Source organism: Bradyrhizobium sp. BWC-3-1 (assembly GCF_032917965.1).
GTDB classification, from domain to species: domain Bacteria; phylum Pseudomonadota; class Alphaproteobacteria; order Rhizobiales; family Xanthobacteraceae; genus Bradyrhizobium; species Bradyrhizobium canariense_D.
On record NZ_CP136625.1, the window covers coordinates 6,249,579 to 6,364,921 of the forward strand.

The 115,343-nt window shown below is 64.5% G+C and carries 103 protein-coding genes (2 of these 103 cut by a window edge); 42 read left to right on the forward strand and 61 right to left on the reverse strand.

All coding sequences use genetic code 11. The features are described 5' to 3' along the window. The 9 genes from folE to hpaR form a co-directional block, all read right to left on the reverse strand. Positions 1-552, reverse strand: partial view of a GTP cyclohydrolase I FolE gene (gene folE / locus RX329_RS30270; RefSeq protein ID WP_018456940.1) — the 5' portion only. 75 nt of this gene lie to the left of the window's left edge; the window shows 552 of its 627 coding nt (coding positions 1-552); its start codon is at positions 550-552; its stop codon lies off the left edge, out of view. A gap of 129 nt (positions 553-681) precedes the next feature. Then, positions 682-1,572 (reverse strand): alpha/beta fold hydrolase, encoded by an 891-nt coding sequence (locus RX329_RS30275; protein WP_085362336.1) that lies wholly within the window; start codon positions 1,570-1,572, stop codon positions 682-684. A gap of 12 nt (positions 1,573-1,584) precedes the next feature. Next, positions 1,585-2,412 carry a metal-dependent phosphohydrolase gene (locus RX329_RS30280; RefSeq protein ID WP_026233269.1) on the reverse strand — a complete coding sequence of 276 codons (828 nt, stop codon included), beginning with the start codon at positions 2,410-2,412 and terminating at the stop codon, positions 1,585-1,587. Positions 2,413-2,622: 210 nt separating this feature from the next. Continuing rightward, positions 2,623-3,501: a transglutaminase N-terminal domain-containing protein gene (locus RX329_RS30285; RefSeq protein WP_085362335.1), complete on the reverse strand. Its 879-nt coding sequence runs from the start codon at positions 3,499-3,501 to the stop codon at positions 2,623-2,625. Further along, positions 3,498-6,035 (reverse strand): circularly permuted type 2 ATP-grasp protein, encoded by a 2,538-nt coding sequence (locus RX329_RS30290; RefSeq protein WP_085362334.1) that lies wholly within the window; start codon positions 6,033-6,035, stop codon positions 3,498-3,500. Before RX329_RS30290 ends, RX329_RS30285 begins: the two co-directional genes overlap by 4 nt. Positions 6,036-6,062: 27 nt before the next feature. Beyond that, positions 6,063-9,332 (reverse strand): DUF2126 domain-containing protein, encoded by a 3,270-nt coding sequence (locus tag RX329_RS30295; RefSeq protein ID WP_085362333.1) that lies wholly within the window; start codon positions 9,330-9,332, stop codon positions 6,063-6,065. Positions 9,333-9,436: 104 nt separating this feature from the next. Continuing rightward, complete coding sequence (locus tag RX329_RS30300) at positions 9,437-10,960, reverse strand: UxaA family hydrolase (protein WP_007608034.1); 1,524 nt, start codon at positions 10,958-10,960, stop codon at positions 9,437-9,439. 93 nt (positions 10,961-11,053) lie between these two features. Next, positions 11,054-11,830 (reverse strand): HpcH/HpaI aldolase family protein, encoded by a 777-nt coding sequence (locus RX329_RS30305; protein WP_018456947.1) that lies wholly within the window; start codon positions 11,828-11,830, stop codon positions 11,054-11,056. Between the two features lie 239 nt (positions 11,831-12,069). Then, positions 12,070-12,588: a homoprotocatechuate degradation operon regulator HpaR gene (gene hpaR / locus RX329_RS30310; protein WP_018456948.1), complete on the reverse strand. Its 519-nt coding sequence runs from the start codon at positions 12,586-12,588 to the stop codon at positions 12,070-12,072. A gap of 110 nt (positions 12,589-12,698) precedes the next feature. On the opposite strand from hpaR, the gene hpaH reads away from it, so the two are divergent. From hpaH to RX329_RS30340, 6 genes are all read left to right on the forward strand, one after another. Further along, a complete protein-coding gene (hpaH, locus tag RX329_RS30315; protein WP_085362332.1) occupies positions 12,699-13,505 on the forward strand; it encodes a 2-oxo-hept-4-ene-1,7-dioate hydratase in 807 nt (268 codons plus the stop codon). A gap of 30 nt (positions 13,506-13,535) precedes the next feature. Continuing rightward, a complete protein-coding gene (locus RX329_RS30320) occupies positions 13,536-13,934 on the forward strand; it encodes a 5-carboxymethyl-2-hydroxymuconate Delta-isomerase (protein ID WP_317244750.1) in 399 nt (132 codons plus the stop codon). Beyond that, on the forward strand, positions 13,927-15,465 hold the full coding sequence (hpaE, locus tag RX329_RS30325; protein WP_085352200.1) for a 5-carboxymethyl-2-hydroxymuconate semialdehyde dehydrogenase: 1,539 nt from the start codon (positions 13,927-13,929) through the stop codon (positions 15,463-15,465). Before RX329_RS30320 ends, hpaE begins: the two co-directional genes overlap by 8 nt. A 66-nt stretch (positions 15,466-15,531) precedes the next feature. Further along, positions 15,532-16,515 carry a 3,4-dihydroxyphenylacetate 2,3-dioxygenase gene (hpaD, locus tag RX329_RS30330; RefSeq protein ID WP_085352199.1) on the forward strand — a complete coding sequence of 328 codons (984 nt, stop codon included), beginning with the start codon at positions 15,532-15,534 and terminating at the stop codon, positions 16,513-16,515. 3 nt (positions 16,516-16,518) lie between these two features. Next, positions 16,519-17,388 (forward strand): fumarylacetoacetate hydrolase family protein, encoded by an 870-nt coding sequence (locus RX329_RS30335; protein WP_085362330.1) that lies wholly within the window; start codon positions 16,519-16,521, stop codon positions 17,386-17,388. A gap of 25 nt (positions 17,389-17,413) precedes the next feature. Next, positions 17,414-19,042, forward strand: a complete 1,629-nt coding sequence (locus tag RX329_RS30340) for a thiamine pyrophosphate-dependent enzyme (protein WP_085362329.1) — start codon at positions 17,414-17,416, stop codon at positions 19,040-19,042. A gap of 168 nt (positions 19,043-19,210) precedes the next feature. Here RX329_RS30340 and alkB read toward each other — a convergent pair whose 3' ends face one another. From alkB to RX329_RS30360, 4 genes are all read right to left on the reverse strand, one after another. Beyond that, positions 19,211-19,864 (reverse strand): DNA oxidative demethylase AlkB, encoded by a 654-nt coding sequence (alkB, locus tag RX329_RS30345; RefSeq protein WP_198957675.1) that lies wholly within the window; start codon positions 19,862-19,864, stop codon positions 19,211-19,213. A 9-nt stretch (positions 19,865-19,873) separates the two neighbouring features. Further along, positions 19,874-20,620, reverse strand: a complete 747-nt coding sequence (locus RX329_RS30350) for a 2OG-Fe(II) oxygenase (RefSeq protein WP_085352195.1) — start codon at positions 20,618-20,620, stop codon at positions 19,874-19,876. Positions 20,621-20,778: 158 nt separating this feature from the next. Then, on the reverse strand, positions 20,779-21,465 hold the full coding sequence (locus RX329_RS30355) for a DUF2848 domain-containing protein (RefSeq protein ID WP_085362327.1): 687 nt from the start codon (positions 21,463-21,465) through the stop codon (positions 20,779-20,781). Next, positions 21,458-22,807, reverse strand: coding sequence for an amidase (locus RX329_RS30360; protein WP_085362326.1), 1,350 nt, complete (start codon positions 22,805-22,807; stop codon positions 21,458-21,460). The genes RX329_RS30355 and RX329_RS30360 overlap by 8 nt, the downstream gene beginning before the upstream one ends. Before the next feature lie 173 nt (positions 22,808-22,980). Between RX329_RS30360 and RX329_RS30365 the strand changes: the two genes are divergently transcribed. From RX329_RS30365 to RX329_RS30380, 4 genes are all read left to right on the forward strand, one after another. Then, positions 22,981-23,394 carry a Zn-ribbon domain-containing OB-fold protein gene (locus tag RX329_RS30365; protein WP_026233272.1) on the forward strand — a complete coding sequence of 138 codons (414 nt, stop codon included), beginning with the start codon at positions 22,981-22,983 and terminating at the stop codon, positions 23,392-23,394. A 4-nt stretch (positions 23,395-23,398) separates the two neighbouring features. Next, positions 23,399-24,538 carry a thiolase C-terminal domain-containing protein gene (locus RX329_RS30370; RefSeq protein WP_085362325.1) on the forward strand — a complete coding sequence of 380 codons (1,140 nt, stop codon included), beginning with the start codon at positions 23,399-23,401 and terminating at the stop codon, positions 24,536-24,538. 5 nt (positions 24,539-24,543) lie between these two features. Next, complete coding sequence (locus RX329_RS30375) at positions 24,544-25,458, forward strand: SDR family oxidoreductase (RefSeq protein WP_007593675.1); 915 nt, start codon at positions 24,544-24,546, stop codon at positions 25,456-25,458. 129 nt (positions 25,459-25,587) lie between these two features. Beyond that, positions 25,588-26,700 (forward strand): SMP-30/gluconolactonase/LRE family protein, encoded by a 1,113-nt coding sequence (locus RX329_RS30380; protein ID WP_085362324.1) that lies wholly within the window; start codon positions 25,588-25,590, stop codon positions 26,698-26,700. Positions 26,701-26,752: 52 nt separating this feature from the next. Here the strand turns inward: RX329_RS30380 and ppc are convergent, their stop codons facing one another. From ppc to RX329_RS30400, 4 genes are all read right to left on the reverse strand, one after another. Further along, positions 26,753-29,542 carry a phosphoenolpyruvate carboxylase gene (gene ppc, locus RX329_RS30385; protein WP_085362323.1) on the reverse strand — a complete coding sequence of 930 codons (2,790 nt, stop codon included), beginning with the start codon at positions 29,540-29,542 and terminating at the stop codon, positions 26,753-26,755. A gap of 1,380 nt (positions 29,543-30,922) precedes the next feature. Then, a complete protein-coding gene (locus tag RX329_RS30390; protein WP_018456965.1) occupies positions 30,923-31,327 on the reverse strand; it encodes a YccF domain-containing protein in 405 nt (134 codons plus the stop codon). Between the two features lie 171 nt (positions 31,328-31,498). Next, positions 31,499-33,043 (reverse strand): acyl-CoA synthetase, encoded by a 1,545-nt coding sequence (locus tag RX329_RS30395; protein WP_085362321.1) that lies wholly within the window; start codon positions 33,041-33,043, stop codon positions 31,499-31,501. Between the two features lie 128 nt (positions 33,044-33,171). Beyond that, complete coding sequence (locus RX329_RS30400) at positions 33,172-33,981, reverse strand: crotonase/enoyl-CoA hydratase family protein (protein WP_085362320.1); 810 nt, start codon at positions 33,979-33,981, stop codon at positions 33,172-33,174. Positions 33,982-34,097: 116 nt separating this feature from the next. On the opposite strand from RX329_RS30400, the gene RX329_RS30405 reads away from it, so the two are divergent. Next, on the forward strand, positions 34,098-34,970 hold the full coding sequence (locus tag RX329_RS30405; protein ID WP_018456968.1) for an SDR family oxidoreductase: 873 nt from the start codon (positions 34,098-34,100) through the stop codon (positions 34,968-34,970). 228 nt (positions 34,971-35,198) lie between these two features. Next, on the forward strand, positions 35,199-35,945 hold the full coding sequence (locus RX329_RS30410) for an AMP-binding enzyme (RefSeq protein WP_317244751.1): 747 nt from the start codon (positions 35,199-35,201) through the stop codon (positions 35,943-35,945). 168 nt (positions 35,946-36,113) lie between these two features. On the opposite strand, the gene RX329_RS30415 is transcribed toward RX329_RS30410, so the two are convergent. Then, positions 36,114-37,388, reverse strand: coding sequence for an acyl-CoA dehydrogenase family protein (locus RX329_RS30415; protein ID WP_018456970.1), 1,275 nt, complete (start codon positions 37,386-37,388; stop codon positions 36,114-36,116). A gap of 210 nt (positions 37,389-37,598) precedes the next feature. Here RX329_RS30415 and RX329_RS30420 point away from each other — a divergent pair, with 210 nt between their 5' ends. Continuing rightward, positions 37,599-38,378, forward strand: a complete 780-nt coding sequence (locus tag RX329_RS30420) for an enoyl-CoA hydratase-related protein (RefSeq protein WP_085352188.1) — start codon at positions 37,599-37,601, stop codon at positions 38,376-38,378. Between the two features lie 146 nt (positions 38,379-38,524). Here RX329_RS30420 and RX329_RS30425 read toward each other — a convergent pair whose 3' ends face one another. From RX329_RS30425 to RX329_RS30435, 3 genes are read right to left on the reverse strand one after another with little or no spacing between them, the layout of a single operon-like run. Further along, positions 38,525-38,902 (reverse strand): DUF6285 domain-containing protein, encoded by a 378-nt coding sequence (locus RX329_RS30425; RefSeq protein WP_085352187.1) that lies wholly within the window; start codon positions 38,900-38,902, stop codon positions 38,525-38,527. Between the two features lie 2 nt (positions 38,903-38,904). After that, a complete protein-coding gene (locus RX329_RS30430) occupies positions 38,905-39,891 on the reverse strand; it encodes a phosphotransferase family protein (protein WP_085352186.1) in 987 nt (328 codons plus the stop codon). Beyond that, positions 39,888-40,676: an enoyl-CoA hydratase/isomerase gene (locus RX329_RS30435; RefSeq protein WP_085352185.1), complete on the reverse strand. Its 789-nt coding sequence runs from the start codon at positions 40,674-40,676 to the stop codon at positions 39,888-39,890. Before RX329_RS30435 ends, RX329_RS30430 begins: the two co-directional genes overlap by 4 nt. Positions 40,677-40,840: 164 nt before the next feature. On the opposite strand from RX329_RS30435, the gene RX329_RS30440 reads away from it, so the two are divergent. From RX329_RS30440 to RX329_RS30450, 3 genes are all read left to right on the forward strand, one after another. Further along, entirely contained in the window at positions 40,841-41,620 is a 780-nt protein-coding gene (locus RX329_RS30440) for an SDR family NAD(P)-dependent oxidoreductase (protein ID WP_085352184.1), read from the forward strand. A 25-nt stretch (positions 41,621-41,645) separates the two neighbouring features. Next, entirely contained in the window at positions 41,646-42,026 is a 381-nt protein-coding gene (locus RX329_RS30445; RefSeq protein ID WP_007593712.1) for a VOC family protein, read from the forward strand. Between the two features lie 272 nt (positions 42,027-42,298). Next, positions 42,299-43,576 (forward strand): acyl-CoA dehydrogenase family protein, encoded by a 1,278-nt coding sequence (locus RX329_RS30450; RefSeq protein WP_018456976.1) that lies wholly within the window; start codon positions 42,299-42,301, stop codon positions 43,574-43,576. A gap of 49 nt (positions 43,577-43,625) precedes the next feature. Here the strand turns inward: RX329_RS30450 and yghU are convergent, their stop codons facing one another. Then, on the reverse strand, positions 43,626-44,507 hold the full coding sequence (gene yghU / locus RX329_RS30455; RefSeq protein ID WP_085362319.1) for a glutathione-dependent disulfide-bond oxidoreductase: 882 nt from the start codon (positions 44,505-44,507) through the stop codon (positions 43,626-43,628). A 303-nt stretch (positions 44,508-44,810) separates the two neighbouring features. Between yghU and RX329_RS30460 the strand changes: the two genes are divergently transcribed. Further along, on the forward strand, positions 44,811-45,944 hold the full coding sequence (locus RX329_RS30460; RefSeq protein ID WP_085362318.1) for a nitronate monooxygenase: 1,134 nt from the start codon (positions 44,811-44,813) through the stop codon (positions 45,942-45,944). A gap of 115 nt (positions 45,945-46,059) precedes the next feature. Then, a complete protein-coding gene (locus RX329_RS30465; RefSeq protein ID WP_085362317.1) occupies positions 46,060-47,577 on the forward strand; it encodes an acetyl-CoA acetyltransferase in 1,518 nt (505 codons plus the stop codon). A 107-nt stretch (positions 47,578-47,684) separates the two neighbouring features. On the opposite strand, the gene RX329_RS30470 is transcribed toward RX329_RS30465, so the two are convergent. The 6 genes from RX329_RS30470 to ltnD all read right to left on the reverse strand — a co-directional run bounded on the left by RX329_RS30470 (position 47,685) and on the right by ltnD (position 57,163). After that, on the reverse strand, positions 47,685-48,887 hold the full coding sequence (locus tag RX329_RS30470) for an efflux RND transporter periplasmic adaptor subunit (protein WP_085362316.1): 1,203 nt from the start codon (positions 48,885-48,887) through the stop codon (positions 47,685-47,687). Beyond that, positions 48,874-52,053 carry an efflux RND transporter permease subunit gene (locus RX329_RS30475; RefSeq protein WP_018456981.1) on the reverse strand — a complete coding sequence of 1,060 codons (3,180 nt, stop codon included), beginning with the start codon at positions 52,051-52,053 and terminating at the stop codon, positions 48,874-48,876. Before RX329_RS30475 ends, RX329_RS30470 begins: the two co-directional genes overlap by 14 nt. A gap of 247 nt (positions 52,054-52,300) precedes the next feature. Further along, positions 52,301-53,992, reverse strand: a complete 1,692-nt coding sequence (locus RX329_RS30480; protein ID WP_085362315.1) for a methyl-accepting chemotaxis protein — start codon at positions 53,990-53,992, stop codon at positions 52,301-52,303. Between the two features lie 167 nt (positions 53,993-54,159). Next, a complete protein-coding gene (gene otnK / locus RX329_RS30485; RefSeq protein ID WP_085362314.1) occupies positions 54,160-55,449 on the reverse strand; it encodes a 3-oxo-tetronate kinase in 1,290 nt (429 codons plus the stop codon). Beyond that, entirely contained in the window at positions 55,446-56,228 is a 783-nt protein-coding gene (otnI, locus tag RX329_RS30490; protein ID WP_018456984.1) for a 2-oxo-tetronate isomerase, read from the reverse strand. The genes otnK and otnI overlap by 4 nt, the downstream gene beginning before the upstream one ends. Before the next feature lie 17 nt (positions 56,229-56,245). Further along, complete coding sequence (gene ltnD / locus RX329_RS30495) at positions 56,246-57,163, reverse strand: L-threonate dehydrogenase (protein WP_317244752.1); 918 nt, start codon at positions 57,161-57,163, stop codon at positions 56,246-56,248. Between the two features lie 103 nt (positions 57,164-57,266). Between ltnD and RX329_RS30500 the strand changes: the two genes are divergently transcribed. Continuing rightward, the gene (locus tag RX329_RS30500; RefSeq protein WP_026233278.1) at positions 57,267-57,935 is read left to right on the forward strand and encodes an aldolase; all 669 of its coding nucleotides are present in this window, start codon (positions 57,267-57,269) and stop codon (positions 57,933-57,935) included. Positions 57,936-58,117: 182 nt separating this feature from the next. On the opposite strand, the gene RX329_RS30505 is transcribed toward RX329_RS30500, so the two are convergent. The 6 genes from RX329_RS30505 to RX329_RS30530 form a co-directional block, all read right to left on the reverse strand. Further along, entirely contained in the window at positions 58,118-58,822 is a 705-nt protein-coding gene (locus RX329_RS30505; RefSeq protein ID WP_018456987.1) for an ABC transporter ATP-binding protein, read from the reverse strand. Next, on the reverse strand, positions 58,806-59,537 hold the full coding sequence (locus tag RX329_RS30510) for an ABC transporter ATP-binding protein (RefSeq protein WP_018456988.1): 732 nt from the start codon (positions 59,535-59,537) through the stop codon (positions 58,806-58,808). Before RX329_RS30510 ends, RX329_RS30505 begins: the two co-directional genes overlap by 17 nt. Beyond that, positions 59,534-60,517 (reverse strand): branched-chain amino acid ABC transporter permease, encoded by a 984-nt coding sequence (locus RX329_RS30515; protein WP_018456989.1) that lies wholly within the window; start codon positions 60,515-60,517, stop codon positions 59,534-59,536. The genes RX329_RS30510 and RX329_RS30515 overlap by 4 nt, the downstream gene beginning before the upstream one ends. Continuing rightward, positions 60,517-61,350 (reverse strand): branched-chain amino acid ABC transporter permease, encoded by an 834-nt coding sequence (locus RX329_RS30520; protein WP_018456990.1) that lies wholly within the window; start codon positions 61,348-61,350, stop codon positions 60,517-60,519. Before RX329_RS30520 ends, RX329_RS30515 begins: the two co-directional genes overlap by 1 nt. Positions 61,351-61,545: 195 nt before the next feature. Continuing rightward, complete coding sequence (locus RX329_RS30525) at positions 61,546-62,790, reverse strand: ABC transporter substrate-binding protein (RefSeq protein ID WP_018456991.1); 1,245 nt, start codon at positions 62,788-62,790, stop codon at positions 61,546-61,548. Between the two features lie 89 nt (positions 62,791-62,879). Further along, the gene (locus RX329_RS30530; RefSeq protein WP_085352173.1) at positions 62,880-63,695 is read right to left on the reverse strand and encodes a putative hydro-lyase; all 816 of its coding nucleotides are present in this window, start codon (positions 63,693-63,695) and stop codon (positions 62,880-62,882) included. Positions 63,696-63,815: 120 nt separating this feature from the next. Here RX329_RS30530 and RX329_RS30535 point away from each other — a divergent pair, with 120 nt between their 5' ends. The 4 genes from RX329_RS30535 to RX329_RS30550 are packed head-to-tail and all read left to right on the forward strand — an operon-like array spanning position 63,816 to position 68,025. Further along, positions 63,816-64,733, forward strand: a complete 918-nt coding sequence (locus tag RX329_RS30535) for a LysR family transcriptional regulator (RefSeq protein ID WP_018456993.1) — start codon at positions 63,816-63,818, stop codon at positions 64,731-64,733. 32 nt (positions 64,734-64,765) lie between these two features. Then, entirely contained in the window at positions 64,766-66,016 is a 1,251-nt protein-coding gene (locus RX329_RS30540; protein ID WP_018456994.1) for a Zn-dependent hydrolase, read from the forward strand. A gap of 12 nt (positions 66,017-66,028) precedes the next feature. After that, positions 66,029-66,940 carry an NAD(P)-dependent oxidoreductase gene (locus tag RX329_RS30545; protein ID WP_018456995.1) on the forward strand — a complete coding sequence of 304 codons (912 nt, stop codon included), beginning with the start codon at positions 66,029-66,031 and terminating at the stop codon, positions 66,938-66,940. A gap of 11 nt (positions 66,941-66,951) precedes the next feature. After that, entirely contained in the window at positions 66,952-68,025 is a 1,074-nt protein-coding gene (locus tag RX329_RS30550; protein ID WP_317244753.1) for a malate/lactate/ureidoglycolate dehydrogenase, read from the forward strand. A gap of 193 nt (positions 68,026-68,218) precedes the next feature. Here the strand turns inward: RX329_RS30550 and RX329_RS30555 are convergent, their stop codons facing one another. Then, positions 68,219-69,292, reverse strand: a complete 1,074-nt coding sequence (locus RX329_RS30555) for a tartrate dehydrogenase (RefSeq protein WP_018456997.1) — start codon at positions 69,290-69,292, stop codon at positions 68,219-68,221. Between the two features lie 157 nt (positions 69,293-69,449). Between RX329_RS30555 and RX329_RS30560 the strand changes: the two genes are divergently transcribed. Beyond that, a complete protein-coding gene (locus RX329_RS30560) occupies positions 69,450-70,226 on the forward strand; it encodes an SDR family oxidoreductase (protein ID WP_317244754.1) in 777 nt (258 codons plus the stop codon). A gap of 152 nt (positions 70,227-70,378) precedes the next feature. Continuing rightward, positions 70,379-71,797, forward strand: coding sequence for an amidase (locus tag RX329_RS30565; RefSeq protein ID WP_317244755.1), 1,419 nt, complete (start codon positions 70,379-70,381; stop codon positions 71,795-71,797). 155 nt (positions 71,798-71,952) lie between these two features. Here RX329_RS30565 and RX329_RS30570 read toward each other — a convergent pair whose 3' ends face one another. Together RX329_RS30570 and RX329_RS30575 are read right to left on the reverse strand one after the other, a co-directional pair. After that, a complete protein-coding gene (locus tag RX329_RS30570) occupies positions 71,953-73,059 on the reverse strand; it encodes an amino acid ABC transporter permease (protein ID WP_018457000.1) in 1,107 nt (368 codons plus the stop codon). Positions 73,060-73,061: 2 nt separating this feature from the next. Further along, positions 73,062-74,249, reverse strand: a complete 1,188-nt coding sequence (locus RX329_RS30575) for an amino acid ABC transporter permease (protein ID WP_018457001.1) — start codon at positions 74,247-74,249, stop codon at positions 73,062-73,064. Positions 74,250-74,335: 86 nt separating this feature from the next. Between RX329_RS30575 and RX329_RS30580 the strand changes: the two genes are divergently transcribed. The 4 genes from RX329_RS30580 (at position 74,336) to RX329_RS30595 (ending at position 78,301) form a co-directional block, all read left to right on the forward strand. Beyond that, positions 74,336-75,208 (forward strand): MurR/RpiR family transcriptional regulator, encoded by an 873-nt coding sequence (locus RX329_RS30580; protein ID WP_317244756.1) that lies wholly within the window; start codon positions 74,336-74,338, stop codon positions 75,206-75,208. A gap of 3 nt (positions 75,209-75,211) precedes the next feature. Beyond that, positions 75,212-76,561, forward strand: a complete 1,350-nt coding sequence (locus RX329_RS30585; protein ID WP_018457003.1) for an aspartate aminotransferase family protein — start codon at positions 75,212-75,214, stop codon at positions 76,559-76,561. A gap of 12 nt (positions 76,562-76,573) precedes the next feature. After that, entirely contained in the window at positions 76,574-77,587 is a 1,014-nt protein-coding gene (locus RX329_RS30590) for an amino acid ABC transporter substrate-binding protein (protein ID WP_085352170.1), read from the forward strand. Between the two features lie 63 nt (positions 77,588-77,650). Then, complete coding sequence (locus RX329_RS30595) at positions 77,651-78,301, forward strand: aspartate/glutamate racemase family protein (protein ID WP_018457005.1); 651 nt, start codon at positions 77,651-77,653, stop codon at positions 78,299-78,301. Here RX329_RS30595 and RX329_RS30600 read toward each other — a convergent pair. Further along, positions 78,298-78,945 (reverse strand): TetR/AcrR family transcriptional regulator, encoded by a 648-nt coding sequence (locus tag RX329_RS30600; protein ID WP_018457006.1) that lies wholly within the window; start codon positions 78,943-78,945, stop codon positions 78,298-78,300. The two genes, RX329_RS30595 and RX329_RS30600, sit on opposite strands and share 4 nt — an antisense overlap. 136 nt (positions 78,946-79,081) lie before the next feature. Here RX329_RS30600 and RX329_RS30605 point away from each other — a divergent pair, with 136 nt between their 5' ends. From RX329_RS30605 to RX329_RS30620, 4 genes are all read left to right on the forward strand, one after another. Further along, positions 79,082-79,291: a ferredoxin gene (locus RX329_RS30605; protein WP_007607931.1), complete on the forward strand. Its 210-nt coding sequence runs from the start codon at positions 79,082-79,084 to the stop codon at positions 79,289-79,291. 67 nt (positions 79,292-79,358) lie between these two features. Next, positions 79,359-80,582, forward strand: coding sequence for a cytochrome P450 (locus tag RX329_RS30610; RefSeq protein WP_018457008.1), 1,224 nt, complete (start codon positions 79,359-79,361; stop codon positions 80,580-80,582). 54 nt (positions 80,583-80,636) lie between these two features. Further along, positions 80,637-81,299: a sulfite oxidase-like oxidoreductase gene (locus RX329_RS30615; RefSeq protein WP_018457009.1), complete on the forward strand. Its 663-nt coding sequence runs from the start codon at positions 80,637-80,639 to the stop codon at positions 81,297-81,299. A gap of 25 nt (positions 81,300-81,324) precedes the next feature. Further along, a complete protein-coding gene (locus RX329_RS30620; RefSeq protein ID WP_204510620.1) occupies positions 81,325-82,548 on the forward strand; it encodes a bifunctional alpha/beta hydrolase/OsmC family protein in 1,224 nt (407 codons plus the stop codon). A gap of 10 nt (positions 82,549-82,558) precedes the next feature. On the opposite strand, the gene RX329_RS30625 is transcribed toward RX329_RS30620, so the two are convergent. Continuing rightward, the gene (locus RX329_RS30625) at positions 82,559-83,989 is read right to left on the reverse strand and encodes a PLP-dependent aminotransferase family protein (protein ID WP_018457011.1); all 1,431 of its coding nucleotides are present in this window, start codon (positions 83,987-83,989) and stop codon (positions 82,559-82,561) included. 101 nt (positions 83,990-84,090) lie between these two features. Between RX329_RS30625 and RX329_RS30630 the strand changes: the two genes are divergently transcribed. Beyond that, positions 84,091-85,005, forward strand: a complete 915-nt coding sequence (locus RX329_RS30630; protein WP_026233280.1) for a DMT family transporter — start codon at positions 84,091-84,093, stop codon at positions 85,003-85,005. Here the strand turns inward: RX329_RS30630 and RX329_RS30635 are convergent. The 16 genes from RX329_RS30635 to RX329_RS30710 form a co-directional block, all read right to left on the reverse strand. After that, on the reverse strand, positions 84,984-86,042 hold the full coding sequence (locus tag RX329_RS30635; protein WP_026233281.1) for a YeeE/YedE family protein: 1,059 nt from the start codon (positions 86,040-86,042) through the stop codon (positions 84,984-84,986). The genes RX329_RS30630 and RX329_RS30635 overlap by 22 nt on opposite strands. Before the next feature lie 2 nt (positions 86,043-86,044). Next, complete coding sequence (locus tag RX329_RS30640) at positions 86,045-87,049, reverse strand: zinc-binding alcohol dehydrogenase family protein (RefSeq protein WP_026233282.1); 1,005 nt, start codon at positions 87,047-87,049, stop codon at positions 86,045-86,047. A 79-nt stretch (positions 87,050-87,128) separates the two neighbouring features. Further along, a complete protein-coding gene (gene paaK, locus RX329_RS30645) occupies positions 87,129-88,460 on the reverse strand; it encodes a phenylacetate--CoA ligase PaaK (RefSeq protein WP_018457015.1) in 1,332 nt (443 codons plus the stop codon). 28 nt (positions 88,461-88,488) lie between these two features. Continuing rightward, positions 88,489-88,938 (reverse strand): hydroxyphenylacetyl-CoA thioesterase PaaI, encoded by a 450-nt coding sequence (gene paaI / locus RX329_RS30650; RefSeq protein ID WP_317244757.1) that lies wholly within the window; start codon positions 88,936-88,938, stop codon positions 88,489-88,491. A gap of 55 nt (positions 88,939-88,993) precedes the next feature. After that, complete coding sequence (gene paaE, locus RX329_RS30655; protein ID WP_018457017.1) at positions 88,994-90,076, reverse strand: 1,2-phenylacetyl-CoA epoxidase subunit PaaE; 1,083 nt, start codon at positions 90,074-90,076, stop codon at positions 88,994-88,996. A gap of 2 nt (positions 90,077-90,078) precedes the next feature. Beyond that, complete coding sequence (gene paaD / locus RX329_RS30660) at positions 90,079-90,582, reverse strand: 1,2-phenylacetyl-CoA epoxidase subunit PaaD (protein WP_018457018.1); 504 nt, start codon at positions 90,580-90,582, stop codon at positions 90,079-90,081. After that, entirely contained in the window at positions 90,576-91,346 is a 771-nt protein-coding gene (gene paaC / locus RX329_RS30665; protein WP_018457019.1) for a 1,2-phenylacetyl-CoA epoxidase subunit PaaC, read from the reverse strand. The genes paaD and paaC overlap by 7 nt, the downstream gene beginning before the upstream one ends. Next, positions 91,346-91,633 carry a 1,2-phenylacetyl-CoA epoxidase subunit PaaB gene (gene paaB, locus RX329_RS30670; protein WP_008136594.1) on the reverse strand — a complete coding sequence of 96 codons (288 nt, stop codon included), beginning with the start codon at positions 91,631-91,633 and terminating at the stop codon, positions 91,346-91,348. The genes paaC and paaB overlap by 1 nt, the downstream gene beginning before the upstream one ends. A 10-nt stretch (positions 91,634-91,643) precedes the next feature. After that, a complete protein-coding gene (gene paaA, locus RX329_RS30675; protein WP_317244758.1) occupies positions 91,644-92,636 on the reverse strand; it encodes a 1,2-phenylacetyl-CoA epoxidase subunit PaaA in 993 nt (330 codons plus the stop codon). Between the two features lie 73 nt (positions 92,637-92,709). Then, positions 92,710-93,576 (reverse strand): phenylacetic acid degradation operon negative regulatory protein PaaX, encoded by an 867-nt coding sequence (gene paaX / locus RX329_RS30680; RefSeq protein WP_018457021.1) that lies wholly within the window; start codon positions 93,574-93,576, stop codon positions 92,710-92,712. 92 nt (positions 93,577-93,668) lie between these two features. Beyond that, entirely contained in the window at positions 93,669-94,439 is a 771-nt protein-coding gene (locus RX329_RS30685) for an esterase/lipase family protein (protein WP_018457022.1), read from the reverse strand. 201 nt (positions 94,440-94,640) lie between these two features. Beyond that, positions 94,641-95,927, reverse strand: a complete 1,287-nt coding sequence (locus RX329_RS30690; RefSeq protein ID WP_018457023.1) for a DUF445 domain-containing protein — start codon at positions 95,925-95,927, stop codon at positions 94,641-94,643. Positions 95,928-96,092: 165 nt separating this feature from the next. After that, on the reverse strand, positions 96,093-96,548 hold the full coding sequence (locus tag RX329_RS30695) for a phasin (RefSeq protein ID WP_018457024.1): 456 nt from the start codon (positions 96,546-96,548) through the stop codon (positions 96,093-96,095). Between the two features lie 202 nt (positions 96,549-96,750). Then, entirely contained in the window at positions 96,751-97,344 is a 594-nt protein-coding gene (locus RX329_RS30700; protein WP_166517674.1) for a GNAT family N-acetyltransferase, read from the reverse strand. Next, positions 97,341-98,423: a PHA/PHB synthase family protein gene (locus tag RX329_RS30705; protein WP_026233284.1), complete on the reverse strand. Its 1,083-nt coding sequence runs from the start codon at positions 98,421-98,423 to the stop codon at positions 97,341-97,343. The genes RX329_RS30700 and RX329_RS30705 overlap by 4 nt, the downstream gene beginning before the upstream one ends. Beyond that, complete coding sequence (locus RX329_RS30710; RefSeq protein ID WP_018457027.1) at positions 98,420-98,803, reverse strand: hypothetical protein; 384 nt, start codon at positions 98,801-98,803, stop codon at positions 98,420-98,422. Before RX329_RS30710 ends, RX329_RS30705 begins: the two co-directional genes overlap by 4 nt. A gap of 170 nt (positions 98,804-98,973) precedes the next feature. Between RX329_RS30710 and RX329_RS30715 the strand changes: the two genes are divergently transcribed. Both RX329_RS30715 and RX329_RS30720 read left to right on the forward strand, forming a co-directional pair. Beyond that, positions 98,974-99,888 (forward strand): alpha/beta fold hydrolase, encoded by a 915-nt coding sequence (locus RX329_RS30715; protein WP_018457028.1) that lies wholly within the window; start codon positions 98,974-98,976, stop codon positions 99,886-99,888. A 149-nt stretch (positions 99,889-100,037) separates the two neighbouring features. Next, positions 100,038-100,502: a nuclear transport factor 2 family protein gene (locus tag RX329_RS30720; RefSeq protein WP_018457029.1), complete on the forward strand. Its 465-nt coding sequence runs from the start codon at positions 100,038-100,040 to the stop codon at positions 100,500-100,502. Between the two features lie 28 nt (positions 100,503-100,530). On the opposite strand, the gene RX329_RS30725 is transcribed toward RX329_RS30720, so the two are convergent. Genes RX329_RS30725 through RX329_RS30750 form a run of 6 tightly spaced genes read right to left on the reverse strand, consistent with a single transcriptional unit; the run spans position 100,531 to position 108,173 of the window. Continuing rightward, complete coding sequence (locus RX329_RS30725) at positions 100,531-101,205, reverse strand: spermidine synthase (RefSeq protein ID WP_247488743.1); 675 nt, start codon at positions 101,203-101,205, stop codon at positions 100,531-100,533. A 30-nt stretch (positions 101,206-101,235) separates the two neighbouring features. Continuing rightward, positions 101,236-104,469, reverse strand: a complete 3,234-nt coding sequence (locus RX329_RS30730) for a bifunctional cytochrome P450/NADPH--P450 reductase (RefSeq protein WP_317244759.1) — start codon at positions 104,467-104,469, stop codon at positions 101,236-101,238. 45 nt (positions 104,470-104,514) lie between these two features. Next, positions 104,515-105,510 (reverse strand): alpha/beta hydrolase, encoded by a 996-nt coding sequence (locus tag RX329_RS30735; RefSeq protein WP_317244760.1) that lies wholly within the window; start codon positions 105,508-105,510, stop codon positions 104,515-104,517. Between the two features lie 10 nt (positions 105,511-105,520). Further along, a complete protein-coding gene (locus RX329_RS30740) occupies positions 105,521-107,071 on the reverse strand; it encodes a wax ester/triacylglycerol synthase family O-acyltransferase (protein WP_317244761.1) in 1,551 nt (516 codons plus the stop codon). 44 nt (positions 107,072-107,115) lie between these two features. Then, positions 107,116-107,916, reverse strand: a complete 801-nt coding sequence (locus RX329_RS30745; RefSeq protein ID WP_317244762.1) for an alpha/beta hydrolase — start codon at positions 107,914-107,916, stop codon at positions 107,116-107,118. After that, entirely contained in the window at positions 107,916-108,173 is a 258-nt protein-coding gene (locus tag RX329_RS30750; protein ID WP_007593837.1) for a DUF6489 family protein, read from the reverse strand. Before RX329_RS30750 ends, RX329_RS30745 begins: the two co-directional genes overlap by 1 nt. A gap of 304 nt (positions 108,174-108,477) precedes the next feature. Here RX329_RS30750 and RX329_RS30755 point away from each other — a divergent pair, with 304 nt between their 5' ends. From RX329_RS30755 to RX329_RS30780, 6 genes are all read left to right on the forward strand, one after another. Continuing rightward, entirely contained in the window at positions 108,478-110,076 is a 1,599-nt protein-coding gene (locus tag RX329_RS30755) for an ABC transporter substrate-binding protein (protein WP_317244763.1), read from the forward strand. A gap of 101 nt (positions 110,077-110,177) precedes the next feature. Next, complete coding sequence (locus RX329_RS30760) at positions 110,178-111,158, forward strand: ABC transporter permease (protein WP_317244764.1); 981 nt, start codon at positions 110,178-110,180, stop codon at positions 111,156-111,158. Continuing rightward, positions 111,159-112,127 carry an ABC transporter permease gene (locus RX329_RS30765; protein WP_007593845.1) on the forward strand — a complete coding sequence of 323 codons (969 nt, stop codon included), beginning with the start codon at positions 111,159-111,161 and terminating at the stop codon, positions 112,125-112,127. Between the two features lie 13 nt (positions 112,128-112,140). Further along, a complete protein-coding gene (locus tag RX329_RS30770; RefSeq protein WP_317244765.1) occupies positions 112,141-113,127 on the forward strand; it encodes an ABC transporter ATP-binding protein in 987 nt (328 codons plus the stop codon). Next, positions 113,124-114,113, forward strand: coding sequence for an oligopeptide/dipeptide ABC transporter ATP-binding protein (locus tag RX329_RS30775; RefSeq protein WP_317244766.1), 990 nt, complete (start codon positions 113,124-113,126; stop codon positions 114,111-114,113). Before RX329_RS30770 ends, RX329_RS30775 begins: the two co-directional genes overlap by 4 nt. Before the next feature lie 81 nt (positions 114,114-114,194). Beyond that, on the forward strand, positions 114,195-115,343 hold the 5' portion of the coding sequence (locus RX329_RS30780; protein ID WP_317244767.1) for a gamma-glutamyltransferase family protein. 657 nt of this gene lie beyond the right edge of the window; 1,149 of the gene's 1,806 nt are visible here — the first part of the coding sequence; the start codon lies at positions 114,195-114,197; the stop codon falls past the right edge of the window.

The window sequence follows — 115,343 nt, forward strand, 5'->3', positions numbered from 1 at the left end:
GCTGGTGACGAGATCTGTCCCGGGCTTATGTGCGCCACGCGTGGTCATGCAGTGATGCGTCGCCTTGATGATGACCCCGACGCCTTCGGGCCTCAGCACGTCGTTGATCGTGTTGGCGATCTGCGCGGTCATCTTCTCCTGGATCTGAAGCCGCTTGGCGTAGATGTCGACGAGACGCGCGAGCTTGGAGATGCCGACGACGCGCCCTTGCGGGATATAAGCGACCCAGGCGCGGCCGACGATCGGTGCCATGTGGTGCTCGCAATGGCTTTCGAAGCGAACGCCGCGCAGGACGATCATCTCGTCATAGCCTTCGATCTCCTCAAAGGTCTTTTGCAGGATTTCGGTCGGATCCTGCGCATAGCCGGAGAAATACTCCTCGAAGGCGCGCGCGACCCGGTCCGGCGTATCGCGCAGACCGTCGCGCGCGGGATCGTCGCCGGCCCAGCGGATCATGGTCCGGATCGCCTGCTCGACCTCCGCCCTCTCAGGCCGCTCGCTCGGCGCCTGCGCGACCGCGACACGTTCCAGCCTGCGCGTTTGCGTCTTCATCGAAAACTCCCCTGCAACGAACCGCATACAGAAGGCGGCCCACAGCTTGGACGGCTGCGATCGGAAAAGGTTCCCAGGAAAAATTGGAAGCTGTGAGAGCGGCAAGACAGCGGGACGAGAAATCCGGCGCTATGAGGCCGCTTTCCGTACATCGAGCACGGCCTGGGCCCATTCGGCCGGCCGCTCCTGCGGTAAATTGTGGCCGGCCCCTGTAAAGACGCGCCGCTCGAAAAAGCCCACGAATTTGCCTGCGTGGTGAGCGGTGCCGGAATTGACGCCGTCGCTGTCACCGTCGATCGCGATGGTCGGTACCCGAACCGGGGGCTGGGCGGCGAGCTTCGCCTCGATCGCGGCATAGGCGGGATCGCCCGCGACCAGCGCGTAACGATGTCGATAGGAGTGGATCACGACATCGACGAAATCAGGATTTTCGAACGACATGGCGCTGGTCTCGAACGTCGCGTCGTCGAAGGCCCATCTCGGCGACCACATCGACCAGAGCTGGCGCGCAAAACCGCGCCGGTTGCGCTCCAGCGCGCGGCGGCCGCGTTCGTTGTGGAAGAGATATTGATACCAGAGCGCCGCCTCCTCCGGTGGCGAAGCCGGCTCCATCGAGCGCGCGATGTTCTGGATGTTGTAGGAATTGCCCGAGAGGAGGCCGATCACGCGCTCCGGATGCAGCACCGAGACCACGCAGGCTGCGCGCCCGCCCCAGTCGTAACCGCCGACGACCGCGCGCGCAATTCCAAGCGCATCCATGAAGGCCAGCAGATCGGCGCCCAGCGCCGCCTGCTCGCCGGAGCGCAACGTCGCAGCGGAGCGGAATCGCGTCGGCCCGTAGCCGCGCAGCCAGGGCACCAGCACCCGGGCGCCCGCTTGCGCCATGATCGGCGCGGTCTCGGCATAGGCGTTCACGTCGTAGGGAAAGCCGTGACCCATGATGCAGGGCCAGCCGTCCGGCGCGCCGTATTCGCGATAGGCGATGTCGAGAATATTGGTGGCGACCGTTTTTTGTTGCATTAGAAAGCGGAGCTATTTTTGCGGCCCGGACAACGTGATGTCACGCTCGGCGCGGAACACGTTGCTGTAGAGGTTGGCGATCCACTGCCGACCGATCTCGGTCTTGTTGAGGTAGCCGATCTCGGTCTGGATGTGCGGCGCGACGCTGTTCCAATAGAATTGCGGATAGCGGTTCACGATGTCGGCAGGCGAATCGTAGCCGAGCTGGCGGTTGATGCCGACTTCCTCGAACTCGTAGTAGAGCGCATTGGCCTTGCGCAGATAATTGGGGTCGCCGAGCTGGCCGATGAAGTCGGCCGCGCGCAGGATCGAGGCCTCGTCGTCATAGTCCTGGCCTTCCCGGGCCGGAAACCGGGTGCCCTCGATGGCGCGGGCGATGCGCTCCGGATCGAGCCCCGGAATGTGTCGCAGCCGCCGCGAGACATAAAGCTTGGAACGGTCGACATGATACATCATCAGGCTTGCATCCGAGGCGCCGCGCGGCAGTGACACCTTGGTGCCGGCTGCATCGATGACGAAGCCATCGGTGTCATCCTCCTCGAACAGGCCGCGCACATAGCCGATGTCATGGGCCAGGCAGGCGATCAGGACATGGACATAGTCTTCCGCCGACAGATGGGCGTGAAGATATCGGCCGCTGAGGATGGAGTGACCCGCCAGCGTCACCAGCATCGTATGCTCGATATTGTGATAGAGCGCGTCGCTATTGCCGATGCATTCCATCGCCGTGCGGGTTGCGCTCTCGACGATGCGCGCAGAGGGCTCGTCGAACCGGCGACGCATGAACGAGCCCAGCAATTTTTCAAGGGAGTCCGCCGCCAGTTTCGGTAACGTCATCATGGATGCAGCCCCGTCTGTCGGTGGTTTTCCACGCCAATTCCCGACGTCTCATTCTCGTCCTCGAGCAGGCGCCAGCATAGCCCATCTTGGCCGACTGGCCAAACCCGGGGGCGCAAACTCGGAAATATGTTGCGGTTTGTGCCCCGCGATATCGCGGTTGCGGTGCAGACCCGCCACACCCGGGATGGGTGTCGCGGGCAGGACCCGCAATCATTCCACCAACAGCACGTCGACGGCGACGTCGAGCTTCTGCTTCGGCGAGCCGACGATGATGCCGTCGACCGGCGAAACGTCGGAGAAGTCGCGGCCGACTGCGAGCACGATATGGTCGCCAGCAACCATAAGATCGTTGGTCGGGTCGAAATCGACCCAGCCAAGCTCGTCCCCGCACCACAGCGACACCCAGGCATGGGTGGCGTCGGCGCCCTGCAGGGGCGGCTGGCCCGCCGGCGGAATGGTGCGCAAATATCCGCTGACATAGGCCGCGGGCAGGCCCAGCCCGCGCAAGCCCGCAATCATGACATGGGCAAAATCCTGACAGACGCCATGGCGCTTGACGAAGACCTCGTTGAGCGGCGTCGAGATCACCGTCGCCTTGGGGTCGTAGCGAAATTCGGTGCGGATGCGATGCATCAGATCGACCGCCCCGGCAAGGATGCCCGCGCCGGGCGCAAAGCTTTCCGCCGCATAGGCGCTGACCGGTCCCAGCACCGGCACTAGCGGGCTCGCAAAGACATAGCCGACCGGCGAGGACGGCCCGAGGCTCGTCGCCTCGAAGGCGATGTCGCGAATGTTCTCCCAGGCCGGGCTGACAGCGGCGCGCGCCGGCGGCTGGCGCGACACCTTCACGCGAGAGCGGGAATCGATGCGCAGGGTGCGATGCGCGGCCTCGATCACGACACTCTCGGTCAACGTGCCGAAGAAATCGCGCCGGACGCTACGCTCCGCAGGGCGCGGACGGATCTCGACCTTATGCGAAATCAGCTCCTGGCCATTGCCGCTCCTCGGCTCCAGCCGCAGCGTGCAGCGCGCGAAGCTAACCGGGCTCTCGTATTCGTAGGTGGTGACGTGACGGATATCGTAGATCACGCCAGCCCCGTCAGCTTTTCCGGCCGGCTCGCATTGGGACCGTGCGGGAAATAGTGCTGCCCGACCGCCTCGGCGAGGCTGAGCAGATCCTGCTCCAGGGCGAACAGCGTCTTGACCTCGAGCTTTTCGGCCTGCGCGGTCGCGAGCATCGCCTGCAGCGCGACCGCAAGCCGCTGCGGCTTCTCGATCAGGCCGTGCTCCTTCAGGCTCGGCAGTGCGGCGATGTGTTCGTTCAGCGTCGTCACCTGGAACGCCACGGAACGCGGATTGTAATTGTCGAGCACGGCGAGGTCTCGCACCGGCGCCAGGATCGGCGCCAGCAGATAGCGCGAGCGGTAGGTGATTTGGCAATCCACCAGCGTCAGCAGGATATCGAGATCCTCGTCGCCGGCCTCGTCATAGGCAAACTGCCGGGCAAAGCGCGTGGTGTTGATGGCGCGCTCGGTGCGCCGACCGATATCGAGGAAGCGCCAGCCGGCGGCGCGGTTCATGTTCTCATGCGCAAGGCCGGCAAAGCTCGCGAGCTCCTGCAAGGTCAACTCGGCCGCGCTCAGCACGCTGTCGTCGTCCTCGACCTCGACGGCCAGCCGCTCGACCATCTCCGTGATGACTTGCCAGGCATCGGGCGACAGCCGCTCGCGCAAGGAGGTCGCCGTGCGCTGGGCCGCGCGGACCAGCGACAGTGCCGAGCCGAAACGCTCCGGGCTCTGCAGCGCTTCGGCAACGATGCGGCCGGGCGCCGCGCGCGAGGTCTGCGAGATCGCGCCCCAAGTCACCAGCAGGCGCTGGATACGTTCCGCCGATTGCAGTGAGGCCGCGGTGCCCTTGTTGGGCCCGCTCGGCGAGCCCAGCGCCCGCACCAGCCGCAGCGTCGCCTCGGCGCGTTCGAGATAGCGGCCGAGCCAGAACAGATTGTCGGCGGCGCGGCTCGGCAGCACGCCGGCGATACGGCGGATGCGCACCTTGTCGATCGCAGGCAGCAGCGTCGCGGTCGAGACCTGCTTGTCCGAGACCACCCAGACGTCGGCGGAGCGCGCGCCGTCGCCCATCGACACCGCGCGCGCATCCGGCTGCTCGGCGATCCGGCAGAAGCCGCCGGGCATGATGGCCCAGCCGTCCGGCGTCGCGGCTGCGAACACGCGCAGCACGAAGGGACGCGGCGTGATTTGCCCCTGTTCCCACACCGGCATGGTCGAGAGCCGCACCACCTCCTGGCCGACATAGTCCATGCCGCGCGCAGCGATGGCGTCGCTCAGGCGCCGGCGCCCGGCGGCGTCGAGTTCGCTCGCGAGCACCGGACCGTTGCTGTCGAAACCGGGAACGCCGCGCCGATACGCGCCTTCGATCGCGACCTCGTCGAGCCGCGACAACACTTCGTCGCGCGCCGAGCGCTGGCCGCACCACCAGGTCGCGATGTGCGGCATCTTCAGCTCTTCGCCGAGCAGCCGGCGGCTGAGCGCCGGCAGGAAGCCGAGCATCGCGCGCGCCTCGAGGACACCCGAGCCCGGCATGTTGGCGACGACGACGCCGTCCTTGCGCAGCACGTCGATCAGGCCGGGGACGCCCAGCCGTGACGAGGCATCGAGCTCGAGCGGATCGAGCGAATTGGAATCGACACGGCGCAGCAGCACGTCGAGGCGCTTGAGGCCTGCAACCGTGCGGATGTGGATATGATTGTCGCTGACGGCGAGATCGTCGCCCTCGACCAGCAGGAAGCCGAGATAGCGCGCCAACGTCGCGTGCTCGAAATAGGTCTCGCTGAAGCTGCCCGGCGTGAGCACGCCAATCCGCGGCTCGTCGCGGTCGGCGCGCGCCCGAAGACTGTCGCGAAACGCCTCGAAGAACGGCGCGACGCGCGGCACGTTCATCGACTTGTAGAGGTCCGAGAAGGCGCGCGAGAGCACCAGGCGGTTCTCCAGCGCATAGCCCGCACCCGACGGCGCCTGCGTGCGATCGCCGAGCACCCACCAGCGTCCGTCGGGCCCGCGGCCGACATCGGCGGCATAGAGCGAGAGATAGCGCCCGCCCGGCGGCGGCACGCCGCAGGCGGGACGGAGATATTCGGGGCTCCCCGCGATCGCGGCCGCCGGCAGCGCGCCTTCGGCGACGAGGCGGCCCTCGCCATAGATGTCACGCAGCACGAGCTCGAGCAACTCGGCGCGCTGGGTGATGCCGTCGGACAGCTGCTTCCAGTCGGCCTCGTCAATCAGCAGCGGCAGATGGCTGATCGACCAGGGCCGGTCGGCGCTCTCGCCGGGCGCGCGATAGGTGACGCCGGCCTCGCGGAGATGACGGTCGGCCATGCCAAACCGCCGCTCAACCTCATCGGGCGCGAGCGCACCGAAGGCATCGAAGAAGCGGCTCCAGACCGCGCGGGGCTTGCCGTCCGGGCCGAGAAACTCGTCGGGGATGTCGGGCAGGCGCCTGTAGTCGCGGACCCATTGCGCGAAGCGGCGCTGGCCTTCGCGCTGGCCATCACGTTGACCTTGCGCCTGACCCGCCCTGTCGTCCTCTTCGGCTGCGCCCTCGGCCATGCGCCACTCCCTGCCCCGGCATCATACTCATTGCAGGAGCGGGGTCCGCAAGTCGAGGGTCAGCGGAAACTCATTTGTGCGTTCCTCGGGCGGCGGCTGCATCGGACCCGGCGTATGGCCATGGTCCTGGAAGCGCGCCAGCCGCCGCGCCTCGGCCTCGTAGGTGTTGACGGGCTTGGTGTCGTAGCTGCGGCCGCCCGGATGGGCGACATGATAGACGCAGCCGCCGAGCGAGCGGCCGTTCCAGGTGTCGATGAGGTCAAAGGTCAGGGGCGCATGAACGGGAATGGTCGGGTGCAGGCCTGAGGCCGGCTGCCAGGCCTTGAAGCGGACGCCGGCCACGGCTTCACCAGAGCGGCCGGTGGCGGTCATCGGCAGGCGGCGGCCGTTGCAGGCGACGATATGGCGGCCCGCGACGAAGCCTTCCGCCTTGACCTGAAGCCGCTCGACCGACGAGTCGACATAGCGCACGGTGCCGCCGGCCGAGCCCTCCTCGCCGAGGACGTGCCAAGGCTCCAGCGCCTGCCGCAGCTCCAGCGTCACGCCGCCATGATGGATGCGGCCGAACGCGGGGAAGCGGAATTCGAGCTGGGCCAGATACCATTCAGGCTCGAACGGATACCCGGACTGCTTCAACTCGGTGAGCACTTCGAGGAAATCCTCCCAGATGAAGTGCGGCAGCATGAAGCGGTCGTGCAGCGCGGTGCCCCATCGCACGAACTTGCCTTGTTGCGGCTCGCGCCAGAATTTTGCGATCAGCGCGCGGATCAGTAGCTGCTGCGCCAGCGACATGCGTGGATCCGGCGGCATTTCGAGCGCGCGGAATTCAACGAGACCGAGGCGGCCGGTCGTGCCGTCCGGTGAATAGAGCTTGTCGATGCAGATCTCGGCGCGATGGGTGTTGCCGGTGATGTCGACGAGGAGATGCCGGAACAAGCGATCTACCAGCCACAGCGGCGCCTGAGTGCCCGGCGGCGGCACGTGCGTAAGCGCGACCTCGAGCTCGTAAATGCTGTCGTGGCGGGCTTCGTCGATGCGCGGCGCCTGGCTGGTCGGGCCGATGAACAGGCCGGAGAAGAAATAGGACAGCGACGGATGCCGCTGCCAGTGCAGCACCAGGCTCTTCAACAGATCAGGCCGGCGCAGGAACGGCGAGTCCTGCGGGCTCGAGCCGCCGACCACGACGTGATTGCCGCCGCCGGTGCCGGTGTGGCGACCATCGACCAAGAAGCGATTGGCACCGAGGCGTGTCTTGCCGGCATCCTCATAGAGCCCGACGGTGATGTCGACCGCCTCGCGCCAGTTCTTTGCCGGCTGGACGTTGACCTCGATCACGCCGGGATCGGGCGTCACCTTGATCACGTCGACACGCGGATCGAATGGCGGCGGATAACCCTCGACATGGACCTGGAGCTGCATCTCCTCGGCAGTCGCTTCGAGCGCCGCGATCATCTCGAGATAATCCTCGATCTTCTCGACCGGCGGCATGAAGGCGCAGAGCACGCCGTCGCGGACCTCGACCGACATCGCGGTGCGGACGGGGACCGAGGTGTTGAGCTGTTCGGGCTCGAGCCGCTCCGGCGCGTCCGGACGCGCCGGAAGGCTGAACACCGGCAGTTTGCCGCGGGCCTCCATCGGATCCCGCTCGACGATGTAGGGATATTGATCGGGCGGGACATAGCCGAGCGAGTCCAGCGGCAAGCGCAGGCCGAGCGGCGAATCGCCCGGCATCAGGAACAGATGACTGCGCCGGAGCTGCCAGCGCTCGCTGCGCCAGCGTGGCGCCGCATTCCAGCGCTGCACCGGCAGCACGAAGCCGCGAGGGTTGTTGAGCCCCTGTTCGAACACCCGCGCCATCCGCGCGCGGGCCTCCGGATCGGACAATTTGGAATCGGAAGGATCGACGTTGACGGGAAGCTCGGATTCCTTCTGCAGCCAGTACGCGGTGTCCTCATAGGCTGGCATGATGTAGCCGGGATCGAGCCCGAGCCGCAGCGCCGTGCCCTCCACGAACGCCTGGACGTCCTTGGCCTGCGCCGACCGCGGATTTTCGATGCTGGCGATGAGGTCGGCATTCTTCCAGATCGGCACGCCGTCCTTGCGCCAGTACAGGCCAAACGCCCAACGCGGCAGGCTTTCGCCGGGATACCATTTGCCTTGCCCGAAGTGCAGCAGGCCGCCGGGTCCGAAACGCGCGCGCAGGCGGCGGATCAGATCGTCGGCGAGCCCGCGCTTGGTCGGGCCGACGGCGTCCGTGTTCCACTCGGCGCCTTCGAGATCATCGACGGAGACGAAGGTCGGCTCGCCGCCCATGGTCAGACGCACGTCGTGGGCCGCAAGATCGCCGTCGACCTGCTCGCCGAGATCGTTCAGCCGTATCCAGGATTCGTCGGAGAACGGCTTTGTGATGCGCGGCGCCTCGCGAATGCGCTTGACGCTCATGTCGAAGGCGAATTCGACCTCGGCGAAGCCTGCGCCGCCGGAGATTGGCGCCGCCGAGCGGTAGTGCGGCGTCGCGGCGACCGGGATGTGGCCCTCGCCCGCAAGCATGCCCGAGGTCGCGTCGAAGCCGATCCAGCCCGCGCCCGGCAGGTAGACCTCGGCCCAGGCGTGCAGATCGGTGAAATCGTTCTCGACCTCCGGCGGCCCCTCGATCGGATCGATGTCGGGACGGACCTGGATCAAATAGCCGGAGACGAAACGGGCGGCGAGACCGAGGTGACGGAAGGTCTGGATCAGAAGCCAGGCGGAGTCACGGCATGAGCCGGCCGCGGAGGAGAGCGTCTCCTCCGGCGTCTGCACGCCCGCCTCCATGCGGATGACGTAGCCGATCCTTTTCTGCAACTCCCTGTTGAGATCGACCAGGAAGTTGACGGTGTTCGGGGCTTCGTGCGGGATCGTATCGAGATATTTCGCGAACAGCCGATCGGGCTTGACGGTCTCGAGATAAGGCGCGAGTTCCGTCTTGAGATCTTGCGTATATTCGAACGGAAAGCTGTCGGCATAGGGCTCGACGAAGAAGTCGAACGGATTGACCGTGGTCATCTGCGCCGTGAAATCGACCTCGATCTTGAGCTCGGTCGTCTTCTCCGGGAAGACGTAGCGCGCGATCCAATTGCCTAGCGGATCCTGCTGCCAGTTCACGAAATGATTGGCCGGCGTGACCTTGAGCGAATAGCTCAGGATCGGCGTGCGGGTATGCGGCGCCGGCCGCAGACGGATGGTCTGCGGGCCGAGATCGATCGGGCGGTCGTATTTGTAATGCGTGACGTGGTGTAATGCGACGTAGATCGACACGGGGTGCGGTACTCCAGCAGCTTTTTTGAGCAGAACACCGCTGGTGACCTCGATCAAGCACTAACAACGGGCAGACCGTGCCTACGGCACGGGCTACGCCTTTGCTACATCGTCGCGCCCAGCACCCAGGGCGCGAACTCGGCGCCGCCGAAATCAAAACTCTCGCTCTTGGTCGGCTGTCCGGACGCGGTCTTGAGGATGAGATCGAAAATGCGCTGGCCGCACTGCTGGACGCTCTCCTCGCCTTCGAGGATGGTGCCGCAATTGACGTCCATGTCCTCTTCCATGCGCTTGTACATGGGCGTGTTGGTCGCGAGCTTGATCGAAGGCGCCGGCTTGCACCCGAACACGCTGCCGCGACCCGTGGTGAAGCAGACCAGATTGGCGCCGCCGGCGACCTGCCCGGTCGCGGCAACGGGATCGTAGCCAGGCGTGTCCATGAACACGAAACCCTTCTTGGTGATGGGTTCGGCGTAGCGCAGCACCTCGACGAGATTGGTGGTGCCGGCCTTCGCCATCGCGCCGAGCGACTTCTCCAAAATGGTGGTGAGACCGCCGGCCTTGTTGCCCGGGCTGGGATTGGCGTTCATCTCGGCGCCTTCGCGCGTCGTGTATTCGTCCCACCAGCGCATGAGATCGACCAGCTTCTCGCCGACTTCGCGGCTGACGGCGCGGCGCGTGAGCAGATGCTCGGCGCCATAGGTCTCCGGCGTCTCCGACAGGATCACGGTGCCGCCGTGACGTACGATGAGATCGCTGGCCGCACCCAGCGCCGGATTGGCGGAGACACCGGAATAGCCGTCCGAACCGCCGCATTGCAGCGCCACGGTCAATTCGCTCACCGGAACGGACTCGCGCTTGACCTTGTTGGACTCCGCAAGCGCCTCGCGCACGAAGGCGATGCCGGCTTCCACCGTCTTGCGGGTGCCGCCGACCTCCTGGATGTCCATCGCGCGCAGGCGGCCGGCGAGCTTCTGCTCTTCCATCAGGCCGCCGATCTGGTTCACCTCGCAGCCGAGGCCGAGCACGATGACGTGGGAGAAGTTCACGTGCCGCGCATAGCCACCGAGCGTGCGGCGGAGCAGCGCTAAGGGCTCGTTCTGCGTCATGCCGCAGCCGGTCTTGTGGGTCAGCGCAACCACGCCGTCGACATTGGGGAAGTCGGCCAGCGGATTATCGCCGGTGAAGGGATTCTTCTTGAAGACGTCGGCGACGAGGCTTGCGACATGCGCGCTGCAATTCACCGAGGTGAGGATGCCGATATAGTTGCGCGTGGCGACGCGGCCGTCCGGGCGGCGGATGCCTTCGAAGCTCGCCGGCAGATCGAAATTCGGCGTCGGCTTGACGTCGGCGCAATAGGCATAGTCCTTGGCGAAATCGCCCATGCCGCAGTTCTGCACGTGCACGTGCTGGCCCGGCGCGATCGGCACCGTCGCAAAGCCGATGATCTGGCCGTAGCGTATCACCGGCTCGCCCAATGCGATCGGCTTGATCGCGACCTTGTGGCCGGAAGGAATGCGCTCGACCGTCGTCACGCCGTCGGCCACCAATGTTCCCGGCGGCAAGCTCGCGCGCGCGATCAGCACGCCATCATCGGGATGCAGGCGAATGACGGGGCTGATGGTCATGGGAGGTCTCCTTCAGACGAATAGTGAGTAGCGAGTGGCGAATGGAAAAGGGGAGCAGCTCATTCGCTACTCCCCATCGCCATTCGCGAGTTCTCAGGCCTTGCCGCCGGAATCCTTCCGGGTGGCGTTGACCTGCATCTTGGCGTAGGTCGTCATCAGGCCGACCTCGTTCGAGAGCGTCACCAGCTTGAAGCCCATGTTGATGGCGCGCGCGGCACCTTCGGCGCCGCTGCAATGGATGCCCGGATTGAGGCCGCGCTTGCCGCACTCCTTGATGATCTTCTCGTAGATCGCAAGGATCTCGGGCTCGGTGCGATCGAGCTTCGGTTCGAGGCCGTAGGAGAAGCCGAGGTCGGACGGGCCGATATAGACGCCGTCGATGCCTTCGACGTCGAAGATCGCTTCCATGTTCTCGACCGCGGTTTTGGTCTCCATCATCGGCAGCAGCACGATGTCGTCGTTGGCCGTCTTCTGGTAGGAGCCCGCGGTGCCGTACATGCCGGCGCGGATCGGGCCGTTGGAGCGGACGCCCTTCGGCGGGTACTTGGCATAGGAGACGAGGTTCCTGGCTTCCTGCGGCGTGTTGACCATCGGGCAGATCACGCCATAGGCGCCGCCATCGAGCACCTTGCCGATGATGCCGGGCTCGTTCCAGGGCACGCGGACCATCGGCGTGATCGGATGCTTGTCCATCGCCTGGAAGCACTGCACCATCGACAGATAATCCTGCACGCCGTGCTGCATGTCGACGGTGACGCTGTCGAAGCCGCATTGCGCGATCATCTCGGCCGAGAAGCCGGAGGGAATCGCGAGCCACGCGTTGACCACGGCCTTGCCCGACTTCCAGATTTCCTTGACCTTGTTCGCCACGTTGCCTTCCTTCTTTGTTTTGGACCTTCGTCACCATGACGAGCGCCGCGACAGCACGATGCCGTTATTAGCGCGAACCCGACCGCCGCGCTACGCTCGCGATGACGCAAGCTGTCACTGGCAAAGGCGGCGCAATCCGTCCCGGCGCGCCGATTTTTGCGCATCGGCTGCGGGGCACTTTGAGCGAAAAAATGCGGCGATGTCCATGATTGTTGCCGCGCGCTCGCGCATATCTGCTTTCACTCCTCGGCACTTGCCTCCTCGCCCGCGCCGAGCCCTGCGAGACTTTGTTCGAGCTCGCTGAGCATCTCCTGCAATTCGACGAGCTTGCGTGCGCCAAAGCGGCGCGTGATTTCGGCATAAATCGCTTCGGAGGACGGCGCGACGGAAGCCATCAGCTTCACGCCCTTTTCCGAGATCGAGACCATGCTGCGGCGCTGGTCCGCCTTGGCGGTCTTGCGCTCGATCAGATTGCGCGCCTCGAGATCACGCAGGATGCGCGACAGGCTCGGGCCGAGCAGGAACGCGGTGCGCGCGAGTTCCGTGACCTCGACCGTGTCGATCGCCGCGAGCGCGCGCAGGATGCGCCATTGCTGCTCGGTCAGGCCATGCGTGCGCAGCGAGGGACGGAATTGCCGCATCACCGCCTCGCGTGCCCGCAGCAACGACATCGGCAGCGAACGCGAGAAGTCGCGCATCGGCACCTGCCGCACGGCGGGCTCACTTCCGTTCGCAGGATCAGCCGGTCTCTTCGTCATGACGCCCTTTCAAGCCGCGAAACGTTTGCAGTGCAGCAAGCCAATTTGCGATTGACGCATTCACTTAACATGTTAAGCATCTTCCGGCACGACGATTTGTAAGATTACACATGGCGCTTTCAAACGACGATATCCGAGCTTGCGCGAACCGTCTGCACCAGGCGGAAAAGACCCGTACGCAGATCCGGCAGCTCTCGCAGGACTTTCCCGACATCAGCATCGCTGACGCCTACGCGATTCAGAAGGCCTGGGTCGACGTCAAGGTCGCCGAGGGGCGCATCGTCCGGGGACACAAGATCGGCCTGACCTCGAAGGCGATGCAGAGCGCGCTTGGCATCAACGAGCCGGATTCCGGCGTATTGCTCGACGACATGTTCTTCGCCGATGGTGGCCTCGTCCCGACGGAGCGCTTCATCGCGACGCGCGTGGAAGCCGAGCTCGCCTTCGTCATGAGCAAGCGCCTCGCGGGCCCCGACTGCACGCTGTTCGACGTGCTCAACGCCACCGACTTCGTCGTGCCGGCGCTGGAGATTCTGGACACGCGCATCGAGCGCGTCGATCCCCAGACCAAGGCGACCCGAAAGATCTTCGACACCATTGCCGACAACGCGGCCAATGCCGGCATCGTGCTCGGCGGACGGCCGATCCGCCCGCTGGACGCGGACCTGCGCTGGATCGGCGCGCTCTGTTTCAAGAACGGCCAGCTGGAAGAGACCGGCCTTGCCGCCGGCGTGCTCAATCATCCCGCGACTGCAGTCGCCTGGCTCACCAACAAGATCGCACCGCTCGGCCTTGCGCTCGAGCCCGGGCAAATCGTGCTCGCCGGCTCCTTCATCCGTCCGATCGAGACCCGCAAGGGCGACACAATTCAAGCCGATTATGGCGCCTACGGCTCGGTGAGCTGCTACTTCGCTTAGACGACCAAAAAGACAGGGAGTGAAACCGCGATGCCGCATTTCACGATCGAATATTCGGCCAATCTCGACGACCGCCTCGACATTGGCGCGGCGTGCGAGGTGGTGCGCAAGGCGGCGGTCGAGACCGGCATCTTCCCGCTCGGCGGCATCCGCGTCCGCGCTGTCAAATGCGAGCATTATGCGATTGCGGACGCGCGGCAGGATTACGGCTTTCTCGACATGGTGCTGCGCATCGGCGAAGGCCGCGATGTGCCAACCCGCAAGAAAGCCGGCGAACAAATCTTCCAGGCGCTCTCCCGCCATCTTGATCCCGTCTTCGCAAGCTCGAAATTCGCGCTCTCGTTCGACATGCAGATCAACGACAAGGATACGAGCTGGAAGCGCAACAACATCCACGACGCCCTGAAAGCGGAGGCCGCCTATGGATAAGCCCACGCCGAAAACCGACGTATTCCAGGCCAATCGCGACCGCATCGCACCGCTGCTGAAGACGCTGCGTGCCGACGGTATCGGCCACATGATCGACGGCAAGATCGTGCCGTCGATCTCCGGCGAGACGTTCGAGACGAAATCGCCGGTCGACGGCGCGACGCTGGCGAGCGTCGCCCGCGGCAATGCCGAGGATGTCGATCGCGCCGCCACCGCTGCCGCACTCGCCTTCAAATCCTGGCGCGACATGGGGCCGGCGATGCGGAAGAAGCTGCTGCATCGCGTGGCCGACGCCATCGAGGACAATGCCGAGGACATCGCGGTGCTCGAATGCATCGACACCGGCCAGGCCTATCGCTTCATGGCCAAGGCCGCGATCCGCGCCGCCGAGAATTTCCGCTTCTTCGCCGATCGATGCGGCGAGGCGCGCGACGGCCAGAACACACCGAGCGACGAGCATTGGAACGTCTCGACGCGCGTGCCGATCGGCCCGGTCGGCGTGATCACGCCGTGGAATACGCCGTTCATGCTCTCGACCTGGAAGATCGCCCCTGCCCTCGCGGCCGGCTGCACCGTCGTGCACAAGCCGGCGGAGTGGTCGCCGGTCACGGCGGCTATCCTCGCGAAGCTCGTCAAGGAAGCCGGCGTGCCCGACGGCGTGCTCAACACCGTCCACGGTTTTGGCGAAGAGGCCGGCAAGGCATTGACCGAGCATCCCGCCATCAAGGCGATCGGCTTCGTCGGCGAAAGTTCGACGGGCTCGGCGATCATGGTTCAGGGCGCGCCGACCTTGAAGCGCGTGCATTTCGAACTCGGCGGCAAGAACCCGGTGATCGTGTTCGACGACGCCGATCTCGACCGCGCGCTCGATGCGGTCGTGTTCATGATCTACTCGCTCAACGGCGAGCGCTGCACGTCGTCGAGCCGCTTGCTGATCCAGGCCGGCATCGCCGAAAAATTCGTCGAAAAGCTGACCGCACGGGTGAAAGCGCTGAAGGTCGGCCATCCCCTCGATCCCGCCACCGAGATCGGGCCGCTGATCCACGAACGTCATCTCGCGAAGGTCTGCTCCTATTTCGACGTCGCACGCCAGGACGGCGCGACGATTGCCGTCGGCGGCAAGGCCTATGATGGCCCGGGCGGCGGATATTATGTCGAGCCGACCCTGGTGACCGGCGCACACGGCAAGATGCGCGTGGCGCAGGAAGAGGTGTTCGGCCCCTTCCTCACCGTGCTGCCCTTCAAGGACGAAGCAGACGCGATCGAGATCGCCAACGACATCCGCTACGGCCTGACCGGCTATGTCTGGACCAACGATGTCGGCCGCGCGTTGCGTGTCGCGGATGCGCTGGAAGCCGGCATGATCTGGCTGAACTCGGAAAACGTCCGCCATCTGCCGACGCCGTTCGGCGGCATGAAGGCCTCCGGCATCGGCCGCGACGGCGGCGATTACTCGTTCGATTTCTACATGGAAACCAAGCACGTCTCGCTGGCGCGGGGCACGCATAAGATTCAGAAGCTGGGAATCTAACGCCCGCGGTTCCTCGGCGCGCGGAGCGCCAACGAGGAATGGCTGGGTCTAGAGAGGGGAAACGCAATGCCCGTACCGCAACATATCTTCGAGCCGCCGTTCAACATCATCCGCTCCAGCCACGCCGTGCTGGACGTCACCGACCTGAAGCTCAGCCGCGAGTTCTATGAAAGCGTTGTCGGCCTGCATGTCGAGGACGCCGACGACAAGGTCGTCTACTTGCGCGCCGCCGAGGAGCACCAGCATCACTCGTTGGTGTTGCGCAAGGCGGCGGCGCCTGCCTGCAACCGCCTCGGCTTCAAAGTCGGCAATGACGGGGATCTCGACAAGGCCGCGAAGTTCCTGTCCGAGAACGGCCTTGGCTACGCCTTCGTCGATCAACCGTTCCAGGGCCGCACGCTGCAGTTCACCGACCCCTTCGGCTTCCAGATCGAGCTGTATGCGTCGATGGACCGGCGGCCGCATCTGCTGCGCCGCTACGATCTCTACAGGGGCTGCCACCCGCAGCGGCTCGACCATTTCAACGTGTTCGCCGCCGAGGTGCAGGACACCGTCGAATTCTATGCCCGGCTCGGCTTTCGCCTCACCGAATACGCCGAGGAGGACGGGCCGAACGGGCGCATAGCCGCGGCCTGGATGCATCGCAAGGGCAATGTCCACGATTTCGCCATCACCAACGGCAAGGGCCCGCGGCTGCACCACTTCGCCTACTGGACGCCGACGGCGATGAACATCATCCACCTCTGCGACGTCATGGCCTCGCAGGGCTTCGTGAAGAACATCGAGCGTGGCCCCGGGCGCCACGGCATCTCGAACGCATTCTTTCTCTACGTCCGCGACCCCGATGGACACCGTCTCGAGCTCTACACCAGCGACTATTTCACCGGCGATCACGACCACGAGCCGCTGCGCTGGTCGCTGCGCGATCCGCGCCGCCAGACATTGTGGGGCGCGCCCGCCCCGCGCTCCTGGTTCGAGCAGGGCTCGCCGTTCTCCGGGCAGACCGTGCGTGAACCGAAGTTCGTGGCCGACGTGCTGGTGGCGGATTAAGCAATGAATCTCCCTCGCCTCGCCACCTATTCCGTCAACGGCGCCGTCAGCTACGGCGCCGTCGTCGACGGCGGCATTGTCGATCTCTCCGCGCGCCACGCCAAGGATTATCCGACGCTGCGCGAGGTGATCGCCGCAGGAAAGCTCGCGAGCCTCGCCGAAGAGGCCGCCGGCCGCACGCCCGATCACGCGCTCGGTGACATCATCTGGCTGCCACCGGTGCCCGCGCCGGAAAAGATCATCTGCATCGGCGTCAATTATCCCGACCGCAATGCCGAGTACAAGGACGGCCAGGACGCGCCGAAATATCCGAGCATGTTCATGCGCTCGCCGCGCTCCTTCGTCGGCCACGACACGCCGCTGGTGCGCCCGCGCGCCTCCGCGCAGCTCGACTATGAGGGCGAGATCGTGCTGGTGATTGGCAAGCAAGGCCGGCACATTCCGGAAAGTTCGGCGCTCGATCACGTCGCCGCGCTGACGCTCTGCAATGAAGGCTCGGTGCGCGACTGGCTGCGCCATGCCAAGTTCAACGTCACGCAGGGCAAGAACTTCGATTCCAGCGGCAGCCTCGGCCCGTGGCTGGTGCCCTACACGCAGGAATCGCAGGTCGCCGACATCCGCCTCACCACGCACGTCAATGGCGAGCTGCGGCAGGACGACCGCACCAGCCGATTGATGTTTCCGTTCCGCTATCTCATCAGCTATATCTCGACCTTCGCGACGCTCGTTCCCGGCGATATCATCGTCACGGGCACGCCGACCGGCGCCGGCGCGCGGTTCGATCCGCCGCGCTATCTGAAGCCGGGCGATGTTATCGAAGTCGCGGCCGATGGCATCGGGACCTTGCGAAACGGCGTCGTCAACGAAGCCTGAACACCGATTGAAATGGAATAATGCCATGACCACCCTCACCGGCGGCGAAGCGATCGTAAGCGGCCTTGTCGCTCATGGCGTTGACACCGTGTTCGGCCTGCCCGGCGCGCAGGTCTACGGCCTGTTCGACGCCTTCCACCAGGCCCAGCTCAAGGTGATCGGCGCGCGGCACGAGCAGGCCTGCGGCTACATGGCGTTCGGCTATGCCCGTTCCAGCGGCAGGCCCGGCGTGTTCAGCGTGGTGCCCGGCCCCGGCGTGCTCAACGCCAGCGCCGCGCTGCTCACCGCCTTCGGCTGCAACGAGCCGGTGCTGTGCGTCACCGGCCAGGTGCCGACGCAATTTCTCGGCAAGGGCCGCGGCCATCTGCATGAGATGCCGGACCAGCTCGCGACCTTACGCACCTATGTGAAATGGGCGGACCGGATCGAATATCCCGGCAACGCGCCGACCACCGTCGCGCGCGCCTTCCAGGAGATGACGTCCGGACGGCGTGGCCCCGCTTCGGTCGAGATGCCCTGGGACGTCTTCACCCAGCGCGCCGACACCGCGGCTGCGCAAGTGCTGGAGCCGCTGCCCGCGCCGCAGCCCGACCCTGACATGATCAAGCAAGCGGCCGCGCTGATCAGGAACAGCAAGGCGCCGATGATCTTCGTCGGCAGCGGCGCGATCGAGGCGCGCGAGGAGATTCTCGAACTCGCCGAGATGATCGACGCCCCTGTTGTCGCCTTCCGCAGCGGCCGCGGCATCGTCTCCAACGCGCATGAGCTCGGCCTGACCATGGCGGCAGCTTACAAGCTGTGGCCGACAACCGATTTGATGATCGCAATCGGCACGCGCGCCGAACTGCCGGCATCGGGCTTCCGCTGGCCGTATCAGCCGAAGGGGCTGAAATCCATTCGTGTCGATATCGATCCGGCCGAGATGCGCCGGCTCGCCTCCGATGTCGCTATCGTCGCCGATGCCAAAGCCGGCACCGCCGATCTGGTCGCAGCCGTGAAGAAGGCCGGCTATGCCAGGACCAGCGGCCGGCGGGGAGCGATCCGCGAGGCCACTGCGACAGCGCACGCCGAGATCCAACGCATCCAGCCGCAAATGGCGTATCTCAACATCCTGCGCGAGGTGCTGCCGGCGAACGCGATCGTGACCGATGAATTGTCGCAGTTCGGCTTCGCCTCCTGGTACGGCTTCCCGATCTACGAGCCGCGCACCTTCATCACATCCGGCTATCAGGGCACGCTCGGCTCGGGCTTCCCGACCGCGCTCGGCGCCAAGGTCGCCAATCCCGACAAGCCGGTGGTGGCGATCACTGGCGACGGCGGCTTCATGTTCGGCGTGCAGGAGCTCGCCACCGCCGTGCAGTTCAACATCGGCGTGGTGACGCTGGTGTTCAACAACAACGCCTATGGCAATGTCCGCCGCGACCAGCGCGAGCGCTTCGACGGCCGCGTGGTGGCGTCCGATCTGGTCAATCCGGATTTCGTCAAGCTGGCGGAGTCCTTTGGCGTCGCATCCGCGCGCGTCACCGCGCCTGACCAGTTCAAGGCGGCGATGGAGAAGGCGCTCGCCCATGGCGGGCCGTATCTGATCTCGGTGGAAGTGACGCGGGATTCGGAAGTGAGCCCGTGGGCATTCATCCACCCGCCGAAGCCGTAAACGAAGCATCGTCGTTCCGGAACTCTTTCCTTCTCCCCTTGCGGGAGAAGGTGGATCGCTGACGCGCAGCGGCGGCGAGACGGATGAGGGGCTGTCTCCGCGGATGGAGACCCCTCATCCGCCTTCCCTTTCGGGAAGGCACCTTCTCCCAAAAGGGGAGAAGGAAGATCAGCGCGTCCTGCGAAACGTCAGATTGATCCGCTTAGGCCCGAGCAACGCATGTTCACCATCGGCGAGCGGCGCGACGCCATGATAGGCGAGCCTGCTAGCCCCGCCCCAGACCACGACATCGCCATGGACGAGCCGGAACCGGCGCGGCTTGTCGTTGCGTGCCAGGCCGCCGAACAGGAAGGTCGCAGGTAGCCCAAGCGAGACCGAGACGATCGGCGCCGAATAATCCAGCTCGTCCTTGTCCTGATGCAGCGACAGCCGCGTGCCAGGCTCATAGCGGTTGACGAGGCAGGCATCGGGCGCAAAGCCAGTAAAGCCGCCCTGGTCCGCCGCGCGGCGGGCGAGATCGCGGAGCACGGGTGGCATCGCCGGCCACGGCGCCCCGGTCCGCGGGTCGATGGGATCATAGCGATAGCCGGTATGATCGGTGATCCAGCCGCGCTCGCCGCAATTGGTCATGGCGACCGACATCAGATGCCCGCCGGGCGTGGTCATGCGCCGGAACGGCGACTGCGCCACGATGGCGCGCACCGCATCGATCAACTCGCTTTCGATCGGCTTGACGAAGCCGCGCAGCAGCACGGCGCCGTCGGCGATCTTCTCGCGCGACGGCTGAGCTTCGGCGACATTATCGAACAAATCCCCCATCAGCGGCAGCGTTTATTTCGCATCGTGAAAGATCACACCCAGCGTGTAGCGCTGGCCAGAGCGAATCCGGCTGACGCCATGGCGGAGATTAACGCGGTAGGTGCCGCGTGTCCCCTGCACTGGACGATGATGCACAGCGAAGGCAACGGCGTCGCCCTGCGCGAGCGGAACCACTTCGGCGCGGGACTGCATGCGCGGGCGTTGCTCGGTCAGCACGAACTCGCCGCCGGTGAAATCGCGTCCCGGCTCGGACAAGAGGATCGCGACCTGGAGCGGGAACACGTGCTCGCCATAGAGATCCTGATGCAGGCAGTTGAAATCGCCGGCCTCATATTGCAACAGCAGCGGCGTCGGCCGCGTTTGGCCTGCCTCGTGGCATCGTTTCAGGAACGCGGCGTGAGTGGCGGGATAGCGAATGTCGATCCCCATCGCCTCGTTCCAGCGATTGGCGACGCCCTGGAGATGCGCGTAGAGCGCCGGGCGCAACTGCGCGATCAGATCGGGCAGCGGATAGGAGAAATATTTGTATTCGCCGCGGCCAAAGCCGTGGCGGCCCATGACGATACGGCTGCGGAAGTTGGTGTCGTCGGGATAGAGCGCGGCGACGGCGCGGCACTGCTCCGGCGTGAGCAGGCCCTTCAGGACGGCGGAGCCGTGGGTGTCGAGCTCGCCGGTGATTTGCGGCCAGTCGAGGGCATCGACATGGGCGGCAGTATCCGCTGACGGGGATTGAGGCGATTTGCGTGCTGTTGCTGTCATGGCTCTCTGACCTTCGCAGGACCGCCCCGTCCTCTACCACCCGATTTCCGTCTCTCTCCCCGTCATTGCGAGCGGAGCAAAGCAATCCAGAATTCCTCCGCGGAACCAGTCTGGATTGCTTTGTCGCAAGAGCTCCTCGCAATGACGAAGGAGAGACTTTAGCCCCGCACCGGCAGCGTCACCACGTCATAGCCGTGCTTGATCGTGCGCTTCAGCACGGGGTCCTCCAGCTCGAAATCGAAGCGATCGGCGGGACGGATGCCGCCCTTCGCCGCAAACGTACCGCCGAACATGGCGCAGCCGTCGGGGAATTTCCCACCGTCGAAGCCACGCGCGATGAGGTCGACGACCGGCAGCATCGCGTCGAGCGTGCCCTCCTGGTAGAGCACGCGCTCGCCCTTGATCGTGGCCCAGGAGCGCAGGATCATCCTGTCCCAATGGCCGATGACGTCCTCGAGCTCCCACACGGTGGATGCGATCGGCTTGTCGCACATCTGCTTGGACACCGTGACGTTGTAGGCTTCGACCTTGCGGTCGGTGTGGTCGGAACCGCAGCCGACGAAAATGCGACCCTGCCAGCCGATCAGCACGAACTCGACCTCGCCGGAGGAATCGCCGCCGGTGCATTCGATGCTGTCCTCCTGCGTCAGCCGCCGCGCCGAGGCACGGTAGTAGATCGGCGTCGAGGCCGGCGGCGCGATACCCATCTCCTGCAGCTCGGCAATGTGCTTGTCGCGCGCGACCGGATCGCGGCCGGTCCAGCCGGCGATGACCATCTGGTCGATCGCCAGCGTCAGCGGCGTGGTGGTGTCCTGGGTGTCAACGGTGAAGGTCAGGTCAAACACGAATTACGGCCTCCATGCCGGCAGCAAGCTCGAAGATACAGCGGTCCGATCCGCCCGCGCCCGCCAGCATCAGGCCGACGGGAATTTCGCCCTCGCGATGCGCCGGCAGCGAGATGGCGCAACCGTCGATCATGTTGATCAGGGTGCAATTGCGGAGCGCCCGCAGGTTTTCCCTGGTGAACTCCTTGTCGTCGGCGAGATCGGCGATTTTCGGCGGCGTGTTGGCGGTGGTCGGCAGCACCAGCGCGTCATAGGGCGCGATCCGCGCATTGACGCGGGCGATCAGCGAGCGGCGCTCGTGGAGAAGATCGATGTAGTCCGCCGCGCTCTGCGCCTCGCCGCGCATGATGCGCACGGAGACTCGGGGATCGTAGACGTCACCCTTGGATGTGAGGAGGTAGCGGTGCCAGGCGTAGCTTTCGGAAGCCGCAAAGCCGCCCTTGGCGTTCATCGGTCCGATGTCGTGGAATTCGGCCATCTCCATGCGCTCGATGATCGCGCCGTGATCGGCAAGGCTCTTGAGCGCACGCTCGAATGTCCCGGCCACAGCCGCGTCGAGGTCATCGAGCGCGATCGTGGTCGGCACCGCCAGCCGCATGCCCTTGACAGGTCGCGGCTTCAGCGGGCCGATCAGCTCGTTGGCGAGCACGGCATCGAGAATGGCACAGCAACTGACCGATCGTGCCAGCGGCCCGATGCTGTCGAGCGAGAACGACAGCGGCACAGCCCCGTCGAGCGGCACGCGCCGCTGCGTCGGCTTGTAGCCGACGATGCCGTTATAGGCCGCCGGAATCCGGCAGGAGCCGCCGGTGTCGGTGCCGAGCGCGCCATGCGCCATGCCGTCGAGCACGGACACCGCGGCACCCGAGGACGAACCGCCGGGCACGTGGCCCTCGGCCCGGTTCCAGGCGCCCTTTGGCGTGCCGTAATGCGGATTGATGCCGATGCCGGAATAGGCGAACTCGGTCATGTTGGTGCGCCCGATCACGACGAAGCCGGCCTTGCGCAGCCGCGCTACCGTGGGGGCATCCTGCTCGGCCGGCGAGGAATCATCGAGCGCGCGGGAGCCGGCGCGCGTCACCTGGCCCTTGATGTCGAAGAGATCCTTGATCGAGACCGGGATACCGGCGTAGCGCGACGGCGCCGCCTTCACCTTGCGCAAACCGTCCATCGCATCCGCCGCCACAAGCGCGGCGTCCCTGTCCACATGGATGAAGGTACGCTGCCCCTCGCCGGCCGGATCGGCGATTTTGGCGATGCAAGCCTCGACCAGCTTGCGGGAGCTGGTGCGGCCGCTTTCGAGGTCTTCGGCGAGCTTCTTCAGTGTCGAAAAATCGGGCATGTCTGTCTCACGGAATATTTGCGCGCAATGTATAGCGCTGCCTCACTTCGACACAAGCATTGTGCGCATGATGGCATGCATGCGCATTGCTGGACCGTTGACGCGCCATGGTCGATTGTCGCATCAAGATCGCAACAGCTGGGCTTCGCTTGGCCTTGGGAGGACCTGCCGAGATGGCCGAACCGCATCGCGCGCGACCGAAACCGACGCCGGAGACCCAGCATTTCTGGGACGGCACCAAGGCGGGCGAGTTGCGCCTGCAGCGCTGCGACGCCTGTGCGCATGTCTATTTCCCGCCGCGCCCGTTCTGCCCGTCCTGCGCCTCGCGCAAGGTCAGCATCTTCAAGGCGAGCGGCAAGGGCTTTCTCTACAGCTACGTGATCAACCACCGTCCCGCCGCGCCCGGCTTCACGCCGCCTTACGCGATTGCGGTAGTCGAGCTCGAAGAGGGACCGCGGATGATGAGCAACATCATCGACTGCCCGCAGACACCGGAGGCGCTCGAACTCGACATGAAGCTCGAGGTGGCCTTCGAGGCGCTCGACGACAAGATCACCCTTCCCGTATTCCGTCCGGCGAAGGGGTAAGCCCATGCGCAGCAATCAGGTTGCCGTCGTCGGCGCGGCCGAGACCACCGAGCTCGGTGTCATCCCCAACGCCTCGCAGCTCCAGCTTCACGCGGATGCGGCGCTCAATGCCATTGCCGATGCCGGGCTGAAGCTGTCCGACATCGATGGTTTCGCCACCGCCGTCGAAACGCCGCAGCAGGTCTGCCACTATCTCGGCATCAAGCCGACCTGGGTGGACGGCACCTCGGTCGGCGGCTGCTCCTTCATGCTGCACGTCCGCCATGCCGCCGCAGCGATCGAGGCCGGCCTGTGCAAGACGGTGCTGATCACCCATGCCGAGAGCGGCAAGTCGATGATCGGCAAGGCGCCGCGCTCGATTCCTGCCGACAGCCTGCAAGGCCAGTTCGAGGCGCCGTTCGGTGTCTACGGCCCGCCCAGCATGTTCCCGATCCCCGTGCTTCGCTTCATGAAGACCTATGGCATCACGCACGAGCAGCTCGCCTCGGTCGCAGTGGTGCAGCGGGAGTGGGCGGCGAAGAATCCGCGCGCGATGATGAAGGATCCCATCACGGTCGCGGACGTCCTCAACTCGCGCATGATCGCCTATCCGTTCCGCCTGCTGCAATGCTGCCTCGTCACCGACGGCGGCGGTGCGCTGATCCTGACCTCGGCGGACCGTGCCAGGGATTTTCCGCGCAAGCCCGTCTACATCATGGGCACCGGCGAGAGCGTGGAGACGCCGATGGTCAGCCAGATGGAGACGTTCAACTCCTCGCGCGCGTTCAAGACCGCGGGGCCCCTCGCCTTCAAGGAGGCCGGCATCGCGCATAAGGACGTCGACCATCTCATGATCTACGACGCCTTTGCGCATCTGCCGCTGTTCGGCCTCGGCGACCTCGGCTTCATGCCGCACGAGGAGACCGGAAAGTTCATCGCCGACGGCAACACGCGGCCCGGCGGCAAGCTGCCGCTCAACACCAATGGCGGCGGCCTGAGCTACATGCATTCGGGCATGTACGGCATGTACGCGCTCCAGGAGAGCGTGCGGCAGATGCGCGGTATCGCGCCGGCGCAGGTCGCCAACGCGAAGATTTCGGTGTGTCACGGCGTCGGCGGCATGTTCGCCGCGTCGGGCACGATCGTGTTTACGAACGAGAGGTAATCCACATGACGAAATCACTGCAAGACAAGGTCATCATCGTCACCGGCGCAGGCCGCGGCATCGGGCGCGAAATCGCGCTGCTCTGCGCCGGCGAGGGCGCCAAGGTCGTCGTCAACGATCCCGGCGTCGCCGCGGACGGCGCTGGCACCAGCGCCGCGCCCGCCGAGGAAGTGGTCGAGGAGATCAAGAAGCGCGGCGGCACCGCCGTCGCCAATTTCGAGTCGGTGGCCGAAGCCATCCCCGCCAGCAAGATCGTGAAGACCGCGACCGATCATTTCGGCCGGCTCGACGGCGTGGTCAACAATGCCGGCATCCTGCGCGACATGATCTTCCACAAGATGAGCGTGGAAGCGTTCGAGGCCGTCATCAAGGTGCATTTGATGGGCTCGTTCTACGTCAGCCACGCCGCGGCGCGGATTTTTCGCGAGCAGGAGTCCGGCTCGTTCGTGCACTTCACCTCGACCTCCGGCCTGATCGGCAACTTTGGACAAGCCAATTACGCCGCCGCCAAGCTCGGCATCGTCGGCCTGTCGAAGTCTATTGCGCTCGACATGGGCCGCTTCAACGTTCGCTCCAACTGCGTCTCGCCGTTCGCCTGGACCCGCATGATCGGGACCATCCCGACCGAGACCGAAGCCGAGAAGGCGCGCGTCGAGAAGATCAAGCAGATGGGCCCGGAGAAGATCGCGCCGGTCTGCGCCTATCTGCTCTCCGATGCCGCCAAGGACGTGTCCGGGCAGATCTTCGGCGCGCGCATGAACGAGCTGTTCCTGTTCAGCCAGAACCGTCCGCTGCGCTCGGTGCACCGGAGCGAGGGCTGGACGCCGCAATCGATCGCGGAACACGGCATGCCGGCGCTGAAGGGATCATTCTACAAGCTCGACCGCTCCGCCGACATCTTCCCGTGGGATCCCGTGTAAGGATCCCGTCGAGCCGCACTTCCGGCATTCCTGCTCTGCGATCTCCGGCTGCCTTGTCCGGAGATCGCTCCGCTTTACGCCCGATTGCTGGCGGATCATTTCCTCCCAACACAACTTTGGGAGGAAACCATGACAAGAATGCTGACCGACTCCGACGACACGACTGCAGGCAGCGGCCTCGCCCGCCGCACGCTCCTCAAGGGCGCCGCGACCGTTGCCGCATCCGCCCTGCTCGCCTCACGCGCGGACGCCCGCGACTTCGGCGCCAATGCCGAGCCGCAGCGCTATCCCGATCCTGACATCATTGCCATCGATCCCAAGCGCTTCAAGGCGAAGGTCGGCAACACCGCAATCAAGCGGCTCTATACCGGCTGCCTGTGGGCGGAAGGGCCAGCGTGGAATGCGCAAGGGCAATATCTGGTCTGGAGTGACATCCCCGCCAACCGGCAGCTGCGCTACCTCGATGACGACGGCCACATCTCCGAGCAGTTCCACAAGCCGTCGAACGAGGCCAACGGCAACTCGTTCGACACCGAGGGGCGCCAGCTCAGTGCCGAGCGCACCCGGCTCGTCCGCTACGAGCACGACGGTTCGGTGACGACCCTGGCCGAGCAGGCCGGCGGCAAGCCGCTCAACGGCCCCAACGACATGGTGATGCATCCCAACGACAAGGCGATCTGGTTCACCGATCCCGGCTACGGCGCGATCAGTATCTACGAGGGCAAGCTTGCCAATACCGGCTCGCTGCAGCCCCATCAGAAGGAAGCGGTTTATCGCATTGATCCGCAGAGCGGCCAGGTCGCGAAGGTGGCCGACGAGCCGTTCAAGCCGAACGGCATCGCTTTTAGTCAGGACTACAAGAAGCTCTATGTCTGCGACACCGGCATCACGCATTATCCTGAAGCCAAGAACGTGGTGTGGTCGTACGACATCGATGGGGCGAAGCTTTCGAACCCGAAGAAGCTGATCGACATGACGCTCGACGGCAAATCAGGCTTCCCCGACGGCCTGCGCGTCGACACCGAAGGCAACATCTGGGTCGGCGCCGGCTGGGTCGGCCCCGGCTATGACGGCGTGCAGGTGTTCGCGCCAAACGACGGCGCGCGCATCGGGCAGATCCTGTTGCCCGAGACCTGCGCCAACGTCTGCTTCGGCGGCAAGAAGCGCAACCGCCTGTTCATGACCGCGAGCCAGTCGCTCTATGCGGTGTATGTGGAGACGCAGGGCGCGCATTTCTGTTGAGTGCAGCGAATGGTGAGTGGCGAATCGATTCCACTCGCCACTCACCATGTCTCTACCCCGTATTCCTCAATCCCGCCGAGATCCCGTTGATCGTCAGCTGGATCCCGCGCAGCACCTGCTCGTCCGGGTTCTGCGCGCGGTGCTCTTTCAAGAGTTCGACCTGCACGTGGTTGAGCGGGTCGAGATAGGGGAAGCGGTGGCGCACCGAGCGCTCCAGCAGCGGGTTGCCTTGCAGCAGACGGTCCTGGCCCATGATGTCCAGCAGCGTCTCGATGCAGGAATGCCATTCGCGGCGGATGCGGCCGAAGATTTTTTCGCGGAGCGCCTCGTCGGGCACGAGCTCGGCATAGCGCGAGGCGATCGCGATCGAACTCTTGGCCAGCACCATGTCCATGTTCGACAACAGCATGCGGAAGAACGGCCATTCCTTGTAGAGCTCTTTGAGGAACGGCATGCCCTTGTCGGGATGCTCCGCGATCCACTGCTCGACCGCGCTACCAAAGCCGTACCAGCCGGGCAGCATCAGGCGGCATTGCGCCCAGGAGAACACCCAGGGGATCGCCCGCAAATCCTCGATCGCGCGGGTCTTCTTGCGCGAGGCCGGGCGGCTGCCGATGTTGAGCGTCGCGATCTCGTTGATGACCGTCGAGGCCCAGAAATAATCGACGAAGCCGTCGGTCTCGTAGACGAGGCCCCGATAGGCCTTGAAGGCGAGGCTTGAAAGCTCGTCCATCGCGGTCAGATATTCGCGGCGCGGCGCGCTCTGGCGCGGATGCAACAGGCTCGCCTCCAGCGTTGCGGCTGCCAGGATCTCCAGATTGTTGCGGCCGACTTCGGCGTTGGAGTATTTCGACGAGATGATCTCGCCCTGCTCGGTGATGCGGATCTGGCCGTTCACCGCGCCGCCGGGCTGGGCGATGATGGCATCATAGCTCGGTCCGCCGCCGCGGCCGACCGAACCGCCGCGGCCATGGAACAGGCGTAGGCGCACGCCGTGGCGCTCGAACACGTCGACGAGGCCGATCTCGGCCTTGTAGAGCTCCCAGCCCGAGGTGACGAAGCCGCCATCCTTGTTCGAGTCGGAATAGCCCAGCATGACCTCCTGCACGCTGCCGCGGCTGTCGACCAGCCGGCGGTAATCATGCAGCGAGAGCATGCGGTCCATGATGGTGGAAGACGCCTGCAGATCCTCGATGGTTTCGAACAGCGGCACGATGTTGATCGCGCTGCGCCCGGAGGGATGGACGAGACCGACCTCCTTCAGGAGCACCGCGACCTCGAGCATGTCGGACATGCCCTTGCACATCGAGATGATGCATTGGGGAATGGCGTCCGAGCCGAACTTCGCATGCGCCTCGGCGGCGGCATGGAAGACGTTGAGCTCGCCCATGGTCTCGTCGCTGTATTTGACGAATGGCGACACCAGCGAGCGCGTCGAGCGCAGCTCGTTGGTGAGCAGGGAGATGCGCGCGTCCTCGCCGAGCGCGAGATAGGACATGCCGGGGTTGGCGGCGTCCATCAGCTCGGCGATGGTGCGCTCGTGCACTGCCGAGTTCTGGCGGATGTCGAGCCGGGCCAGATGGAAGCCGAAGCAGTCCACCGCACGGCGCAGCAGCCGCAGCCGGCCGCGGGCGATGACGCCGGCGTTGTTGGAGATCAGAGAGCGGTGCAGCACGTCGAGATCGGCCTTGAGCTCCCCGACGCTGTCATACGGCGCGCCCTTGCCGACCGGCCGGCGCGTGATCTCGACCTGAAGCATTTCGGCCGTTGCAGTCAGGCGCGCATAGATGCCAGAGACCGCAAGACGATACGGCTCGCCGCTCCGGTGCGGCGAGGTATCGGGCGAGCGCTCCGCCAGCGTGCGCAGCTCCTCGGAGACGTCGGCGAGATGGGCCGCGATCGACAATTCCGAGCCGAGCACGTGCAGCTCATTCAGATAGAACTGCATCACCCGGCTCGACTGCAGCCGCAGCGTGCCGCGCATCACGTCGGCGGTGACGAAGGGATTGCCGTCGCGGTCGCCGCCGATCCAGCTGCCCATGCGCAGGAACGAGGCGAGCTCGCCGGCCGCCTGCTCGCCGCCCTCCTCCAGCCGGTCCTCCAGCGCGTTGACCAGCCGCGGCACCTCGCGGAGAAACGTGTAATCATAGAACGACAGGCCGTTGGCGACCTCGTCGAGCACGGTGAGCTTGGTCCGGCGCAGCAGATTGGTCTGCCACAGCGTCAGCACCTCGCGGCGGAGCTGCTCGTCGCTGGCGGCGGCCTCCTCCGCCGTCAGCGCGACGCGCTCGCGACGATCGAGCAGGCTAGCTACCTCCATCTCGCGGTCCATCGTGCTCTTGCGGCGGACCTCGGTCGGATGCGCCGTCAAAACCGGGCTGACCAGCGCGCTCTTGAAGAAGTTGCGCAGGGCATCGGCACCGATGCCCGCAGCCCTCGCATGGGCGAGCGTCTCGGCCAGCACGCCGGAGCCGCCGCCCTTGTTGGCGCGCATCTGGCGGATGTTGTTCTGGTCCTCGGCGATGTTGGCGAGGTGGGAGAAATAGCTGAAGGCGCGGACGATCCGCACCGTCTCGGAGGTCGACATGCTGTCGAGGATCTGCTCGAGCTCGCGGCGGGCGAGCCGGTCCTCGTCGCGGTGGAATCGGATCGAGGTCTGCCGGATGCGCTCGACCAGATCGAACAATTCAGGCCCCTCCTGGTCGCGCACCGTGTCGCCGAGAATGCGCCCGAGCAGGCGGATGTCGTCCCGCATCCGCGCGTCCGCCTCCATCGCCTGGACGTCCTCGGGGCGGTTGGGGCGCTGATCGGCGGTGTCGGATGATATGGTCTGGAGGGACATTGGCTCGCTCCGCTGTTCGAGCTCGCTTGGCTGCCCGGCTCAGCCGAGTGTGCAAGTTTTTTGCCGCAGCGCAAGATGAAGTTGGGGGCGGCGCGGCAACATCACCTATCATGGGAGAAATGCGCCTTGCCGACGGACGCGCGCACACGTCCGCGGTCTCGCGGCGCCGGGCCCGAGTTTTGCTGTCGTTTCGCCCTCATCGATAAAAAAGGGCGCAGGGAAGGCCGGGCGCCGGCTGGCACCCAGGGTCCGCAAGCGAAAGACGCACGCGGGGGTAACCACAGGTGATGCCGGAACATCCCGGCCTTCCCTGCGCAATGGTTTACGGCTTATGGCGCGCTCTCGCCGGGCAGCGATGCACTATTGCCCCCGTCGCCTCGCAGATGATCGATGCGCCCACCCGGTCGGGCCGCACATCACCGCAAGCCTTGACGCACAGACCCCGGGCGTCAGGACCACACGCTTTTGCCGTCCGCGGACGTCCCTCCCCGGACATCCGGAAGCTCGCGCGTGCTCGCCACCGAAGCCGAAAAGAACCGCTGTGACCGCGCCGGGTCGTTCGCGCGGATCGCGATGGCTCACAGGCGTAGCCCGCCCTGCCATCTCGTCACGCGCCGGCGCTGCCGCGTCCATCGCATCCCGGCTCACGTATCGTGACGATCGCGAAACGCCCTTTTTAGCGGGCCGGAATAGTTGCGGTTTACCCGAAGAAGCGAATTCGGTCAATCAGAATATTGGAGAACCGATCGATTGACCTGCATGTGGCGGGTTTTGCCCGTCGGGCAACGCGAGGGATTGTGGGTCGGAAGCATTGAGCGGCCACCCGACTCCAATCTCGGGACAATAGTGACGCTTACCAGTGGCGATGGTGCCGCCAGCCATAGTGATGGCCTCGGCCTCTGCCCCAGCCGTAATGATGACCACGGCCGCCGCGATGACCCCACCCGTGGCCACCGCCATGTCCGTGGCCGCCCTTGACCTCGATGGTGTCAGTCTGAGACGCGCCCAGTGCGTCCGGCTTGGCAACGGGCATCGCCGAAGCAGAAGGTGTGGGTGTTAAAGCAATGGCCCCCGCCACAAAGCCCATCAAGCAAAGCCACTTCATGCAATCGCCTCCCGATAAGAATGAACCAAGGGCCAGCCGCGGCACGTTGCGGCCGCGTTCGCTCCCGCTCGTCAACAATGAAGTCGGGAAAAAGTTGCAATGAAATGTGACGCATTGCGGAGGGGCAGGATACTTATGCCACGTTGAAAGCAGTCGTGGTCCACTTCGAATCAGCGCGCAGGATCGGTTGAGCGCTTGCGAAACCCATCATGCTTCGTCATCAGCGGACGGTTTGATGGGTTTCGCTGGCGCTCTACCCATCCTACGAGTTTGCCTTAAGCCGGCACGATCACCTTGCCGATCGGCCAGAGCGCGATGCCGGCGAGCTTGAGGTGGGCCCAGGCGAAGGGAATGCCGATGATGGTGATCGCGAGGGCCACGGCGGTGAAGAGGTGGCCGAGCGCCAACCACCAGCCGGCGAGCACGAACCAGATGATGTTGCCGATCACCCCGAGCGGGCCGGTGCCGACATCCTCGACACCGGTGACCTCATAGCGGCTGACCGCCCGCGAGCCGAACGGCATCAGCGTGTAGACGGCGATATTGAACGCCGCCCGCGCCCAGGGCAGGCCGATGATGGTGACCGCCATGATGACCGCGGCGACCAGCCAGCCGAGCGCCATCCAGGCGCCGCCAATGAGAATCCAGAGCAGGTTTAGCAGGATGGAAACGGGAGCCATGGGATGATCCGAAGGTCAATGATCCCGTGAGTATAGCACGATGCGCGAGGTTGCGATCGATAAAGCCGCTCACGTATTCGCGTGCTCGTGTAGCCCGGATGAGCGAAGCGACATCCGGGTCTTACTGGTTGTTATCCCGGGTATCGCTTCGCTCACCCGGGCTACGCACCGCTAGATCTTCCGCCCCGCCTGCTCCCAATAGGGATCGCGCAGGCGCCGCTTGAAGATCTTGCCGGAGTCTTCGCGCGGCAGCCCGGTGCGGATCTCGATGTGCTTTGGGACCTTGTAGTCGGCAAGCGAGGCCTTCAGGCGGGTGCGGATTTCGGCGGCACCCAGCGTAACGCCGGCTTGCGGCTCGACCACCGCCATCAGCGCTTCGCCGAACTCGGCATCGGGGATGCCGAACACCGCGCAATCATGCACGCCGGGCACCGCGTGCAGCACGGACTCGATCTCGGCCGGATAGATGTTGACGCCGCCCGAGATCACCATGTCGCGCTTGCGGTCGCAGATGAAGACGTAGCCCTCTTCGTCGATATAGCCGACGTCGCCGGAGGTGATGAAGCCGTCGCGATCGATTTCGGCGCGCTTCTCCGGCTTGTTGTGGTAGGTGAAATCGGCCATCCCGGCCATGCGCGAGTAGATCTCGCCGATCTCGCCTACACCCAGCACGCGTCCGTCCTCACCGATGAAGCGCAGCTCGGCGCCGGGCGAAATCCTGCCGACGGTGCCGGGCTTCCTCAGCGCGTCCTCGGAGGTCGCGAAGGTGACGGCGCTGGATTCGGTCGAGCCGTAGAATTCATAGATCACCGGCCCCCACCATTCGATCATGGCGCGCTTGACGTCCGCCGGACAGGGTGCTGCGGCGTGAATGATGTGGCGGAGCGAGGAGACGTCGTATTGCTTGCGCACCTCCTCCGGCAGCTTCATCAGGCGGATGAACATGGTCGGCACCATGAAGATGGTGTCGATCTTGTAGCGCTCGATCAGCTCGAGCAATTCCTCGGGCTCGAAGCGGGGCATCAGCACCAGTGCGCCGCCGAGTTTTCCCGCGCGAATGCCGAACGAGTTCGGCGCGGAGTGATAGAGCGGGCCCGGCAGGATCGTGCGGGCGCCGGGCTTGAGCCCGTAGATCATCGCGCGCATGCGCTCGCCGGCAGCCGCCTGCTCCGGCGTCGGCGCGTTGCGCCGTACGCCCTTGGGGTGGCCTGTCGTGCCCGAGGTGTAGATCATGTTCATGGGCTGCGGCACGACCGGGCCGTCATAGGGCTGGTGCTCTGCGAGCCAGGATTCGAAATCGATCGCGAAGTCCGGCGTCTTCAGATGATCGGGATCGATCTTGTAGCTGGACAGGATCTCCGGGGGCGTCGGCACGCTGAGCACGGTGACGCCTTGGGGAATCGCATCGCGCAAGGCATGCAGCATGTCGGCATGGCCGATCAGCACGGAGGTGCCGGTGTCGTTCAGGATGTAGTTGATCTCCTCCGGCTTGAAGTGCCAGTTGATCGGCACGCCGTAGGCGCCCAGCCGCATGGCGGCATAGGCGGCTTCGATGAAGGCGATGTCGTTGCGCATCAGCATGCAGACGCAATCGCCCTGCCTGACGCCGATCTGGCTGAGACCGCTCGCGATGCGGTCGGCACGATCAGCGACCTCGGCATGGGAGCGGCTGCGCCCGCCGGAGACGATGCCGAGGAAATTTGAGGTTTCGCTCATTGTTGTTTTTCTTTGTTGTTGAAGTTGCCCCTCATGGTGAGGAGGCGCAAGGCGCCGTCTCGAACCATGAGAGCCCGTGGCCCATCCCTCGAGACGCCGCTTCGCGGCTCCTCGGGATGAGGTCTGCGCTAATCCGCAAACTTCGGCGCGCGCTTCTCGAGATTGGCACGCACCGCCTCGGTCTGGTTCGCGCTGCCGATCAACTTCTGCTGCTCGACGGACTCGGCGAGTAGCGCGGGGCCCGGATCGACCGAGAGATTGTTGAGCATGCGTTTCGCGGCGCGGATCGCATCGGGGCTTTTTCCCGCGATCTCGCGCGCGACGTCGAGCGCGGCAGCGCGCGGGTCGTCGCAGATGCGCGTGGCGAGACCGTAAGCCATCGCCTCCTGCGCGGAGAAGATGCGGCCGGTGTAGGTGAGATCGCGCAAGATGTCGTCGCGCACGAGCGAAGCCAGGATCGGCGTGCCCGCCATGTCGGGTACCAGACCCCATTTGATTTCCATCACCGACATTCGCGCATCGGGCGTGAGGAAGCGCATGTCGGCGCCGAGTGCGAGCTGGAAGCCGCCGCCGAAGGCGACGCCCTGGATCGCCGCGATCACGGGGACCGGAAGCTGGCGCCAGCCCCACACGGCCTGTTGCGCAAAATTCGCCTGGCCGTGCGTGCGTTTGGTGAGGTCGCGATTTTCGCCACCCGGAATTCCATTGCCCCCCTTTTCCTTCATGGCGGCAAAACGCCCCATGTCGAGACCGGCACAGAAGGCGCGGCCCTCGCCGGACATCACCACGACGCGCACGCCTTTTTCCTTCGAAAGCCGATCCGTTGCGGCCACAAGGGCCTCGAACATGGCCTGATCCAGCGCATTCATCTTGTCCGCGCGCACCAGGCGCACGTCGGCGACGCCTTCCGAGATCGAGATCGAGACGCGCTCTTCCATGGATGAATTCTCCCCTGGTTCCCGGCTGTTCTTGTTCGGTGCCGCTTTACAGGAAGCCGGCGGCCGGATTTAGTCAATCGATCAATTAACCGACAATCGCGACGGGGGAAACAGCCATGTTCAAGGAAAATCTTCTGGCGGGGCGGCGCATCCTCGTGACCGGCGGCGGCACCGGGCTCGGCAAGTCGATGGCGGCGCGCTTTCTCCAGCTCGGCGCGGAAGTCCACATCTGCGGCCGGCGCAAGATCGTCTGCGACGAGACCGCGACCGAGCTGATGGCCGAGCATGGCGGCCGCGTCACCAGCCACGGCGTCGACATCCGCAACGCGCTCGCGGTCGAGGAGATGATCGAGACCATCTTTCGCGACGGCCCCCTCACCGACCTCATCAACAACGCCGCCGGCAATTTCATCTCGCGCAGCGAGGAGCTGTCGCCGCGCGGCTTTGACGCCGTCGCCAACATCGTCATGCACGGCACGTTCTACGTGACGCAGGCGGTCGGCAAGCGCTGGATCGCGTTGAAGCAGCCCGGCAACGTCGTCTCGATCACCACGACCTGGGTACGCAACGGATCGCCTTACGTGGTGCCGTCGGCGATGAGCAAGTCGGCGATCCATGCCATGACGATGTCGCTCGCCACCGAATGGGGCCGCTACGGCATCCGGCTGAACACGATCGCGCCGGGTGAGATCCCGACCGAGGGCATGAGCAAGCGCATCAAGCCCGGTGACGAAGCCGGCGCGCGCACCAAGGCGATGAACCCGATGGGCCGCGTCGGCACCATGGAGGAATTGCAGAACGTCGCCGTGTTCCTGATCTCCGGCGGTTGCGACTGGATCAGCGGCGAGACCATCGCCATGGACGGCGCGCAGGCGCTCGCGATGGGCGGCAATTTCTACCAGCTCCGCGACTGGAGCGACGACGACTGGAAAACCGCACGCGAGAGCATCATGGCGCAGAATGAAAAGGACCGTGCGAAGCGGGGCTGAGGCTCTCTCCGTAGTCGTCCTGGCGAAAGCCAGGACCCATTATCACCGAATGTTCTTTGGCGAAGATTGGCCATGGCCAGTCTTCGCCGAATTGCGTTTTGTGGCTATGGGTCCTGGCTTTCGCCAAGACGACGACGCTGAAGCCATGGCGTACCCTCTCCCATCTTGTCTTCGCCCGCGGATGACGCCACACTCCGCGGCATAAGAACAAGACGTCACGGGAGAGACATGTCCACCACACAGCCATTGGCTGACCTCGCCGACATGGTGCGCGAGCGCGCCAAGAGCCGCGGCAATGCCATCGCCTTCGAGTTCGAAGGTCGTGTCACCAGCTTCGCCGAGTTCGACATCAAGACGAATCGCGTCGCCAATGCGCTGATCGCGATGGGTGTGAACAAGGGCGAGCGCATCGCCTATCTCGGCAAGAACAGCGACAACTATTTCGAGCTGCTGATGGGTGCCATGAAGGCCGGCGTGGTGATGGCGCCGGTGAACTGGCGGCTCGCGGGCCCCGAGGTCGCCTTCATCGTGAGCGACTGCAAAGCGCCGGTGCTGTTCGTGGGACCTGAGTTCATCACCCAGGTCCGCCAGATCAAGGACCAGTTGCCGGGCGTGCGCAGCGTCATCACCACCGAAGGCGGCGCGCCGGACATGATCATCTCCGGGGGCGAAAACATCTACCCGGCCGAGGTCGAGAGCGCGCTGTGCGATCATCCCGACGTCGCGGAAGCTGCCGTGATCGGCATACCCGACGACAAATGGGGCGAGGCGGTGAAGGCCGTTGTGGTGATGAAGCCCGGCAAGCAGGCGACCGCCACCGACATCATCAACTTCACGCGCGAGCGCATCGCCGGCTTCAAGACGCCGAAGAGCGTGGAGTTTTTGCCGGCGCTGCCGCGCAATCCCTCAGGCAAGATTTTGCGACGGCAGTTGCGGGAGCCGTATTGGGCGGGAAAGGATAGAAGGGTGAATTAGCACCACTCCAGCCACATCGTCGTCCCGGCGAAGGCCGGGACCCATAGCCACAGGATTGGGTTTTGCGAAAACTCGGAGTTGCCGTCTCGCGCAACGACTTCTCCGTGGGGTAATGGGTCCCGGCCTTCGCCCGGACGACTCCGGGGAGAGACTGCGCGCAACAATCCCTCAATGCTTCCCCGGCCCCATATAGCCGAACAAAAATCCCGCTACCTTGCGGATCTGGATCTCCTCGCTGCCCTCGGTGATGCGATAGCGGCGGTGATGGCGGTAAATGTGCTCGAACGGCTTGTGGCGTGAATAGCCCATGCCGCCGTGAACCTGCATGGCGCGGTCGGCAGACTCGCAACACAGGCGGTTTGCCCAGTAGTTGCACATCGAGACGCGGTCGGAGAGCGTGCGCTCGATCTGCTCCTCGGTGAGCTTGTCCATTTCCCAGGCGGTCTTGCGGATCAACAGGCGCAGCATCTCGGCCTGCGTCGCAAGCTCGACCAGCGGGAATTGGATCGCCTGGTTCTCGGCCAGCGCCTTGCCGAACGGTTTTCGCTCGCGCGCATACTTCACGCTCTCGTTGATGCAGTAGACCGCTGCCCCCAACGAACTCGCTGCCTGCCGGATGCGGTTTTGATGGACAAAACATTGCGCCAGCGACAGGCCGCGACCGTCCTCGCCGAACAGCGCATCCTCCGGCACGAACACGTCCGTAAAGCTGACGCGGGGATGATCGGTCGGCATGTTGAAGGTCCACATATACTCTTCGATCTTCACGCCATGGCTCGTGGCCGGCACCAGGAAGCAGGTGATGCCGCGGGCATCGCCGTCATTGCCTGACGTGCGCGCGAACAGCGCGCAATGCGTGGCGACGTGCATGCCGGTCGTCCACATCTTCTCGCCGTTGATGATCCAGCCCTTGACGTTGTCACGGGTCGCGGGCACCGCGCGCGCTTCCATATGGGTGGCGTCGGAGCCGTGATTTGGCTCGGTCAGGCCGAAGGTGATGCGGTACTTGCCCTTGATCGAGCCGTCGATCATCGCCTTCTGGTCGTCGCGTCCGTAGCGATCGAGCATGGTGGCGACGGGGAAGTTGCCGACGATGGAATGCTCGTTCTGGAGGTCGTTGTGCAGGCCGAGCCCCTTGGCGGCAAAGTGCTCGCGGATGACCGCCATCCAGAGGTTGGAGCCATTCTTGCCGCCATATTGCTTCGGCACCGCAAAACGCAAATGACCGGCGGCGTCTGCGAGATCCTTGGCCTTGCGCAGCAGCGCCTCCCATTCGTGGCGCGGCAGGCCGCCATTCTCGAAATCGGTGCGCGCCCATTCGCGGCGGTGATCGAAGAAGCGGATGTTATCGTCGACCGCCTCCAGCGGCTTGATCTCGCGTTCGATGAAAAGGTCGAGCTCTGTGAGATAGGCGACGAGATCGGCAGGCAGCGAGAAATCCACGGCTCTCTCCCGGATGATTTTTTCGTTTTGCGTTAAGGCGCTGGGCGCAGCTTTGCTTCGCACGATTAAGGTGGGAAGAGCGCCGCCAAGTCAAGCAATGGGAGACGTGTGAGATGCGCAAGGCGCATTGCGCAATTCGATGGTGCTCCAGCGCGGAGGCGCGGTAGTATTCCGGCAATATTCCTTCACGAGAAACTGCGGGAGCGCACGATGGAGCTGAAATTTTCCAAGGTGGAACGCAAGGGGCCGATCACGATCGTCACGCTGTCGCGGCCCGAGGTCTACAACGCGCTGCACACCGACGCGCATTTCGAGCTCAACAAGGTGTTTGACGATTTCTCCGCCGATCCCGAGCAGTGGATCGCGATCGTCACCGGTAGCGGCGACAAGGCGTTCTGCGCCGGCAACGATCTGAAATGGCAGGCCGCCGGCGGCAAGCGGGGCTGGGACAAGGGCGGCTTCGCCGGCCTCACCGCGCGCTTCGACTGCGACAAGCCGATCATCGCCGCGGTCAATGGCGTGGCGATGGGCGGCGGTTTCGAGATTGCGCTGGCCTGCGACCTGATCATCGCCTCGGAGAACGCGACCTTCGCCTTGCCCGAGCCGCGCGTCGGGCTGGCCGCACTCGCCGGAGGCCTGCACCGGCTGCCGCGCCAGATCGGGCTGAAGCGCGCCATGGGCATGATCCTCACCGCGCGTCATGTCAGCGCCAAGGAGGGTCTCGAACTCGGATTCGTCAACGAGGTGGTGCCGCAGGGCGAAGCGCTCACGGCCGCGCTGCGCTGGGCCGAGATGATCACCAAGAATTCGCCGATGTCGATCCGCGCGTCAAAGCAGGCGATCCAGAAGGGCCTCGGCGTGTCGCTGGAGCAGGCGATCGAGGAGCAGCGGGAATATCCGGCCGTGAAGGCGATGGTTGCGTCCCAGGACTACATCGAGGGTCCGAAGGCGTTTGCGGAGAAGCGGCCGCCGAAATGGGTGGGGAAGTGAAGGGTCGCTCGGCTCATCACCGCCGTCATGCCCCGGCTGGACCGGGGCATCCAGTACGCCGCGGCTTCTCGGCTCAATCAATGCCGCCTCTGGAATACTGGATTGCCCGCCTTCGCGGGCGATGACAGCAGAGAGTGTAGTACCGCCTACCCGCTTCGCGAGAGTTCGCGTTTGTACGACGCGTAATTCGGCTGGTCCACCGCAAGCTTGTCCATGGTCGTTTGCCACAGATGCTCGGCAAGGCCGGGCGTCGCTAGATCGACCTCGCCCTTGGCGATGCGCTCGGCCAGCGTGCGGTTGAGATCGGTCACCGAGCCGTCCATGCCGAGCAGAGCACGCAGCCGCTCCACCTCCGCGGCGTCGCTCCCCTCCTCCCGCGTCAACTGCCTTGTCACGAGATCGAGGATGTTGATGGCCACGCGCAGCTTGAAGGCCTGGTGGCCGGAGATCAGCGGCGCGATGTCGTTGCGGAGGAAATCGGCGACCGACTTCGTCAGCTCGATCGGGGTCGGCTCGTCCTGCATGGTCAACTCCCCCGCGGCGCCAGCAGCCGCAACAGATCGATCTCGGTCTCGGAAGCGCGACGGCCGATCATGGCGCGTTCCATCGAATGGTCCGGACTTTCGCGAAAGCGCTGCATCATGCCGCCGCACATGATGCCCCAGCGCAGCGTGCCCATCACTTCCCAGAATTTGACACGCGATGGATCGACCTTCCGCCCAGCCGCCTCATAGCCGGCGAACAGCTCCTCACGCGAGCCAAAGCCGCCGACCGGCTTGTCGATCTCGCCAAAGCGCCAGGAGTTGACGCAAACCCAGCCGAGATCCTCCATGGGATCGCCGAGATGGGCGAGCTCCCAGTCCAGCACCGCGCGCACGCCGTCGGCGCCAATGATGAGATTGCCGTTGCGGAAATCGCCATGCACCAGCGTCGTCTCGGCCGAAGGGCCCGGATCGTGGTCGCGGAGCCAGCGCAGCGCCAGCTCGAAGACGGGTTTGGGCCAGTCCAGGCTGCGATAATCGCGTTCGAACTCAGAGATCTCCTCCGTCGCGGACCGGCTGCGCAGCTCGGGCAATTTGTCCCGCGGTAGCCCGTGCAGCTTCGCGAGCACGCCGCCGATCTGCCGTGCGAGACGCGGCCGCGCCGCCGCAAACTCGTCGTCGCGCAGAATCTTGCGCGCGATGGTTTCGCCCTCGACCCGCTGCATGATGAAGCCGGTGCCGAGATCGTCGTCCGGCGGGAGCACATGCATCACGCGCGGCGACGGCACGCCGGCCTCATAGGCAAGCTGCATCAGCTGCGCTTCCGCGCCGAGACCTGCCGCGCGCGTCGGCGCCGCGCCATACCCCTTCGGCGAGCGGCGCAGGATCGCACCGATCGGCCCGTCGGGATGCACGATGTCGAAGCGCCAGGTCTCCTGGCTGGCGCCGCCGGACAGCTTGGCCGCGCCGGTCACGCCGGCGGCCCCCTCGCACCAGCGCGCAACGCTGCGGGAAAGCTCAGCCTCGATCATTTGCCCTTGAACTGCGCCGGACGCTTCTCCAGGAAGGCGCCAACACCTTCGCGGAAATCATCCGTGTCGCCGGCACGGAGCTGGCACTGAAATTCGAGATTGAGCTGATCCTCGAAGGAATTCTCGGGGCTGTCCCAGTACAGCTTGCGGATCAGCGACAGCGCGACCGTCGGGCCGCTGGCGAGGTCGCGCGCAAGCTTCATCGCCTCCTCCATCAGCACGCCGTCATCATAGACGCGGTTGACGAGGCCCCATTCCAGCGCCTTCTCGGCCGGGAGCCGCTCGCCCATCAACGACAATTCGATCGAGCGTGCCTTGCCGATCAGCCGCGGCAAGAGCCAGGTCGAGCCGCAATCCGGCACCAGACCGATGCGGCGGAACGCTTGCAGGAAATAGGACGAGCGCGCGCACAGGATCATGTCGCCGAGCAGCGCGAAGCTCATGCCGGCGCCGGCCGCCGGGCCGTTGACCGCGGTCACGATCGGGCAATGCAGATTGCGAATGCGGCGCAGGAAGGGATGGAAGCCGGTCTCGAGCGTCAGGCCGGCCTTGGTCTTCTTCGACTGGTTGTTGCGGCCCTGGAGATTCGCCCCGGTGCAGAACGCCCGCCCTGCGCCCGTCAGCACCACGCAGCGCACCTCGTCCTTCTTCTCCTCGATCGTGTCGAGCGCTTCTGAGAGACCGCCCAGCATGTCCACGGAGACCGCGTTCATCACCTCCTGATGGTCGAGCTTGAGGATCGCGACCGAACCATCGAGATCGAGCGTGACGTGTTTGAACTGCATGGTTTCCTCGTGAGTTGCGGCCTGTGCCAGTTTCGCAGACCGGAATTGATTTGCCGGGGCGCATATTTGATTTTTGGCGCGGTCTTGTCCATGGTGATCGGAGCCTAGCAAGCAATCTTGCGCGCAGCGGCTGATGCGCACGAAGCAAAAACAGGAAACGCGCCATGAACCTTTTCGACCTTTCGGGACGCGTCGCCGTGATCACCGGCGGCAATGGCGGCATCGGGCTGGGCATCGCGCAGGCGCTCGCCGGCCAGGGCTGCAACGTCTCGATCTGGGGCCGGAATGCTGACAAGAACAAGGCCGCTGCCGCGAGCCTGGCCGGGCTATCAGGCAAGGTCGACACGCGGGTCTGCGACGTCACCGACCCGGCCTCGGTCAATGCCGCGATGAAGGCCACGCTCGACACATTCGGCCGGGTCGACGGCTGCTTCGCCAATGCCGGCATCGGCGGCGGCGGCCGGCGCTCCTTTATCGAACGCACCGAGGAAGAATGGCGCACGATGTTTGCGACCAATCTCGACGGCGTGTTCCACGCGTTCCAGGCTGCCGCAAAACACATGACCGCGCGCGCCGAGGCCGGCGATCGCTTCGGCCGGCTGGTGGCGACTTCGAGCCTCGCCTCGATCTTCGGCACCGCGCGCAACGAGCACTATGCCGCGACCAAGGCCGCGATCAACGCGCTGGTGCGTGCGCTCGGCGTCGAGCTGGCGCGTCACGGCGTCACCGCGAACGCGATCCTGCCGGGCTGGATCAAGAGCGACATGACCTCGGGCCTGATGGCCAACGAGAAATTCGTCGCCAACGTGATGCCGCGAATTCCGGTGCGGCGCTTCGGCGAGGCCAGCGACTTCGGCGGCATCGCGGTGTATCTGATGAGCAAGGCCTCGTCGTACCACACGGCGGATACGTTCGTGATCGACGGCGGTTATACGGCGTTTTGATTTTCATAATGAGGGGAACGGGCACATGTTTTCACACGTCATGATCGGCACCAACGACCTCGACAAGGCCAAGGCCTTCTACGACAATTTGCTGTCCACGCTCGAGGTGCGGCCGGCGCGGGTCGACGGCCATCGCATCTTCTACATTACCAAGACCGGCGTGTTCTCGGTCACAAAGCCGATCAACGGCGAAGCGGCGACGCCTGCGAATGGCGGCACCATCGGCTTTGCCGCCAACTCGCCGGAACAGGTCAATGCATGGCATACGGCCGGCATCGCCGCCGGCGGCGTTCCTTGCGAAGATCCTCCTGGTATCCGTCAAGGCCCGGGCGTCAACCTCTATATTGCCTATTTGCGTGACCTCGACGGCAACAAGATCTGCGCGATGCACCGGATGGCAAGCTAGGCCGGCCGCAACCACCGCTGTCATGCCCCGGCTTGGCCGGGGCATCCAGTACGCCGCAGCTTCTCGATAGATCACATACGCCTCGGAGTACTGGATCGCCCGATCAAGTCGGGCGATGACAGCGAGAATGCCGCCCATTCAAACAACATTTCAAACGTCCGCGATATTCCATCGCATGGCATGGCTCGCGTTGAAAAAAAGCGCGCTCGCACTTTGGCGACGCTGCGACTATTCTCCGGCGCAACGCGATCTCAGCGACCCCGGGAGGAACAATGACAAAACACACCTATATTCCCCGCACCACCAACTACACCCTCAATCCCGGCGACGAGCTCAACGACCTCAGGATGTCGGACCAGGTCCGGCCGCTCTACGATCACGTCAGGAAGTTCATCCGCGACACCGTCGAGCCGATGTCGACCGAATTCGCCAAGGCCGGCGAAGGCAAAGAGGATCGCTGGAGCTTCACGCCGAAGCAGCTCGAGGTGCTGGAGAAGGCCAAGAACAAGGCCAAGCAGGAAGGCCTCTGGAACTTCTTCCTGCCCGACGACGAGACCGGCCAGGGCCTGAAGAATCTCGACTACGCCTATATCGCATCCGAGCTCGGCAAGAGCCCACTGGCATCGGAGAGCATGAACTGCTCGGCGCCTGATACCGGCAACATGGAGGTGCTGGAGCGCGTCGGCACCAAGGAGCAGAAGGAGAAGTGGCTGAAGCCGCTGATGAACGGCGAGATCCGCTCCGCCTATGTCATGACCGAGCCGAACGTCGCCTCCTCCGATGCCAAGAACATCTCGACGAGCGCAAAGCTCGTCGGCGACGAATGGGTCATCAACGGCGAGAAGTATTACATCTCCGGCGTCGGCGATCCCCGCTGCAAGATCCTCATCGTGATGGTGAAGACCAACCCGGATGCGGCGCCGAGCAAGCAGCAGTCGCAGATTCTGGTGCCGCGCGACACGCCCGGCGTCGAGGTGCTCGGTCCCATGTACGTGTTCGGCCAGGACCACGCGCCGCGCGGCCACATGCACATGCGCTTCAACAACGTGCGCGTGCCCAAGGAGAACATTCTGCTCGGCGAAGGCCGCGGCTTCGAGATCTCGCAGCTTCGGCTAGGCCCGGGCCGCATCCATCACTGCATGCGCACTATCGGCAAGGCCGAGAAGGCGCTCGATTTGATGGTGCAGCGTGGCCTCACCCGCGAAGCCTTCGGCAAGAAGATCGCCCATCTCGGCGGCAACATGCAGATCATCGCGCAGGCGCGCTGCGAGATCGAGGCGATGCGGCTGATGGTGCTGAAGGCCGCCAAGGCCATGGACGTGCTCGGCAACAAGGAGGCTCGCGTCTGGGTCTCCATGGTCAAGGCCATGGTGCCGGAACGCGCCTGCAAGATCATCGACCAGTCGATCCAGATGCACGGCGCCACCGGCATCTCGCACTGGACCCCGCTCGCGGAGATGTATCAGGACGTGCGCCATCTCCGCTTCGCGGATGGTCCGGACGAGGTGCACTGGATGGTGGTGGGACGCCACGAGCTGAGCATGGCGTGATCAACTGCCTCTCTTCCCCTCTCCCCGCACGCGGGGAGAGGCGAAGGGGCTACGACGCGGCCACCTCGCCGATCTTGTCCTGCGTCTTGGTCTCGAAATCGCTAGCGTCATGCCGCTCGTGAAGCTGGCTGGCGGGATCTCCGGAGACACGGTTGACCATGCGGCCGCGCTTGACGGCCGGGCGCTTGGCGATCTGGTCGGTCCAGCGCTGCACGTGCTTGTAGTCCTGCACGGACAGGAATTCGCCGGCGCCGTAGACCAGCCCCTTGGCGAGCGCGCCGTACCAGGGCCACACCGCCATGTCGGCGATGGTGTATTCGCTGCCGGCGAGATATTCGTTGTCGGCGAGCCGGCGGTCGAGCACGTCGAGCTGGCGCTTGGTTTCCATCGCGAAACGGTCGATGGCATATTCGATCTTGGTCGGCGCGTAAGCGTAGAAATGGCCGAAGCCGCCGCCGAGATAGGGCGCGCTGCCCATCTGCCAGAACAGCCACGACATCGCTTCAGTGCGGCTCTTGATGTCCTTCGGCAGGAAGGCGCCGAACTTTTCGGCGAGGTAGAACAGGATAGAGCCGGACTCGAACACCCGGATCGGCTCCGGGCCGGAGCGGTCCATCAGCGCCGGGATCTTGGAATTCGGATTGATGTCGACAAAGCCGCTGCCGAACTGGTCGCCGTTACCGATTCTGATCAGCCAAGCGTCGTATTCCGCGCCCTTGTGGCCGAGCGCCAGAAGCTCCTCCAGCATCACGGTGACCTTGACGCCGTTCGGCGTCGCCAGCGAATAGAGCTGGAAGGGATGCTTGCCGACCGGCAGCTCCTTGTCATGGGTGGGACCGGCGATCGGGCGGTTGATGCTGGCGAACTGTCCGCCGTTCTCCTTGTTCCAGGTCCAGACCTTGGGCGGCACGTAGGCGGGGGTGTCGGTCATGCGAGGGCTCCGGCAAAAAGATGCGTCTGCATTAATTAGCCCGCGGACGGCGGATGGCAAGCCCTGCCGGCCCTGCGTCCGGCGCGGGCCTCGCGACCGCGTCATGCGTCCGACGTTGCCGAGGACGGCCATCACGAGAAGCCGCATCTGTCGAGCCGGGCGTACGGCTTCGCGCAACACGGCGTGTGCACGCAAGATGCGCCGCCAAATCCGGATTGGCATAGCGCAAGACGATGGTCTAGCGTCGATGAGCCTTCGCTCAAGATTGCGACAACAGCAACGCGAGGCCGCCGGGAGAGAACGATGAAATCGCCGATCTGCGACATGCTGGGCATCGATTTCCCGCTGCTCGCCTTCAGCCATTGCCGCGATGTCGTCGCGGCTGTCAGCCGCGCCGGTGGGTTTGGCGTGTTAGGTGCGACCGTGCACACGCCGGATACGCTCGAACGCGAGCTGAGATGGATCGACAAGCACGTTGACGGCAAGCCTTACGGCGTCGACGTGCTGATCCCCGAAAACATCTCGACTGCGGGCGAGAAGGACGTCACCTGGAAGAGCCTTGAGGCGCGCGTGCCACAGGAGCACCGCAACTACACGCGCAATCTCCTGAAGAAATACGACATCGAACTCACGACCACCGAGGTCGCCGACAACCAGCCGCAGCCGTTCGATGGCAGGACCGCGCTGGAGCTGCTGGAGGTCTCGTTCAACCACCCGATCCGCCTGATCGCCAATGCGCTCGGCGTGCCGCCGAAGGCCATGATCGAGATGGGCAGGAAGCACGGCGTGCCGGTCGCGGCCCTGGTCGGCGCCAAGGAGCACGCGCTGCGCCAGGTCGCGGCCGGCGTCGATATCCTCGTGGTCCAGGGCACCGAAGCTGGCGGCCATTGCGGCGAGGTCTCGACCATGGTGCTGGTGCCCGAGGTGATCAAGGCGATCAAGAATATCCGCGACGTGCCGGTGCTGGCGGCCGGCGGCATCATGACGGGACGACAGATGGCGGCCTGCATGGCGATGGGTGCCGCGGGCGCCTGGACCGGCTCGGTGTGGCTTGCGACCGTCGAGTCCGAGACCACGGAGATCTTTCGCGAGAAGATGATCGCGGCATCGTCGCGCGATGCGGTGCGCTCTAAGGGCCGCACTGGAAAGCCGGCACGGCAACTTCGTTCGGTCTGGACCGACGCCTGGGACCGCGCAGCCGAGAGCCCCGGCGCATTGCCGATGCCGCTGCAAAGTATCGTCAGCCGCGACGCCTTCAACTCGATCGACCGCGCCGCGGCGGGCGGCAACGCCAAGGCGCGCGATCTCGTGAGTTACTTCGTCGGCCAGGGCGTCGGGCTGATCGACAGCGTGAAGTCGGCCGGTGCGGTGGTGCAGGAGTTCAAGGAAGAGTTTGCCGAAACCGTCGAGCACATGAATGCGCTGGTGGCGGAGTGATTGCCACACACCGTCATTGCGAGCGCAGCGAAGCAATCCAGACTACCATCGCGGAAAGACCCTGATTGCTTCGCTACGCGCGCAATGACAAAAAACTGACATCGTGAATTGAAGCATGACAGATAAGAAGCATACCCCCGAAGACCGCATCCCCGTCATCGTCGGCGTCGGCGAGATCGTCGACCGTCCCAAGGAGGTCACCGATGGCCTCGAGCCGCTCGACCTGCTCGAACAGGCGCTGCGGCGCGCGGAAGCAGATGCCGGCGCAAAGCTGCTCGACGAGGTGCAATCGCTCGATATCGTCAACTTCCTGAGCTGGCGCTATCGCGATCCGGAGCAGCTGCTGGCGCAACGGCTCGGCATCACGCCTTCGCATTGCTATTACGGCCCGGTCGGCGGCGAGAGCCCGATCCGCTACATCCACGAGGCAGCAAAGCGCATTGCGCGCGGCGAATGCAGCGTCGCCGCGGTTTGCGGCGCGGAGGCACAGTCGACGGCGACCAAGGCGGAGCGCGCCGGGGCAAAGCTGCCATGGACCCCGTTCGCCCATGACGTCGAGGAGCCGAAGCGCGGCGCGGCGTTCCAGAAGCCGCTGGCCGTGAAGCTCGGCGTGTTCCGCCCCGTCACCGTCTATCCGTTCTACGAAGCGGCATCGTCCGCCCATTGGGGACAGACGCCGCGCGAGGCGATGGCAGAGTCGGGTACACTATGGTCACGCTATTCCGAGGCCGCCGCGCAGAATCCCAACGCCTGGCTGAAGCGGCGCTATACGCCTGACGAAATCACGACGCCCACCGCGGACAACCGTCTCATCGCGTGGCCTTACAACAAGCTCATGGTTGCCAACCCGAGCGTCAACATGGGCGGCGCGCTGCTGCTGACCAGCCTCGCCAAAGCGCGTGCGGCCGGCATCGCCGATGACAGACTGGTCTATCCGCTCGGCGGCGCCTCGGCCGAGGAGCCGCGCGACTATCTCTTGCGCGACCAGTTTTACGAGAGCCATCCGCAGAACGCCGTTTTGAAGGCCGTGATGGATCTCGCCGGCGGCGACGGCAGGAAGTTCGACGCGATCGAGCTCTATAGCTGCTTTCCGTGCGTGCCCAAGATGGCGCGGCGGACGCTGGGTCTAGGTGCGGACGTGCAGCCGACCGTGACTGGCGGCCTCACCTTCTTCGGCGCGCCGCTCAACACCTACATGACGCACGCGGCCTGCGCGATGGTCCGGCGCGTGCGCGACGGCGCAAAGCTCGGCCTGCTCTACGGCCAGGGCGGTTTCGTCACCAAGCATCATGCGCTGGTGGTGTCGAAGGTGCCGCCGCGCGAAGCATTGGCACAGGAGACGAGCGTGCAGGCGGCGGCGGACAGCAACAAGCGCGCGGTGCCGGAGTTCGTCACGGATGTCTCAGGCAAGGGCAAGGTGGAGAGCTTTACGGTGCTCTACGGCCGCGGCGGCGAGGTCGAGCATGGCGTGGTGATGCTGCGGACGGAAAACGATAGGCGCACGCTGGCGCGGATTCCCGCGAGCGATGCGGCAACGCTGGCGCATCTGCTCGACATGGATCGCACGCCGGTGGGTTCGCTCGGCGAGATCACGATGACGGTAGATGGCGTGCCGGAATGGAGGGTGGCGTAGCTCTCGTAGGGTGGGCAAAGGCGCTCTTGCGCCGTGCCCACCAATCTTTTTTAGGATCGCAGAGAGATGGTGGGCACGCTTCGCTTTGCCCACCTACGAAATCGAGGCTACCCCTTCGGCGCCTGCTTCTCCGACGCCGTCGCGGGCTTGCCCTTGGCGCCGGCGCCGGTCACGCGGACCTGGTCGCCGTCGGAGAGGCCGTCCGGTGGTGCCGTGATGACGCGGTCATCCGCTGCAATTCCCGAGGCGAGCTCGATCTCCTTGCCAAGATCGCGGGCGATGGTCACGGGCTTGAACAGGACCTTGTCGTCCGGACCGACGGTTGCGACGCGCAGGCCGCTGCCGTTGAAGATCAGCGCACTGGCGGGAATGCTGAGCGGCGCGGCGTCGCGCTGCAGGCTGAGCTTCACGCTAGCATAGCCGCCGGGCATCAGCTCGCCTGAGGAATTGTCGAGACCGAGCTGCATGCGCGTCGTGCCGGAGGCGACGTCAACCGCCTGCGAGGAGGCCTCCACCGTCGCCTGGAAGGTCCGGTTCGGATACTCCGGCAGCACGATGGCGGCCTTGGCGCCGATCTTGATCGCGGGCACGTAGTTCTGGGGCACGTTGATGTAGACGCGCAGCTTGGTGATGTCGGAGACCACGAACATTGCCGGGCCCGAGCCGCCGCCTGAATTGATCAGCGCACCGACGTCGGTGTCGCGCGCCGTGACCACACCGTCAAACGGAGCGGTGATCTTCTTGTAACCGGCCAGCGCTTCGAGGCGCTCGACGTTGGCCTGGCCCGAGCGAACCGCCGCGTTCTTGTTGGAGAGATCGGCGGTACGCTCGTCGATCTCCTGCGCGGAGACGAAGTTGGAGGCGACCAGCGTCTTGCGGCGGTTGAGGGTGGCTTCCGACAGCCTGGCGCTGGACTGCTGGCTGGCGAGGTCGGCGCGGGCCTGAAGCAGTTGCTGGTCGAGGTCGGGCGCCTCGATCTCGGCGATCACCTGACCGGCCTTCACCCGCGCACCGATGTCAGCGCTCCAGCTTTTGAGATAGCCGGGAACACGGGCAAAGATCGGCGCGCGATAATAGGCTTCGAGACGGCCCGGCAAGTCGATGGTCGCATTGAGAGCCTTGGCATTAGGCAGCGTCACCGCGACGCTGGGAACAGCCTGATCATCGGTCCATGCCTTCAATTTGGAGCCCTGCTCCTCGCGGGCGCGGATGCCGGTGCCCACGACCAAGCCGGCCGCGATTAGCGCCACCACGCCGAAAATGCCCAGTTTCCGGTGCGACACCGGGGAGCGGGGTTCATGGGGCGACATGCGGGGGCTCCAGGGAGGCGGCGCCTTTGGCGCCTTGCTTCTTGTGTACCATACTGAACACCACGGGAACGAACATCAGCGTGGCGAAGGTTGCAAAGATCAGGCCGCCGATCACGGCACGGCCGAGCGGCGCATTCTGCTCGCCGCCCTCGCCGAGCCCCAGCGCCATGGGCGCCATGCCGATGATCATGGCGAGCGCGGTCATCAGCACCGGGCGGAACCGGACGAAGCCGGCTTCGAGCGCCGCGGCGATGGGATCGCCGAGCTCTTCGTAGCGCTCGCGGGCGAACGAGATCACGAGCACGCTGTTGGCGGTGGCAACGCCCATGCACATGATCGCGCCGGTCAGCGCCGGCACCGACAGCGTCGTCTCGGTGGCGAACAGCATCCAGACGATGCCGGCGAGTGCTGCGGGCAACGCCGTGATGATCACGAAGGGATCGGACCAGGACTGGAAGTTCACGACGATCAGGAAATAGATCAGGACGACCGCGCCGAGCAGGCCGAACAACAAGCCGGTGAAGGCGCTGTTCATGGTCTGCACCTGGCCGAGCAGCACCACGGAAGAGCCTTTCGGCACCTCCTTGGCGGTGTCGGCGATCACCTGGCGGATGTCGGTCGCGACCGCACCGAGATCGCGGCCCGAGGTCGTGGCGAAGATCTGCACCATCGACTGGATGTCGTATTGCGAGACCACCGCGCTCGAAGTCGATCGCTTGATATCGGCGATGCCGCCGAGGATCGGCGACTGCGAATTGCCGGCCGCCGTGATCGGCAACGTCTGAAGCGCGCTGAGCGAATCCATCTGGTATTGCGGCGTCTGCATCACGATCGAATAGGATACGCCGTTGTCCGGATTAAGGTAGTAGGTCGGCGCCACCTGCGAGGAGCCGGCAAGGTTGACCACGAGACTGTTGGTGACGTCACGCTCGGTCAGCCCGACATACTGCGCGCGGGTGCGGTCGACATCGATATTGAAGGTCGGATTGTTCGGTGACTGCTGGATGCGCGCATCGGCGACGCCGGGAATCCTGCGAACCTTGGCCAGCAGATTGTTGGCATAAACGAAGTTGGCGCTGATATTGGCGCCGCGGATCTGCAGGTCGATCGGCGCCGGCGCGCCGAAGTTCAGGATCTGGCTGACGATGTCGGCCGGCAGGAAGGCAAAGCTGACGCCGGGGAACAGCCGCGGCAATTGCTCACGCAGCACGCGCACATGCTCTTCGGTCGGCTTGTGGCCTTCCTTCAGCTTGATCTGGATGTCGCCATCCTGCGGGCCGATCACGCCGGTGTTGTTGTAGGTCATGTTGATGCCGGAGATCGGCATGCCGATGTTGTCGGTCAGCGTTTCGATCTCACCCGGGATCAGCTTGCGGATCGCCTTCTGCACGTCGGCGAGCTGGTTCGCTGTCTCCTCGACGCGGGTGCCGACCTGGGTGCGGACGTGCATCAGGATGTTGCCGGCATCGACCGCGGGGAAGAAGTTGCGTCCGAGGAACGGGACCAGCGCGAAGGACGCGCCGACCACGCAGAGGAAGCCGATCACGAACACCGGACGGTGCGCGAGCGCGAGCCCGAGGAAATTGTGGTAGCCGCCGCGAATGCGCTCGAAGCGAGCCTCGAAACCGCGCTGGAACCAGACCAGTGGATTGCGCGACTTCGGCGGACCGTTCTCGTGATGGACATGCGCCTGCAATAAATAGTTCGCCATGGTCGGCACCAGCGTGCGCGACAGCAGGAACGACCAGATCATCGCGAACATCACCGCTTCCGCCATCGGCACGAACAGGAAGCGCGCCACGCCGGTGAGGAAGAACATCGGCACGAACACGATGCAGATGCAGAGCAGCGAGACGAAGGCCGGCGTCACGATCTGGTTGGCGCCGTCGAGGATCGACTGCTCGACCGGCTTGCCCTGCTCCAGATGGTAGTTGATGTTCTCGATGGTGACCGTGGCATCGTCGACGAGGATGCCGACCGCGAGCGCCAGGCCGCCGAGCGTCATGATGTTCAGCGTCTCCCCGATCGCCGACAGCATGATGATGGCGCCGAGCACCGAGAGCGGGATCGAGACCGCAATGATCACAGTCGAGCGCCAGCTGCCGAGGAACAGCAGGATCATGACGCTGGTGAGCAGCGCCGCGATCACGCCCTCGAACGCGACGCCTTCGATGGCGCCGCGGACGAACACCGACTGATCGCCGATGAAGCCGATCTTGAGCGCGTCCGGCAGCTGGTCCTTGACGTCGATCACCTTCTGCTTGATGCCCGCGATGATGTCGAGCGTCGAGGTCGCGCCCGCCTTCAGCACCATCATCAGCACCGAGCGGTTGCCGTCGACATGGACGATGTTGGTCTGCGGCGGGTTGCCGTCCCTGACGGTCGCGACGTCGCGCACATAGACCATCGCGCCGTTGACGGTCTTGATCGGCAGATTGCCGAGCTCCTCGATCTTCAGCGGCGAGTTGTTGAGCTGGATGATGTATTCGAACTGCCCGATCTTCTGGGTGCCGACCGGCGTGATCAGGTTCTGGGCCGCGAGCGCGTTGGCGACGTCCTGGCCGGACAGGCCGCGGGCCTGGAGCGCGGTCGGGTCGAGATCGATCTGGACCTGGCGCTGCTTGCCGCCGAATGGGTACGGGATCGCGGCGCCAGGCACGGTGACCAGCGGCGTACGGAGCTGGTTGATGCCGATATCGGCGAGGTTCTGCTCGGTCAGCCCGTCACCCGACAGCGCCACCTGGACGATCGGCACGGTGGAGGCGGAGTAGTTCAGGATCAGAGGCGGCGTCGCGCCCGGCGGCATCTGCTTGATCAGCGTCTGCGAGATCGCGGTGACCTGCGCGTTGGCGGTGCGGATGTCGACGTTCGGCTGGAAGAAGATCTTGATGATGCCAAAGCCATTATAGGAATTGGCGGTGATGTGCTCGATGTCGTTGACCGTTGTCGTCAGCGCGCGCTGGAACGGCGTGGTGATGCGGCCCGACATCTGATCGGGCGGCAGGCCGGTGTATTGCCAGACCACGCCGATCACAGGGATGCGGATGTCCGGGAAGATGTCGGTCGGCGTCCGCAGCGCCGCCAGCGGTCCGATGATCAGGAGCAGGAGCGCGAGCACGACAAATGTGTAGGGCCGGCTCAGGGCAATACGGACCAGAGCAATCATTCGTTGGGCAATTCCAGATCAGGGACAGGAAACACCGCCCCCGCGGGTTTCTCGGTTGATTTACCTGAAGACCGCCCAAATGGCCAACGGCACTGCGTCACGAGCGGTCAATTCCCTGCTATCGCACTGCGAAATAGCATTCCAGATATGCACCTCGCGCCCCGAAAGATGACAGATGCCGCGGTCCATCCATAAAAAAAAGCGGCGCCCGAGGACGCCGCTTTCAGCAACTCCGTGCCTGCCCGGCCTAAGCCGCGCGAACGTTGGTCAGGAACTTGCTGACCTCGGTCTTGAGCCGGCCGGAGTCGTTGGAGAGCATCTGTGCCGCCGACAGCACCTGCGAGGAGGCCGTGCCGGTCTCGGTTGCGCCGCGCTGCACGTCGGTGATGTTGGAGGAGACCTGCTGGGTGCCCTGCGCCGCCTGCTGGACATTGCGGGCGATCTCCTGGGTTGCCGCGCCCTGCTCTTCCACGGCCGCGGCGATCGCCGACGAGATCTCCGACAGACGCTCGATGGTCGAGGAGATCTCCTTGATGGCGCCGACCGAGTCGTTGGTCGCCGCCTGGATGCCGGAGATCTGCTGGCCGATCTCACCGGTCGCCTTCGCGGTCTGCTCGGCGAGCGCCTTCACCTCGGAGGCGACGACCGCAAAGCCGCGGCCGGCTTCGCCGGCACGTGCGGCTTCGATGGTCGCGTTCAGCGCCAGAAGGTTGGTCTGGCCGGCGATGGTGTTGATGAGCTCGACGACGTCGCCGATGCGTGAGGCTGCCTTCGAGAGCTCGCTGACGCGTTCGGTGGTGGCGCGGGCCTGGCCGACGGCATCGCCCGCCATCCGCGCAGATTCCTGCACCTGACGGCTGATCTCGCCGACGGACGAGGCCATCTCCTCGGTCGCCGAGGCCACCGACTGCACGTTGGTCGAGGCTTCCTCCGACGCTCCGGCAACGGTGGTCGCCAGCCGCTGCGAGCGGTCGGCGGTCGAGGTCAGCGTCGAGGCCGAGGCCTCCAACTGGGTCGAGGCCGACGACACGGTCTGGACGATCTCGCCAATCATCGTCTCGAATTCGCGAGTGATGTTGTCGACGCGGCGGCCGCGCTCGATCTTGGCTTCTGCATCGGCAGCGGCAGCCTCGTCCGCAGCCTTCTTGGCGATCAGCGCTTCCTTGAAGATCTGGAGCACGTCGGCCATGGCGCCGATCTCCGTCTTCTCACCGCGATGAGGGACTTCGGCGGAAAGGTCGCCCTTGCCCAGCGCCTGCATCGGCTCGGTAATCGAGTTGATGCCGTTCGAGACGTCCTGGACCAGGTAGAAGCCAACGCCGGAGCCGACAAGGACGGCGGCGCCGAGAATGATCGCGACCAGCATGAAGGCATAATAGTAGCTGTTGGCGGCATCCTGCGCGGCCTGGTCGCCACCTTTGGTGTTGAGCTCGATGTCCTTGCGCAGGACCTCGTCGGCCTGAAGCCCGATCTTGTTGACCGTCTTGGTGTTCAGCTCATGCGCCTCGTGCGGGACCTTGCCGGCCTCCTTGCGCGACAGCGCCATGACCTCCTGGGTGCCCTTCTTGTACTCCTCCCAGAGCTTCGACCATTCACCGTAGAGTGCCCGTTCTTCAGGCGAGGTGATCATGTCCTCGTAAGTTTTGCGGAATTTGGCATTGGCCTCGATCACGGTCGCGAGCGTCTTTTCCATCGCGAGCTTCTCGTCCAGCGTTTCCGACAGCATGTGCTCTCGAATGACGTTGCGGTAAGTGATCACGCCGGCACGCAGGTCGCCGAGCACGCGCACGCTGGGCATCCAGCTCGTGGTGATGTCGACGGTGTTGGCATTCATCGACCGCATCTTCATGACGGCGAGCAGGCCCATGCCGGCCATCGCGACCAGCAGGAACGCCACGACACTGATGATCTTGGCACGAATGGAAATGGTGGCGAGCATAATCGGTCTCTTTGCGTTGGCGCGGCGGCGTCCGGAACTTTTACGAATCAACCTAAGGGAGCAGAACCGACATCCAACACGAGAGCACCTGAGCAGATGTTAACGACGACTCCATACGAGTACGGAAGCCTGAAAGAAATGAACAGGCAGCTAAAAATGCCCTGCGCTCAGCGCATGAGCCCAAGCGCGTCGGAGAAAAACTCCGCGCCGCCGAAATTTCCGGACTTCAAGGCGAGCAACATGTCGCCTTTTTCAGCACCGACCGCGCGCAGCACCGGAACGCCCGCGGCGATCTCTGCTCCCACGAGAAATCCGGGAATCTTCAACCGGTCGACCACGGCGCCGGATGTCTCCCCGCCGGCGACGACCAGGCGCTTCACGCCGGCCCGCACCAGACCCTCGGCGATGTCGGCCATCGCCTGCTCGATGGCGTGACCGGCCGCGTCGCGGCCGTGGCGCGCCTGGAGGGCGGCGACCTGATCGGGCGTCGAGCTCGATGCGATCAGGACCGGACCGTCCGCCAGCCGCGGCTTTGCCCAGGCCAGCGCGCGCTGCGCCTCGTCCTCGCCCGTAGTAATACGGTCCGGGTCGAGATGCAGCACCGGCATGACGCGCTCGGCATTGGCGATCTGCTGAAGCGTCGCCTGCGAGCAGCTTCCGGCCAGGCACGCCGCCGGTCCGCCGACCGCTGCCCCCGCCTCGCTGCTCGCCGCGGTCGATGTGACCTTGCCTGTGGACACCAGCGCCCGCGCCAGCCCAAGACCCATGCCGGAAGCGCCGACCGACAGCCGATGCTGGGCAGCGACGAGGCCGATGGTCTCGAGGTCGCGGTCGAACACGGCGTCGATGATCGCCGCGCCGATGCCCTTGCCCGCGAGCTCGGCCAGCCGCGCCCGCACGGCATCCGCGCCGCGCGTGACGGTGGCGAGGTCGACGAGGCCGATTTGCGTCTTGCTCTGGCGCGCCAGCACGCGCACCAAGTTGGAATCGTGCATCGGGTTGAGCGGATGGTCCTTCAGCGGGCTCTCGTTCAGCGGCACGGCGCCGACGAACAGATTGCCCTGGTAGACGGTGCGGCCGGTCTCCGGAAAGGCCGGCGTCACCAGCACGGCCGCCTCGCCGCAATCGGCGCGCAGCGCATCCATCACCGGGCCTATATTGCCCGCATCGGTGGAATCGAAGGTGGAGCAGATCTTGAACAGCACGTGGCTTGCGCCGCGGCCGCGCAGCCATGTCTCGGCCGCGCGCGAGCGCGACACGGCAAGGTTGGCCTCGATCGAACGGCTCTTCAAGGACACCACGACGGCGTCGACCTCGGGCAGCGCGAGATCGTCCGCGGGCACGCCGATGGTCTGCACCGTGCGCAGGCCGGCGCGCGTCAGCGTGTTGGCGAGGTCGGAGGCGCCGGTGTAGTCGTCGGCAATGCAGCCAAGGGATATTTTCGCTGCAACTGTCACGGCTTCACTCCCGCATAAGGCTTGAACCAGGCAAGGCCGTCGGTGGTCTTGCCGCGCGGATTATATTCGCAGCCGACGAAACCGGCATAACCGAGCCGGTCGAGTTCGTCGAACAGGAACGGATAGTTCAGCTCCTCGCCATCAGGCTCGTTGCGCGAGGGGATGCTGGCGATCTGGATGTGGCCGATGACCGGCATCATCTCACGCAGCCGCATCGTAACGTCGCCATGGATGATCTGGCAGTGATAGATGTCGAACTGGAGTTTCAGGTTCGGAAGCCGCAGCTCCTGGATCAGGTCGCGCGCGAAGCCGAAATCGTTGAGGAAATAGCCGGGCACGTTGCGTGCATTGATCGGCTCGAGCACGATGTCGATGCCGTGCGGCGCAAAGAACTCGGCGGCCCACGCCACCGATTTGTAGAACGCCTCGATAGCAACCCGCTCGCCGCGGTTGGCGATGCCCGCCATCAAATGCAGCCGCTTGACGCCGGTCGCCTTGGCGTAGGGCAGCGCGGTCTCCAGGCTCGCCTTGAGCTCGGGGAATCGCGACGGGAGTGCCGCAAAGCCCTTCTCGCCGGCATTCCAGTCGCCCGGCGGCAGGTTGAACAGCGCCTGAGTCAAGCCGTTGCGCTTGAGCCGCTCGCCGACCGCCTCGGCCGAATGCTCATAGGGAAAGAGAAACTCGACTGCGGTGAAGCCGGCTGCGGCAGCGGCGTCGAAGCGGTCGAGGAACGGCACCTCGGTGAACATCATCGAGAGATTGGCGGCAAAACGGGGCATCGGAATCCTCTTATCCTTTACTTGTCGCCGGGCAGTTTCACGCCGGTGACCCGCGCATACATCCGCGCCACCGACGCATCATCGTCGCGGCCCATGCCGGAGGCTGCCGTCATCAAGAACATCTGAAGTGCTGCGGCGGAGACCGGAACCGGAAATCTGGCATTGCGTGCCATGTCCTGGATGATGCCGAGGTCCTTGACGAAGATCTCGACCGCGCTGCGCGGGGTGTAATCGCCGTCGAGCACGTGCGGCATGCGGTTCTCGAACATCCAGGAGTTTCCGGCGGACGCCGTGATCACCTCATAGACCTTGCGGATGTCGAGACCCTGCTTGGCCGCGAACGCGATCGCCTCGCTGGCAGCGGCGATATGCACGCCGGCGAGCAGCTGGTTGATCATCTTGAAGGCGGCGCCCTGGCCTGCGGCATCGCCAAGCTCGTAGAGCTTCGCGGCCATGGCATCGAGCGCGGGCCGCGCTTTCTCAAACGCAGCCGGACTGCCGGAGGCAAGGATCGTCAGCTCGCCCTGCGCTGCGCGCTGCGCCCCGCCGGAGATCGGTGCATCCAGATAGTGCCGGCCGGTCGCCTCCAGCTGCTTGGCGAGACGCCGAGCCACGTCGGGATCCATAGTCGCCGACGACAGGAAGACGCTGTCCTTCGCCATGGTTTCGGCGACGCCATCCTTGCCGAACAGGATCGTCTCGGTCTGCGCGGCATTGACGACGACGCTGACGACGATGTCGGCGCCCTTGGCAGCTTCGGCCGGCGTCTTGGCGCCGGCGCCGCCCTCCGTCACGAAGCGCGCGACCGCATCAGCCGAGACGTCGCAGCCGGTGACGACATGACCGGCGCGCTTCAGCGAGCTCGCCATGCCGAACCCCATCGAGCCGAGCCCGATGACGGCGATGCGCTGATTCTGTGACGTGGAGGCGGACATACAACTGATCCTTGCAACGTTTCCCGGACGGCCGCCTTTTGCGGCAGCTTGGCAACCGAATAACACGGCTTGGCCGCGCTGCCAAAGCGTGAGACAAACGGACATGACGGCCATGAGCAACGAGACATTGCTGCGCGAAGACATTTGCCGCTTCGGACGGTCCCTGTTCGAGCGTGGGCTGACGCCCGGCTCCTCCGGCAATATCAGCGCCAGGCTGGACGGCGGCGGCTGGCTGGTGACGCCGACCAATGCCTCGCTCGGCTTCCTCGATCCCGCAAAACTGTCGCGGCTGGACGATCAGGGCCGACTGGTTTCGGGCGATGCGCCGACCAAGGAAGTTCCGCTGCACAATGCACTCTACGCCACGCGCGGGAGCGCAAGGGCGATCGTGCACCTGCATTCCACCCATTCGGTCGCGCTGTCGATGCTCCCGGAGATCGACCCGCGCGCCGCGCTGCCGCCGATGACGGCCTATTATCTGATGAAATGCGGCGCCACCGCGCTCGTCCCCTATTATCGCCCCGGCGATCCCGCGGTCGCCGATGCGATCAAAGGGCTGGCGGGAAAATACTCATCCGTGCTGCTCGCCAATCACGGCCCGGTCGTCGCTGGCGACACGCTGGAAGCAGCGGTGTTCGCGACCGAGGAGTTGGAGGAGACGGCGAGGCTGTACCTGCTGCTGCGCGGGATGAACCCGCGCTACCTGTCGCCGGCGCAGGTGAATGATCTGGTGAAGGTGTTTGGGGTATCGCTGCCGGAGCATGGGCATTGAGCCTCGTGCAGCCGTGGGCGAACTAACACCGCCCTACTCACCGCTGTCATTCCCCGCGAAGGCGGGGAATCCAGACGCCGCGGCTTCTCGGCTCAATCACAGCGGCTTCTGGAATACTGGATCGCCCGCCTTCGCGGGCGATGACGCCGAGTGTGTTGCGCGACGTGCCCAACGCTTCGCGGCTACAGCCCCAGATACGCCTTGCGCACGTCGGGATTGCCCTTGATCTCGCTTGCGGCGCCCTGCATCAGCACGCGGCCGGTTTGCAGGATGTAGGCGCGGTCGGCGATCTCCAGGCACTCCGCCATGCGTTGCTCCACGATCAGCACGGTCATGCCGGCGTCGCGGATGCGCTTGACGGCCTGGAAGATCTCGTCGACCAGCTTCGGCATGATGCCCTGCGAGGGCTCGTCCAGCATCAACAGCCGCGGGCGCGTCATCAGCGCACGGCCGATCGCGAGCATCTGCTGCTCGCCGCCGCTTAGCGTCTCGGCGCGCTGCTCGAGGCGTTCGGAGAGGCGCGGAAACAGCTGGAACACGAGATCGAGCGGGCTCTCGCGGTCGGCCTCGCCGCGGTAGAGATAGCTGCCGAGGCGCAGATTGTCGCGCACGGAGAGGCGCGGAAACAAGCGTCGGTTCTCCGGCACATAGGCGATGCCGGTCGCCGTGATGTGGTGCTGCGCCATGCCGTCGAGGCGCTTGCCGTCGAACGTCACCGTGCCCGAGCGCGGGCGCTCGGCGCCGGCGATGGATTTCAGCAGCGTCGACTTGCCCGCGCCGTTGGCGCCGGCGACGCAGACGATCTCGCCCTTGGCGACTTCGATGCTGACCGCGAAGATCGCGACCAGGCCCTGATAGGCGGTCGTGACTTCACGCACCGACAGCATGACGATCTCCCAGATATGCGCTGATCACCTTGGGATCGCGGACGATTTCAGTGGGCTTGCCCTCGACCAGCACCTTGCCGAGGTCGAGCACGATGGCACGATCGACCAGCGGCATCACGATCTCCATGACGTGCTCGACCATCAGCACGGTGATGCCGGCGTCACGCACCTTGCGCACCAGCGCGACACCGGTCTGCGCCTCGGTCGGCGTAAGACCAGTGAGGACTTCGTCGAGCAGCAGCAGCTTTGGTTCAGTCGCAAGCGCGCGCGCGACTTCGAGGCGGCGCTTTTCGGCCGGCACGAGGTCGCTCGCGAGCACGTTGGCGCGCGCAGCAAGGCCGGTGAATTCGAGCACCTCATGCGCCTTGCGGCGTGCCTCGCGCATCACGGTGTTGCGCACCAGCGCACCGACGATGACGTTGTCGATCACCGTCATGGTCTCGAAGCTCTTGACGACCTGGAAGGTGCGCCCGATGCCGCGCTGGCAGCGCTCGGCGGCCGGCATGCTGGTGACATCCTCGCCGTCGAACCAGATCGAGCCTTGCGTCGGCGGCAGCACGCCGGCGATGAGATTGAACAGCGTCGACTTGCCGGCACCATTCGGGCCGATCAGGCCGACGATCTCGCCGCGACCCACAGAGATCGAGACGTCGCTGTTGGCGACGAGGCCGCCGAAACGCTGCCAGACGCCGCGGGTTTCAAGCAGCGGGGTCATCGCGTGGCTCCCTTCCGCTTCGCACGAGAGAACAGGCTCACCAGACCCTGCGGCAGGGCGAGCGAAATCAGCACGATCAGCGTGCCGTAGACAATGAGGTCGACGCCGCGGCCGGAGCCGCCGATATAGGAGCGCGTCAGCTCCGTCATCGGGATCAGGATGGCCGCCCCTAACACGGGTCCCCAGAGGGTGCCGATGCCGCCAAGCACGGCGGGCAACGCCATCAGCAGCGAGAACTGGAAGCCCATCACGCTTTCAGGATCGATATAGGCGAGAAACTGGGCATAGAAGGCGCCGCCGATGGCGACGAGGAAAGCGGAGACGGCGGCCGCGCCCATCTTGGAGTTGAACACGACGACACCGAGGCTCTCGGCCGCTTCCGCATTGTCCTTTACCGCGCGCCACCAGAAGCCCCATTTGGAGTCCTCCAGCCACCAGGTGACGAACCAGGCGAGGCTGCACAGCACCAGCGCGAAATAAAAGTAAGGCAGCTTGCTGCGCATGAACTGGAACTTCAGCCAGCTGTCGCCGCGCACCGGAATGGTGATTCCCATCGCAGCCCCCGCCCATTCCCAATTCTGGAACAACAGCAGCCCGATCTCGGCGATAACGATGGTCGCGATCACGAAGTAATGGCCGCGCAACCGAAAGAAGGGATAGCCGAGCCCCATCGCAATCGCGGCCGCGACCGCGCCGCCGGCGAGCATGCCGAACCATGGCAGCACGCCGAACTTGGTGAACAGGAGTTCGGTGGTGTAGGCGCCGATGCCGAAATAGAGCGCATGTCCCAGCGAGATCTGCCCGCAATAGCCAGAGAGAATGTTCCAGCTCTGCGACAGCGCCGCATACATCAAGGTCAGGATCAGGATGTTCTGGACGTAGACGTCCTTGATGAACAGCGGAGCGAGCGCCGCCAGGGCGGTCAGCACCGCGGCGATGATGAGGTCGCGGCGGCGCCGCGCGGCAAAATCCTTGTCCATCACATCGATCCGAACAGGCCACGCGGCCGGATGAAGACGACCAGCAGGTAGACGGCGTAGATGCCGACCGATTTCAGCGACGGCGGCAGCACCAGCGCGGTGGTGGCCTCGACGAGGCCCACGATGATCCCGCCGGCGAACGCGCCGAACACGCTGCCGAAGCCGCCGAGCGCGACCGTGACGTAGGCGATCAGCGCAAAGGACGCGCCGACGTCGGGATAGATATAGAAGAAGCTTGCCATGATCGCTCCGGCGAGGCCGACCAGCGCGGCACCAAGCCCCCAGCCGAGCGCGAACACGCGGTTCTTGTCGATGCCGACGAGGGCCACCGCGCCGGGATCTTCACGGGTGGCCTCCAGCGCGCGACCGAAATCGGTGCGATGGATGAAGAAGTAGAGGCCAGCAAAGGCCAGGATCGAAACCAGCGCACCCATGAGCTGCGGCTCCGGCAGGAAGACGCCGGCGATCGAGATCGTCTTGCCGCCGAGCCAGGACTGCGGAACGCTGCGATAGTCAGGCGTGAAGAAGAACTGCGCGAGGCCGCGCATCACGATGGCGAGGCCAAAGGTGGAGAAGATCTGCACCATGCCCGCGTTGGCCTTGGCCCGCATGGCGAAGCGCACGATCAACAGATAGACGACCGCTCCGAATACGAACAGCGCGGCGGCCACGAGCGGCGCCGACAGCAAGGGGTCGATGGCGAAGAACGTGAACAGGAAGAAGCTCACATACATCGCGATCATCAGGAACTCCCCGTGAGCGAAGTTCACGACGTCCATCAGGCCGAAGATCAGCGCGAGGCCGACGGCGATCAGTCCGTAGAGCAGGCCCATGAGGAGGCCGCTCGCGAGACTTTGGATAATGGTTTGGGCTGTCAAAAGTCTGTCCCCCGAACTACGTCCTCATCCTGAGGAGCGCGCACCGCGCGTCTCGAAGGATGGCCCAGCCCTCGTCCTTCGAGACGCGGGCTGCGCCCGCTCCTCAGGATGAGGGCGGGAGCTACGATCTGTGCTCCCGCTCGCCGTGTCTTACTTCATCGGCCAGATCGCCTCGGCGATCGCGGCCTGCGGCGGGAAGATGGTGACGAACTTGCCGCCGACATATTGCAGCAGCACCGGGTCGGCGTCGTTGTTCTGGCCCATCTCGTCGAACTTGACACGCTTCCAGGGCATGATGGTCTGCTCGCCCGGGATGTCGGTGGCGGCCAGCGCGTCGCGGATCTTCTCGCCGTCAGTCGACTTGGCGCGGCTGATGGCGTCGGCGAGGATGATCAGGCCCATGAACTGACGCGAGGTGAGGTCGTTGAAATCCTTGCCCGACCGCGTCTTGAACATCTCGTTGATCTTGCCAACCATCGGACGCTTCTGCGCGAGGTCGAGCGAGAAGGTGCCGCGCGAGATCACGCCTTCCAGCTTGTCGCCGACAGCGTCGTAGAGCGCCTTCTCGGAGAAACCGGCGTCCTGCGCCACGATCGCGTTCGGCTTGTAACCAAGCTCGCCCATGGTCTTCACCAGCAAGATGCCATCAGTGGTGTAGCTCGAGGGCATCAGCACGTCGGCGTTGGCGCTCTTGAGCTGCTGCACCTCGGCCGAGAGCGAGGGCGAGTTGGCGCGATACTTGATGTCGGAGACGATCTTGTAGCCGCGCTCGCCGGCGATCTTGGCCTGGGCGTTGCCGGAATCGGTGCCGAAGATGGTGTCCTCGTGGAACAGCGATAGCGTCTCGATCTTGGTGCCCTTCTTCTTCAAGGCATCGAAGAAGTCGAACATGGCGGCCGAGTACATCTCGTCATGCGGCGCGGCGCGGAAGTAATATTTCAGGCCACGGCGATGCAGGCTGGGCGAGGAGTTGTCGGCCGAGACGAACGGGATCTGGTAGCGCTCGCAGATCTGGCTGACGGTGACGGCGACCGCGCTCTGATAGGTGCCGATGATGGCGGAGACCTTCTCCTGCGTGATCAGGCGCTCGGCCTCGGCGCGGCCCTTCTGCGGATCGGCCTGGTGGTCGGCGAAAACGAGGCGGACCTTTGCGCCGCCGAGACCCGGCAGGCCCTCGCCCTTCGCCAGTGGCAGGTCGAAATCGGTGTCCTTGTTGATGACCTCGAGCGCGGTTTCATAGGCCTTCTGCGCGTCGACGCCCTGCTGTGCGCTGCCGCCGGAGAACGGATAGATCACGCCGATCACGACTTCCGAAGTCTGTGCGCGCGCTGCCAGCGGCACTAGCGCGGCCGTAGCGGTGGCTCCCAACAATACGTCGCGGCGAGTGATCGTCATGGCAAAGTCCCCTGTTACTGAATTTCAGCCGATCGAATGAAGCGATTGATGGATGCGGTAAAGCTCGAAGAAGCAGCAAACGCTGCCCACTAAATCACGGCCATGGTCCTGTTCTTGAGATCCGTCACCAGCATCAGGCCGGGCGAATGCGTGATCGCAAACGGCAGCTTGGCAGCGTTGATGACCGATTGCGGTGTCACGCCGCAGGCCCAGAACACCGGGATCTCGTCGTCGGCGACCGGCACCGGATCGCCGTAATCGGGCTTGGCGATGTCCTTGATGCCGATCAGGTGCGGATGGCCGAGATGCACGGGCGCGCCGTGCACGGCCGGATAGCGCGAGGTGATCTGCACCGCACGGATCGCATCCGCCGGCTTGAACGGACGCATCGACACCACCATGGGACCGGCAAAGGGACCGGACTCGCCGCAAGCGATGTTGGTGCGATACATCGGCACGCGCACATTGTGCTCGATGTGGCGGATCGGCATGCCCTCGTCGAGCAGCGCCTCTTCGAACGAGAACGAGCAGCCGAGCACGAAGGTCACGAGATCGTCGCGCCAGTATTTGGTGACATCGGTCGGCTCGTCCACGACTTCGCCGTCGCGCCAGACGCGATAGCGCGGCACGTCGGTGCGAATGTCGAGATCGGCGCCCAGCGCCGGGATGTGCGGACTGCCCACATCGGACATGCCGATGATCGGGCACGGCTTGGGATTGAGCTGGCAGAAGCGATGGAACGCCCCGGCATATTCCGCCGGCAAGATTGCCAGATTGCCCTGGACGAAGCCGGGGGCAACGCCGGCGGTGGAGGCGACCAGCCCCTCGCGGTAGGCAAGCCGCGCCTTGCGGCTCGGGAGCGTGTCGGGCGTTTCAGTTTGCTGCACTGCCACCAAAACAGTCATGGGATCGACCTGCCTATAAACTCGACAAAGACAAGCCAACACCACGCGTGCTATAAAGTCTAATCTTCCTTTCTAATCAATATCGATAAATTTCATTTATCGGACGGGAAAATCCTTCCAATGCTGGACTTCAGATCGATCGAGACGTTCCTTTGGGTTGTGAAGCTCGGCAGCTTTCGCGGCGCCGCAGCACGCCTCAACACGACTCAGCCGGCGATCTCCCAGCGCATCGCCCAGCTCGAGCGCGAGATGGGGGTGAAGCTCCTAAATCGCGACCACCGCGTGGCCTCGCCGACACCGAGCGGCCGACAGATGATGGTCTATGCGGAGAAGCTGATCGGCCTGCGCGCCGCGATGATCGCCGAGATCGGCGACCGCTCGGCGATGCGCGGCGTGATGCGACTCGGCGTCGCCGAAACCATCGTGCACACTTGGCTGCCGCGGCTGGTGAAGAGCATGAACGAGGTCTACCCAAACCTGTCGCTGGAGATCGAGGTCGACATCACGCCGAACCTGACCGCGCGCCTGCTTGCGCAGGAGATCGAGCTTGCCTTCGTCGTCGGTCCGCTCTCGGCCTCCGGGGTGCACAATCGCGTCCTCGCCGACTATCCGATCGGTTTTCTCGCCAGCCCCTCGCTCGGCCTCGGCGATGGACCGGTGACGCGGGCTGAGCTCGCGCGGTTTCCGATCATTACCTTCCCGCGGAAGACGCGTCCCTACGAGGTCGTGCGCGAAGTGTTCGACCGGCCGGAGCTGCCTCCGATCCGGCTGCACGCCTCCGCCTCGCTTGCGACCGTCATCCACATGGCGGTCGAGGGCCTCGGCATCGCCGTGATCCCCGACGCCATCGTCGAGAACGAGCTCGCAGACGGGCGGTTGCAACTGCTCGACACCGATCTCAAAATCGCGCCGCTGACATTCACCGCGAGCTGGCTCGCCTCGCCCGATGTCGTGGCGGTGGAGCGGGTCGCAGAGCTTGCATGTCAGATTGCGCAGAGCAGCCTCGCAGTTGACGCGCCCGCGCCGGCGCGTCATTGAAACAGGCGCCGGACAATTGAGAGACTGACCGCATGAGCCGAGCCGCCACCAATTTGCAAATCGATTCCGCCCGCCTCTGGGGCTCCATCCACGAGACCGCGCAGTTCGGCGCGACGGCCAAGGGCGGCGTGCGGCGGCTGACGCTGAGCGCGGAGGACAAGCTGGTACGCGACTGGTTCCGCAAGGCCTGCGAGGACGCCGGCTTGGAGGTGCACACCGATGCGCTCGGCTCGCAGTTCGGGCTGCGCAAGGGACGCGACATGTCGAAGCCGCCCGTCGGCATCGGCTCGCATCTCGACACGCAACCGACCGGCGGCAAGTATGACGGCATTCTGGGAACGCTCGGTGCGCTCGAAGTGATCCGCACGCTGAACGATGCCGGGATCGAAACCGAGGCGCCGATCTGCGTCGTCAACTGGACCAACGAAGAGGGTTCGCGCTTCGCTCCCGCGATGATGGCCTCCGCTGCCTATGTCGGCGACTTCACCACCGATGACATCTTGTCGCGCAAGGACGCTGATGGCACCACCGTCGGCCAGGCGCTCGATGGCATCGGTTATCGCGGCGACAAGCCGGTCGGGTTCCAGAAGCTCGGTTCCTTCGTCGAATTGCACATCGAGCAGGGCCCGATCCTGGAGGCCGAAGGCAAGACCATCGGCGTGGTCGATTCCGGCCAGGGCGTGCTTTGGTACGACGGCAAGATTTCCGGCTTCGAGAGCCATGCCGGATCGACGCCGATGCCGCTGCGGCGCGACGCGTTGGCGACGCTGTCCGAGATCGTGCTGGCGATGGAGGCCATTGCGAGGAAGTACGGGCCGAAGGCCGTCGGTACCATCGGCGAGGCCGTGATCGCAAACCCCTCGCGCAACGTCATTCCCGGCGAGATCGCCTTCACGATGGATTGCCGCAGTGCGGATGGCGCGATCATGGATGCGCTAGATCGCGATCTGCGCAGCGCGATTGCCGAGATCGCCGCACGCCGCAAGGTCGAGGTGAAGATCGACCTGGTCTGGCGCAAGCCGCCGACGCATTTCGATCCCAAATTGATTGCCGCAGTCGAGAACGCGGCGAAGACGCTCGGCTATTCCTCTCGCCGCATCACCTCCGGCGCCGGCCACGACGCCTGCAATCTCAACACAATCATGCCGGCCGCAATGGTGTTCGTGCCCTGCAAGGACGGCATCAGCCACAACGAGCTGGAAGACGCCACGCAGCCCGATTGCGCCGCGGGCACCAACGTCCTCATGCACACGGTGCTGGCGATCGCCGGCGTCGCATCCTGACCGGAGAGAACCATGCGCGGAGTTTTCGTCGACGCCAATGAAACTCTCGCCGTGATCATGGAGCGGCTGGAGCAGCCCGGCGATCCCAAGGTGCGGATCCACAGGGATCCCGACATCAAACCCGAACAATATCCTGAAATCCTCGACGGCGCCGAGATCGCGATCGTCGACCACACCGCGCTGCCTACCGACGTCGCAAAGAAGTGCACAGGGTTGAAGCATGTCGTGTTCCTCGGCACCGGCGCGCGCAGCTACATGAACCCGGAGGAGCTCGCTGAGCTCGGCATCTCCGTGCACCTGATCAAGGGCTATGGCGACACGGCGGTCGCGGAATGCGCGATCACGCTGATGTGGGCTTCGGCCCGCGTCATCGCGATGATGGACCGCGAGATGCGCGGCGGAAACTGGCTCCGCGAAGACGGCATGCAACTCACTGGCAAGACGCTCGGCCTGATCGGCTTCGGCGGTATTGCCGCGGAGGTCGCGCGCATTGCCTTGGGCAGCGGCATGAAGGTGATCGCCTGGAACCGCTCGCCGAAGAGCTATCCGGGCGTGGAATTCGCCGATCTCGACACGGTGTTGGCGAGAGCAGACGTCGTATCGCTGCATCTGCTGCTCAACGACGAGACGCGCGGCATGATCACCCGCGAGATGATCGCGAAGATGAAGCCGGGCGTCATCCTCATCAACACCGCCCGCGCCGCCGTCGTCGACGAGGCCGCCATGATCGATGCCCTGAAGTCGGGCCACATCCGCCATGCCGGCCTCGACGTGTTCAATATCGAGCCATTGCCCGGCGATCATCCGCTGACAAAACTGCCGAACGTGACGTTGTCGGCGCATTCGGCGTTCCGGACCCCGGAGGCGAGCGAGAACCTGATTGGCGCGGCATGGGAGCACTGCCGCCGGATCGTGAAGGAATAAGAGCAACAACAATGGCCGATTACCGCACCATCAAGGCACAGCCGCTCATCGAAGCTATCAGCGCCATTTTCAAGGCCGGCGGGTCTACGGACCGCGAGGCCGAGCTCGTGTCCACCAATCTGGTCGAGGCCAACCTCAAGGGACACGATTCGCACGGCGTCGGCATGATCCCGCGCTATGTCCAGAGCGTCACCACGGGCGGCCTCGCCGTGAACCAGCACGTCAAGGTCGTGCTCGACACCGGTCCGCTTCTCACCCTCGACGGGCTCACCGGCTACGGCCAAGTGATCGGCCATGAAGCGATGGAGCTGGCAGCCGAGCGCGCCAAGCGCAACGGCGTGTGTCTCGTCGGCCTCTCAAACTCGCACCATATCGGCCGCATCGGCCACTGGGCCGAGCAGTGCATCGACCATGGGCTGGTCTCGATCCACTTCGTCAACGTGATCTCGCGTCCCATCGTGGCGCCCTGGGGCGGCAGCGATGCGCGCCACGGCACCAACCCGTTCTGCGTCGGCATCCCGCGCGCGGGCAAGGACCCCATCGTGCTCGACTTCGCCACCAGCAGGATCGCGCAGGGCAAGACCCGCGTCGCCCACAACAAGGGCGTCGAGCTGGAGCCCGGCACGATCATCGACAATGAGGGCAAGCCGACCACCAACCCGCGCTACACCGTAATCCCGCCATACGGCGCCATCCTGCCGTTCGGCGAGCACAAGGGTTCAGGGCTCGCGCTGGTTTGCGAAATCCTCGGCGGCGCGCTCTCCGGCGGGCAGGTGGTCAAGGGTCCGTCCGATGGCAAGCACAACGTCCTCAACGGCATGCTCTCGATCATCATCGACCCCGGCAAGCTCGGCACCGCGGAGAATCTCGCGCGCGAAGTCGAGAGCTTCGTCGCCTGGCACACCGGCTCACCTCCGGCCCCAGGCGTCGACAAGGTGAAGATCGCGGGTGAGCCCGAGCGCGCGACGAAGAAGAAGCGGCTCGCGGAAGGCATCCCTGTCGATCCGACCACCTGGCAGGAGATTCTGGAGGCCGGAAAGAAGTTCGGGCTGGATCAGGCGGCGATCGAGAAGATCGCGGGGTAGTGAGGCGGAGCACGGTGCTCTTCCCTTCTCCCCTTGTGGGAGAAGGTGGCGCGAAGCGCCGGATGAGGGGTTCTGTCCGCGAAGGGAAATGCACAATTGAGAGGTCTGTCTCCGCGGAGACAACCCCTCACCCGTCTTCGATGCTTCGCATCGAAGCCACCCTCCCCCACAAGGGGGGAGGGAAAGCAGCGCTCTAATCCACCATATCCGCGACCGCCTTGCCGCAAGCCGTAGTGTCGGCATTGCCGCCGAGATCCTTGGTGCGGAGCGTGCGCTCTGCCAGCGTGCGCTCGATCGCATCGACGATCGACTTGCCGGCTTTCTTCTCGCCGAGATGCTCGAGCATCATCGAGCCGGACCAGATTGCGCCGATCGGATTGGCGATGCCCTGCCCCGCGATGTCGGGCGCCGAGCCGTGCACCGGCTCGAACACCGACGGGAAATTGCCGTCGGGGTTGATGTTGCCGGACGGCGCGATGCCGATGGTGCCGGTGCAGGCCGGGCCGAGATCCGACAGGATGTCACCGAACAAATTGGAGCCGACCACGACGTCGAACCAATCCGGATGCAGCACGAAGTTCGCGGTCAGGATGTCGATGTGATACTTGTCCCACTTCACGCTTGGATACTTCTTCGCCATCGCCTCCACGCGCTCGTCCCAATAGGGCATGGTGATGGAGATGCCGTTCGACTTGGTCGCCGAGGTCAGGTGCTTCTTCGGCCGCGACTGCGCGAGCTCGAATGCGAACTTCAGGATGCGATCGACGCCGATGCGGGTCATCACCGTCTGCTGCGTCACGAATTCACGGTCGGTGTCCGGGAACATGCGGCCGCCGACGGAGGAATATTCGCCTTCGGTGTTCTCGCGCACGACCCAGAAATCAATGTCGCCGGGCTTGCGGTTGGCCAGCGGCGACGGCACGCCCGGCATCAGCCGCACCGGGCGCAAATTCACATATTGGTCGAACTCGCGGCGGAATTTGATCAGTGAACCCCAGAGCGAGACGTGATCCGGAATCTTGGCCGGCCAGCCGACCGCGCCGAAATAGATCGCATCGTGCTTGCCGATCTGATCCTTCCAATCGTCCGGCATCATCTGGCCGTGCTTCTCGTAATAGTCCCACGACGAGAAGTCGAAATGATCGAAATGAAGGGACACGCCGTGCTTCTTCGCCGCGGTCTCCAGAACGCGCAGGCCCTCGGGCATCACTTCCTTGCCGATGCCGTCGCCGGGAATGACCGCGATCCGGTATTGTTTCTTGCTCATCGAGAACGTCCTTGATTGGTCCGGCAGCCGCCGTCTTTTTGACCGCACTGCAATGGACCAAACGCGACGGCAGTGCAACGCTGCACTGCAATGTTGACCATGGCGCGGCCGACCGCCTACTGATTTTATTCCCGTTCCTCTCCTGCGAGTAACTCCCATGGATCTGCACCTGCGTGGCAAGCGCGTCCTGATCACGGGCGCGTCCAAGGGTATCGGCGCAGCCGCCGCCGAGGCCTTTGCCGAGGAAGGCTGTCATCTCCTCCTCGCCGCCCGCAATGGCGATCAGCTCAAGGCTTTGGCCGAGCGCTTGCGCTCGGCGCACCAGATCGATGCCGCCACGAGCATTGTGGATTTGCGCAGGAGCGAGGATTTGACGCGGCTCGCCAAGGAAGCCGCCGACATCGACGTGCTCCTCAACAATGCCGGCGACATTCCCGCCGGCTCCATTGACAAGATCGACGAGGCCACCTGGCGGCACGCCTGGGAATTGAAAGTGTTCGGCTACATCAACCTCACGCGTATGATCTATGCGCAGATGAAGGCGAAGGGCGGCGGCGTGATCGTCAACGACATCGGCGCCGCCGGCGAGAAATTCGACGCCAACTACATCTGCGGCAGCGCCGGCAATGCCGCGCTGATGGCCTTCACCCGCGCGCTCGGGGGCAAGAGCCTCGCCGACAACATCCGTGTGGTCGGCATCAATCCCGGCCCGGTTGGCACTGACCGTCACGTCACCCTGCTGAAGATGCGGGCAAACCACCAGTTCGGCGACGAGAGCCGCTACAAGGAATTCCAGAAGAGCCTGCCGCTCGGCAGGCCTGCGCATGCGCGCGAGATCGGCGATCTCATGGCGTTCCTGGCGTCGGATCGCGCGGGCTATACGTCGGGGGTCATCTATACGGTGGATGGCGGAATCAGCGCAGGATGGGGTTAACTTATCCTCGTCATTGCGAGCGCAGCGACTTGTCCGCCGAAGCTTTAGCGAAGGCGGAAGCAATCCAGGAATGTATCTGCGGCAAAAGTCTGGATTGTTTCGTCGCTTCGCTCCTCGCAATAACGCCTAAAATAAGCACAGGAGTAGAATAGTTGTCTCAGGACCTGATCCGCGAATCCGCTTGCGCCGTCGTCGACAAGCTGCGCTCCGGCGACGTCTCGCCGCTGGAGCTCTTGGATGTGCTGGAGAAGCGCATCACCGAAGTCGATGGCAAGGTCAACGCGCTGCCGACGCTGTGCTTCGATCGCGCGCGGGATAGCGCAAAGGCGCTGATGCGGAAGCCGGCCGGTGCGCGCGGATTGCTCGCAGGCCTGCCGGTGCCGATCAAGGATCTGACCGATGTTGCAGGTGTGCTGAACACACAGGGCTCGCCGATCTTCAAGGACAACATCCCGGCGACGTCCGACATCCTGGTCGAAAATCTCGAGGCCAACGGCGCGGTCGTCTATGCCAAGTCGAACACGCCGGAATTCGGTGCGGGCGCCAACACCTTCAACGAGGTGTTCGGTGCAACCCTCAATCCCTGGGATACGTCCAAATCGGCAGCCGGCTCGTCAGGCGGCGCGGCCGTTGCGCTCGCCACCGGCATGGCCTGGCTCGCGCAAGGCTCCGACATGGGCGGCAGTCTGCGCAGTCCGGCAGCTTTCTGCGGCGTCGTGGGCATGCGGCCGAGCATCGGCCGCGTCGCGCACACGCCGAAAGCGGCCATCGATCGTAACCTCGGCGTCGTCGGTCCGATGGCACGCAACGTCGAGGATCTCGCGCTGCTGCTCGACGCCATGAGCGGCGACTATGCCGCCGACCCGCTGTCGCTGCCGACGCCCTTGACGTCGTTTCTCTCGGCGGCGCAGTCAGGCAGCAAACCGAAGCGCATCGCCTATTCGGCGGATCTCGGCATCACACCGGTCGATCCCGAAGTCAAAGCGATCACGCGGAAAGCGGCGGAACGCTTTGCCGAAGCCGGCGCCATCGTCGAGGAGGCGCATCCGGATTGGCGCGATGCGCATGAGTGCTTCCACGTGCTGCGCGCGTTCGACTTCGCGATCAGCAAGGCGCAGCTGCTGCGCACCAAGCGCGACCTGCTCAAGCCCGAGGTGATCTGGAACATCGAGGAAGGCCTCAAGCTCACGACCGAGCAGCTCGAACGCGCCGAGGCGCAGCGCGTCGGCATGACAGCGCGTGCGATCGAGTTCTTCAAGCGCTACGATCTGCTGCTGGTACCGACCACGATCGTGCCGCCCTTCCCGATCGAGCACCGTTATGTCGCCGAATGCGCCGGCATGAAGTTCGACAATTACGTCGAGTGGCTCGGCATCGTCTATGCCATCACGCTCGCCTGCTGTCCCGCGCTGTCGTTGCCGTGCGGCTTCACCGCATCGGGACTTCCGGTCGGCCTGCAGGTCGTCGGGGCTCCGCGCGCGGATGCGCAGGTGATCGCCGGCGCGAAGACGCTGGAGGATATTTTGGGCGTGCGTGGCACGACGCCGATTGATCCGCGGGTGAAGAACTAGGTTCCCGCTCTCGTGCCCCGCACGCGGCGCAGCGCCTCTTCGGCGGTGCGCTGCAGAGCCGGGGCCCAAGTCTCCAGGACTTCCCGTGTATCCCTGGGTCCCGGCTCTGCGGTGCAGCGCTTTGCGCCGCACCTTGTCCGGAACACGCGCGGCCTTCACCTTCCGCTCGTCGCCTCCAGGCTCCGGCTATACCGCGACATCGCGAAGCAGAAGACAAAATAGATCACGGCGACGAAGATGTAGACTTCGACGGAGAATTGCTGCCACGCCGGATCGATGATCGCGGTCTTGGCCGTGGTGAGCAGGTCGAAGATACCGATGATCAGAACGAGGCTGGTGTCCTTGAAGAAGGCGATGAAGGTGTTGACCAGCGGCGGGATGACGTGACGGATCGCCTGCGGCAGGACGATCAGCCGGTTCTTGCGCCAGTAGGACAGGCCGAGCGCCTCGGCGGCCTCGTATTGCCCGCGGGGCACGGCCTGGAGGCCGCCGCGGATGACTTCGGCAAGATAGGCACCCGCGAACAGGATGATCGCGACCTGCGCGCGCAAGAGCTTGTCGATGTTGAATCCGTTCGGCATGAACAGCGGAAACATCACGCTCGCCATGAACAGCAGACTGACCAGCGGCACGCCGCGGATCAGCTCGACATAGAGCACGCTGAGCGAGCGGATCGCCGGCAGTTTTGAGCGCCGGCCTAGTGCGACGAGGATGCCGAGCGGGAAGCCGAAGGCCAGACCAAAGGTCGCCAGGATCAGCGTCACCGGCAAACCACCCCAACGGTCCTGCGAGACGAACGACAGACCGAGTATGCCACCCCACATCAGCATACTGATCAGCGCGAGCGCTCCGATCCAGAGATAGGCCAGTTCGCGTCGCCATAAGGCGCGGCGGCTGGAGAGATAGAACAGGGCGATGAACAGCAGCACCGCCAGTGCCGGCCGCCACTGCTCGTCGAACGGATAGGTGCCAAACAGGATGAAGCGGTATTTTTCGGGGATGATTGCCCAGCATGCACCGAGTCCGCGTACCGCGCGGCAGGCGCTGGAATCGTTCGCCGGGGTGACCCAGACCGCATTGGCGATACCCCATTGCACGAAGCTGAAAAGGCCCTTTGCGAGCACCGCCAGCAACACAACCGAGAGGATGCCGTTCGGGATCGACGAGAACAGATTGGTGCGCAGCCAGCGCAGCACCGGGTTACCAATCTGCGGGCGGCGGGCGGCGCGCGGTGCTTCCGGAATGTCGGCGATCGCCGTCATGGTCAGCGCTCCACCAGCGCGATGCGCGAATTGTACCAGTTCATGAAAAAGCTGATGCCGAGGCTGATGGTGAGAAACACCGCCATGATCAAGGCAATGGCCTCGATCGCCTGCCCGGTCTGGTTCAATGTCGTGTTGGCGATCGAGACCACGTCCTGATAGCCGATCGCCACCGCGAGCGAAGAGTTCTTGGTCAGATTGAGGTACTGGCTCGTCATTGGCGGCACGATGACGCGTAGCGCCTGTGGCAGGATGATCTGCCGCAGCATGAAGCTGCGGCGCAGTCCCAGCGCGTTGGCGGCATCCCACTGGCCGCGCGGCACCGACTGGATGCCGCTGCGCACAATCTCGGCGATGAAGGCCGAGGTGTAGGTGACGAGCGCGATCAGCAGCGCGAAATATTCCGGCGCGAGCGTCAGTCCGCCGACGAAGTTGAAGCCGCGCAACTCAGGCCATTCGATCGTCCAGGCCACGCCCAGCAGCACGGACACCGCCGCAGGCAGCACAACGAGCAAGCCGAGTGCAAAAGGCCAGGCCGGCCGCGGCTTGCCGTCGCGCATTTGCTGCGCGATGAGCCGCCGCCGGATCACATAGAACACGACAAGTCCGAGCACTGCCGTGCCGAGCACCCAAAGCTGCGGCGTCCCGATGGGAATCGCCGGCAGGATCAACCCGCGATTGGACAGGAACACGCCCTCAATCGGCCGCCATGCCGCGCGCGCGGCCGGGAGCGCCTGCATCAGCACGTACCAGAACAGGAGCTGGAGCAGCAGCGGGATGTCGCGGAGCGTCTCGACGTACACCGCGGCGAGCCGCGACAGCAGCCAATTGGCCGACAGCCGCGAGATGCCGATCACCGTGCCCAGGATCGTTGCAAGCACGATTCCGATCACGGCGACGCGCAGGGTATTGGCGATGCCGACGACAAAGGCCCAGAGATATGAGTCCCTCGGATTGTAGGCGAGCAGGCTGTCGGCGATGGGCATGCCGGCCTCACGGCCGAGGAAGGCAAAACCGGTCGTGATGCGGCGCACGGAGAGATTGGTGACCGTGTTGGACCAGAGGAACACGATGACCGCGACTACGATCCCCACCACCAGAACCTGCCAGAACAGGCCTTTCAGCTCGCGCTGCCCGAAGGCGCCGAAGAAGCGACGGCGCGGCGGCGGTCTCGGACCGTCTGACGTCACAGCACAAAAATCCTTCTCAAGACGGCGATTTCCGGCAGCGCACGTCAACTGTTGCACCAAACTCAGCTTCGTGCAACAAATGTTTCATGGCCGAGCCCGCGAAATCCTCGCCACTGAGCGAACTGCGCATTGCATTGCCATCGCTTCCGATGCGGTTGCAGGAGGTCGGGCGTTTCGTCGCAGCCAACGATTACGACGCCACCACGCGTTCGATGCGCGATCTCGCAGCGGTTGCCGGCGCCGATCCCGCCGCGTTCACGCGGCTTGCCAAGGCGATCGGCTATTCGGGTTGGGATGAATTGCGCGCGGCGTTGACGGAGGCGCGGCGGCCCTCGCAGCTAGCGCCTTTCTCCGGCCGCGCCAAGGGCCGCTGCCACGGCCCGAACGCCGATGTCGCGCTCATCACCGACAAGCTGGAGGCCGAGGCCGCCGGCCTTCCGCGCATCCCGGCCCGGCCGATCGCGGAGGCGGCGCGCGCACTCCACCACGCCAAGCGGATCTGGATCACCGGCTACCGAAGCTGCCGCAGCGTCGCGGAATTGCTGAACTACGAGCTCCGGCTGTTTCGTCCCGAACAGGTGCAGCTCGTCGGCGCGTCCGGCCCCGACGATCTCGATATGGGCGCGTTCCGGCCCGGCGAGGCCGTCATCGTCATCGGCTTCATGCCCTACACCCACGCGAGCGTCCGGGTCGCGCAGGCCGCCTATCGCGCCGGCGCGGCCCTGATCGCGATCGCCGATAGCCCATCGGCGCCGATGGCTGAAGGTGCCGACCACGTGCTGCTGTTCGAGGCGGCCTCCTCTCCCGGCTTTTTCCCGAGCCTCACCGGCGCCATCGCGATCGCGCAATCGCTCGCCGCCGTGACGTTTTCGCTCGGCGGCACGGCCGCGAAACAGCGCCTGGAGAATACCGAGGCCCGGCTGGCCGCGGCTTCAACTTACGTATCAGAGAAAGGTTGACCCATGGCCGCCCGCACCAGCCGCGTGCTGCATCGCTCGCTGCGCGAAACGCCGCCCAAGGCAATCGGCGGCGAAGGCGTCTATCTCTTTGCCGAGGACGGACGCCGCGTGATCGACGCCTCCGGCGGCGCGGCGGTCTCTTGCCTCGGCCACCAGCATCCACGCGTGATCGCAGCGATCACGAAGCAGGCTTCGACCCTCGCTTATGCCCACACAGCCTTCTTCTCGTCGGAGCCGGCGGAGGCGCTTGCCGAGACGCTGGTCGGCCACGAGCCCGGTGGCCTCGCCTACGCCTATTTCGTCAGCGGCGGATCGGAAGCGATCGAGGCCAGCATCAAGCTCGCGCGGCAATTTTTCATCGAACGCGGCGAGCCGCAGCGGCAGCATTTCATCGCTCGGCGCCAGAGCTATCACGGCAACACGCTTGGCGCACTGGCCGCCGGCGGCAATGCCTGGCGGCGTGCGCCCTATGCGCCGCTGCTCTCCGACGCCTTCAGCCATGTGACCCCGGCCTTCGCTTATCACGAGAAGCACGATGGTGAATCGGACGCGCAGTTCGTGGCGCGGCTCGCCGCCGAACTCGAAGCCGAGTTTCAGCGGCTTGGCCCCGACACCGTCGCCGCGTTCCTCGCAGAGCCCGTCGTCGGCGCCACCGCAGGTGCCGTCACGGCGCCGGACGGCTACTTCAGGGCGGTGCGCGAGATCTGCGACCGACACGGCGCGCTGCTCATTCTCGACGAGGTCATGAGCGGCATGGGCCGCACCGGCACCACGCACGCCTGGGAGCAGGAAGGCGTGGCACCCGACATCCAGGCGATCGCCAAGGGTCTCGGCGGCGGCTACCAGCCGATCGGTGCAATGCTCGCGAGCGGCAGGATCATCGACACAATCCGCTCAGGTTCGGGCGCCTTCCTGCACGGCCACACGTATCTGGCGCACCCTCTCGCTTGCGCCGCCGCGCTCGCGGTGCAGGACGTGATCCGCGAGGACGGCCTGCTCGACCGGGTCAAGGAGCGCGGCAAGCAGCTCGAGCAGCGGCTCACCGAGCGCTTCGGCAATCACCGCCATATCGGCGACATCAGGGGCCGCGGCCTGTTCTGGGCCATCGAGCTCGTCGCCGATCGCGCCAGCCGAACCTCGTTTGATCCCGCGCTGAAGCTGAATCAGAAGATCAAGGCGGAGGCCTTCGCCAACGGCCTCGGCTGCTATCCCGGCGGCGGCACCGCAGACGGCATCCGTGGCGACCACGTGCTGCTGGCGCCGCCCTATATCACCTCCGCGGAGGAGATCGATCTGATCGTCGACAAGCTCGGCACGGCCGTCGACAGCGTATTGCGTCGTGTCAATCACTGAGGGGAGAAAAGCATGATGAGGAAAGTGGTTATCATAGCCGGCGTGCTCGCGGCGTCGACGGTGGTGGCGTCGGCGGCAACGCTCGACACGGTGAAGAGCCGCGGCACGCTGATATGCGGCGTCAGCGCCGGTTTCGCCGGCTTCTCCGCACCGGATTCGCAAGGCAACTACAAGGGTCTCGACGTCGATTATTGCCGCGCGCTCGCCGCCGGCGTGCTCGGCGATGCCAGCAAGGTGCGTTACGTCTCGCTGACCGCGCAGAACCGCTTCACCGCGCTCCAGTCCGGCGAGATCGACGTGCTCTACCGCAACTCGACGCAGACCTATCTGCGCGGTGTCACGCTGGGCCTGCGGCAAGGTCCAATCAACTTCTACGACGGTCAGGGCTTTGTCGTGAAGAAAGACCTCGGCGTGAAGGAGATCAAGGACCTCAAGGGCGCCACCGTCTGCGTCGCGCAGGGTACCACGCATGAGGTCACGCTCGGCGATTACGGCCGCGCCAACGGCATCGATTGGAAGCCGTTGGTGTTCGACCGCGTCGACACCATGTACCAGACCTTCTTCGGCGGCCGCTGCGATGCCATGACCCAGGACGCTTCCGCGCTTGCTGGCGCCGTGACGACCGCGGCGCCGAACGCGGCCGACTACGTCGTGCTGCCGCAGACCATCAGCAAGGAGCCGCTCGGCCCCTTCACCCGCAATGGCGACGAGGTCTGGAGCGACATCATCACCTGGCTGCACTACGGCTTGATCGAGGCCGAAGAGCTCGGCGTCACACAAGGCAATGTCGATGAGATGGCGAAGTCGCAGACGCCCGCGATCCAACGCCTGCTCGGTGCCTCCGGCGATCTCGGCTCGCGGCTCGGGCTCGACAACAAATGGCTGGTCACGGCCATCAAGGCCACCGGCAATTACGGCGAGATCTACGAGCGCAATGTCGGCAAGGCGAGCCCGCTCAAGCTCGAGCGCGGCCTCAACGGTCTCTGGAGCAAGGGCGGCTTGATGTACGCGGTGCCGTTCAAGTAAACGTTTTGCGTGTCCCGGACGCGTTGCGTCCGGGGCTCGCGACCTTCCATCAGGTAACGTTCAATGACGAAGTCTCCTCGCATCGCGCTGATCCACGCCCTCAAGCATTCCATCGCCCCGATCGAAGCTGCGTTCGCGAAGGTGTGGCCGGAAGCGCGGCTGATGAACCTGCTCGACGACAGCCTGTCGTCGGATCTGGCGCGTGACGGCAAGCTCAACGATGCCATGACCGAACGCTTTCTTGCGCTCGGCCACTACGCCGCGGCGACAGGCGCGGACGCGATCCTGTTCACCTGCTCGGCCTTCGGTTCCTGCATCGAGGCGGTTGCGCGCGCACATGCGCCGATGCCGGTGCTCAAGCCGAACGAAGCCATGATCGAGCGCGCGATGACGATGGGCCGGCGGATCGGCCTGCTCTCGACCTTCCCGCCGACGCTGGCTTCGATGCCGCCGGAATTTCCGGCCTCCGTCCAGATCGTGCCGAAACTCGCCGAAGGCGCGCTGGCCGCGCTCGACCGTGGCGACCGCGCTACGCATGACCGGCTGATCGTGGAAGCCGCACGCGATTTGCGCGATTGCGACGTCGTCGCGCTCGCGCAGTTCAGCATCGCGGCAACCGCGCCTCTCGTGGCAGAAGCCACCGGCCGCCCTGTCGTGACCACGCCCGACAGCGCCGTCGAGAAGCTGATGAAGCTGTTGGCGGCGAGGGCTTAAGCGCCAGCCTGTTTCCGGCGCCGCGCGCCTTTGATCGCCGCCGCAAGCGCGGCCTTGGTTTCACTGACAAAATCCTCGACCAGGTCTTCGCGCGTGGCATGGGCCGCCTCGCCGGTGAACAGTCCCTGCTCAGCCAGCATCACCACGCCGTGCACCGCCGCCCAGATCTTGAGCGCCTGCCGCTCGCGCAGATAATCAACGGCCGGGGCTTCCAATGCGTCGACCACGAGCGCAAAGGTTTCGCGGGTCGCTTCGTGCAGCTCGCTGCCTTTCGCCGCACACGACACCGTGCGCGAGGCGAACATCAAGCGGTAGATGCCATTGCGGCGTAAGCCGAAATCCAGCGTCGCCTGCGCCAGCAGCGACAGCTTCGACCGCTTCGACGGCTTTGCCATCGCCGCCCGCAATATCCCGTTGAGCTGCCGGAACGCCTCCGCCGTCACCGCCGCAAGCAGCGCCTCGCGATCGGCGAAATGCCGGTAGGGCGCCGGCTGCGAAACACCCAGCTGCTTTGCCAGCGCCTTGATGCTGATCGCCTCCGTCCCGCCCTGCTCGGCTTCGCGCAGCGCGGCCTTGATCAAGGCGTCGCGGAGATCGCCGTGGTGGTAGGTATTCTCGGGCTTGCGGGCAAGTTGTGAACGCATGTTGCGCAGAGCCTATAAGTTTGCGCTTGACAGGGGAAGCCTGCCGGCGAATGTAATAGCCTATAACTTGAACAAAAACTCAAATGGGAGCGCGCGCCGCCTTCGGGCCGGAGTGCACACGATCGAGGAAGCCGCCATGACAGAGCGACTGAGGGTTCACGTTGATCCCGACAAATGCCAGGGGCACGCGCGCTGCAAGGCGCTGGCGCCGGAGCTGTTCGAGCTGGACGAATACGGCAACGCCCACGAAGCCGGCGACGGCACGGTCCCGCCCGGCCTCGAAGACAAGGCCTGGCTCGCCAAGTCCAATTGCCCGGAAATCGCGATCGACGTGATCGAGGAGTAGCGCGCCCGCTTCTGCCCGCGTGCCTTCCGCGACCACGAGCCCCCAAGGGATTTCAAGGGATTTCGAGATGTCCGACATCAGCCAGCCCACCGCCCATCCGCCCGTGACCGACTGGGTCCATGATTTCGACCACACCGATCCGCAATGGACGGAAGATCCCTTCCCGATTTGGGACGAGCTGCGCGCCGCAAGCCCGGTCGTGCATACCGAACGCTTCCTCGGCTGTTACATGCCGACGACCTACGAGGCAGTGCGCGAGATCGCCAACGACAGCGAGCATTTCTCCTCGCGCCGCATCATCGTCCGGGACGTTCGGCCGGAGATCACCAGCAGAAACTCCGCCCCGCCGATCACGTCCGATCCGCCGGTGCACAAGCCAGCCAAGCAATTGCTGCTGCCGCCGTTCACGCCGGACGCGATGAAGAAGCTGGAGCCGCGGGTGCGCGCGATCTGCAACGAGTTGATCGACGGCTTCATCACTGAAGGCCGACTTGACGCGGCAGAGCGCTACACCAAGCACATTCCGGTTCGCGCGATCGCACACATGCTCGGCATCCCCGAGACGGACAGCGATCTCTTCATCCGATGGATCCACATGATCCTGGAACTTGGCATCAAGGACGAAAACACGTTGCTCCAGGCGGTGCACGAGATGAGCGCCTATTTCAGCGCCCATATCGAAGCGCGCAAGAACAAGCCAACCGACGATCTGATTTCCTACCTGATGAATGCCAGGGACAAGGACGGCAATCCGCTCGAGGATTCGCATGTGCTGGGCTCGTTGCGCCTGCTCCTGATTGCCGGCATCGACACCACCTGGAGCGCGATCGGCTCCTCGCTCTGGCACCTTGCCCGGACGCCCGCCGACCGCGAGCGCCTGGTTGCAGAGCCCGAGCTGATCCCGACCGCGGTGGAGGAGCTGCTGCGCGCCTATTCGCCGGTGACGATGGCGCGCGAAGTGGTCAAGGAGACCACGATTTCGGGCTGCCCGGTCAAGGCAGGCAACATGGTGCTGCTGTCCTTCCCGGCCGCCAACCGGGATCCGAAAATGTTTCCGGATGCTGACAAGGTCGTAATTGACCGCCGCGAGAACCGCCACGCCGCCTTCGGCCTCGGCATCCACCGCTGCGTCGGCTCGAACCTTGCGCGCATGGAGATGCAGGTTGCGCTGGAGGAATGGCTGAAGCGCATTCCGGACTTCGCCCTCGATCCGGCAGGCACGGTGACCTGGTCCCAAGGAACCGTCAGAGGCCCCCGCCAGTTGCCATTTTTGCTTGGAAAGGCGATGTAGACCTCTCCAAACAGTGATACGGAGAGGCCGGACTTGCACCGCCACGAGTAGCCGATGGCCGAAGACAACGAGCCGCCCGACAGCAAGCTGACGCGCACCAAGGAAAAATGGGCGCGCGAGGGCCGCTTTTTGACAGGCAAGATCACGCGCCCGGAAGATCAGCGCCTGCCGCCCGGTCAGCATCTGACAAAGGACTGGCCGGTGCTCGATCTCGGAGTCGTACCGCCGATTTCGCGCGAGCACTGGCGGCTCGACGTCTACGGCGCGATCGAGAACCCCGTGTTCTGGACCTTTGCCGAGTTCGCCGCCCAGAAGCAGGCGCAGTTCATCTCCGACATCCACTGCGTCACCACCTGGTCGCGCTACGACAATGAGTGGGAGGGGCTCGCCACGCGCGAGCTGCTCGCGGCCTGCCAGCCGCGCCCGGACGCGCGCTTCGTCGTGTTGCATTCCCATGATGGCTACACCACCAACCTCGCGCTGGACGACTTTGCCGCCGAGGACGCATTGCTCGCCCATAGCTGGTCCGGTGAGCCATTGTCGGCCGAACATGGCGGCCCGGTACGGCTGGTCGTGCCGCATCTGTATTTCTGGAAGAGCGCCAAATGGGTTCAGTCGATCGAATTCCTGACCGAGGACGCGCCGGGCTTCTGGGAAGTCCGTGGCTACCATAACCGCGGCGATCCCTGGGCAGAGCAACGCTATTCGGGCGACTAGGTTCAGCAAGGAACGGGGGAAACCCATGCCGACAGAGCGCTTTCAATTCACCGGCGAAGGCGGCCATCAGCTTTCGGCCGCGCTGGAGCTACCCGACGGCGAGCCCGGGGCCTTCGCGCTGTTCGCGCATTGCTTCACCTGCGGCAAGGACACGCTGGCCGCCAAACGCATCTCGGTCGCGCTGGCCGCCAAGGGCATCGCGGTGCTGCGCTTCGACTTCACCGGGCTCGGCTCCAGCGAGGGGGATTTTGCCAATTCGACGTTTTCCTCCAACGTTGCCGATCTCGTGCGCGCCGCCGATCATCTGCGTAGCGTCCGCAAGGCGCCGTCGATTCTGATCGGTCACAGCCTCGGCGGCGCCGCGATCCTTGCGGCAGCAGGACGAATCCCGGAAGCCAAGGCGGTTGTGACCATTGCGGCACCATCCGATCCCGCCCACGTCACCGGCCTTTTCAAAGAGCATCTCGGCGACATTCGCACGCAAGGTGAGGTCGAAGTCTCGCTTGCGGGACGCCCGTTCCGGATCAAGCGCGAATTCCTCGACGACGTCGCCGAGCACGAGCTGATGAAAGACGTCGCCGGCCTGCACAAGGCGCTGTTGGTGATGCATTCTCCGGTCGACGATACCGTCGGTATCGACAATGCGACGAAGCTCTTCGTCTCCGCCAGGCATCCCAAGAGCTTCGTCTCGCTCGACCATGCCGATCATCTCCTGACCAAGCCGGCCGACGCGCTCTATGCAGCCGACGTGATCGCGGCCTGGGCGAGCCGGTACATCGACGCGGCCAAACCTGCGAAGGCGATGGATCTCCCCGAGGCGCCGCGCCGGGTCGTGGTGCAGGAGACCCGCAAGAGCAAGTTCAACCAGACCATCTCCGTCGGTCCGCATCAGCTCGTCGCGGACGAGCCGGTCGCCGCCGGCGGCGAGGATGCCGGCCCTGGTCCTTACGATCTCCTGCTCGCTGGCCTCGGGGCCTGTACCTCGATGACCATGCGCCTCTATGCCAACCGCAAGTCGTTGCCGCTCGATCGTGTCACCGTCTCACTGAAGCATTCCAAGATCTATGCAAAAGACTGCGCGGAATGCGAGACGCGCGATGGCATGCTCGACCAGATCGAGCGCGACATCGCGATGGACGGCGCGCTCGATCCCGAGCAGCGCAAGAAATTGATGGAGATCGCCGACAAGTGCCCGGTGCACCGGACGCTGACGTCGGAAATCCGCATCGTGACCAAGGCCGTGGATTAGCGCGACTGCGCTAGAAGCACGACGCCATTGTTCGCACCGCCGCGGTGATCTCGCTCTCGCGCCAGGCCGCGAAGCCGAGCAGCAGGCCGTGGTCGCGCGGCCTGCCCAGTGCCAAGCCGGACAGGGCACGCGTTTCAACGCCCGCTTCGACCAGCCGCTTGACCGCCACCTGATCAGCGCGACCGCGCTTGAGACGCGCGACGAGCTGAATGCCACCGGGGGGCACTTCGGCAGAGAGCACATCGCCCAAATGGCGCTCCAATCCCTCCACGAGGTGATCGCGGCGGGCGTGATAGATCCGGCGCACCCGGCGCAGATGCGCCAGGAAATGCCCGTCGGCAATGAACTCGGCCAGCGCCTCCTGGATGTGGCTCGCGGCGATCAGTCCGATGTGCCGCTGTACGATCTCGAGAGTACCGACCATGGCCGGCGGTACGACGAGGTAGCCAAGCCGGATATCCGAGGTCATGACCTTGGAGAACGTGCCGACATAGAACACGCGGCCGTGGGCATCGAGTCCCTGCAAGGCCGGCACCGGCCGGCTATCATAGTGGAATTCGCCGTCGTAATCGTCCTCCACGATCCAGGTCTTGCCGGGCCTGCTCAGGCCAAGAAACTCCGTGCGGCGCGAGAGCGACATCAGGCGGCCGGTCGGGTGCTGATGCGACGGCGTCATGAAGATCAAGGTCGGGGCCGCCAAGCCACGAATCCGCTGCATGCCCTGCTCGTCCAAACTCATCCCGATCACGCGCGCACCGGATGCGCGGAAGGCGGCCGCGGCGCCGGGATAGCCGGGATCCTCGACCCAGACATCGTCGCCGGGGGTGATGACGGCGGCCGCGATCAGGGTCAGCGCAGCCTGCGCGCTCGGCAGAATCAGGATCTGATCCGCCGTCGCGCGCACGCCCCTGCTGGTCGCAAGATAATGCGCCAGTGCCTCGCGCAGGCGCGGCCGATTGACCGGTCCGAGCTCGCGCCTCGCCGCGCGCACAGCGCTGCGGCGCAGGCAGCGCGCCCAGACCTCGTTGGGAAACTCCCTGAAATCGCCATGTCCGGGACGCAAGGGTCTCAGTCGCGCCTGATAAGACATCGGCCAGTCGGTCTGCGTGAGGCTCGACGCCCAGGGCGAAAGCCGCGGCTTGCCAGGGCGTATGCGAGATGCGACGGCGCCAGCCTCTGTGACGCGCTCGCCGCCGTCGACCGCAACCATCGGACGGCGGCCGTGCGAGGCTTCGAGATATCCCTCGGCGGCGAGTTGCTCGAACGCATAGCTGACGGTGTTGCGCGAGACGCCGAGATCGCTCGCAAGCCCACGGCTCGACGGCAGCGTGCGGCCTTTGACGAGACGCCCGGTCGCGATCAAGCTTCGGAGCTGGCTCGTCAGTTGAGCCACCAGCCCCTCGTCGTCGGCCCGGTTCAGGTCGATCAGGGCGGAGATCATGCTGTCCGGAACTGGCACCCTATTCCTTTCCGATCTGGCACTGTTTCAGGTGCCAGACGAGATGCTATCCGCTGGACTGGACTGCTTCAAGGACCTCCGAAATGAACTCCCTATCCCCCCGCGCAGCCGTTGGCCTGTTTCTCATCGTCGTGCTGGCTTGGGGCATAAACTGGTCGGTGACGAAGCAACTCGTCCAATTCCTTCCACCACTGTGGGCTTCAGCGATCCGGAGTTGGATCGCGCTGGCTGGATTGTTCGTGATCCTCGGGCTCAGCAACAATCTGATGATTCCGGAGCGTCGCGACATCCCGGTGGTCCTGAGCGTTGCACTGCTGCACATGACCGTGTTCTCGGTCCTGGTTGCGGCCGGTGTGCGCTTCCTACCCGCGAGCAAGGCCGTTGTGCTCGGCTACACCACGCCACTCTGGGTCGCGATCGCCGCGCCGCTACTCGGGAAGGACACTTTGACGGCGCCGAAGCTCGCCGGCGCGCTGCTGGGCCTGATCGGCCTGATCGTCATCCTGAACCCGGCCTCGATCGACTGGACCAACACCAATGTCGTGCTCGGCGCCGGCATGGTGATCCTGGCCGCGATCTCATGGGCCGCGAACATTATCTATATCCGCGCCCATCGCTGGATTGCCTCGCCGCTCCAGCTTCTGATCTGGCAAGTGCTCGTGGCAACCATCGTGCTATCGGTGAGCGCGACCATCGCGGATGGCCTGCCGCATGTGGAGTGGTCGTGGAGACTCGTGTTGCTGTTCCTGTATTCCGGGCTGATCGGGACGGTGCTCGCCTATTGGGCGATGTCGATGGTGAATAAGAGCATCTCGGCCCTGACGACCTCGCTCGGCACCACCGCAACGCCGCTCGTCGGCATCGCCAGCGCCGCGATCCTGCTGGGCGAGCCGATCGACATGAGTCTGGTGACAGCGGCCGCGCTGATCATCACCGGCATCGGTCTCGCAACGCTCGGCGATCGCCTGCTGCGTGGTCAGGCTACCGCGAAGGGCTGAACGCGCAGCATCCCGCGCAATCCCGCCGTCGTGCCGAGCAGGATGCCGGCGACGGCGACGAATGAGCCGAGCGCGAGCGTCGACACGCCGGTGAGCCCTTGGCCGATCGAACAGCCGAACGCCATCACGCCGCCGATGCCCATCAGTGCGGCGCCAGCCGCCGATCGCAGCATATGGCGTGGCGAGGAATAGCCTTCGAGATGGAAACGGCCCGTCGCAAGCGCGGTGACCAGACTGCCGGCGAAGACACCTGCAACCGTCGCGATGCCGAAATTCAGCGTCAGGCCCGTCGAGAGCATGGCATATTGCAGGCTGTCCGCGATCGGCGCGACGAAGGTAAGCGAGGTCACGGGGACGGGGTTGAAATCATCCGCGCCGAGATAGCCGGTGACGAACCAGCCGCCGGCGACGAGGAGACCGACGACGACACCGGCTGCAATCTGGCCGGGCGAACGTCGGAACGCTGGGTGCGCGAAAGCAAACAGGATCAGCGTGACGACAACGACAGCAGCAGCCATTGCGCGCGAAAGCGCTTCAGCCGGACCGAACATGGCGAACAATGACGGCAGCGAATTCACGTTGACCGTGGTTTGCGAGGCCTGGACCACGGCGATGCGCGCCGGCGCGATCAGGCCCTTGAGCGTCATCTGCGCGGCGATGGCGAGCACGACCACCACGACGAAGGAGCGGAGATTGCCACGACCGAGCAGCACCAGCGCGCGCGAACCGCAGCCGTTGGACAGTACCATGCCGTATCCGAACAGAAGTCCGCCGAGAAACAGCACCGGCATCGAGAAGGACTGTTGCAGGTAAATCGACTTGCCGAGATTGACCATGCCGGTGCCGGCGAGGAACTGGCTCGCTGTGGTCGCAACCGCGATCGCCAGCGCATAGGTTCGGACCAACCGCCCATCCCCCTCCGACAACCAGCCGCGCATGCTGCTCATCAGGCAGAAGCCGCTGAGCAGGCCGACAGCGCCGTAGACCAGGCCGACGACGAGGCCGGCGAGGATGATGAGTTGTGGAGACGAATCCATGATCAAGGTTTCAGGATCACGCGATCCCGCGAGGAGCCTGCAACGGCGACATAGGCCTCCTTCGCGCGTTCGAGCGGATAGACGGCGTTCGCCTTGATCGGAAACGGTTTCAGGTGCCCGCTCGCGAAGCCCGGGCCGAGGTCACGCAGCACAGCGCCTGTCGCGATCGACGACAGGCCGAGCGTGTCGACGCCGACATAGGTGTGTTGCCCGCGGTAGAATTCGAGAATGTTGAACTGCACGATGCGGTCGATGGCGGCGATCAGGATCTGGCGGCCGCGAAGCGCGAGCGACTTGTGCGCCGCCTGGAAATAGGGATCGCCGACCGTGTTGAAGACGATGTCGGCGCCTTTGCCATCGGTCAACTCGCGCACGCGTGTGGCGACGTCGGTCGCGGAAGCGTCGATCACCTCGATGGATGCATTGGTGTGGCCCTCATAAGGTTCCGCCTTGCGCACCACGCCGATGACATGCGCACCCTGCCACGTCGCGATCTGCACCGCCGCTTGACCAACCTTGCCGTTGGCGCCGAACACCAGCACCGTTTCCCCGGGCTTTGGAATGCCGGCGCGGCGAAAACCCTCCATGGCGGTGACAAAGGGCACGCCGATGCCGGCGGCCTCCTCCCAAGACACGGTCTTCGGCTTCTCCACCACCGCGTCGGATTCAACGACGAGATGGCTGGCGTGAGTGCCGTCGCGGCGGATGCCGAGATCGCCGGAGGAGCCGAACACCTCGCGGCCCATCGTACCGGCCGGCCCGTCGATCACCACGCCGGCGTAATCGCGCCCCGGCGTGCGCGGGAAGATGGCATAGGCCATTAGCCCAGTCGCGGCCTTGACGTCGGACGGATTGACGGCGGCGGCCTTGATCTCGATCAGGAGATCGTTCGGACCGCGCGCGAGCGTATGAGGCTCGACGCGAGGTGCAATCCCAGCGGCGTTCTCGGCCTTGGCATTGACGCGGACGCAGCGCGCCTCGACGGCTTTGGGATTGGCTGACGACATGGAAAAGATCCGCGATTTCTCGCGGGCCTTGTCGCCTCTGAGGGCAGTCAAGTCAATCCGTCAAGTCAATCCCGTCAACTTAATCCTTCGGCCGCTTGTCGTAGAGCCGCTTCGCCTTGCCGAGCGAGCGTTCCAGCGTCGCAGGCGCAACCACCCGCACGTTGGAGCTGATCCCGATCGTGTTCTTGATATGGGTTGAGATCCGATCGGCATGGTCGAGGAGACCCCGGCCATCCCAACTCTCCGGCCGCGCCTCGGCGATGATGGTCAACTCGTCCATGCGTCCTTCCCGAGTCAATTCCAGAATGAAATGCCCGCCGCACCAGTCGGTGGCGAGCAGAACCTCCTCGATCTGGGTCGGGAACAGGTTGACGCCGCGCAGGATGATCATGTCGTCCGAGCGCCCCGTGACCTTCTCCATCCGCCGCATGCCGGGCCGCGCCGTGCCCGGCAGAAGCCGCGTCAGGTCGCGGGTGCGATAGCGGATCACCGGAAAGGCTTCCTTGGTGAGCGATGTAAACACCAGTTCGCCCTTCTCCCCGTCGGGCAGCACCGCACCGGTGTCGGGATCGATCACTTCGGGATAGAAATGATCCTCCCAGATATGCAGGCCGTCCTTGGTCTCGATGCATTCCTGCGCGACGCCGGGGCCGATCACCTCGGAGAGACCGTAGATGTCGGTCGCATCCATGTCGAAGGCATCTTCGATCTCGCCGCGCATCGCATTGGTCCACGGCTCCGCGCCGAAGATGCCGACCTTGAGCGAGCATTGGCGCGGATCGAGCTTCTGACGCTTGAACTCGTCGAGGATCGCCAGCATATAGCTCGGCGTCACCGTAATGATGTCGGGCCGAAAATCGTTGATGAGCTGCACCTGCCGCTCGGTCATGCCCCCGGAGATCGGCACCACAGTGCAGCCGAGTTTTTCGGCGCCGTAGTGCACGCCAAGCCCGCCTGTGAAAAGACCGTAGCCATAAGCATTGTGGATGATCATGCCGGTGCGGCCGCCCGCGGCGCGGATCGAGCGTGCCATCACGTCCGACCAGGTGTCGATGTCGCGTTGCGTATAGCCCACCACGATCGGCTTGCCCGTCGTGCCGGAGGACGCATGCACGCGCACCAGTTTCTCACGGGGCACGGCAAACATGTTGAAGGGATAATTGTCGCGCAGGTCCGTTTTTACGGTGAACGGAAATTTCGCAAGATCCGAGAGCTCGCGAAAGTCGGACGGGTGCACGCCGGCCGCGTCGAAGGCCTTGCGATAGTGCGCGACGTTGTGGTAAGCGTGCTTCAGCGACCAGGCCAGCCGCTGCACCTGGAGTGCCATGATCTCGTCGCGCGATGCACGCTCGTGCGCATCCAGCTCGGCCTTATAGGTGTTGCCACCTTCCTTGAGCCTCGTCAGAGCCATCCTCGTTTCCCCGTATCATTGCTTTCCTTTATTGATCCTGCGCCGGCAGCCAGTTTCCGGGAATGACCCGCGAATGCCCGCGGAATTCGGCGATGACTGTATCGCCGGCGGTGACGCGCACGTCATAGATGCCGGAGCGGCCGCCACGCGTGACCTCGCGGGCCTTTGCGACGAGGCGATCGCCGAGCTTGCCCGGCTTGATGAAGGTGATGTGTCCCTGCGCCGCCACGACGCGGTCGTTGTGCGAGTTGCACGCGAAAGCGAAGGCGGAATCGGCCAGCGTGAAGATGAAGCCGCCATGGACGATGCGCTGACCGTTGACCATATCCGGCCGCACATTCATCGCCAGCGTCGCGAACCCCGGGCCGATCTCGACGATCTCCATGCCGAGTCCTTTGGAGGCATCGTCCTCCGCCCACATCGCATCGGCGCAGGCGCGGGCAATATCCTCGGGCGACAAGGCGGCTTTGACGTTCACGCGCTTCTCCCGTCCGATTGTTTGGACACGATGTTCTGCTGCCTGGCTAAAACTGTCAAACGTGGTCGTAGTCGACCACGACCCGCTCCGACGATGGCTTGGCCTGACAGGTCAGGACAAAGCCGGCCTTCAGCTCCCAGGGTTCCAGCGAGTAGTTGATGTCCATCGGCGCCTCGCCCTCCACCAGTTTGGCACGGCAGGTCGAGCACATGCCGCCCTTACAGGCGAAGGGCAGATCGACACCGGCGCGTAGCGCGGCATCGAGGATCGCCTCGTCCTCTGCCACCGGCACGTCGCGGCGCTTGCCGTCGATGATCAGCGACGCGATCGCTTTCGGCGGCGCGTCCGGCGCAACGATCTTCTTCGGCCGCGGCTTGCCACCGAACTCCGAGACAAACCGCTCGACATGGATACGCTCCTCCGCGATGCCGAGATCGCGACAGGTCGCCTCGATGTCCTCGCTCATGCCGGACGGACCGCAGATGAAGACGTGATCGACGCTTTCCGCCGGTACCAGCGAGCGCAGCAGCACCCTCACCTTGTCGCCGTCGAGCCGGCCGTGCAGGATCGGAATGTCCTGTTCCTCGCCCGAGATGACGTGGAAGATCGAGAGGCGGTCGATGAAGCGATCCTTGAGCTCTTCGAGCGCCTCGAGGAACATGATGTTGTCGGTCGTGCGATTGCCGTAGAACAGGAAGAAGCGGCTGTCGGCTTCGCGCGCGAGGACGCCCTTGACGATCGACAGGATCGGCGTGATGCCGGACCCAGCGGCAAAGCCGACATGGATGCGGCCGCCGCCGGCCGGCGGGATCACGCCGAAGCGTCCCGTGGGCGTCATCACGTCCAGCGCGTCGCCACACTTCAAATCGTCCGCTGCCCAGCTCGAAAACGCGCCTCCATCAACCTTCTTGACGGCGATCCGTATCTCGCCGTCGTCGGGGCCGGAGCAGATCGAATAGGAGCGGCGCACTTCCTCGCCATCCAGCATGGTGCGGAGTGTGAGGTATTGGCCGGGCATGAAAGCGTAGTCGGTCGCAAGCTCCGTCGGGATGGCGAATGTCAGCGATATGGCGTCCGACGCCTCGCGGCGGAGGTCGTTGACGGCCAGGCGATGAAAGCGTGGTGCGACTGCTGACATGGTCAATGACACTTGAAGTAGTCGAAGGGTTCGCGGCACGCCCTGCAGCGCCAGAGTGCCTTGCAGGAGGTGGAGCCGAATTCGGACAGCAGCTCGGTATTCGCCGAGCCGCATTGCGGGCACACAACGGCTTGCTCGCCGAACAGCGCGCGGCGTGAATTCGAGGCCTGCGGCGGTGCGATGCCGTAGGCATGAAGCTTCCGGCGGCCCTCTTCGCTCATCCAGTCGGTGGTCCAGGCCGGCGACAGCACGGTGCGGACCTTTGGACTGCGGAAACCGGCGCGCTCCAGCGCGACCTCGATTTCCAGCGCGATCATGTTCATGGCCGGACAGCCCGAATAGGTCGGGGTGATCGCGACCTCGACCTGATCGCCGTCGAGGACGACATCACGCAGCACCCCGAGATCGGCGATGGTCAAAACCGGGATTTCGGGATCGACCACGCTCGCCGCGGCATCCCAGGCCCGTCGGCGCAGGTCGCTATGGGGCTCCAGCACCGTCACCATGTCTGCCCCGGGAAGGTACGCTGTATCGATTGCAGCTCTGAGAGGAGATGGCCGAGATGCTCGCTGTGCCGGCCCACGCGACCGCCCTGCTGCATCCAGTCGTTCTGCGGCAGCTTGAGCGTTGCTTCGCCGATCACATCCGAAAGTGTCGTCAGCCAGCGACCCCGCAAGGTCCCTGGGTCTACGGCGATACCGGCATGGATCAAGGCGCGCTCGCCGTCGTCGACGGCAAACATCTCGCCGGTGAACGCCCAGAGATGATCGATCGCAGCTTGCGCGCGGGCATGGCTCTCGTCGGTGCCGTCGCCGAGCCGGATCATCCACTCCGAGGAATGCCGCAAATGATAGGCACTCTCCTTCTCCGACTTCGCGGCAATCGCAGCGAGCGTCGTATCGCGCGAGGTCATCATGGCGCGCCAGTAGAGATCGGCGAAGGCGGAATAGAAGAACTGCCGCACCATCGTCTGGGCAAAGTCGCCGTTCGGCTGCTCGAGGAGCAGCAGATTGCGATACTGCCTGACATCGCGAAGGTAGGCGAGCTTGTCTTCGTCGTTGTCCTTGCCTTCGGCTTTGGCTGCGTAGGTGTAGAGCTCGCGGGCCTGGCCGATGAGGTCGAGCGCGATGTTGGAGAGCGCCATGTCCTCTTCCATCATCGGCGCATGCCCGCACCATTCCGACAGGCGGTGGCCGAGGATCAGCGCGTCGTCGGCGCGGCGTAATGCGTAGAGCACCAGCGGTGTTTCGGAGACCTCGATGTTCGCCATCACATGTGTCCTACTTCCTCAGGCACCTCGTAAAACGTCGGGTGGCGGTAGATCTTTGATTCCGCCGGCTCGAACATCATGCCCTTCTCGGCGGGATCGCTTGCGGTGATCGCCGTCGACGGCACCACCCAGATCGAAAGGCCCTCACCGCGACGCGTGTAGATATCGCGGGCGGCTTGCAAGGCCATCGTGGCGTCGCTCGCATGCAGCGAGCCGACATGCTTGTGCGCGAGCCCGTTGCGGCTGCGAATGAAGACTTCCCACAGCGGCGTGTTCGGCGTGGCCATCGCAATCTCCCTACTCTGCCGCTTGTGCAGTTCGACGCTGCGTGCGCTTTGCGGCATAGCTAGCTGCCGCCTCGCGCACCCAGGCGCCCTCATCGTGCGCCTTGCGGCGTGCCGCGATGCGATCCCGGTTGCATGGGCCGTTGCCGGCGAGCACCTGCTTGAACTCGGTCCAGTCGATCTCGCTGTAGCGCCAGTGCCCATCGGCGTCCTGAATCATGTCGGGATCGGGAATGGTCAGGCCGAGATATTGCGCCTGCGGCACGGTGGCGTCGACGAACTTCTGCCGCAGCTCGTCATTGGAGAAGCGCTTGATCTTCCACTTCGTCGAGGTGTCGCTGTGCTGGCTGGTGGCATCGGGCGGGCCAAACATCATCAGCACCGGCCACCACCACCTATTCAAGGCATCCTGCGCCATCGCCTTCTGCTCGTCCGAGCCACGGCACAGCGTCAGCATGATCTCATAGCCCTGGCGCTGATGGAACGACTCCTCCTTGCAGACGCGGATCATCGCGCGCGCGTAAGGACCATAGGAGCAGCGACACAGCGGAATCTGGTTCATGATCGCGGCGCCGTCGACCAGCCAGCCGATGGTGCCGATGTCGGCCCAGGTGAGGGTCGGGTAGTTGAAGATCGAGGAATATTTGGCCTTGCCCGCGAGCATGGCGTCGACCAGCTCTTCGCGCGAAGTGCCGAGCGTCTCGGCCGCGGCATAGAGATAGAGCCCGTGGCCGCACTCGTCCTGCACCTTGGCGAGCAGCGCGGCCTTGCGGCGCAAGGACGGCGCGCGGGTGATCCAGTTGCCTTCGGGCAGCATGCCGACGATTTCGGAATGAGCGTGCTGGGAGATCTGGCGGGTCAGCGTCTTGCGATAAGCCGCCGGCATCCAGTCGTTCGGCTCGATGCGCTCCTCGGCATCGATGCGCGTCTGGAACTGCGCAGCCTTGGCCGCATCCTCGAGGCCGCGATCATCGGTCTCGGCCGTGTTCAGCGCCTGGGTATACATGCGCATCCTCCCATTTTATTGAGCAATATATAACAAGAATCAGATCACGCAAGATATTTCTGTAACATAACAATCAAGTCTCGAATCTCCTCTCCAGGAGTTTCCGCGCCAGCGGCAATGGCCCCTTTTCATTGGTCCCACGACCATCAAGCCATTGTTCCGATGGGACAAGCAGCGCGCGATAGATGTCGCCGCACAACGCACGGGCGGCCTTGCCTGGCCAGTTCGCCGGAAGCAGGCTTTCGGGCAGCAGCGGATCGCGCAGCACGACTCGGCGATAATGGTGGATCAGGAGGATGCGCGCCGTGAAGGCGTCGGCCTCGGACAAGTCGCTGCCGCGCGCGATCGCGGCGCGCAGCGGCTCGAACGTCTTCATGAACTTGAGATAGGCGTCCGCGGTGCGATCCAGTGGCCAGCTCGCACTGAGCAGCCGGCGACCACTGTCATCCTCGGCCGAGACCTCCAGACGGATGGCGCCCGCGGCCTCGCCGGGCACTGGCACGCCTGACGGGGCGACCCACACGCCCGGCAGCGGGCTGCCGAAGCCGGCATTGCGGAGCGCCTCGCGCGAGGCATCGCGATCCTCGCCATTGCCGATCAGAAGCAGCTCGAAGCGCCCGGTCCAGTCGGATGGCGGCGGATCGTAGATATGGCGTGTCGCGGCCTCGAAGATCTGGCGGCCCTTGTCGGCCAAGCGGTAAAAACTATTGCGGCCGACCTTTTCGCGCGTCAGCCAGCCATCGGCAGCAAGCCGCGACATCGCGGTACGCACCACGCCGCTGTCGATGTCCAGGGTCTCGAAGAATTCCAGCAGCGTGCCGAGCCATACCGAACCGCCACGCGGCACGATGGCATCACCGAATACCGTGATGACGATAGAGCCGGTGCGCGACGGCTCGCGCTTGAGCTGATCGATGATGCGGGACAACGGATGCGCCATGCGCGAGGCATAGCGCGTTTGGTGCGGGCACGACAATGGACGGGTGCGACGCTCTTCTCCCTTGCCCCGTTCTTACGGAGAGAGGCAAAGAATTACCGATGCGGATCGGGATAGACCACGCTGCGCCAGCCGCTGCGGTCGAAGGGCCGCCAGCTGCCTTCCTTCTGCGCAAGGCGATCAGCCACCGCGAAGACAGCGGCGGGATGATGGCCCATGCCGCAATGGCTGCTCTCGATCTCGATGCTCTCGGTCTGCGCGCCCGTCTTCTCCATGCAGCCCTGCCAGGCGCAGACGCCGTCGGTGCGGCTGAAGATCGCCGTGGTCGGCACCGGCGGCGGAACGGCGAGATCGCCGCCGAACTGCGGGTCGACCTCGTTGGACTTCCGGCCGCTCGCCCATTCATAGACTCGCCAGGCATTGGTCGAATGCGGATCGCCGGCAAAGGGGCTGCCGAGCGTGATCACCTGGCGTACGCGGTCGGGCATCATCTTGGCGAGCTGGCGCGCATAGAGACCGCCGAGGCTCCAGCCGACCAGGCTGATCTTGCGGCCGTGCCTGTCGCTGAGCTCCTGAACCAGATCCACCATCGCGTGCTGCACGCCCTCGCGCAGGCCATAGTTGCGGCCTTGGCGCCAGCCGCTCACCGCATAGCCCTTGCCGGACAGAAAGGTGCGCAGTGCACGCGTGGACCCGTCGGAGGCCACGAGGCCCGGCAGAACCAGCACCGGATGCCCATCGCCGCGCGGCGCGAGGCTGAGCAGCGGCAGCGCGCCGAGGAAGGCGCCGAACTCGTGGATCGCTCGCCCTTCCAGGAACATCAGGGTGCGAGACGGCGGGCTCAGCGTCTGGGCAGTAGCGGTCATCAATGGTCCCCTTGGGAAAATTGCTGAAAAGGCCACCGGTTGTTTGCCGGCAAATGGGTATGGGATTCCAACACGCCGGCTTCTTGATCGTTCCGCAACGCAACATGAATCAGCTAGGCAGCGGGTTCCCGACATTCAAGCGGGAGACACTCCGGGCCACAATAGGCCCGCGCGTTAATGCTGACGTCCGTGACGCAAAAGTCACAACAATCGAAGCAGGAATTCTACGGAGTAAAGCGCAAGACCCGCCAGCCCGCCGATCAGCGAGCCGTTGAAGCGGATGTATTGCAGGTCGCGGCCAATGTTGATTTCGATCAGCGAAATCAGCTGCGCCATATCCCACGATTTGACCTGGTCGGAGATGAAGGTCGAGACGCCGCTCTTCTGGTCCGCGACGAAACTGCGCAGCACCGCGACCAGCCCCTTGTTGATCTCGCCGCGCAGCTCGGCATCGCCCGCAAGCGCTTCGCCCGCCGCGACACACATGCCCGCGAGATGATGCTGCAGCACCTGCGTCTCGCCGCTTGCACTACGTTCGATGAAGGACCGCGTATTGGCCCAGACGGTGCGGGCGAGATCGGCAAGCTCGGGACGCGCGAGCAGATCGCGCTTCAAGCCGTCGATGCGGTCGATATAGGCCTGGTCGGTGCCGAGCCGGTCGACGAAGCTCAGCACCATGCGATCGAACTCGCCGCGAAAAGGATGTTTGGGATCGCTGCGCACTTCATTGAAGAACGCGGTGGCGGAGGCCACGATCTTGTTCACCAGAAACTTGTCGGCGCGATAGAGCCTGAGCAAGGTCGGCAATTCCGCGCGCACCTTCTCGCGGATGATCGCCATCGTCTCGGTCTGGTTCAGCGTCTCGTGCATCACGCGCAGAAGATCGTCGAACAGGATCTGGTGCCGCCCTTCCGCGACGAAGCCGCGCAACGTGCCGGCCGCGAGCGGCGCCAGATCGACGGCCTGGAGCTGCGAGGACATGCGGCGGATGATGAAGGTCATCAGACCGGAGCTCTCGGTCGCGGAGACAGCCTCCGGCAGCAGGCGCAGCGCAAAGCGCGCGAGGTCATCGCTGCGCTTGCGATCGCGCAGCCAGTCGGCGACGAAGGAGCCGAAATCGATCTCCTTCAGCTTGGCCTCGACGGGAGCGGCCTCGAGGAAATGCACCTGGATGAACTCGCCGAGCTTGTCGGCGATACGGGCCTGGTTGCTCTGGATGATCGCGGTGTGTGGGATCGGCAGGCCGAGTGGACGCTTGAACAGCGCGACCACCGCATACCAGTCGGCGAGCCCGCCGATGGTCGCGGCTTCGGCGAAGGCCGCGATGAATCCGAACACGGGATGTACGGGCAGCAGCCATTTCGCAACGACGAACAGGACAAGCGTCGAGCCCAGCACCAGCGTCGCCAGCGCTTTCACGCGGCGCAATTCGGCTGCGCGTTCGGCATCGCCGGGAGTGTCGAAAGAGAAGGCGCCTGATGGAGTCATCACAGCATCACCCTATCCGTCATTGCGAACGAAGCGAAGCAATCCAGAGTCTTTCCAAGGAGGCAGACTGGATTGCTTCGCTTCGCTCGCAATGACAGCTACGGCGGAATAACAAAAGGCCCGCCGAAGCGGGCCTCAAATTCAGTTTTTACTCAGGGGGCCGTATCAGGCGGTCTTGTTGTAGACCTTGGCAAAATTGTCCTGAGCGGACTTCGCACCGTTAGCGGCGAGCTTGCCGAAATAGTCGGTGGTCGCCTTGGCGCGCGAGACGAACGCTTCGCCGCGGGCGCGGAGCAGGCCGGACTGGATCTCGACAGCTTCGCTGAACGACTTGGCGGACGCGAGCTTGTCGATGCCCGCGAAGAATGCCTCGGCGTCCTCGTAGATCGCCTGCTGGATGTTGCGGCTGATCTTGCCGGCTTCGGTGACGGTCTCGGTCACCGCGTTTTCGACGGCGGCGGTCACGCGCTCGGAGCCAGCGAACACCTCGGCAGCACGATCCTTGGCAGTGTTGGCGGACTTCTTGACGAACTCGCGGGCGGCCTCGGGAACTTCCAGGTTCTGGATGTTCTTGAACGCGTCCTTGAAGCCTTCGAAAACGGTGTTGGTTTCGGTGGTCATTGGGGGTCTCTCCATCCTCATTGGTTGAGCTATGGGCTCACCCCGTCCGGTTTTGGCCCGGGGCACGGCTTATATGCCATAGTTAATTGTGCGACGCAATATCCATATTGCAGTGCGATATCACGAAACCGTGAATAGCCATGTTGAGAGGCATCTGGCGCCTCCCTGACCATCCGGGTTCCCGAACACCGTCCAGCGGTTCTCAATGCTGGACGGCGCCAAGCAGCCCATAGGCCTCCATCTGGGCCTGGACCTGCGCGATGTTGTGCCCGAGCACGACGATATCGTGGGTCTTGCCGTCGACGTCGCGAACATGGTCGCGCAGCAGTGCCTCGGCCTTGAAGCCAAGGCTCTCGAACAGGGTGATCGCCGCCTGCTGATCGACCGTCATTTGGACCGAGAGCTTCTCGAGGCCGGCCCCGAGCGCGAGGGCGAAGGTCTCCTGCGACAGCGTCCTTCCCACCCCCTTCCCGCGCACGTCGAGCGAAACCACCATCCGGATCTCGCCGACATGAGGCGACCAGGAGTGCGGATCGCGCACCAGCGTGCCGCAGCCGACGACCGTGCCGTCCCTGACCGCGAGCAGGCTCGTGATCGCGCCGCGCGCGATCTCCTTGACCCAGGCGGAGAGCACCTTCGGCTCACTGATGTTGCGCGGCAGGAACAACAGGTCGTGGGTCGGCAGGCCCTTGCCGAAGGCGAGCACCGCGGCTTCGTCCGCCGGGGACATCAGGCGGATCTCGATATCGCCCGCGTCCGTCTTCACATGGCGCGGATAGGAACGCTGCTCACTCATGTCGATCTCTTCCCCAGCCAGGAATCCAGTTTCGGCCACAGCCGCTTCACCGCATTGGCGCCGGCGACCAGCGAGACGTGACCGCCCTTCAGCATCACCTCCTCCTTGTCCTCCGATCCGATCTTGGCGATCAGGTGCTTTGCCGCCTCATACGGCACGATGTGGTCATGCTCGGCGACCGCATGCAGGAACGGCACCTTGATGTCCTCGAGCTTCGCCGCACGGCCGCCGACCGACATGGTGTCGTTGAACAGCTTGTTGTCCCACATCAGGTCCTTGGTGATGGTGCGGAAATATTCGCCGGCCAGCGGCAGCGTGTCGGTCGCCCAGCGGTCGAACATCCGGTAGGATTTGACGAACTCGTCGTTCCAGATGTTTTCCCAGAGCTGGATCTGGCTGACGGTGCGGGAGGCCGGGCGCAGCATCTCGAACGACGACAGGATCATCTCGGGCGGCACGTTGCCGACGCTGTCGACGAGGCGATCGACGTCGAAATAGCGACGGTCGGAGAAGTTCGAGAACAGCTTCATCTCGCGAAAGTCGATCGGCGTGGTGAAGCAGATCAAATTCTTCATCGGCCCATCCTTGTGGATCGAGCCGTAGAGCAGCGACAGCACGCCGCCGAAGCAATAGCCGATGACGGAGACGTCCTGTTCGCCGGAATCCTGCTGCACGCGGCGGATGCAGTCCGGGATGAAGTCGAGGACATAATCCTCCATGCGGAGGCTCTTCTCCTCCGGCCGTGGCGCGCTCCAGTCGAGCATGTAGACGTCGTAGCCGCGCTTCAACAGGAACTCGATGAAACTCTGGCCGGGCACGAGGTCGAGAATGTAACCGCGATTGGTGGTCGCCATCACGATCAAAATCGGAATTCGATAGATCTCGTCGGACATCGGTCGATAGTGGTAGAGGCTCATCGTGCCGCGTGAATGCAGCACGTCCTTCGGCGTCGACCCGAGCGTGGGGCCGGACGTCGAGAAATATTCGACGCCCTTGATGCTTCTCTGGATGGCGCGTTGCACCTCGGACTGGATGCGCTCCGGGATCCCTGCGAAGTCTAATCCGGCGGGTGCATTCATGTCTTCTCTCCGCCTTCAGACGGCGGGCGCTTGGTGCGCGGCGGGCGCAATGCAGTATCGGAGCCCTGAGAAATTCCGGAACTTGCCGCCATCTGGCTCAGCATCGACTTGATCTCACCGATCTGTCCTTCGATGGACTGTAGCCGTTCCGCAAGGCCGGTGACCTGGTCCCGGCTCGGCAGATTCATGGAGACCAGATATTTCTCCATGAGGTCGCCGAGCTGCTTCTGAGCACCTGCAGCAACGCCGCCGGCCCGGTTCACGGCTTGCGAAAACTCGGGCGACGACATGGCCTGATTGGCGAAGGAGTTGAACCCCTTCTCCATCTCGCCAACCATCTTCTGCCACATGGCAATGGGGTCGTTGCTTTTGTCGGTCATCGGCGTCCTCCTGAAAGCGAGAGCTTCGATGCCCTTCCTTTTTCGCCATACCACACCGTTGCGCGGTGCCGGTCAACCAGCAAGCAGCGGGTCCGGTGTCGCGGACGCGGCTTCATTGCGAGGGGAAACCGTGCGATACAGCATTAATCAAAAGCCGAGGGAACGCACCCGTGAACGCCTATCATCCGCCGCAAACCGTCCACGCCAACGGCATCGACATCTGTTACGAGACTTTCGGCAACGACAGTGCCGAGCCGCTGCTTCTGATCATGGGGTTAGGCGCCCAGATGATCCACTGGGACGATGCGTTCTGTGAGCAGCTCGCCGCGCACGGCTTTCGCGTCATCCGGTTCGACAATCGCGACATCGGCAAGTCGAGCCATCTCACAGGCGGCAAGCGTCTGACGCCGCTCGAGCTGTTGAAGCTCCGGTTTCTCAGGATTCCCGTGGCCGCAACCTACAAGCTGATCGACATGGCAAAAGACACTGTCGGGCTGATGGATGCGCTCGGCGTCAAGTCGGCGCACCTGGTCGGGGCGTCCATGGGCGGCATGATTGCGCAGGAAGTGACGTTGTCGTTTCCCGAGCGGGTGCGCTCGCTCACCTCGATCATGTCGACGACCGGCAATCCGCGCCTGCCGCCCCCGACACGCGAGGCCGCCGCGATGCTGATGGCGCCGCCGCCGCGCAGCAAGGAGGAGTTCATCGTCCGCTACGGCCAGACCTGGAACGTGTTGCGGGCCGGGTCCTTCCCGGAGGAAGAGGCGCTCGATCCCGGTCGTGCCGAGCGCGTGTTCGCGCGCGGGCTCAATCCGGCCGGTGTCGGCCGGCAGCTCCGCGCGGTGCTCGCCTCGGGTAGCCGCAAGGAGCGGCTGCATGGCGTCAAGACGCCGACACTCGTCATCCACGGCACCGTCGATCCGCTGGTCCGCCCCCAGGGCGGCAGGGACACGGCAGAGTCAATTCCGGGGGCCAAGCTGCTGATGATCGACGGCATGGGCCACGCGCTGCCGATGCGGTTCTGGCCGGACATCATCGACGCCATCGCCAAGCACGCCCATGGCGCGGAGGTGCAGGCGGCGTAGATTGACCGACGCAGACAGTCTCCTCACGGTGACCATGTGAGCTGCCGGTTACTCTCTTAACGCGTGCCGGTGCGAAAGCTATACAGGCCTCCTTCAATCGCTGAGAACCTCAATCGCCAACAAAGAGGCCGCGGCCTCTCGGAGTTCACATGCATCTCATCGTCCGGTCGGCCGCAATCGTCGCTGCTTCAGTCCTCACGCTGTCCCTCGCCAGCGGCGCCGCGATGGCGGGTGGCGCGCAAGAAGAAGCCAATCGCAAAACTGTCCTTGCGTTCTACGAGAAGGGGCTCAACCAAAAGGACGCCGATGCAGCCCTCGCCTATGTCGGCGACCGCTACGTCCAGCACAATCCAAACGCGGCCGATGGTCCGGACGGATTCCGAAAGTTCATCGGCTTCCTCCGGGATAAATTCCCGAACTCGCACAGCGAGATCAAGCGCAGCTTCGTGGATGGCGACTACGTCATCCTGCACGTTCACGCGGTACGCGAGCCCGGCAGCAGGGGCAATGCGATCGTCGACATCTTCAAGCTGGAGAACGGCAAGGTTGTCGAACACTGGGACGTCGTGCAACCGATCCCGGAAAATCCGGCGAACAACAACACGATGTTCTGACGATCGAACCGGTTGCTGGGCAAGCGGCCTAGCTCTTCCTCGCCATCCAGATCACGTGACGTGCGCCACCGCCTCTTCCGGTGGCGCGGATATTGACTTCGTTGACGTCGAATCCGGCGCTCCCGAGCCGCTTGGTGAAGGCCGGGTTGGGCCCCGAGGACCAGACCGCGAGCACGCCGCCCGTCCGCAGCGCCGTCTTCGCCGCCTTCAACCCGCTCGCATTGTAGAGCGCATCATTGCCCTTCCGGGTCAGCCCTTCCGGCCCGTTATCGACGTCGAGGAGGATGGCATCGAATGCCGACCGCTGCGCCCGGATGATTTCGCCAACGTCGGTTTCCCGGATGCTCACCCTGGAGTCATCGAGACTGTCGCCGAACACCTGCGCCATCGGACCCCGCGCCCAGGCGACCACCGCCGGCACGAGCTCGGAGACAACGATCTTCGCCTTGCTTCCGAGCACGGTCAGCGCCGCACGCAGCGTAAAACCCATGCCCAGGCCCCCGATGAGGACGACAGGTTTTGCGACCGTCTCGATCTGCTTCGCCGCGAGCGTGGCGAGCGCGGCCTCCGAGCCCGACAGGCGGTTGTTCATCAGCTCGTTGGTGCCGAGCTTGATGGAGAACTCCTTGCCTCGCCGCATCAGGCGAAGCTCTTCATCGGAGCCGGGGATTTTGGCGGTGTCGATCTTTTCCCAGGGAATCATGCGAGAGCTTTAGCACGTCCGGCTGCCGGGTTATCCACCCGCCCATACGTCCAGCACATACCGGTTCTTCGCACCCATCTCCTCGATCCAGCGGGCAGCCGTGGCGGCATCGCTGCCGCTCTTCTCGCGATGGATCGCGACCAGCCCCGCCTTCACGTCGGGCTCCATCTTGCTGCCGTCGCCACAGACATAGACGATCGCGCCCTGCTCGATCAGCGGCCAGATCTTGTCCTTCTGCGCAGCGAGGACGTGCTGCACATAGGTCTTTGGCCCCTCCGCGCGCGAGAACGCCGTGAACAGCTCGGTGATGCCGCTCGCCGCCAGCGCCTTCAGCTCGTCCGCGTAGAGAAAATCCTGATCGGGATGACGGCAGCCGAAAAACAGCATGGCCGGACCGAGCGCGGCGCCCTTGACCTTGCGCGCGGCGCGCTCCTGGAGGAAGCCGCGGAACGGCGCCAGTCCCGTGCCCGGGCCGATCATGACGATCGGCACGGATGGATCGTCCGGGAGCCGGAAGCCGGCCTTGGTCTCACGCACGGTTGCATGGATCACGTCGCCCGCGCGTCGATTGGCGAGATAGTTCGAGCAGATACCCTTGTAGGTGCCGCGGCCGGAGGCGGCCGGTCCTTCAACCACGCCGACCGTGACGCTGCAACGAACCGGGTCGACCGACGGCGAAGACGAGATCGAGTAATAGCGCGGCGCCAGCAGCGAGAGCATTTCCAGATAGACGTGGAACGGCAATTCGCAGGCCGGATATTCGAGCAGCAGATCGAACACCGATTTTCGCCTGGCCAGAATCTCGCTGCGATAACGCTCGAGTGTTTCAGGCTCCTCGCCAACGAAGGCCAGCAGTTTTGGTTTCGTGACCGGACAACGCGTATGCTCGGTCATGATCTGAATCTGCTTTCGTGTCGCCACTTGCTGGAGCTCGACGAACTCGCTGAGCAGGCGGCCCACTGACACGGCATCGCCGACCGGCAATTGCGCGCGGCGGCCTTCGGCGACCTGAAGCCTGATCTGGTCGGCCGGCAGGAAGCCGAAGCGACGGGCAACCGAATCCACCAGCGTCGGATCGTTGCGCGGGACCACACTCAGATGATCGCCGACGCGATACGTGATGTTGGACGGCAGCTGCACCTCGATGTGGCGCGTCGAGCGCTCCGACGGATTAGAACCGGCCTTGTTCTGAAGCTCGTCATTGACCAGCACCTTCATGGCCACCGCGCCGCCCTGGGCGACGATGGTGTTGACGGCGGTCACCGCGACCGGCTCGATCGCGTAGAGCGGATCATCCTCCGCGGTACGGGTGAAATTCCAGTCGATGCCGAATTCCTTGGTCGCGACCTGGGCGGCCGCCGGGAACCATTTCTGAAACTGGCCGTCGAGATCGCTGCGCGCATCGCCTTCGCCACGCGGATAGACCGCGCGCGCGCCATGCGCCGATAATTGTTCATCGATGAAGCGCGGCACCGATTGATAGGTCGCGGCCCAGTCGCTGTTGCCGCAGCCGAACACGGCGTAGCGCACATCGGCAAACGCATCCTTCGGCAGCTCGTCGCCGAGCCATTTGACAAATTGTGTCGCATTGTCCGGCGGCGCGCCGTTATAGGAGGCGCAGATGATCAGGACGCCGCCCTCCCGCGGCAGCTTGCCGACGTAATCGTCGAGCGGCCCCAAATGCACGGCAAAGCCGTTGATCTCGGCAAGGTCGGCCATCCGCGTCGCCAGCTCTTCGGCGGTGCCGAGATTGGAGCCGTAAAGTACGAGCATCGGCGTGTTGTGGCCGGGGCGCGCGGTGGGCTGGCGCGGTGCCTTCGGCGCCGACGACGCCGCTACAGGTCCACCATAGGCGCCGCGCTCGCGATCGGCGCGCGGACGGACCTTGATCTTGAAGCCTTCCGGCTTCATCGTCAGCGTTTCCTTCAGATGCATCTGGTAGCGCTGGTGGTCGACCAGCTTGAAGCGCTGGAGGATCATGCCGAGCGCGAGCGCGGCCTCGTGCATGGCGAAGCCGCGGCCGATGCAGGCGCGCTGGCCGTTGCCGAACGGCTTCCAGGCATTGATCGGCCGTTTGGCTTCCGCCTCCCGGCTGAAATTCTCCGGATCGAACGCGTCCGGGTTCGGACCCCAGACCGAGGGATCGCGATGCAGCGCGGTCACCAGGATGGTGGTGAACGTTCCCTTCCGAAGCTTGTACTTGCCGCCGCCGATAGCCTCGTCGTTCAGTGGGGAGATGCCATAGGCCGGCGCCGGCGGCCATAGCCGCAGCGCCTCCTTGAGAATCTGCGTGATGTAGGTGAGCTGCGTGACCTGTTGATAGGTCGGACGCACGTCGACATTGGGACCGAGGACGCGGTCGACCTCGTCATAGGCTTTTTTGAGAATCTCGGGGTGCTTGAGCAGCGCATAGAGCGCGCAGGACAACAGGCCGCTGGTGGTCTCGTGGCCTGCGATCAGGAACGTGTTGATCTGGTAGCGGATGTTGACGTCGTCGAGCTGCTCGCCGGTCGAGCGATCGACGCCCGTCATCATCGCCGCAAGCATATCCTTCTTGTCGTCGGTCGCCTCGCCTCCCTTGCGGCGCTCCGCAATGATCTCGTCGACCATCCTGTTCATGAAGTCGACATCTTCAGCCATGGTCTTGCGCCGCTTCTGCATCCAGAGCTGCTCGAACGGCAGGCCGCGCGTCATCATGATGGTTTCGAGCGAGCGCACCAGCGACTCGACGAAGGGGTGGTAATCGCGCCGGTAGAACGAATTGAAGCGGTAGTCGAAGCCGCACAGGCCGATCGTATCCAGCGTCAGCGCCGTCATGTCGTGGACGACGTCGATCTCGTCGTCGGCGTTGAGCCGTTCCCATTTGCCCACGAGCTGCTCCGCGATGTCGACCATGCTCGGGTGATAGGACTGCATGGCGCGGTTGCCGAAGGGCTGGAGCAGGATGTTGTGCGCCTTGCTCCAGTTCGGCTCCCTGGTGTCGGCCGTGAACAAGCCGTCGCCGCCGACCGCGCGCACCCGCCGCAGGGCACCGCGCACCGTCTTGTCGAAACGCTTCTCGTCGGAGAGCTCGTCGACGAGATCGTGGCCGGAGACGACCACGATCGGCGAGCCCATCATGTCGAGCCAGAAGATCGGCCCCAGCTCCTTGGCAAGCCGGGTCAGATGCTGCACCGGTGCGGCCGAATCCAGCGACAGCATGTTGCCGACCACCGGCTTGGTCGGCGGCTGCGGGATCGGGTCCAGACGGTTCTTCGATGACATTAAAAGTGCTTCCCCTGCCTCGGTATTCAACGCCGTCGTTGCGAGCTAGCCAAACCGCCTTCTGCGCCATTCGATCAGCTTCGCACTGACCTCTTCCGGCTTCTCCTGCTGCGTCCAATGGCCGCTGTCGCGGACCAGATACTTTTCAAGATCAGGGATCAGCTTGTCCATGCCATCGGCAGAAGACGGCGGCAACACCGCGTCGTTCTCGGCCATGATCATCAGCGACGGCACGCGCACCGTATGATCGAGCCCTTCGGCGCGCATCCAGTTGCGGGACATATTGCGGTACCAGTTGATGCCGCCGGTGAATCCTGTCCTGGTGAAATTGTCGACGAACACCTTTTTCTCTTCCGGCGACAGGATCGGCGTGCGCGGATCGTGCTTCGCATCGTAGCCCGCGATCATCTGCGGGAATGCCAGGTTCAGACGCGGCGAAGCACCGACACCCGCGACGACTTCCTCCCCCGGAGCATCTGCCGGGCGCGGTACAGGCCTGCGCATGAAGGCATCGAAGGTCTGCTCGACGCGGCTGCCAAAGATCCTGTCAGGCTCACGCGCCGGGTCCTGGAACTGCACGATATACATCTTTTCGCCGAAGCGCGCGCGCAGGAGCTCGATCGGATCGGCCCAGGCGCGGTTGGTATGAGGCGTATTGATGCCGACCACGCCGGCCACTCGATCGATGTGCCGGAGCGGCATCTGCCAGACGATGAAGCCGCCCCAGTCATGACCGAGGAAGATCGCCTTGTCGATCTGAAGATGGTCGAGCAATCCGATCAGATCGCCGGTGAGGTGCTCGATGTCGTAGTCCTCGACCGGCTCTGGCCGGTCGGTCGCGCCGTAGCCGCGCTGGTCCGGCGCGATCACGCGGATGCCGGCTTCGCTCAGCGCCTTGATCTGGTGGCGCCAGGAAAATGCGAGTTCGGGCCAGCCATGGCACAGCACGATTGGCGGCTTGTCCGTGACCGGGCCCGCCTCGTAATAACCCATGCGGATTCCGTTCGTCTGCACGAACTTGAGCGGTGGCATTTCAATCATCGGGACATTCCTACTCAGCGGCGCCCTTGATGTCCGCCGCGGGCGAAGCATAAGCAGCCTCCAGCGCGGCAAACTCCTCCGGCAGCATGTCGCACATCACCTGCACGTGCGGAATGATGTTGGCGCCGACGATGAAGCCGAAATCGAGCTGGTCGCGATAGCTCTGCACGGTGATGTTGAGCGCCTGTCCGTGCGTCGAGATCGACACCGGGAATATGTGCAACAGCTCCGCGCCCGCGGCGTACAGCGTCTGCCGCGGCCCCGGCACGTTGGACACCGTGATGTTCGCAGCCGGCGGCAGCACATTCGACAAGTCAGAGCGGCTGTAGAGCAGCGCCATGATCTGAACGATGATCGGCGCGCCCAGCATCGAGATGTTGGAGACCTGCGGCATCAGCGCCCGCAGCGGATGCGACATCTCCTTGGACTTGGTCGATTGCGCGATAATGGCTTCCAGGCGCGCCTTGGGATCGTCGATGTTGGTCGCGATCGAGCAGATCATGCCGAACACCTGGTTGTTGGCTTCGGTGTTGCCTTCCTCGCGCAGCGAGATCGGCACGGCAGCGGTCAGGGACTTCGCCGGCAGCGTTCCGTATTGCTGCAGGTAGCGCCGGACCACGCCGGAGGCAAGGGCCAGCACGACGTCGTTGAGCTTGCCGCCGGCCTGCTTGGCCAGCACCTTGGATCGCGACAGCGAGATCGAGACGCCGGCGAAGCTGCGCTCGGACGAGATCGATTTGTTGAGCATGGTCGGCGGCGACACCATGCTGGCGAGGCTCTCGCGCGATTTTGGATCGGATATCTTGCCGAGCACGTCCGAGACACTCTTGACCATGGTCGGGATGTTGCCGGCAAAGCGTACCGCACTCTCGATCTGGTACATTGCATTGTCGAACAGGATCGAACCGATGTCGCTCTTGCCGGTGCGCGGCAGTTGCAGGTTCTTCGCGGCCGCCGATGCATCGAGCGGCTGGGTGAAGAGCTGCTGGTAGGAATCGACCAGGTTCGCTGCGAGGTCGCGCGGCTCCTGCCCGGGCTTCGCTCCCGCGGTCGGCGCATCCACCTTCCGCGGGATCGGCGAGATATCGTAGATCATGTTGGTCAGCGCCGCACCGGCGCCGCCGTCGATGGCGGCGTGATGCATCTTCGAATAAAGTCCGACCTCGTTGTCCTTCATGCCCTCGAACACGTAGAACTCCCAGAGCGGGCGGGCGCGGTTCAAGAGCTTGGCGTGCATCCAGCCCACGATGCGTTCGAGCGTGGCGCGGTCGCGCGGCTGGGGCAGGCTGGCGCGGAAGATGTGACGGTCGATGTCGAACTGATCGTCCTCGACCCAGGAGGGATGATCGATGTCGAGCGGCGCCTTCTCGAGCCGCGCTTTGAGGATCGGCGCGATGTGCAGGCGCGAGACGATCATCGCCTTGAAATCTTCGAAGAAGTCGCCCTTGTAGTCGTCCGGCAGGCGAAAGATCGCCATGCTCCCGACATGCATCGGCATTTCCGGCGTTTCCAGATAGAGAAACGACGCATCCAGCGACGACAGCTTCTTACCGTCAGCCATGGTTCCCTCCCGAATTTGACGGGCGCCTTAGGCGGCGCTTCTCGTCAGGCCGATACTGCCTGTTCCGGCGGGGCATATGCAATGGCAAACGGCCCTGCCCTGTGAAATGGCCAGAACTCCCCCTCCGGTTGCGCAAGGCGGTCCGCCACGGCCCACAGCGCTGCGGGATTTACCCCAAGTCCGATATGGCTGGCCAGGTGCACCTCGATGTTCTCGGCACGGTCGGAGGGACGCAGCAGGCAGGTCCGCCAGTTCACGATGCCGTCGGCGCGCGAATAGATCGACGTCGCCGGCACCGGCAGATCGCCGGCGATCGCCTCGCGCAGCTCGGCGAAATCCTCTACTCGCTCGCCGGACATCATCTCGTAGAGCCTCGTCGCATTGGTTGCCCGTATGTCATTGGCAAAAGGGCTGCCGAGCGTGATGACATTGCGGACCATGTCGGGCGCCTGGAGCGCGAGATCGCGTGCATAGACGCCGCCGAGACTCCACCCGACCAGGCTGACCTTGTGTCCGGTCGCAGCATGGATTTCGCCGAGACGGGCGCGCAATGAATCTCGCATCCGTCCGAACCCGCCGAAATTTCGGCCCATGCGCCAGGCATGCGCCTCATAGCCGAGTTCGCTGAGATAGCGCCGCATCGGCGCCATCGAGAGGTCGCTGGCGAGGAAGCCAGGCAGCGCCAGCACCGGATGGCCATCGCCTTTGGGCGCCCGCATCAGGACCGGCGACAGCAGCAGGCTGGCGTTGAGTTCGAGCAACCCACGGGCTTCGGCGAGCAGCAAAGCAAGGCCGGGCGGACGAAGCCGGCCTGGCGTCTGCGGCCCGTCCGGACCGGGCGGCATTATTTCTTCTTGTCGCCGCTGCGCGTGCCGCCGAGGCCGGCCATGGTGACGAACATGTCCTGAAACCGCTCGGCAAGCTTTGGATCGAAGGTGAACCAGCTCTGGATCAGCGATTCCGGCGAGACCTTGTCGATGTTGCTCAGAACCTGCTGCTGCAGCTTGTCCATTACCGCCGTCTGCATCGGTGCCAGGTCGGGCAATCCGATGAACTGACGGGCTTCGAGGGGGGTACAGTCGATTTCGATGTTAACTTTCATGTCCCCTCCAGATGAGATTCGAGCGGCCGTCCGCAGTATCGCCGCGAGACGGTGTGCAACGCAAGCGACCTGAGGCCGGTCGCGGCGCTCCGGCTTCCCCGATCGGCGGATATGGTCAATCAAAATCGGCCGCGGCCGCGCCCGTCCTCCCGTCATGCCGGTCAGCATTGCTGCACAGCGGCGCAACTTGGCGCGTTCCTTGCTGGAATGGCGCTTGCACGGGTCGAGAACTCTGGGCAACATGGTTCGATCAGCCCCGCCGAACAATCAAAAATGACGGTGCGGGCGAGTGGAGAGGTCAAGAATGTCAGTCGGACGAAGTCTGTTTGCGGCGACGCTCGCCAGTATGCTTGCGTTGGCGGTTTCGCCGGCGTCGAGCCAGACGCTGCGCTACGCCAACCAGGGTGAACTCAAGTCGCTCGACCCGTACACGCTGAACGAGTCGACCACCAGTGCGCATCTCGGTCATGTCTATGAGGGCCTGGTTGCCCGTGGCAAGGACCTGAAGATCGTCCCGGCACTCGCCGAAAGCTGGGAGACGCCGGAGCCGACACGCTGGCGCTTTCACCTGCGCAAGGATGTCAAATTCCACAACGGTGACCCCTTCACCGCGGACGACGTGGTGTTTTCGGCCGAACGCGTGCGGGCGAAAGGTTCGAATTTCCAGAGCCGCGTTCCCGCCGATGCCAAGGTGGTCAAGATCGACGATTACACCGTCGATTTCATCCTGACCTCGCCCAATCCCATTCTGACGGCGCTGTGGGCGACCTGGTACATCATGGACAAGAAATGGGCAGAGGCGAACGATGCGGTGGCACCGACGCCCGCAGCCGCGACGACCCCGAGCTACGCCTCGCTCCATGAAAACGGCACCGGACCCTTCACCATCGAGAGCCATCAACCGGGCGTGAAGACCGTCTTCAAGGCCAATCCGAACTGGTGGCGTAAGCCGGAGCATAATCTGAAGGAGATCGTCTTCACGCCGATCGCCAACCCCGCCACGCGTGTTGCGGCGCTGTTGTCCGGCGAAGTCGACGTGATCGAGCCGGTTCCGGTCCAGGACATCGAGCGCGTGAAAGCGAGTCCGAACGCCACCGTGCTGACGGGACCTGAACTCCGCACCATCTTTGTCGGCATGGATCAGGCGCGTGATGAGCTCTTGTACTCCAACGTCAAGGGCAAGAACCCGTTCAAGGATGTTCGCGTCCGCGAAGCCGTCTACCGGGCGATCGACATCGACCTGATCAAGAATCGCGTCATGCGCGGACTGTCCACGCCGTCCGCATTGATGGTTGCACCAGAGATCTTTGCCTCGAAGGATTTCACCCGGCCGAAGCTCGATCCCGACGCCGCCAAGAAGCTTCTGGCTGACGCCGGCTATCCCGAGGGTTTCGAAGTCACAATGGACTGCCCCAACGATCGCTACGTCAATGACGCCGCGATCTGTCAGGCCGTCGTCGGCATGCTCGCCCGCATCGGCCTCAAAGTGGAGCTGCTGGCGCAACCCAAGGCCCAGTATTTCGCCAAGGTTCTGAAGCCCGGCGGCTACAAGACGTCGTTCTTCATGCTGGGCTGGACCCCCGACACGTTGGACTCCCATAACGTCCTGCACGACATCATGGGTTGCCGCGATGATCCCAAGGATCCCAACCGCGGCGAAGCCAATCTCGCTGGTTACTGCAACAAGCAATTCGACGAACTCGCGGACAAAGTTCTCCTGGAACTCGATACGGCCAAGCGCGATCTGCTGATCAAGCAGGCTTGGGAGATCTCGATGAAGGACTGGGCCTACGTGCCGCTGCATCAGCAGGCGCTGGCCTGGGGCGTGTCCAAGAAGGTCAAGCTGACCCAGCGTGCGGACAACCAGGTCCTGCTCTACTGGGCGACCAAGCAGGACGAATAGGTGTCGACATGTTGTGAAGTCCCGGAAGCCCTGGCTTCCGGGACTTGCTATTTCGGGCTAACGCAATGATGCGTGCCACTGAAGAAATGTGAAAGGAACAGATGCTCGCTTTCACACTGCGCCGGGCCATTCAGGCCATTGGTGTCATGATCGCCGTCGGGATCATCTCCTTCTCGATGTTTCGTTTCGCCGGCGATCCCGTGAACCAGATGGTCGGGATGGACACGTCCGGCGCCGAACGCGCCGCGATCCGCAAATCGCTCGGCCTCGACGATCCCGTGATCGTGCAGTTCGGCCGCTATATCGGCAACGCTGCGCAGTTCAAGTTCGGCGTCTCCTACCAGTTCCGCCTGCCTGTCGCCAATCTTCTGATGGAGCGGATGCCCGCGACCCTGGAGCTCGCGACCTGCGCCACCATCTTCGCGATGCTCTGCGGCATCCTGATGGGTGTCTATTCGGCGCTTCGCCGCGACAGTTGGCTCACACACGCGTTCCAGGCGATCTCGCTGATCGGCATCTCGCTGCCGACCTTCCTGATCGGCATTCTCATGATCTACCTGTTCTCGGTGACGCTCGGCTGGCTGCCCTCGTTCGGCCGCGGCGACGTCGTGCATATCGGCTGGTGGACGACAGGTCTGCTGACGTTGTCGGGACTGAAGGCGCTGATCATGCCCTCGATCACGCTGGGCTTGTTCCAGATGACGCTGATCATGCGGCTGGTCCGCACCGAGATGCTCGAAGTCATGCGCACCGACTACATTCGCTTCGCCCGTGCCCGCGGCCTCACCACGCGCGCCATCCATTACGGTCATGCGCTGCGCAACACGCTGATCCCCGTCATCACGGTGGCCGGCCTGCAATTTGGCTCGGTAATTGCATTTGCGATCATCACCGAGACCGTGTTCCAGTGGCCCGGCATGGGGTTGCTGTTCGTGCAGGCCGTGCAGAATGTCGATATCCCGATCATGGCCGCCTATCTGATGATGGTGTCCCTGATCTTCGTCACCATCAATCTCGTGGTTGATATCCTCTACACCATCGTCGATCCGCGGCTGCGCTCGACGATCAGCCGGGCACATTGAATGAGCGAAGCCGTCGTCCCGCACAAGGTCGAAGAACGCGGCCCGCGCGCCGACGCGCCGGGTTGGTTCAAACGCGCGCTCGACAGCGACCTGTTCTATTCATTTCGCCGCTCCAAGATCACCATGGTCGCAGCGGCGGTGACGCTGCTGTTCTTCCTGGTCGCGATCCTCGCCTCGGTGCTGTCGGTCCAGAATCCCTTTGACCCGGCACAGCTCCAGCTGATGAACTCGCGCATCTCGCCATTATGGACCTCCGACGGCCAGAGCCCGTTCCTGCTCGGCACCGACGAACAAGGTCGGGACGTGTTGTCCGCGATCCTTTACGGCATGCGCATCTCGCTTCTCGTCGGCGTGCTCGGCGTCGTCTTCTCCGGCGCGATCGGCATCCTGCTCGGGCTGACGGCGGGCTATTTCGGCGGTGCCGTCGACGGGCTGATCATGCGCATCGCTGACGTGCAGCTTTCATTCCCGGCGATCCTGATCGCGCTGCTGATCAACGGCATCGCCAAATCGGTCTTCGGCAACAAGCTCGACGAGATGAGCATGCTGGCTGTCCTGGTCTTCGCGATCGGCTTGAGCTTTTGGGTGCAATATGCCCGCACCGTGCGCGGCTCCGTCATGGTCGAGAAGAACAAGGACTATGTCGCCGCCGCCCAGCTCATTGGCCTGCCCGCCCCGGTGATCATGTTGCGCCACGTGCTGCCGAACACGATGGGGCCCATTCTCGTCATCGCCACCATCAATCTCGCGCTCGCTATCATCACCGAGGCGACGCTGTCGTTCCTCGGCTCGGGGATGCCCGAGACCATGCCATCGCTGGGCACGTTGATCCGGATCGGCAACAACTACCTGTTCGCGGGCGAATGGTGGATCGTCGCCTTCCCTGGAATCGCACTCGCGGCGCTGATCCTGTCGATCAATCTGCTCGGCGACTGGCTGCGTGACGCGCTTAACCCGAAACTCCGATGAGTATGCAGCGTTCATGACCGAGCCCGTTCTCTCCGTTCGTAATCTTCAGGTTGAGTTCGCCTCCCGCCGGGGCACGCTGCGCGCGATCGATAATGTCTCCTTCGACATCGCCAAAGGCGAGGTGCTCGGTGTTGTCGGCGAGTCCGGCGCCGGCAAATCGGTCACCGGACTCGCGGTCATTGGCCTGATCGATTCCCCGGGCCGCATCTCGGGCGGCGAGATCCGCCTTTCCGGCCTGCGCATCGACAATCTGCCGCCAGAAGAGATGCGCCGCGTGCGGGGAAAACGCATCGGCATGATCTTCCAGGACCCCCTCACCTCGCTCAATCCGCTATACAAGATCGGCGACCAGCTCATCGAGACGATCAGAACCCATCTGAACCTGTCCGAGACCGCCGCCCGCCGCCGAGCCATCGACCTGCTCGCCGAAGTCGGAATCCCGGCTCCGGAAAAGCGCATCGACGGCTATCCGCACGAATTCTCCGGCGGCATGCGCCAGCGCGTGGTGATTGCGCTCGCGATCTGCGCCGAACCGGAGCTGATCATCGCCGACGAGCCGACCACCGCGCTCGACGTCTCGGTGCAGGCGCAGATCATCTCGCTCATCAAGCGTCTCGGGCGCGACCACGGCACCGCGGTGATGCTGGTGACCCACGACATGGGCGTGATCGCCGAGACCTCCGACCGGGTCGCGGTGATGTACGCCGGCCGCGTCGCAGAGATCGGTCCGGTGCAGGATGTCGTGCAGAACGCGCTGCATCCCTACGCCAAGGGCCTGATGGGCGCGATCCCGACGCTCGCGGGCGATGACAAGCGCCTGGTGCAAATTCCCGGCTCGATGCCGCGATTGTCGGCGATTCCGCGCGGGTGCTCGTTCAATCCACGCTGCGCATTTGCGTTCGATCGCTGCCGTGTCGAGCGACCGGAGCCACTGCCACGGGGCGCGCAATCGGTCGCCTGCCATCTCTATGACGGCGTGCCGGCGGAGAGCGCGGCATGAGCACTCCCTTCGTCCAGGCCACGAATCTGCGGCGCGTCTTTGACGTCTCGAAACCCTGGCTCAACCGCATGCTCGAAGGCGGGCAGCTCGAATATCTCAAAGCCGTCGACGGCGTCACCTTCGACATCAGGAAGGGCGAGACCTTTGCACTGGTCGGCGAATCCGGCTCGGGCAAGACCACGGTGGCGCGGATGATCGTCGGCTTGCTACCGCCAAGCTCCGGCAACGTCTTGATCGACGGCATCTCAATGACCGATCCGCGGCAGGCCCAGGCGCGGCGGAAACTGCGCCGCCGCATCCAGATGATCTTTCAGGATCCCTATGCGAGCCTGAACCCCCGCTTCCGGGTCGACGCCATCATCTCCGAGCCGATCCGCGCGTTCGACCTGATCGATGGCGAGCGCGACATCCAGGCGCGGGTCGGAGAGCTTCTCTCCCTCGTCGGCCTGCATCCCGACGACAGGTTGAAATTTCCGCACGAGTTCTCGGGCGGCCAGCGTCAGCGCATCGCGATCGCCCGCGCGCTCGCCTCCGACGCGGAGTTCATTGTCTGCGACGAGCCGACCTCCGCGCTCGACGTCTCCGTGCAGGCGCAGATCCTGAACCTGATGCGCGACCTCCAGGACAAGTTCGGCCTGACCTACATGTTCATCAGCCACAACCTCGCCGTGGTCCGCCACATGGCGAGCCGCGTCGGCGTGATGTATCTCGGCCGCATCGTCGAGATCGCGGAAGGGCGCGAGCTGTTTGCCCGTCCGCGCATGCCCTATACCAAGATGCTGCTCGGCGCCGTGCCCGATCTTGCCATGAGCGGCCGCCAGCGCATTCCCGTGAAGGGCGAGATCCCGAACCCGATCAATCCGCCGCCCGGGTGCGCCTTCAATCCGCGCTGCCCGCTGGCGTTCGATCTCTGCCGCAAGGAAGCACCGAGCCTGATCGACGGCGTCGCCTGCCACGCGGTCAACACCGCGCCGGTACCGGCGTGACGCGCGCGTGCCATGCAGCCTGCGCATTTGGCGGCGGCCTGGCCCTGTGATCAATTGCGCGCGCCGCAGATGAGGTAGTCCATGGCCAGCATCGTCAATCCCGATCCCTTCACGACACGCCCCGAGATCGAAGGCACCTTCGGGGTCGTCGCGACCACGCACTGGATCGCGACCGCTATCGGTATGGCGACCCTTGAAAAGGGCGGCAATGCCTTTGACGCAGGTGTCGCCACCGCTTTCACGCTTCAGGTGGTCGAGCCGCACCTGAACGGCCCGGGCGGCGACGTTCCGATCATCGTGCACGACGTGAGGCGCGGCCGCACCGAGGTGATCTGCGGCCAGGGTCCGGCACCGGCCCGCGCCACCATCGCGCATTACAAGAGCGAAGGCCTCGACATGGTGCCTGGCACCGGCCTGCTCGCCGCCTGCGTCCCCGGCACCTTCGAATCCTGGATGATGCTGTTGCGTGACTACGGCACGATGCGCGTGCGCGACGTGCTGGAGCCCGCCATCTCGTATGCGCGCGACGGCTATCCGCTGGTCGAGCGCGCCTGCGCCACGATCCAGACCGTCGAGCAATTATTCCGCACGCACTGGCCGACATCAGCCGCCGTCTATCTCCCGAATGGCCAAGTCCCAAAACCCGGCACGCTCTTCACCAACAAGACACTTGCAGCGACCTACGCACGAATCCTGAGCGAAGCCGAAAGCGGCGGCGGCGGCCGCGACGCCGAGATCGAGCGCGCACGCAAGGCGTGGTCGCAAGGCTTTGTCGCGGAAGCCATCGACAAATTCTGCCGAACGCAGGACGTGATGGACGTCAGCGGCTCGCCACATCGCGGCGTGCTGTCGGCCGATGACATGGCGCGCTGGCAGCCGACGGTCGAGGCTCCGCTCACCTACGATTATGGCCGCTACACGGTCTGCAAGGCCGGGGTCTGGAGCCAGGGTCCCGTGACGCTGCAGCAACTCGCGCTGCTGAAGGGCTTTGCCCTCGATGGGCTCGATCCGACCGGACCGGAGTTCATCCATCTCCAGATCGAATGCGCAAAACTCGCCTTTGCCGATCGCGAAAAATTCTACGGCGACCCCAAGTTCAGCGAAATCCCGATCGCAACGCTGCTGTCAGATGCCTATAACGACGAACGTCGTAAGTTGGTTACCGAGAAAGCTTCGCTCGATCTCCGGCCCGGCACGGTCGAGGGCCTTGGCGGCGTGGTCAAGCTGCGC

Excerpts from the sequence above, each read along its gene's own strand:
- RX329_RS30640 (WP_026233282.1), bottom strand. The coding sequence starts at position 87,049 with ATGTCGTCAGCCAATCCCAAAGCCGTCGAGGCGCGCTGCGTCCGCGTC.
- RX329_RS30745 (WP_317244762.1), bottom strand. The coding sequence starts at position 107,916 with ATGCCGCCCGGTCCGGACGGGCCGCAGACGCCAGGCCGGCTTCGTCCG.
- RX329_RS30525 (WP_018456991.1), bottom strand. The coding sequence starts at position 62,790 with ATGACGATCACTCGCCGCGACGTATTGTTGGGAGCCACCGCTACGGCC.
- RX329_RS30765 (WP_007593845.1), top strand. The coding sequence starts at position 111,159 with ATGAGCGAAGCCGTCGTCCCGCACAAGGTCGAAGAACGCGGCCCGCGC.
- RX329_RS30380 (WP_085362324.1), top strand. The coding sequence starts at position 25,588 with ATGACAAGAATGCTGACCGACTCCGACGACACGACTGCAGGCAGCGGC.
- RX329_RS30775 (WP_317244766.1), top strand. The coding sequence starts at position 113,124 with ATGAGCACTCCCTTCGTCCAGGCCACGAATCTGCGGCGCGTCTTTGAC.
- paaK (WP_018457015.1), bottom strand. The coding sequence starts at position 88,460 with ATGGCTCTGACGAGGCTCAAGGAAGGTGGCAACACCTATAAGGCCGAG.
- RX329_RS30515 (WP_018456989.1), bottom strand. The coding sequence starts at position 60,517 with ATGGACAAGGATTTTGCCGCGCGGCGCCGCCGCGACCTCATCATCGCC.
- RX329_RS30580 (WP_317244756.1), top strand. The coding sequence starts at position 74,336 with ATGGCCGAGCCCGCGAAATCCTCGCCACTGAGCGAACTGCGCATTGCA.
- RX329_RS30275 (WP_085362336.1), bottom strand. The coding sequence starts at position 1,572 with ATGCAACAAAAAACGGTCGCCACCAATATTCTCGACATCGCCTATCGC.
- RX329_RS30590 (WP_085352170.1), top strand. The coding sequence starts at position 76,574 with ATGATGAGGAAAGTGGTTATCATAGCCGGCGTGCTCGCGGCGTCGACG.
- RX329_RS30530 (WP_085352173.1), bottom strand. The coding sequence starts at position 63,695 with ATGACTGTTTTGGTGGCAGTGCAGCAAACTGAAACGCCCGACACGCTC.
- RX329_RS30585 (WP_018457003.1), top strand. The coding sequence starts at position 75,212 with ATGGCCGCCCGCACCAGCCGCGTGCTGCATCGCTCGCTGCGCGAAACG.
- RX329_RS30340 (WP_085362329.1), top strand. The coding sequence starts at position 17,414 with ATGACCACCCTCACCGGCGGCGAAGCGATCGTAAGCGGCCTTGTCGCT.
- paaD (WP_018457018.1), bottom strand. The coding sequence starts at position 90,582 with ATGGTGACGGTGCTGGAGCCCCATAGCGACCTGCGCCGACGGGCCTGG.
- RX329_RS30450 (WP_018456976.1), top strand. The coding sequence starts at position 42,299 with ATGACAAAACACACCTATATTCCCCGCACCACCAACTACACCCTCAAT.
- RX329_RS30410 (WP_317244751.1), top strand. The coding sequence starts at position 35,199 with ATGTCCACCACACAGCCATTGGCTGACCTCGCCGACATGGTGCGCGAG.
- otnI (WP_018456984.1), bottom strand. The coding sequence starts at position 56,228 with ATGCCCCGTTTTGCCGCCAATCTCTCGATGATGTTCACCGAGGTGCCG.
- RX329_RS30500 (WP_026233278.1), top strand. The coding sequence starts at position 57,267 with ATGACGGCCATGAGCAACGAGACATTGCTGCGCGAAGACATTTGCCGC.
- RX329_RS30370 (WP_085362325.1), top strand. The coding sequence starts at position 23,399 with ATGCGCAGCAATCAGGTTGCCGTCGTCGGCGCGGCCGAGACCACCGAG.
- RX329_RS30540 (WP_018456994.1), top strand. The coding sequence starts at position 64,766 with ATGAGCCGAGCCGCCACCAATTTGCAAATCGATTCCGCCCGCCTCTGG.
- RX329_RS30545 (WP_018456995.1), top strand. The coding sequence starts at position 66,029 with ATGCGCGGAGTTTTCGTCGACGCCAATGAAACTCTCGCCGTGATCATG.
- RX329_RS30420 (WP_085352188.1), top strand. The coding sequence starts at position 37,599 with ATGGAGCTGAAATTTTCCAAGGTGGAACGCAAGGGGCCGATCACGATC.
- RX329_RS30685 (WP_018457022.1), bottom strand. The coding sequence starts at position 94,439 with ATGACCGCTACTGCCCAGACGCTGAGCCCGCCGTCTCGCACCCTGATG.
- RX329_RS30620 (WP_204510620.1), top strand. The coding sequence starts at position 81,325 with ATGCCGACAGAGCGCTTTCAATTCACCGGCGAAGGCGGCCATCAGCTT.
- RX329_RS30480 (WP_085362315.1), bottom strand. The coding sequence starts at position 53,992 with ATGCTCGCCACCATTTCCATTCGTGCCAAGATCATCAGTGTCGTGGCG.
- yghU (WP_085362319.1), bottom strand. The coding sequence starts at position 44,507 with ATGACCGACACCCCCGCCTACGTGCCGCCCAAGGTCTGGACCTGGAAC.
- RX329_RS30730 (WP_317244759.1), bottom strand. The coding sequence starts at position 104,469 with ATGTCATCGAAGAACCGTCTGGACCCGATCCCGCAGCCGCCGACCAAG.
- RX329_RS30520 (WP_018456990.1), bottom strand. The coding sequence starts at position 61,350 with ATGGGCCTGCTCTACGGACTGATCGCCGTCGGCCTCGCGCTGATCTTC.
- RX329_RS30405 (WP_018456968.1), top strand. The coding sequence starts at position 34,098 with ATGTTCAAGGAAAATCTTCTGGCGGGGCGGCGCATCCTCGTGACCGGC.
- RX329_RS30365 (WP_026233272.1), top strand. The coding sequence starts at position 22,981 with ATGGCCGAACCGCATCGCGCGCGACCGAAACCGACGCCGGAGACCCAG.
- RX329_RS30390 (WP_018456965.1), bottom strand. The coding sequence starts at position 31,327 with ATGGCTCCCGTTTCCATCCTGCTAAACCTGCTCTGGATTCTCATTGGC.
- RX329_RS30750 (WP_007593837.1), bottom strand. The coding sequence starts at position 108,173 with ATGAAAGTTAACATCGAAATCGACTGTACCCCCCTCGAAGCCCGTCAG.
- RX329_RS30440 (WP_085352184.1), top strand. The coding sequence starts at position 40,841 with ATGAACCTTTTCGACCTTTCGGGACGCGTCGCCGTGATCACCGGCGGC.
- RX329_RS30560 (WP_317244754.1), top strand. The coding sequence starts at position 69,450 with ATGGATCTGCACCTGCGTGGCAAGCGCGTCCTGATCACGGGCGCGTCC.
- RX329_RS30335 (WP_085362330.1), top strand. The coding sequence starts at position 16,519 with ATGAATCTCCCTCGCCTCGCCACCTATTCCGTCAACGGCGCCGTCAGC.
- RX329_RS30770 (WP_317244765.1), top strand. The coding sequence starts at position 112,141 with ATGACCGAGCCCGTTCTCTCCGTTCGTAATCTTCAGGTTGAGTTCGCC.
- RX329_RS30700 (WP_166517674.1), bottom strand. The coding sequence starts at position 97,344 with ATGAGTGAGCAGCGTTCCTATCCGCGCCATGTGAAGACGGACGCGGGC.
- RX329_RS30555 (WP_018456997.1), bottom strand. The coding sequence starts at position 69,292 with ATGAGCAAGAAACAATACCGGATCGCGGTCATTCCCGGCGACGGCATC.
- paaB (WP_008136594.1), bottom strand. The coding sequence starts at position 91,633 with ATGGCCACGCCGAACACGCCGCTGTGGGAAGTCTTCATTCGCAGCCGC.
- RX329_RS30350 (WP_085352195.1), bottom strand. The coding sequence starts at position 20,620 with ATGACAGCAACAGCACGCAAATCGCCTCAATCCCCGTCAGCGGATACT.
- RX329_RS30470 (WP_085362316.1), bottom strand. The coding sequence starts at position 48,887 with ATGTCGCCCCATGAACCCCGCTCCCCGGTGTCGCACCGGAAACTGGGC.
- hpaH (WP_085362332.1), top strand. The coding sequence starts at position 12,699 with ATGGCGCTTTCAAACGACGATATCCGAGCTTGCGCGAACCGTCTGCAC.
- RX329_RS30505 (WP_018456987.1), bottom strand. The coding sequence starts at position 58,822 with ATGCTGTCGGTGCGTGAAGTCACGACCGCCTATCAGGGCCTGGTCGCG.
- RX329_RS30610 (WP_018457008.1), top strand. The coding sequence starts at position 79,359 with ATGTCCGACATCAGCCAGCCCACCGCCCATCCGCCCGTGACCGACTGG.
- RX329_RS30595 (WP_018457005.1), top strand. The coding sequence starts at position 77,651 with ATGACGAAGTCTCCTCGCATCGCGCTGATCCACGCCCTCAAGCATTCC.
- RX329_RS30465 (WP_085362317.1), top strand. The coding sequence starts at position 46,060 with ATGACAGATAAGAAGCATACCCCCGAAGACCGCATCCCCGTCATCGTC.
- paaE (WP_018457017.1), bottom strand. The coding sequence starts at position 90,076 with ATGTCAGCAGTCGCACCACGCTTTCATCGCCTGGCCGTCAACGACCTC.
- RX329_RS30290 (WP_085362334.1), bottom strand. The coding sequence starts at position 6,035 with ATGGCCGAGGGCGCAGCCGAAGAGGACGACAGGGCGGGTCAGGCGCAA.
- hpaR (WP_018456948.1), bottom strand. The coding sequence starts at position 12,588 with ATGACGAAGAGACCGGCTGATCCTGCGAACGGAAGTGAGCCCGCCGTG.
- RX329_RS30600 (WP_018457006.1), bottom strand. The coding sequence starts at position 78,945 with ATGCGTTCACAACTTGCCCGCAAGCCCGAGAATACCTACCACCACGGC.
- RX329_RS30475 (WP_018456981.1), bottom strand. The coding sequence starts at position 52,053 with ATGATTGCTCTGGTCCGTATTGCCCTGAGCCGGCCCTACACATTTGTC.
- RX329_RS30375 (WP_007593675.1), top strand. The coding sequence starts at position 24,544 with ATGACGAAATCACTGCAAGACAAGGTCATCATCGTCACCGGCGCAGGC.
- RX329_RS30630 (WP_026233280.1), top strand. The coding sequence starts at position 84,091 with ATGAACTCCCTATCCCCCCGCGCAGCCGTTGGCCTGTTTCTCATCGTC.
- RX329_RS30425 (WP_085352187.1), bottom strand. The coding sequence starts at position 38,902 with ATGCAGGACGAGCCGACCCCGATCGAGCTGACGAAGTCGGTCGCCGAT.
- RX329_RS30535 (WP_018456993.1), top strand. The coding sequence starts at position 63,816 with ATGCTGGACTTCAGATCGATCGAGACGTTCCTTTGGGTTGTGAAGCTC.
- RX329_RS30280 (WP_026233269.1), bottom strand. The coding sequence starts at position 2,412 with ATGATGACGTTACCGAAACTGGCGGCGGACTCCCTTGAAAAATTGCTG.
- paaA (WP_317244758.1), bottom strand. The coding sequence starts at position 92,636 with ATGTATACCCAGGCGCTGAACACGGCCGAGACCGATGATCGCGGCCTC.
- RX329_RS30435 (WP_085352185.1), bottom strand. The coding sequence starts at position 40,676 with ATGCAGTTCAAACACGTCACGCTCGATCTCGATGGTTCGGTCGCGATC.
- RX329_RS30510 (WP_018456988.1), bottom strand. The coding sequence starts at position 59,537 with ATGACCCCGCTGCTTGAAACCCGCGGCGTCTGGCAGCGTTTCGGCGGC.
- RX329_RS30615 (WP_018457009.1), top strand. The coding sequence starts at position 80,637 with ATGGCCGAAGACAACGAGCCGCCCGACAGCAAGCTGACGCGCACCAAG.
- RX329_RS30635 (WP_026233281.1), bottom strand. The coding sequence starts at position 86,042 with ATGGATTCGTCTCCACAACTCATCATCCTCGCCGGCCTCGTCGTCGGC.
- RX329_RS30395 (WP_085362321.1), bottom strand. The coding sequence starts at position 33,043 with ATGAGCGAAACCTCAAATTTCCTCGGCATCGTCTCCGGCGGGCGCAGC.
- RX329_RS30705 (WP_026233284.1), bottom strand. The coding sequence starts at position 98,423 with ATGAATGCACCCGCCGGATTAGACTTCGCAGGGATCCCGGAGCGCATC.
- RX329_RS30735 (WP_317244760.1), bottom strand. The coding sequence starts at position 105,510 with ATGATTGAAATGCCACCGCTCAAGTTCGTGCAGACGAACGGAATCCGC.
- RX329_RS30445 (WP_007593712.1), top strand. The coding sequence starts at position 41,646 with ATGTTTTCACACGTCATGATCGGCACCAACGACCTCGACAAGGCCAAG.
- RX329_RS30300 (WP_007608034.1), bottom strand. The coding sequence starts at position 10,960 with ATGACCATCAGCCCCGTCATTCGCCTGCATCCCGATGATGGCGTGCTG.
- ppc (WP_085362323.1), bottom strand. The coding sequence starts at position 29,542 with ATGTCCCTCCAGACCATATCATCCGACACCGCCGATCAGCGCCCCAAC.
- RX329_RS30360 (WP_085362326.1), bottom strand. The coding sequence starts at position 22,807 with ATGCCCGATTTTTCGACACTGAAGAAGCTCGCCGAAGACCTCGAAAGC.
- hpaE (WP_085352200.1), top strand. The coding sequence starts at position 13,927 with ATGGATAAGCCCACGCCGAAAACCGACGTATTCCAGGCCAATCGCGAC.
- RX329_RS30690 (WP_018457023.1), bottom strand. The coding sequence starts at position 95,927 with ATGACTCCATCAGGCGCCTTCTCTTTCGACACTCCCGGCGATGCCGAA.
- ltnD (WP_317244752.1), bottom strand. The coding sequence starts at position 57,163 with ATGTCCGCCTCCACGTCACAGAATCAGCGCATCGCCGTCATCGGGCTC.
- RX329_RS30720 (WP_018457029.1), top strand. The coding sequence starts at position 100,038 with ATGCATCTCATCGTCCGGTCGGCCGCAATCGTCGCTGCTTCAGTCCTC.
- RX329_RS30550 (WP_317244753.1), top strand. The coding sequence starts at position 66,952 with ATGGCCGATTACCGCACCATCAAGGCACAGCCGCTCATCGAAGCTATC.
- hpaD (WP_085352199.1), top strand. The coding sequence starts at position 15,532 with ATGCCCGTACCGCAACATATCTTCGAGCCGCCGTTCAACATCATCCGC.
- RX329_RS30740 (WP_317244761.1), bottom strand. The coding sequence starts at position 107,071 with ATGGCTGACGGTAAGAAGCTGTCGTCGCTGGATGCGTCGTTTCTCTAT.
- RX329_RS30570 (WP_018457000.1), bottom strand. The coding sequence starts at position 73,059 with ATGACGGCGATCGCCGACATTCCGGAAGCACCGCGCGCCGCCCGCCGC.
- RX329_RS30320 (WP_317244750.1), top strand. The coding sequence starts at position 13,536 with ATGCCGCATTTCACGATCGAATATTCGGCCAATCTCGACGACCGCCTC.
- RX329_RS30625 (WP_018457011.1), bottom strand. The coding sequence starts at position 83,989 with ATGATCTCCGCCCTGATCGACCTGAACCGGGCCGACGACGAGGGGCTG.
- RX329_RS30695 (WP_018457024.1), bottom strand. The coding sequence starts at position 96,548 with ATGACCACCGAAACCAACACCGTTTTCGAAGGCTTCAAGGACGCGTTC.
- RX329_RS30460 (WP_085362318.1), top strand. The coding sequence starts at position 44,811 with ATGAAATCGCCGATCTGCGACATGCTGGGCATCGATTTCCCGCTGCTC.
- RX329_RS30430 (WP_085352186.1), bottom strand. The coding sequence starts at position 39,891 with ATGATCGAGGCTGAGCTTTCCCGCAGCGTTGCGCGCTGGTGCGAGGGG.
- paaX (WP_018457021.1), bottom strand. The coding sequence starts at position 93,576 with ATGGCGCATCCGTTGTCCCGCATCATCGATCAGCTCAAGCGCGAGCCG.
- RX329_RS30710 (WP_018457027.1), bottom strand. The coding sequence starts at position 98,803 with ATGACCGACAAAAGCAACGACCCCATTGCCATGTGGCAGAAGATGGTT.
- RX329_RS30725 (WP_247488743.1), bottom strand. The coding sequence starts at position 101,205 with ATGATTCCCTGGGAAAAGATCGACACCGCCAAAATCCCCGGCTCCGAT.
- paaC (WP_018457019.1), bottom strand. The coding sequence starts at position 91,346 with ATGGCGAACATCGAGGTCTCCGAAACACCGCTGGTGCTCTACGCATTA.
- RX329_RS30400 (WP_085362320.1), bottom strand. The coding sequence starts at position 33,981 with ATGGAAGAGCGCGTCTCGATCTCGATCTCGGAAGGCGTCGCCGACGTG.
- RX329_RS30605 (WP_007607931.1), top strand. The coding sequence starts at position 79,082 with ATGACAGAGCGACTGAGGGTTCACGTTGATCCCGACAAATGCCAGGGG.
- RX329_RS30755 (WP_317244763.1), top strand. The coding sequence starts at position 108,478 with ATGTCAGTCGGACGAAGTCTGTTTGCGGCGACGCTCGCCAGTATGCTT.
- RX329_RS30760 (WP_317244764.1), top strand. The coding sequence starts at position 110,178 with ATGCTCGCTTTCACACTGCGCCGGGCCATTCAGGCCATTGGTGTCATG.